The organism is Phenylobacterium sp. (assembly GCF_035944335.1).
Classification (GTDB): Bacteria; Pseudomonadota; Alphaproteobacteria; order Caulobacterales; family Caulobacteraceae; genus Phenylobacterium.
On record NZ_DASZBG010000011.1, the window covers coordinates 1 to 104558 of the forward strand.

The window sequence follows — 104558 nt, forward strand, 5'->3', positions numbered from 1 at the left end:
TGGCGCGACACCCTGATCGACGCGGCGATCTTCCGCGAATGGCTGACCGGCGTCGGGCGCAGGACCGCCCACCAGCGGATCGCCCACCTGATCTGCGAGATCCACCTGCGGCTCAAGGCCGTCGGCCTGGCCAACGGCGGCGGCTTCGAGCTGCCGATCACCCAGGCGGAGATCGCCGATGCCCTCGGGCTGTCCTCGGTGCACGTGAACCGGGTGCTGCAGGACCTTCGCCGCGAGGGGCTGATCAAATCCCGGGGGCGGTTCCTGGGCGTCCCGGACTGGCCGGCGCTGGCGCAGGCCGGCGGGTTCGACCCGCGCTATCTTCACCTGGCCTGATGGTGGACCGATGAAGCTGGGTCCGCCCGGCCGCCATGCTGACCCGGCGACGGGACGGCGTTTAACCTAGTTAATTCGGCGCGACGCGGGAGCGTGTTCGAAAGCTGGGTGGTCGGGCGATTCGTCGAATACCTCGAACTCTACGGACCGCTGTCCGATGCGGATCGGGCGGCGGCTGAGGCCCTGCCCGTGGCGCGGCGCCGGTTCGAGGCCGGCGAAGACATCATCGTCGAGGGCGACGCCCCCTTGCAGTGCCGGCTGCTGATCTCCGGCCTGGCGTTCCGGCACAAGACGCTGCGCGACGGGCGCCGGCAGATCATGTCGTTCTATGTGCCCGGCGAGGTCTGCGACATCGAGGGGCTGCTGCTGGCCATGGACCACGGCGTCTCGGCGCTGGGCCGCGCGGAGGTGGGCTTCATTCCGCACGCCGCGATGGAGGCCCTGCTGGACGCCCACCCGGCGATCGCGCGGGCCCTGTGGCGCAGCGAGATGGTGGAGAACGCCGTCGCCCGCGAATGGATGGTCGGCATGGGCCGCCGCACGGCCTATGCGCGGATCGCCCACCTGTTCTGCGAGATGTACGCGCGGCTGAGCGCCGTGGGGCTGGTGGAGAACAACCGCTGCCGCTTCCCCATCACCCAGACGCACCTGAGCGACTCGCTCGGCCTGTCGGTGGTGCACACCAACCGGGTCCTGCAGGCGCTGCGCGGCGACGGATTGCTGTCGTTCCGGGGCGGCGAGCTGATCGTCCACGACTGGCCGGGGCTGCAGGCGGCCGGCGAGTTCGACCCGACCTACCTGCACATGCGCAGCGCGGCGACCTAGCGGCGGCCGGATCCCGCCGCCCAAATGTCGGGTGGGACGGATCAATCCAGCAAGCTTCAGCGTTGTTCATCAAGCTGCGCTGTGTCGGCTCGGCGACACATCCAAATCCAAGGGATCGCGCCATGCCTGCGCCCCTTTCGAAAGCCCTGACGAGCCCGGCCGCGGGCCCGGCGGCCTTGTCATTGGCCGTCGTGCTCGGCATTGCGCTTGCCGTGTCGACCAGCCAGGCGGCGCGCCGGCAATCGCAGTTGAAAGCCCAGGTCGCGGCCCTGGCCGCCCGCAACGAGCAGACCAGCCTCTATTGGCGCGCGCAGGTGTCGAGCTGCCGCGCCCAGGCCGCGGCGCCGGCCCCGACGCCGGGCGCGATCACCCGCGTGGCGGCGAGCGGCGATGCGGTGGCTGCGCAGCTTGCGACCCGGGGGCCTGCCGGCTTCGACGTCTGCGCCCGCATGGAAGCCGCCGACCAGGCGGTGTTGGCCTCGCTGCACGCCAAATGAGCCGGCGGACAGGGATCGAGGTCGCGGTCGGGGCGGTGCTGCTGCTCAGCGCCTGCGCCACCGCGCCGAAGACGCCGGCGCCGGTCCAGGCCCTGGCGGCCGCGCCCGCGCCGCCCGCGGCGGTCCCCCGCGAGGTGGTGGTCAAGGTCCCGGTGAAGACCGCCTGCGTGCCCAAGACCTTGCCGCCGCCGCCGAAATATCCGGACAGCGAGACCGCGCTGCGCGACGCCGGCGGGGCCGCCGACCGCTACCAGTTGCTGGCGGCGGGACGGATCCTGCGCAGTCGCCGCCTGGCCCTGCTGGAGCGGGTTATCGAGGGCTGCCGCTGAGCCCTACTGCCCTTCCGCGGCTGGGGCGCCAGAGGCGTCGCGGGGGCCGGCGCCGGGATCGCGTCCCTGCTTCTCCAGCTCGCGCGCGCCGGCCAGGATGCCGGGCATGGCGTAGTTGCCCTCGTGGCAGGCGTATTCGTAGATCGGGCCCTTGGAGGCGTTCAGCGCCACCTCGCCGGTGAAGGGCGCGGTGTAGACCTCCGGATCGTCCACGGTGAAGCGGTAGAGAATCTGGCGCGGGCCGATGCGGGTGAACCGCTCGACGACCTTGGTGTCGCCGCCGGCCCCGCGGAAGCCCTGCTCGGGCCGCATGTTGGTGGTTTCGACGACCAGGGTGTCGCCCTCCCAGTGGCCGACGCTGTCGCCCATCCATTGCTTCATCTTGGCCGGCAGGTGGCCGGTGTTGAGGCGGATGATGCGGGTGTCGTGCACCATCTCCACGACGATGGTCACCGCGTCCCGGGTCTGGAAGATCTGGTAATTGTTGTTGTAGAGCAGCGGCAGCATCGGCGGGCCGGCGGCCGAGCCGAACGACAGGATGCACCGCTCGCCAAGCGAGCGGGCCTCGGGGCCGTCGAAGGCGCTGCGCTGGAAGCGGGCGGCGAGGCGCTTCTTGCCCTCCGGCGTCAGCGGCGGCAGCTGGCCATTGGCCGGCTCGACGATGATCGAGGTTCGCTTCTGGCCGGCCACGGCCATGACCTCGGTGCCGGGATCGGTCCAGGCGAAGTTGTAGCCGCAATCGCTGCCCTTGAACCCGCGCCCGCAGTCGTAGGGCAGGTCGGTGGTCTTGACCTTGGGATCGGTGGGCTTGTTGGCCTCGGCGATGAACTTGGAGTTCTCCTTCTCCACCGCCTGGGCGTCCGTCGACGGCATGACGAGGTTCGCGCCGTACTTCGGATCGCGCTCGAGCCTGGTCAGGGTGGCGTTGGTCCACACGCCTTCCAGGTCCGGCTGGCCGAAGGCGTTCTTCGGCGCGTGATAGGCCTGGGCCGTCCTGGTCGCCGAAGATTGGGCGACGCCCGGTTGAGCGACGGCGGGGGCGGCGGCGAAGGCGCCGAGCGCGGCGGCCAGCGCCATGAGCGAGATGGCTGTGGACTTCACGGGTTTCCTCCCTGCGCGCGCCGCGCAGACGTTTCTTGGTTATGCGGCGAAGGTTACCGCCCGCGACGGGCCCGTGACAACGCTGCGATGGTTGCGCGCTTGAAACAGGAGCCGGGCAGGGCTAACCGCCCTCCATGAGCGACGCACCGCCCGACCGCCTTTCCGTAGATCCGTCCAGCCCCTTCTATGACGAGGCCGCCCTAGCGCGCGGCGTGGGCATCCGTTTCAAGGGCCAGGAAAAGACCAACGTCGACGAATACTGCGTGTCCGAGGGCTGGGTGCGCGTGGTGGCCGGCGCCGCAAAGGACCGCCGCGGCCAGGCCCTGACCCTGAAGCTGCAGGGGACGGTGGAGCCCTATTTCCGCGACGAGGCCGAGGGCCCCGCCTGAGCGGGCGGCTTGGCTGCGCGAATGCGCCGCAGCCGGTGCGACGAGCCGACATAGGGCCACGAACCGGCGTTCGATGACAAAACGGTGGCGGGTTGGCGCGCATGTCGCGTCGGGCTGGGGACATTGTCGATGAGTGACCTGACCGTCGTGGCCCGCCACGGGCTCTGGATGCTGATGGACGAGGACGACGCGGAGCTGGGGAGCTTCCGGAGCCAGGCGGAGGCCTTGCTGGCGGTCGGCGACTTCGCCGTCGTCGACCTCGAGCCGCGCTACGTCCTGATCCAGGACCCGGCCGGCGACTGGGCCGAGGAAATCATCGAGCCGCCGGAACTACACTGATTTTTCTCTACGCGCAGCCGGACGCAAAAGTGGCCGCCACTTTCGCTGGCTGTCGCTCTGAGCCGAGGCTCAGTTGCGCTGCCCCGGCTTTCGGCGTCAGCTTGGCCGATGAGCGACAAGCCACCCGCCACGCCCGCCGACGGCTGGAAGCATTCCGGCGTCAAGGTGATCCCCGGCGACCAGCTGGACGACAACACCGCCCAGACGCCGGGCATGCATCGCGCCACGGCGATCGACCGGGCGCGGGCCGGCGCCCAGAAGCTGTGGGCCGGGACGGTGCACATCCATGCCAACGCCAAGACCGGCGCCCACCACCACGGACCGCTGGAAAGTGTGATCTATGTGGTCAGCGGCCGGGCCCGGATGCGCTGGGGCGAGCGGCTGGAGTTCACCGCCGAGGCCGGGCCCGGTGACTTCATCCATGTGCCGCCCTACGTCCCGCACCAGGAGATCAACGCCTCGAGCGAGGAGCCGCTGAGCTGCGTGCTGGTGCGCTCCGATTCAGACGCGGTGGTGGTCAACCTCGACATCGAGCCCGCGGAGAAACCCGAGGGCGTCGCCTGGATCGACCCGATCCACCGCCACCCCTAGGCCGCATCGACCAGAACCACCTCGGCGTCTTCCAGGGCGCGGACGGACAGGCCCGTCTCGCCGGTTATGGCCGCGCCGTCGCGGGCGTCCAGGCGGACGCCGTTGACCTCCACGGCGCCGGCCGCCGGCACCAGATAGGCGTGGCGATCGGGGCTCAGCGGATAGTCGAGCGTCTCCCCGGCTCTGATGGTCGCCCCGAGCACGCGGGCGTCGGTGCGGATCGGCAGGGCGTCGTCGTCGCCCGGGCGGCCGGAGGCCAGCGTCACGAAGCGGCCCGCGCGATCGTCCTTGGGGAAGGGTTTGGCGCCCCAGGTGGGCGCCCCGCCGGTCGTCGACGGCTCGATCCAGATCTGGAAGATCCGGGTCTCGTCGGGTTCGAGGTTGTACTCGGCGTGGCGGATGCCGGAGCCGGCGCTCATAACCTGGACGTCGCCGGCCTCGGTGCGGCCCTTGTTGCCCAGGCTGTCCTGGTGGGTGATCGCGCCGGCCCGGACATAGGTGATGATCTCCATGTCGGCGTGAGGGTGCGGCGGGAAACCGGACTGGGCGGCGATCTGGTCGTCGTTCCAGACGCGCAAAGACCCCCAGCCCATGCGCTTGGGATCATGGTAGCCCGCGAACGAGAAATGGTGCTTGGCCTTGAGCCACCCGTGGTCGGCGCCGCCCAGGCCCGCGAAGGGTCGTTTGTCGATCATAGGTATCTCCTCGGCCATGAAGATAGGCGCGGCGGAACCGCGGCACAGCCAGGCGGTCGGGAAGAGACTGTTTCCGTCCGGGAAAGAACCCGGCCGGCCGGACACAAAATGGGTCAAGATGCGACATCCGGTAGCGGATGGCCGGAACACCCGCTCTTGTTGCATTAACCCTGGGCCGGTACTCCACGCTCCATTGAGTGGGGCAGTATGAAATACGAAGTCATCCAGGCGGCGGGCGAGTGGATCGTGCAGAGCGATGGCGCCGAGCTGGCGCGTTTCGCCGAGCAGGATCAGGCGCTCGAACATGTGGCCGCGCGCCTGCGCGACGTCGAGCCGGGGCCCGACGCGGTGTCGCTGCGCGTCCGCTACGAGGCGCGCGACTAGACCCATCAAGAGCGTTGGCGGCCAGGCGCCGCCGCCGAAATCCGAAATCTCGGTGGGAGGTTAGACCCGCATCTCGAAGTAGGCGACGCCGCTACCGGCGGAGTGGCCAAGCATCGTGATGCGGAAGGTCTCGCCGGTCTCCAGCGTAAGTTCGCCATCGCCGTCGCGGAACGCCTGTTCGGCGACCTCCGGGGCCGCCATCAGCGAGCCGCGCAGGCGCGCGGGCCCCGGGCGCAGGCTCGACGGCTCCCCGAGGATCTCGTAGTCGACCGATCCTTTGTAGCCGCGACAGCGTAGCTGACCGGCGCCCAAGTGGGCGGGAAGTTGCTTTCGGACGCGCGCCATCCGGTGTCCTTGCCGTTGTGGGTGTGGCTCAAGAACGGCTGAGCCGCAGGTTCGATCCAAAAAGACCAGCAAATGGGGCGACTTAGTCCGGAGCGCCGCCGCGGCGCAGGCGCAGGATGCAGGTGGGACCCTCCCAGACCTCGACGGCGTGGCAGCGGGTCAGGTGCTCGGTGGCGAGCGCTCGCAGCTCGTGCCGCTGGTGCGGCTGCAGCCGCTCCGCGAACGCCGGCTCCCCGGCCTCGTTCAGGCCGTACAGCAGCAATTCCAAGTGCGCATCCCCCCGTCGCAACCGCAAGTAAGCGCGTCCACGGGACCCCGTCTGCCTAAATTCCGACATAGCGAGGCAAGGGACCGCCGCCCGCGGAACAGTCAAATGAGGTGGTCGGGAAGCGAAGACCGACGGTCTGCGTTGTGTAGGCCTATGCCCTGGGACAACCACTTCCTGAATAGCCTCGATCCCAAGGACATGGCGCGGCTTGAACCGGGCCTGAGCGAGGTCGGGATGGAGCGCAACCAGCTGCTCGACGAGGCGGGGCGGCCGGTGAGTTTCGTCTATCTGCCGCGCGACTGCATCCTCTCGGTTCTCACCGTGATGGAGGACGGCGGCCTCGTGGAGAGCCGCACCATCGGCCGCGAAGGCGGGTACGGCCTGTTGCACGCCATCGGTTCGCCGATCAGCTACGAGCGGACCATCTGCCAGGTCGGCGGCCGGGCCTGGCGAGCCACCCTGCCGGCGCTGCGCGAGGCGGCGGACGCCAGCGCGGCGCTGCGCGAGGCGATCGTGCGCCACGCCCAGGCCTCGCTGCTGCAGGCCGCCCAATCCACCGCCTGCAACAGCCTGCACCGGGCCGAGCAGCGGCTTTGCCGGTGGCTGCTGCTAACCCAGGATCGCCTGGGCGGAGATATATTGCCGCTCACCCAGGAGCACCTGGCGATCATGCTGGGCGTGCAGCGCACCACAGTGACCGCGGTCGCCTCGCAGCTGCAGGCGCGCGGGCTGATCGCCTATTCGCGCGGCAGGATCCGGGTGCTCGACCGCCCCGCCCTCGAGCATTGCGCCTGCGAGTGCTACGCCGCCATCCAGCGCGGGGTGGCGATGATGCTGAGCGACCGCCTGCGCCATTGACCTAACGGAGGCCTTGAACCGGGCCAAGTCTGAGCGCCTCATTTGACAAGCGCCGGCGTTCAGTCCGGCGATCTGGGAGGATGCAGGTGGCAGGCGGCACATCCGGGGCGACGGAGCGCATCTCCCTGTGGCGGGCGATCCTGTTCGGCCTGGCGGGGCTGCCGGTGGCGGCCGCCGGGACGGCGTTCCTGATCTTCCTGCCGCCGCACCTGACCAGCCAGCTTGGCGTGCCGCTGGCGGTGGTCGGGGGATCCTGGGCGCTGGTTCGGGTGATCGACATCGTGGTCGACCCGCTGCTGGGCATATTGATGGACAGCACGCGCACCCCGTTCGGCCGCTACCGGCCGTGGATGGTGGCCGCCGCGCCGATCTTCATGCTGGGCCTGTGGATGCTGTTCTTCGCGCCGGTGGGCATCACCCAGGTCTATCTCGTGGGCTGGCTGCTGGTGCTCTATGTGGCGCTGTCGATCCTGTCGCTGGCGCACCCGGCGTGGGGCGCATCGCTGGCGCGCGGCTACGACGAGCGGTCGCGAATCTACGGCATCATGGCGGCGGTGGCGATCGCCTCGATCGTCTCGGTGCTGGTGATCCCGGTGGTCGCGGGCCTGATGGGCGCCGACCTGAGCGCGGTGCACGCCATGGGCTGGTACCTGGTGATCGCCACGCCCCTGAGCATCGGGGTGACGGTTCTGGCGACGCCGGAGACGGTCAATCCCAACCACCGGCGCGAGCCCATGCGGCTGGCCGACTTCCCCTCGATCCTGAAGAAGACGGACCTGCTTCGGCTCTATGCGGCGCAATTCGCCATGACGCTGGGTCCCGGCTGGATGAGCTCGCTCTTCATCTTCTTCACCAAGGACTACATGCACTTCACCACGGCCCAGGCCTCGGAGCTGCTGGTCCTCTATATCGCCGCCGGGCTGGGGGGCGCGCCCGCGACAGCCAAGCTCGCCCAAAGGATCGGCAAGCACCGGACGATCATGGTGGTGGCGGCGGCCTATTCCCTGGGCCTGCTCACGGTGCTGCTGCCGCCCAAGGGGGTGGTGCTGGCCACGGCGCCGGTGATGCTGTGGTGCGGCTTCTTCGGCGCGGGCTTCGACATGACCATCCGCTCGATGCTGGCCGACGTCTCCGACGAGGTGCGGCTGGAGGAGGGCAAGGAGCGTACGAGCCTGATCTACGCGCTCTATACGCTGGCCGCGAAGCTCGCCAACGCCTTCGCCATCGGCCTGACCTTCCCGCTGCTGCAGCGGCTGGGCTACCAGCCGAAGCTGGGCCTGGCCAATTCGCCCGAGGCGATCCGCAGCCTGGGGCTGACCTTCGTCTCCGGGCCGATCGCCTTCGTGGTGCTGGGGGCGGCCTGCATGATTGGCTGGCGGCTCACCGCCGACCGACACGCGGAGATCCGTCTGGCCCTGGAGACGCGCGACGCGGAGGCGGCGCTGGGCATCGACGGCGAGCACATCGCCGATGCGGCCGCCGCGGCCGAGGCCGCCGCCGGGGCCTAGGGCCAAGGGACTAGGCGCGGCGCGGCGGATTCGGCATAGCTCGGCCGATGTCCAATCCGCCATTCTTCACCCTCGACGGGGACCGTTACGTCCCCACCCCATCCGCTCGCGGCCCGTGGAACCCGAACTCCCTGCACGGCCGGGTGATCGCGGGCCTGCTGGGCGCCGAGATCGAGCGCCGGCACGGCGACCCGGATTTCATCCCCGCGCGACTGACCGTCGACATGTACCGCCTGCCGGACCTTTCGCCGGTCGAGGTGGTGACGCGGGTGGTGCGCGAGGGCTACCGGATCAAGGTCATCGACGCGGAGTTCATCTCCGCCGGCGTAAGCGCCGGGCGCGCGACCTGCCAGCTGCTGCGCAAGACCGAGCGGCCGGAGGGGACGGTGTGGAAGCCGCCGTCCTGGGAGGTCCCGAAGCCGGAGGACATCGCCCCGCCCCCGCCGCGCGACAACCTGATGGCCGGCATGTGGGCCACGCGGCCGATCACCGGCGGCTTCGGGACCGTGGGCCAGAAGCGCATGTGGATGAGCGAGGTGCGCGAACTGGTCGAGGGCCGGCCGCTGACGCCGTTCGTGCGGGTGGCGGTGGCTGCGGACTTCGCGAGCCCGGCGTCCAACGCCGGCGATGCGGGGCTGAAGTACATCAACTCCGACGTGACGGTGTACCTGCACCGCGAGCCCGTGGGTGAGTGGGTGGGCTTCGAGGTCACCGACCACGGCGATACCGCGGGCGTGGCGTTCGGCCAGTGCCGGCTCTACGACATCGAGGGCCCGATCGGATCGGCGAGCTGCTGCGCCCTGGCGCAGAAGCGGCAGGCGTAGCTTTGCTTCCCCGCTGCGCAGGGCGGGTAGTTACCGGCTGGCCGTCTGAACGCGCTGCGCCTTGCCGCCGGGGGCGGAGGCGATGAGCTTGAGGATGGCGTCGGTGACATGCGGCTCGAGGCCCTCGGTGTGGCCCTTGTCGAGGCGCACCACGTCGGCGACGAGCCGGCCGCCCTTGCAGTTCGGATAGACGAAGACGTGCGCCTTGCCGGGCCGCGCCTTCATCCCCCAGACCGGATAGCCCTGGCGGGCGTAGTCCCAGACGTAGCCCGGCCGGTCGTCGACGACCTCGGTCTTCTCGACGCGGGCGGCGCAGCCGAAGCGCTCGGCCAGGGGCGAGGTGGCGGGCAGGGAGACGATCTCATGCTCGCCGGTCTCGAAGATGTGGCTGAATTCGCAGGCCGGCGTGGCGTTGGGGTTCATGGCCGCCGGCATCTGGCGCGGCGGAGGCGGCGAGCCATCGGGCATCGGCGGGCCGAAGCGCGGGTTGATCTCGGCGCGGCCGACGCGGCCGCCGGACAGCGACAGCAGGCCGTCCACCTTGTCCTTGAAATAGTCGGAACAGACGATCCGGTGAGAGGTCGCCCCGCCCTGGCTGTGACCGACCAGCCAGAACGACTTGATGTTGCGCCGGCCGAAGGCGTCGAACACCAGATCGGTGATGTTCTGCAGATGGGCGTCGTCGGCGTCGGGGACCCAGACGCGCACGCCGGGCTGGCCGGCCACGCGGACCGGCGAGGTGGCGGCGGTGGGCGTGGCCACCACCAGGCGGTACTTCTCCTTGTAGTCCATGGCCGGGAAGTAGTGGCGCTGCCAGTTCCCGATGGAGCCCGCGCCATGGATGTTGAGCAGGAAGATGACCTTTTCGCCGGGCTTCAGGTCGCAGGGATAGTCGAGGAAGAACTTGCGGCCGGTCTTGGGATCGGTGGCGTTGCCCAGGTTGGCGAGCGAGCCGTCGGTGGCGCAGGCGTCGCCGTTGCAGTGGGCGGGCGGCGGGCTGGCGCAGGCGACGCCCAGGACGTCCTTGGCGTGGGCGGCGCTGAAGCTGGCCAGCGCGGCGAGCGCGGCGGCGGCGGCGAGCAGGGGTCTGAAGGTCATGGCGGTCTCTCCCGATCGTTTCTTGTCGTGGATCAGCGGCGAATGGCCATGGGCGGCCCGGAGGCGAGGACCTTGCGGACCTCGGACAGCGGATCGTCGACCACGCGGCTCTTGACGTTGAAGTCCATCACCGGCCGCGTCTGGGCGTTGAACGCGGGCCAGTGCGGGATGCCCGGATGGTCGGGCTTGCCGGTGCGGGCGAAGGCGACCCAGGCGCCGCCGATCTGCTCGGCCATGTGCCGCGGCTCAGGGCCCGGGCCGACATAGGCGCGGACCTTGTCGAAGGACCACAGCATGAAGGGGATCTCGATGGTGTGCGGGCTCTTGAAGATCGCCCCGCCGGCCGGGGTCTCCCAGCTGACCATGTAGACATAGGCCGGCGCGCGGCCTTGCGCGGCCTTGCGTTCGGCGAGCGTCTCGGAGCCGCCGAGGCCGAGGCCCGTCGAGGTCATCTGCACCCACAGATAGGTCGGCGAATAGTGCGGATAGGCGCGGCGGAGCGCGGCCAGCAACTGCTGGCCCTTCTCGCCGAACGGCTTGATCCGCGCCTGCAGGTCGGCCTCGGTCATGGTCCCGAACCAGGGCTCGCCGGCGGTGAAGATGGTCATTTCGTCCTTGGCCCAGCCCACCAGGATCGGCACGTCGGCCGAGACCGCAGGCGCGTCCGGCGTGAACGGATCGCGCGGGATCACCGAGCCGTCGACGATCGGGCCGGAGCCCGGGCCGGCGAAGCCGCCGCCGAGCTTGCCCACCGCCTCGAGGAACATCGGGGCGGGGACCGCCTCCAGCGCGGCGCGGTCGCCGGGCTTCACGCCGAGCGCATCCAGCAGCTTCTTCGCGCCCGCCGCGGCGGGTCCCGGACGGCCGAGCGCCAGGCCCGGGCCGCTCTGGATGGCGGCCTTGTGGAACAGGCCCTTGGCCGAGGGCATGGCCAGCAGGGTCGAGACCTTCGCCCCGCCGCCCGACTGGCCCATGATCATGACGTTGTCGGGGTCGCCGCCGAACGCCTCGATGTTGTCGTGGATCCAGCGCAGGGCCAGCACCAGGTCCTGCATGCCGACCGTGCCGGAGGTCGCGTAGTCGGGGCCCATGGCCTCGGCGAGGTTGAGGTAGCCGAAGACGTTCAGCCGGTGGTTCAGGCTGACGGCCACCACGTCGTAGCGGCGCGCCAGGCCGTCGCACTGGTAGATCGGCTGGGAGCCCGAGCCATAGGCGAAGCCGCCGCCATGGATCCAGACCATCACCGGGCGCTTCTTGCGGTCGGGCGAGGGGGTCCAGACGTTCAGATAGAGGCAGTCCTCGTTCATCACCTTCAGTTCGGAGGGCGTGTTGAACACCCGGTGCATCTGGAAGCTGAAGTCATTGTTCGCGACGACGCTGGTGCCGCCGGCGAGTTGCATGGCGGGCGCGCCGAAGTCCGAGGCGTCATAGGTGTCGGTCCACGGCGCCGGCGGTTGCGGCGGCATGAAACGCAGCTTGCCGATCGGCGGGGCGCCGTAGGGCAGGCCCTTGAAGCTGTGCACCCGGTCCTCGATGAGGCCCTGCACGGGTCCGGAGCGGGTCTTGACGACCGGCGTCGGGATCGGCGCGCCGGGGCCGGTCTCGGCCTGGCCGGGCGCGCTGCGCCGGGCAGCGCGAGGCTTGCCGGCTGAGGTCTTCGCGGCGGCCTTGGCGCTTGCGGCGGACAGCACGGCGGCTCCCGCGGTCAGGGCCATCACCTCACGCCGATTGGGCTTTCCTTGGTCCATGATCGTCCTCCCCAGTCCCTAGTGTCTGCTGGCCGGCCATTTCGGCGGCGCTCTTCCAGTCCGGCAGCCGCTCGAGCGCGCTGATGGCGGCTTCGATGGCGTGGCGCTGAGCCTCGTCCAGCCGGTCCAGCCGCACCGCCAGGCGATTGCGGCGCTCGCGGGCGATGCGGACCATCACCGAGAGGCCGGCCCGCGTGACGCTGAGGCCGACGCGGCGGCGGTCGGTGCGCGGGCCAGCGTCGCGCTCCACCAGGCCCGCGGCCTCCAGGCGCTTGATCCGTTCGCTCATCACCGAGCGCCCAACCTCGGACATGGCGGCGAGCTCGGTGACGCCGCAGCCCGGCCGGCGGCGCAGGTCGAACAGCACCGCGGCGTCGGCGCCGGTGACGCCGAGTTCGGCGAACTCCAGGCGCAGCTCACGGTTCAGCCGGAAGACCAGCCGCTGCAGGCGGCCCGCGAGGTCGGTCTTGGCGAAGAAGCTGGCCACCGTCCGGCCCTGACGATTGTTCGGGAACCGAACAATTCCGCCCAAGCTGAGCCGTTGTCAACGAACCCGGTTCAGGCCTGCGGCCCGCCCATGACCCTGCGGCGCGCCCGACCGGCGACAGTGGCGGAGTCGGCGCCGCGGATGGCGACGATCAGCGCGACAAGCCCGTCGAAGAGGACACCCATCAGGATGACCGTGCCGATGAACCGCCACATGTCGCCCAGCACGAACTTCAAGATGTCGAGCATTGCCGCCTCCCCAACTCAGGCCCGAGGGTCCGTCCAGTCGGGGCCGGGGTCAAGCCGGCCGCTCAGACGGCGCGTGCGCATCGACGCCATCGGTGATGCGCCGCGGCACCAGCAACAGGATCGGCAGGATCAGGGCATAGACGCCGATGGTCGCCCAGATCGCCACCGTGAAGCCGCCGTGGTGGTCGTAGAGGTCGCCGCCCCACAGGTCGCCCAGCCGGTAGGAGATCCAGTAGCAGGACCACAGGAGCATCATCATGGTGCCCTCCAGCCCCTTGGGGCAGGCGCGCATGGCGAGGTCCATGAAGGCCACCTGGCCGATGCCGCCGAGGATGCCCATGGGCAGGCCGGCCCACACCGCGAGGCCGGGGTCCTTGATGAACAGCAGCGGCGCCATCTGCGGCACGGCGAGGATCGCGCCCACCCACATCAGGACGGTGAGGCTGAACCGCTGGGCAAGGAAGCCGTAGAGCACATAGACCGGGATGAAGCCCCCGTAGAACACCGCGAAGAAGGCGCCCACCTGGGCGTCGGTGGCGTGCAGGTCGCCCGACAGATGGTACTGCAGCGCCGAGCCGGCGGCCGGACCGAACTGCCACATGAGCTGGATCACGAGCGCCGGATAGACCGGCCAGCTGCGGGCCAGGCGCGCAAGGTCGGCGACCGGGGTGCGGGTCTGGGGCTCGCTGCGGCCTTCCTCGAACATCCACCTGGGCGCGACGGCCCCGAAGGCGGCGATGGCGATCATCAGGGCCGCCCCTGTCAGGAACAGGGTGCGCGCGGCATGACTGGCGTCGCCGCGTTCCAGCGCGCTGCTCAGCACGCCGCCCAGCAGGAAGGCGGTCGCGGTGGGAAGCGCGCTCGCCAGATTCATGGCGGTCGACATCTGGCCGGTCATGGCGTGGCGGCGGCCGATGGTGCTGGCGAGCCCGTTGGCCGCGCCATAGACGAACTGGATGGCGGCAGTGACCAGCAGCCCGCCCACCAGCAACACCGGATAGGTGGGCGGCAGGATCGCGAGGCCCAGATAGAGCGCCGCGGTGATCAGGCCGAACACCATGAGGTGGCCGCGGTCGCCGAGGCCGAACGGGCTCCAGCGGTCGCGGATGAAGCCGAAGACGAAGCCAAGGTAGAGCGGGATCGAGGTGATCAGGGCGAACATCGCGGTCTGCGAGGCGGTCATGTGCAGGCGGTTCTTGAAGAAGAACAGCAGCGGCACGGCGATCAGCGGCAGGTAGGGGGCGGCGAAGTTGAACAGGGTCAAGGGGACGCCGGAGAAGCCCAGCAGCACCAGCCGTTCGCCGGCCGGCAGGGGCTGCGCGTCCGCCAGCACCGGCGGCGCCTCGACCTGAGCTGTCATCCACGATCCCCCATGGCAGGCGGCAGGTTAGGCGGAGGCGGCGCGGAGCGGAAGGGGCCGGGATCCGAGGCGGGATGGGGTGGGGAACCCGTCCCTAGCCGCGTCCTCCGACGACTGGCGAGGGATGCGCGCGCAGACGCCACGCGATCAGGGACGGGCCCCCATACATGATGACGGTGTCACGGGAACGCCACCTCACCTGCAATGTTCAGCGGCCGCCGCGGGCCACCGATGGCCCCCAACTGCGGTGAATCCGCGAGCGTGCCGTCATCCCAGCAAGGGCCCAGGGGAAACAGGGGCTTAGGGGGTTTGCGATGCGGGTTTCGGCGCTGGTCTGCGCACGCAACGAAGAGGCGCGGCTGAGCGAGTGCCTGCGCAGCCTGGCGGGCTGCGACGAGCTGATCGTCGTGGCCGACCGCTGCCACGACCGCACCGCCGAGATCGCGCGGTCGTCGGGCGCCGTGGTCATCGAGGGCATCTTCCCGCTGGAGAACCAGCGCAAGGAGGCAGGCCTCGCCGCCTGCTCCGGCGACTGGGTGATAGAGGTGGACGCCGACGAGCGCCTGGATGGGGAGTTCCTGGCCGAGGTGCGGGCGGCCGTCGCCGCGGCGAACGGCGACTGGTTCCAGGCGCCCATCGACAACTACGTTGGCGGACGGCTGGTGCGACGTGGCTGGGGCGGGGCCTTCGGCACCAGCTCGGCGGCAAGGCTCTATCGCAACGGCGTCAAGCGCTGGAAGGCCGAACGGGTGCACCCCGGCGTGAGCTTCGACGGGCGCTTCGCCGGCACGCTGACGACCCCCATCCGCCACGACGTCGACGAGGACATCGGCGACATGGTCGACCGGCTGAACCGTTACACCGCCCTGCGCGCGGCGGACCTGGCTGACCGGGGCGATCCGGGACGGCTGTGGGACAATGTGTTCCGCGGCTTCCGGCGGTTTTGGAAGTGCTACGTGGGCCGCCAGGGCCGCACGGAGGGCGACCTGGGCTTCCTGATCGCGCTGATGGCCGGGCTCTATCCGGTGCTGTCGCACCTGCGCGCCAAGGAACTGCTGGACGCGCGGCGGCGGCGCGCGGCGGAGACGCCGCGGGCCGAGAGCCTGCTGCACACCGCGAGCTGAGCGCGTGGCGATCCAACGCCTTCTGCTGGAGCTGGAGCTGCGCCGCTGGGCCCAGGCGGGCCGGCGTGCGCGGCTGTGGTGGCGCGACGACGACGCCCGCGCGCCGAGCCGGGCGCTGCGCCGCCTGCTGGCCCTGGCGGATGCCCATTCGGCGCCGCTGACGCTGGCGGTGATCCCGGATTCCCAACCGCAGCGGCTGGCCCCGCTGCTGGCCGGCCGGGCCGATGTGCGGGTGATCCAGCATGGCGTGACCCACTGCAGCCATCGCGACGGGCCCGCAGCCGGTGAGTTCGCGACGGAGGCGACGCGCGAAGACATCATCCACGCCTTGCGCGCGGGCTGGGCGGCGCTGCGCGGGCTCCCGGGCCTGTTCCCGGCCTTCGCGCCGCCCTGGAACGACATCCACCCGGCCCTGCCGGCGGCGCTCAGATCCTGCGGTTTCGTCGGCCTGTCGGGGTGGGGCGAGCTCAGCCCCGCGGCGCGGCCGTTCCGGATCGACACCCATATCGACCTGATGCGCTGGCGCGACGGCCCGCGGTTCCGCGGCCGGGGCCGGTTCCAGGCCGACCTCAGGGCCGCGCTCGCCCTGCGCCGGCGCGAGGGCCGCTGGGATGCGCCGATCGGGCTCTTGACCCATCACCTGGCGCAGGACGAGGCGGCGTGGGCCTTTCTGGCGCAATTCCTGGCCTGGAGCCGCGCCCGGGCGGCGTTCGAATGGACCGGGATCGACGCCCTGGTGGCCGGCGAGCTGCTGACGGCCTGACGTAGCCGCACGGGCGCAGGGGAGACAAGGCGCAGAGGCCTGTGTCATCTTCCGCCCAAAGGACCGGGACAGGTCCTCGGGAGGCTTTGCGACGATGCGTATCCTGAAGTGGCTGGGCGCCGCGGCGGCGACCCTGATGCTGGCGACCGCGCCTGTGGCGCTGGCCAATCCGAAGAACGCGCTGGACGCCTATGTGGCCAAGCCCGATCCGAGCTTCGGCTGGAAGGTGGCGGGCCAGGTGTCCGGCCCCGGCTATCACGGCGCGGTGCTGGAGCTGACCTCCCAGACCTGGCTGACGCCCAAGCAGGTGGACCACACGGTCTGGAAGCACTGGCTGACGGTGATCGTGCCCGACAAGGTCGAACACCGGACCGGCTTCCTGTTCATCACCGGCGGCAAGAATGACGACCCGGCGCCGGGCAAGGCGACGGACCGCTTCGCCAAGATGGCGGTGGAGACCAACTCCGTGGTCTCCGAGCTGGACGATGTGCCCAACCAGCCGCTGCGTTTCAGCGAGGATCCGAAGCCGCGCGTCGAGGACGAGATCATCGCCTACCAGCAGGCGAAGTTCGCCAAGGACCGCAATCCGATGGACTTGCTGCGCCTGCCGATGGTGAAGAGCGGCACGGCGGCGATGACGGCGGTGCAGCAGTACCTGGCGAGCGACGCCGGGGGGAAGATTACGCTCGACCACTTCGTGGTCTCCGGCGGCTCCAAGCGGGCCTGGACCACCTGGCTGGTGGGGGCGCTGGACAGGCGCGTCGTGGCCATCATCCCGATCGTCATCAACGTGCTGGATGTGGACGCCACGGCCAAGCACCACTGGGAGGCGATGGGCTACTTCTCGCCGGCCCTGAAGGACTATGTGGAGAACGGCCTGATCCCGAACATGATCGGCAAGCCGGGGCTGGCGGCGGTCAACACCATCGAGGACCCGCTGAACTACCGCGACCGGCCGTCGATGAAGATGCCCAAGTACGTGATCAACGCGGTGGGCGATGAGTACTTCCCGCCGGACAACACCAAGTTCGGCTACCACCTGCTGCCGCAGGTGAAGCGCCTGCGGATGATCCCCAACTCCAAGCACTCGACCGCCGGCACCGACATCAACGAGAGCATGACGGCCTTCTACGCCGCGGTGCTGAACCACACACCGATCCCGAACTATTCGTGGTCCATCGGCAAGGACGGAGCGATCGTGCTGCATTCGTCGGTCAAGCCGATGGAGGTCTATCTCTGGCAGGGGACAGATCCGAAGGCCCGCGACTTCCGCGTCGACACCATCGGCAAGGCGTTCACCTCGACCACGCTGGCCCCGCAGCCGGACGGGACCTTCCGCGGCAACGTGCCAAAGCCGAAGGAAGGCTTCACCGCCTACTTCCTGGAGGTGCTCTATCCGAGCGGGACCAAATACCCGTTCAAGTTCACCACCGAGGTCTATGTGAAGCCCGACGTCTATCCCTACAGATGGAAGGACGCCCGCCCGATCATCGCGCCGGACGCCAAGTGGAAGCCGGCGGCCGAGGCGCTGAATTCCCGCTGAGTCGGCGGGCTAGCCTCGGCGCGGGCGCGCTGCTCTAAACGCGGGATGTTCGAATCCATCGCCCGTCCGGAGGTGCTGTCGCTTCGCGCCTCGAAGATCCGCGAGATCGCCAACGCCGGCATGGGCCGCCAGGACATCCTGGCCTTCTGGGTCGGCGAGTCCGACCAGCCGACGCCGGCCTTCATCCGCGAGGCGACGGCCCAGGCGCTGCTGGACGGCCAGACCTATTACACGCCGAACCTCGGGCGGGCCGACCTGCGCGAGGCGCTTTCGGCCTATCTGACGACGCTGCACGGGCGGGCGATCGGGACCGAGCGGCTGGTGATCGCCAATTCCGGGGTCAACGCCCTGATGCTGGTGTCGCAGGCGGTGATCTCGCCGGGCGACAAGGTGGTGGTGACAGCTCCCATCTGGCCCAATGTGGTGGAGATCCCGCGCATCCTGTCGGCGCGCATGACCACCGTGGCGCTGGAGCGGGCGCAGGGCCGCTGGCGGCTCGACCTCGACCGGCTGATGGACGCCCTGACGCCGGACACGAAGGCGCTGTTCCTCAACTCGCCGAACAATCCGACCGGCTGGACCCTGCCGGCGCAGGACCGCGCGGCGATCCTGGAGCGCTGCCGCAAGTACGGCATCTGGCTGATCGCCGACGACGTCTATGAGCGGCTGATCTTCGGGGAGGGGACCTCTGCCCCGTCGTTCCTGCCGCTTGCCGACGAGGGCGAGCGGGTGATCAGCACCAACACCTTCTCCAAGGCTTGGCGGATGACCGGCTGGCGGCTGGGCTGGATGGTGCTGCCGCCGAGCCTGGTCGAGGCCATGGGGGTGGTGGTGGAGTACAACACCTCCTGCGCGCCGGACTTCATCCAGACCGGCGCCGTCGCCGCCTTGAGCCGGGGCGAGGAAAGCGTCGCGGCGCTCAGGGCCGAGCTCCGGGCCTCGCGCGACCAGGTGCTGGGCGCGCTGCGCGATATGCCCGGCGTCGAGGCCCCGGAGCCGGAGGGCGGCATGTACGCCTTCTTCCGCATCGAGGGCTGCACGGACTCGCTGGCGCTCGCCAGGCAGCTGATCGCCGGCGTGGCCCTGGGCCTGGCGCCCGGCGCGGCGTTCGGCGACGAGGGCGAGGGCTGGCTGCGCTGGTGCTTCGCCCACCGCCCGGAGAAGAACGCCGCGGGCCTGGAGCGGCTGGCGGGGTTCCTCAAGAGATAGGGTTTCGAGGCCAGCGCTTCTGGGTGGCCGGGACAAGCCCGGCCATGACGCTAGTTGTTATTTAGGAGCGTCGGCCGGGGCCGGATCGGCCAGCTTTTGAGCCGGCGGGGCGTCGTCCTCGGCGTTGACCTTGAAGGCCGGCCCCATGAGGCGGGCGCGGGCGGCCAGCTGGTCGGCGGTGGCCGGGCAACGGGCCGGCAGCGTCCAGCTCATCCACTCCTGGGCGAGCCGCGCTTTGGTGACCTGGGGGCCGCCGTTCCAGACCGCGTGGCCCTTGGCGACGGCGCTGGCCCCGAGGGTGTTGATCGGCTGCAGGCTGGCCCTCTCTGCGGCGGTCATGGCGGCCTGGAAGCGCTTCAGGTCAACGCGCGCCTGTTGCTGCAGCTCGTCATAGACCTTGAGGTCGTCCTCCAGCTTGCGGCCCGGCGGCCGGAAGGCGGTCTCGATGCGGGTGACCTCGGGCATCACCGTGTCGTGCAGGTCGACGTAGCCGCGCAGGGCGCCATAGCACCACGCGACCAACTGGTAGTCGTCGCGCGGCGCGCCGGCCGGCCATGAGGCTTCGGGCGCGGTTGGCGGCGGGACCTCAGCGGCGGCCGCGGCCGGGGTCGCCGGGGCTTCGGCCGCGGCAGGCTGGCCTTGGAAGAACAGGGCAAGGACGAGGGCAAGCGACATGCGGAATAGGACCTCTGGAACCTAGGATCAGGCTTGGGCCGCCGGGCCGAATCCACCGCCCCCCGGGGTTTCGATCTCGATGACCTCGCCGGCCGCCACCCGAACCGAGAAGCAGCCTTGCAGCTTCGTAACCGAGCCGTCGAGCGCGATCAAACGCTGAGCCCCCGGAAGCCCGGGTCCGCCGCCGGCCAGGCCCTGGGGCGCGTGGTCGCGGCGCGATGACAGCAAGGCCGCCTGCATGGGCGCAAGGAAGCGGAGGCGGCGCACGGCCCCGTCGCCGCCGCGATGCTCGCCTGCCCCGCCGGAGCCCGGCCGCACGCCGAACGCCTCGAGGCGCACGGGGAAGCGCCGCTCGAGGATCTCGGGATCGGTGAGGCGCGAATTGGTCATGTGGGTGTGGACGGCGCTCTCGCCGGCCTGGGTGGCGGTCCCGCCCGCGCCGCCGCAGATGGTCTCGTAGTACTGCCGGCTCTCGTCGCCGAAGGTGAAGTTGCTCATGGTGCCCTGGCTGTTGGCCATGACGCCGAGCGCGGCATAGAGGGCGTCGACCACATGCTGGCTGGTCTCGACATTGCCGGCGACGACGGCGGCGGGCGGGCGCGGGTCGAGCATCGAACCTTGCCGCGTCAGGATCTTCAGCGGCTCCAGGCAGCCGGCGTTCAGCGGAATGTCGTCGTCCACCAGGGTGCGGAAGACGTAGAGCGCCGCGGCGTCGACGATGGCCGAGGGAGCGTTGAAATTGGTCGCCAGCTGGCCGGCCGAGGCGGTGAAGTCGAGGGTCGCCTCGCCCCGCGCGGCATCCACAGTGGTGGTCACCACGATCTCGCCGCCGCCATCCATGGGCACGCGGGCGTGGCCGTCGCGGAGCCGGCCGATGGCGCGGCGCACGGCGCTGGCGGCGTTCTGCTGCACGAAGGTCATGTAGCTGGCGACGGCGTCATTTCCGTAGCTGCGGATCATCTCCGAGACCGCCGCGGCGCCGGCCTGGCAGGCGGCGATCTGGGCCTTCAGGTCGGCAAGGTTCTGGTCGGGGCTGCGGCAGGGATAGGGGCCGGACAGCAGGGCGGCGCGAGCGTCGGCCTCCAGGAAGGCGCCGTCGCGCATGATCGGCAAGGCGTCGAGCAGGACGCCTTCCTCGTCGATGGTCTTCGAAAAGGGCGGCATGGAGCCCGGCTGGACGCCGCCCACGTCGGCGTGGTGGCCGCGGGCCGCGACATAGAAGCTGGCCTCGGCGTCGGCCGGATTCATGAACACCGGCATGACGACCGTGATGTCCGGCAGGTGGGTGCCGCCGGCGTAGGGATTGTTGAGCGCGTAGGCGTCGCCGGGCTTCAGCTGCGGGTGGCGGTCGCGCACGGCGCGGACGCTGGCGCCCATGGAGCCCAGGTGCACCGGCATGTGCGGGGCGTTGGCCACCAGCCCGCCGCCGGCGTCGAACAGGGCGCAGGAGAAGTCGAGGCGCTCCTTGATGTTCACCGAGTGGGCGGTGCGTTCCAGCGCCGCGCCCATGGCCTCGGCGACCCCCATGAAACGGCGGTTGAAGAGCTCAAGGGTGACAGGGTCGGGGCGGTCCAGGGCGATGGCGGCGGTTCGGGCCGCGGCGATGCGGGTGAGGCGGATGAGGCCATCGGGCTCGGCGGCCGCGCGCCAGCCGGGCATCAGGGCGATCTGGGTGTCGAGGCGGACGATCAGGGCCGGGCCGTCGATCTCCGTCAGGCCGTCAGCCTGCACGATCGGCGCGTCACGCCATTGGCCCGCGGCGTACATCTTCACGGTCTCCTTCTCCCGCTGCGGGAGAAGGTGGCGGCCGAAGGTTTCCGGATGAGGGGTTCCTCGGCGCGTGCGGCGCGACCCCTCTTCCGAGCCGCCCCGCGGGCCACGTTCTCCCGCAAGGGGAGAAGGTTGCGCCAGCGCCTCCACCTCGACCGTCGCGATGAGCACCGGCCGGTCCGCTTCGATGAAGCCGAACAGGCGGCGGTGGGCGGTCTCGAAGTCGACCCGCAGCGTCGCCAGGTCGGCCAGCGCCACGGGCAGTTCGGCGTCGGCGCCGTCGTAGCGCAGGCGCAGGGTGCGGCGCAGCTCCGAGGGCTCGGCGCCCTGGTCCGCCAGGGCGGCGCGGGCTTGCGCCTCGACCTCGGCAAGGAGGGCTTGCGCGCGCTGGAGGCCGGCGGCGTCGAGGCCGGCTTCGAGGCCGGATTGGCGCAGCGCCGTGACCTGGGCCTGGCCGATGCCCCAGGCGGAGAGCACGCTGCCATAGCGGGGACAGAGGATGTCGGAGACGCCCAAGGCCTCGGCGGTCTGGCAGGCGACCTGGCCGGCGGCGCCGCCGAAGGCCACCAGCGCGTGCTCGCGCGGATCGAAGCCGCGCTCGGTGGAGATGCGGCGCACGGCCTGGGCCATCTGTTCCACAGCCACGGCGAGGAAGCCCTCGGCGGCGGCTTCGACGTCGAGACCCATGGCCTCCGCGAGCCCGGCCAGGCGCGCGCGGGCGGCGGCGGGGTCGAGGGGCTGATCGCCGCCCGGCCCGAACACGTCGGGGAAGAAGCGCGGATCGAGGCGGCCGAGCAACAGGTTGGCGTCGGTGACCGTGGCGGGGCCGCCGCGGCCATAGGCGGCGGGGCCCGGATCGGCGCCGGCGCTCGTCGGGCCGGCCCGGGCGCGGTCGCCGTCGAAGGTGAGGATCGAGCCGCCGCCGGCCGCCACGGTCTCCACGTCGAGCATGGGCGAGCGCAGCTTGACGCCGGCCACCCGGGCCTGGTCGCGGCGTTCCAGCCGCCCGGCGTAGCGGCAGACATCGGTTGAGGTGCCGCCCATGTCGAAGCCGAGCGCGGCCGGCGCCTTCGCCTGCTCGGCGCTGCGGGCCACGCCCACCACGCCGCCGGCCGGGCCGGAGACCACGGCGTCCTTGCCGCGGAACGCCTCGGCGCGGACCAGGCCGCCGGCCGAGGTCATGAAGAACAGCGGCGCGCCCTCGACGGCCTCGGCGACCCGGCGCACATAGGCCTGCAGCACGGGCGTCAGATAGGCGTCGGCCACCGTCGTCTCGGCGCGCGGAATAAAGCGGGGGAGCGGTGAAACCTCGTGGCTCATGGCGACGAACTTGAAACCGGCGGCGCGGGCCAGCTCGCCCGCTGCGCGCTCGTGGTCGCCGGAGAGGTCCGAATGCAGGAAAGCGATGGCGGCGGCCTCGTAGCCTTGCGCGACGGCGGCCTTCAGCTTGGCGAGCAGGTCCGCCTCGTCGAGCGGAATAACCACGCCGCCGGCCGCGTCCAGACGTTCATGGGCCTCGATCACTCCTGCATAGAGCGGCGGCGGACGGGCGATGTTCAGCGCGAACAGGTCCGGGCGCGCCTGGTCGCCGATGACCAACGCGTCGGCGAAGCCTTTGGTGGTGACGAACAGCGTCCTGGCGCCGGCGCGCTCCAGGAGCGCGTTGGTGGCGACCGTCGTGCCCATCTTGATGGCCTCGACCCGGGCCGCCGGGAACCGTTCGCCCGGCTGAGCCCCCAGGATCCGGCGCATGGCCTCGACCGCGGCGTCGTCATAGGCGGGCGAGGCGGAGAGCAGCTTCAGCGAGGTCTCAGCGCCGTCGGAGGCATGGCCGATCACGTCGGTGAAGGTGCCGCCCCTGTCGATCCAGAATTGGTATCGTGTGCTCACGTCGGTCACCTAGACGCCACGCTCCGTCACGTCGCTGGCGTCGCCCCATTTGGCGATCCAGAAACGCCACCGCCTGTCCAAAACTTAACGTCCCGCAGAATTGTGTTCGCCCGGCTTCGGGCTTAAAGGCTCCCGCATAGCAACATGAGCTTCTGGCGCAAAATTGCAGGCCTCGCGGTGAAGAACCTCGACGAGGCGGAATGTCCCGACTGCCCTGCGGGCCTGCCGGGGGAGGATCCGTCGTTCTCCACGGCGGTGACGGCGCTTGGGGCCAAGCTCGCCAAGGCGGACGGCCGCGCTCAGGCCAGCGAATACGCCGCCTTCTCCGAGGTGTTCCAGGCCGAGGCGGGCTCGGACGGCAACATCCGGCGACTGTATCAGCTGGCGCGCCAGACAACGCGGGGCTTCGAGAGCTATGCGCGCCGGCTCGCCAAGCGCTACCGGCATTGCCCGCAGCTGCTGGAGGACGTGCTGGACGGCCTGTTCTACATCGCCGCGGCCGACGGGGCGGTGACCGGCGAGGAGCTGGTCTACCTAGAGCGGGTGGGGGAGCTGTTCGGCTTCTCGCCTCTGGTGTTCCGCCGGCTCAAGGCGACTCACCTCGGCTACGACAACGACGATCCCTATGTGGTGCTGGGCGTTCGCCACGACGCCGCCGACGAGGCGGTGCGCGCCGCCTGGAAGGCCGCGCTCTCCGAGGCCCATCCCGACCGCGCCCGCGCCCGCGGCCTGCCCAGCGAATTCATCGAGGTGGCCGAGGCCAAGGCCGCGGCGATCAATGCGGCGTTCGACACGGTGATGCGCGAACGCCGCGACATGGCGCTGGCCGGGGCGGCATAATCGCCATTCAGCCCGTCTTCAGCCTTGATGGCGCATCATCTTCAGTTGACGCATGCAACCGTGAAGCCGAGAACTTGCGTTATGCACCTCGGCTTGAGGTCTGAAGGAACGCCATGGTGAAGGAATTCGCCGCCCGTCATGGATCGGCCCTGCGCAGCCTGGCTGCCATCGGCGCGACGCTCGCGGCGGCCTGCGCTGTGGTCGTGGCCGCGATCCTGGCGGTGGTGTTCGCCGCCACGGTGGCGGTGATCGCGGTGATGTCGAGCGCGCTGCTGGCCTTGGCCGGACTTGCGCTGCGCGCCCGCCGCTCGGCCCGCGCCCGCCGCGACGACGGCGTCATCGAAGCCCGCCATCTCGGCGGCCACCACTGGGTGGCCTACGGCTGGAACGAGCGCAGCTAGCGCAGACTGTCATCCCGGTTTCGCGAAGCGAAGACCGGGACCCCCTGGTCCTGCAGGCTTTGAGCGCGGCGGAACGGCTGCGCACTCTCCGCTCCATCCGGCGCTGCGGGCCCCGGACCGCCGCTGCGCGGCTTCCGGGATGACACTCTGGTGTTGAGCCCGACGCAGTCCGCCTCTACCGTCTGGCTTCAAACAGATGTTCGGGAGGACGGCCATGACCATCGGCGTGATCGCGACGCTCAAGATCCAGGACGGCAAGACGGCCGAATTCGAGGCTTTCTTCGGGGAACTCGCCAAGCAGGTGCGGGCCAACGAGCCGGGCAACCTCGCCTATCAGCTGACCAAGAGCCGCACCGAGCCCAACACCTACAAGGTGCTGGAACTCTACAAGGACCAGGACGCGCTGACCCATCACGGCGGCACCGACTATTTCAAGGCGGCGGGCCCGAAGTTCGGCGCCGTGCTCGGCGGCCGCCCGGAGATCGAATACCTGGACGGCGTCGGGTGATCCGCCATGGACCTCGACTTCTCGCCTGAGGACATGGCCTTCCGCGAGGAGGTCCGGGCTTTCATCGCCGAGGCCTTCGATGCGGACATGCGCGGTCACGCGGCGCAGTCGAAGAACTCATCCATCGACAAGCCGGGCCAGGTCCGCTGGCTGAAGCGGTTGTTCGAGAGGGGCTGGATCGCGCCGGACTGGCCGGTGGAATATGGCGGCACGGGCTGGAGCCTGACCCAGAAGTACATCTTCGAAATGGAGATGGCCCTGGCCGGGGCGCCGTCGACTTCCAACATGGGCTTGCGCATGTGCGCCCCGGTGATCATGGCGTTCGGCACGGACGCGCAGAAGCAGCAGCACCTGCCGAAGATCCTCTCCACCGACGTCTGGTGGTGCCAGGGCTATTCGGAGCCGGGCGCCGGATCGGACCTGGCCTCGCTGGCGCTGAAGGCCGAGCGGGACGGCGAGGACTATGTGCTGAACGGCTCGAAGACCTGGACGACCTACGGCCAGTGGGCCGACTGGATGTTCTGCCTGGTCCGCACCAGCCAGGAGGAGATCAAGCAGAAGGGCATCTCCTTCCTGCTGCTCGACATGACGACGCCGGGCATCACCATCCAGCCGATTTACACCCTCGATGGGCCCAGGCCCGGCGACCAGGAGATCAACCAGGTCTTCTTCGACAATGTCCGCGTGCCGGTGAAGAACCGGATCGGCGAGGAAGGCCACGGCTGGACCTACGCCAAGTACCTGCTGCAGTTCGAGCGCGGCAACGCCTACGCGCCGGGGCTGCGGAACATGCTGGGCAAGGTGAAGAAGATCGCCGCGGTGGAGCGTGACGGGCGCGGCGGGCGGGTGCTGGACGACCCGGATTTCCGGCGCAAGCTGGCCGAGGCCGAGATCAGGACGGAAGTGCTGAACGCCACGGAGCTCAGGGTGTTCGCCGGGCGGGCCAACGGCGAGGCGATGGGGGCGGTGTCCTCCATGCTGAAACTGGAAGGCTCGCAGATGCAGCAGACCATGACCGAGCTCGCGCTGGAGGCGGCCGGGGTCTATGCCGCGCCGTTCGTGCAGGACACCTGGGCGGAGATCGAGGGGCGCATCAACACGCCGCGCGCCGGCCCGGACTGGGCCGCCACCGTGGCGCCGCAGTACTTCAACTACCGCAAGACCTCGATCTATGCGGGGTCGAACGAGATCCAGCACAACATCATGGCCAAGATGGTGCTGGGGTTGTGAATGCAGTTTGCCTTCTCCCCTTGCGGGAGAAGGTGGCCCGCGCAGCGGGTCGGGAGAGGGGTCGCGCCGATCCCTCCGGACAGCGGCAGGGGATTCCCGACGGATGGCGGAGCGAAACCGCTCATCCGTCGGGCCCTGCCCGACACCTTCTCCCGCAAGGGGAGAAGGGGATTACTTCCCGAGCTGTCCGCGGATGGCGCCGGCCGGCGCGGCCTTGGTGTGGACGTTCACGTAGTAGCCTGCCGGGTTGGCGACGAGGTCCTTGGCGACATCGGCGCTGGCGGCCGCACAGCCCTTGCTGGCGCCCGTGGCGTCGACGCCGGTGAACGGCACGACCGGCGGGCCGTTGGCGCCGGCGGCGCCCTTGTGGATGTGGGCCGCGGTGACTTCGGTGAGCCCCTTCGACGTGAGGTCCCAGCAAACCTGGTTCTTGTCGTCGACGCGGACCTTGGCCATGCCGGAGGCGTCGGCGCCGCCCAGCTTGGCGCTGAGGGTGGTTTCCGCGGCCGCCGCCGCGCTGACGAGACCCAGGCCCAATCCGGCGCCCATTGCGGCGCCGATAACGAGATAACGCATGTTCATTGAACTTCCTCCCCTGGTCCCCCTGACCGGAGTGGCATCAAAGGACCCCTCGCGCCCGCCCGTCAACGCCACGCGACTCAATTGCGGGTCGGGATGACCACCGGCAGGTGCTCGTAGCCATGCACGAAGGAGGAGTAGACGCGCTTCGGCTGGCCCACCACGTCGATCCGCGGGAAGCGGGCCAGGATTTCTTCCCAGATAACCTTGAGCTGCAGCTCGGCCAGGCGGTTGCCGACGCAGCGGTGGATGCCGAAGCCGAAGGAGAGGTGCTGGCGCACCCGCGGCCGTTCGATCCAGTAGTCGTTGGGCCGGTCGATGACGGTCTCGTCGCGATTGCCCGAGACGTACCACATGGCGATCTTGTCGCCTTCCTTGATCAGCTTGTCGCCGAGCTGGAAGTCCTGCAGGGCGCGCCGGCGCATGTAGGCAAGCGGCGTCTGCCAGCGGATGGTCTCGGAGACCATGGCCGGGATCAGCTCCGGATTGGCGCGCAGCAGCTTTTCCTGGTCGGGGTTCTGGCTGAGCGCCAGGACCGAGCCGCTGATGGTGTTGCGGGTGGTGTCGTTGCCGCCGACGATCAGCAGGATCAGGTTCCCGAGGTACTCCATGCGGTCCATGTCGCGGGTCGATTCGCCGTGGCAGAGCATGGAGATCAGGTCCGGCTTGGGCGGCGCGGCGGCGCGCTCGTTCCACAGGCGCATGAAGTAGTCGACGCACTCGAACAGCTCGGTCCGCCGCTCCTGCTCGGCGAGTTCCGGATCGGTGGTGGAGAAGATGCCGCTCTCGGGCGCAGCCGTCGCCACGTCGGACCAGCGGGTCAGCTTGCGACGGTCTTCCCACGGGAAATCGAACAGCGTCGCGAGCGTCATGGTGGTGAGCTCGATCGAGACCTTGTCGACCCAGTCGAACTCCTCGCCGATCGGCAGGTCGTCGAGGATCTTGGCGGCCCGCTCGCGGATCACTGGCTCCATCTTAGCGAGGTTGGGGCCGGCGACCACGGGGCTGACGGTCTTGCGCTGCTGGTCGTGCTTGGGCGGGTCCATGGCGATGAACATCGGCAGGGTGAAGTCTTCCGCCGGATCGGGCAGCACGATGGTCGGGATGGAGGAGAAGACCTGGTGGTTGGTGTCAACGGCCATGATGTCGTTGTAGCGGGTGACCGACCAGTAGCCGCCGACGTCCTTCTCTTCGGAGACCGCCCAGTGGACCGGGCTCTCCTTACGCAGACGCTCGAAATAGGGGTGCCAGGTGTCAGTGCGAAACGGCTCCGGATCGGCCGGATTGATCGCCTCGATGGGCATGGCATAGGCCGCCTCGCGGGCCGCGCGCTTCACGTCGATCGAGCCGTCGTCCATGGCAACCTCCAGCCGTCGCGCGATCATGGCGCCCCTGGGGTTCGCGAACAAGTTGACGCGGGCGTCATCCTTGGCCGGGCCGATATCGCCTGACGGATGTCCTTTCGGGAAATCGACGCCTGCGGCAGGTTGCGGCCGGGGAGGGCGATCCATGGTCGGCGCATGGCGGACGGTCCTGATCGGCGTGGTGCTGGCGAGCGCCCTGCAGGCGAGCACGGCGCGGGCCGCGGACGGCGCCCGGGCGGTGCTGGCCGCGCTGAAGGCGGCGACCGGCGGCAGCGGCTGGGACAGCGGCGGCGCGCTCGTCACCGAAGGCCGCAAGACCAGCTTCGGCCTGACCGGGCCCTATGAGGCCGTCGAGGACCTGACGAGCGGGCGGTTCGTGCGGCGCGCGGACTACGGTCTGTTCCGCAACGCCGAGGGACTGGACGCCCAGGGCCGCTGGCGGGTGGACAACTCCGGCGCGACGCACCCGCTGGACACCGAAGAGGCGCGCGAGGTGGCGGCGACGGAGGCCTTTCTGGCGCGGCGCGGCTATCTGCATCCCGAGCGGGGGGACGCGACCTATCGGCTGGCCGGCCGCGTCAGGGCCGGGGGCGCGACCTACGAGCGGGTGGAGGCGACGCCGGCGGGCGGCCGGGCGGTGACGCTGTGGATCGACCGGGCGACGCGCTACCTCGACCGGGCGGTGATCGAGCGCTCGAACCGGACGCAGACGCTGCGCTTCTCGGACAATCGGGCGGTGGCGGGGCTGGTGCTGCCCTTCGGGCTCGCGGTGGAAAACGGCGACCAGTCGGAGACCGGCGAGATCGCCGTGGCCCGCTACCGTCTGGACCGCGCGCCGGAGCCGCCGCCGGCGCGGCCCGGACCGCCCACGGACGCCAGCCTTCGGGTCGGCGAGGGTCCCGCCTGGCTGCGCCTCGATCCGATGAGCGGGTTCCTGCTGGTCGAGGCCCGGATCGACGCGGCCCCGCCGATGCTGTTCATCCTCGACACCGGCGGGCACGACGTCCTGACCCCGAGCACGGCCGACGCCCTGGGGCTGACCCGCGTCGGACATGGCTTCGGTCTCGGGGCCGGCGCCGGTTCGATCCCCACAGCCTACGCCAAGGTGGCGCGGCTGAGGGTCGGGGCGGCCGAAGTGGTCGACCAGCCGTTCGTGGTCCTGGCCCTGAACCTCGGCCAGGGGATCGGACGCGACGGCGCGATGAAGCCGATCGCCGGGATCATCGGCCTGGAGCTGTTCGAGCGCTTCGCCGCGACCCTGGACTATGGACGCGGCGAGTTGCGGCTGTGCCCATTCGCGGCGGCCGCCGGCGCGGACGGTGGCGCGGCCTTGCGCTTCTCCGACGACATGCCGCTGGCGCAAGGCGCGCTGAACGGGGTCTCGGCCTGGTTCGACCTCGACACCGGCAACAACGGCGATGCGATCCTGTTCAAGGCCTGGGTGATGGCCCACGGCCGGGCGGCGGGTCTCGCGCCGGCGGGCGGGCCCGTCACCGGCAGCGGGGTGGGCGGCGATGTGAGCTTCCGGCGCAGCCGCGCGCCGAGGCTCTCCCTGGCCGGCGCCGAGATCACCGGCCTGGACGTCCTGCTGGCGGGCGACGGCATGGGCAGTCTGTCGGGCCGCTTCGAGGCCGGCAATATCGGCGAGAGCGTGCTGTCGCGGTTCACCGTCAGTTTCGACTACGCCCGCGAGCGGTTCTGGCTGTCGGCGCCGGGAAGTTCCGGGATCTGCCGTCCGTCGCCGGCTGGTGACATGAAGCTGTCAGCAGGAGATGGCTAGGGTGGCTCGATGAGCGAATTGACTGGCGGATGCGCCTGCGGCGCGGTGCGTTACCGGCTCACGTCGGACCCCATGTTCGTGAACTGCTGCCATTGCAGCGACTGCCAGCGTCAGGTGGGCTCGGCCTTCGTGGTCAACGCCATCATCGAAGCCGACCGGATCGAGGTGCAGTCGGGCGAGATCGCGCCGACGCCGATGCCGACCGACAGCGGCCGGCCGCACGACGTCTATCGCTGCACGGCCTGCGGGACGACGCTGTGGTCCGACTATGGCGGCCGGCCGTTCCGCTTCATGCGGGCGACCACGTTGGACGACCGCGCGGCGCTCAAGCCCGACGCGCATATCTTCACCCGCTCCAAGCTGCCCTGGGTGCAGATTCCCGCCGACCAGCCGGCGTTCGAGATCTTCTATGACCTGGAGACCCAGTGGTCGCCGGAGGCCCTGGCGCGGCGCAAGGCGGCGTTGGGCGAGGCCTAGCTCCTGAGCACGGCCTTGAGCTTGGCGGCGAGGTCGCGCTCCACATAGGGCTTGCGCAGGATGCCGTCCTCGCCGGCGTCTTCCAGGACCGTGGTGTCGGCATAGCCGGTGACGAACAGGATCGGCACGTCGGGGCGCCGGGCGCGCGCCTCGCGGGCGACTTCGGCGCCGTTCATGCCGGGCATGGCGAAGTCGAGCAGCATGAGGTCTATGCGGTCCTCGCCGTCCAGCAGGTCGAGCGCCGCCCCGCCGCTGCCGGCCTCGATCACCCGGTAGCCCAGGTCGCCGAGGATGCCGGCGGTCACCTCGCGCACGGCGCTGTCATCGTCGACGACCAGGACGCTGAGATCGCCGGCGCCGATCGGATCGGCCTCGCGCTCGATTTCGGCAAGCGCCTCGGGGCCCATCTCCGCCCGGGGCAGATAGACCTTCACCGAGGCGCCTTCGCCGGGACGGCTGTCGATGCGCACGCCGCCGCCCGACTGCTTGGCGAGGCCGAACACCTGGCTGAGGCCCAGGCCCGAACCCTTGCCGACCTCCTTGGTGGTGAAGAACGGCTCGAACACCCGGGCCATCACCTCGTCTGTCATGCCCATGCCGGTGTCGGAGACGGCGACCATGACGTAATCGCCGGGCGGCGGGTCTTCCGGCCGGATGGAGGCGGGCAGGGTGACGTTGGCCGTCTCCACGGTGAGTGCGCCGCCGACCTCCATGGCGTCGCGGGCGTTGATGGCCAGGTTGAGGATGACCAGCTCGATCTGGGTCGGATCGATCATCGCCGGCCAGAGGTTCGGGGCGAGACGGGTGTCGATGACCACGCTGCCGCCCATGGTCGACTGCAGGAGATCATGCATGCTGAGCACCGTCTCATTGAGGTCGACCGCGCGCGGCTCCAGCCGTTGGCGGCGGGAAAAGGCCAGCATCTGGTTGGTCAACTGGGCGCCGCGCTCGGCCGCCTGGACGATCATCTGCAGCCGCCGCTGGGTGGCCGGGTCGTGCTCGGTCTTCTGCATCTGGCGGATGTTGCCCAGCACCACCATCAGCAGGTTGTTGAAGTCGTGCGCCACGCCGGAGGTGAGCTGGCCGACCGCTTCCAGGCGCTGGGCCTGCCGCAAGGCGGACTCGATGCGCTCGCGCTCCAGGATCTGGCTGGCGAGCTGGCGGTTGGCGGATTCGAGCTCGGCGGTTCGTTCTTCGACGCGGCGCTCCAGCAGCTCTTCGGCGGCTCGGATCTGCAGGATCCGGTCACGCGCTTCGTACTGGCGGCGGCGACCGCGCAGGGCGGTTTCGATGACGCTGACCAGGGTCGTGGGGTGGAAGGGGCGCTCCAGGAAGATGATGTTGCCGAGCGCCAGGCTGAGGCGGCGCGCCGCGGGGTTGCGTTCCAGGCCCCCGCCACGCTGGGCGAGCAGCACGATCGGCAGATCCGACCAGGGCGGCTGGGCCGCGATCCAGCGGGCCAGCAGGGCGTAGTCGGCGCCGGCCAGAGCCTCCTCGACAATCAGCGCGACGCCCGCCCCGCCCTCCAGCTCGGCGCAGAGCGACGCGAGGTCCGGGCAGGGTACGACGCCATGGCCGGCTTCTTCGAGGATGGTCCTGGCGATGGCGGCGTCGCGTCCCAAGGGCGCCAAAACGAGGACGCGCTCGGACGGAACGGGCTCGGTCATTCGCCCGGATCGCCCATCAGGCCCCGGCCGGGCCCCACGAAATTCGGCACGCCGCGCAATACCCCCTGAAACTGGGTCAGCGGTTCGCCGACGGTGAGGCCACCCTTGCTGATCTCGAACTCGCGGATCGTCTTCTCATGACCGCCGGAGCGTTTCTTGATCACCGACATGGCGCGGCGGACGTCGCCCATGGCTTCGAAGTAGCGGAGCAGCAACACTGTGTCGGCCAGGTAGGTGACGTCGACGGGGGCTTTCATGTCGCCCACCAGACCGTGCTGGGCGACGGTCAGGAAGGTCGTGGCGCCCTGCCGGTTGAGGTACTGCAGGAGCTCGTGGATGTGCAGGATCAGGAACTGCTCTTCCGGCATGGAAGCCTGGTAACCGTTGAGGCTGTCGATGATCACGGTGCGGATGCCGGTGTCGTCCACGCAGCGCCGGACCATGGCGGTGAACTCGCCCGGCGACAGCTCGGCGGCGTCCACCTGGTGCAGGACCAGTTGGTTGGCGTCGATCAAGGCCTGCAGATCGATGCCAAGGACCAGGGTGCGGTCGATCAGCAGCCCGATCTCCTCGTCGAAGGCGAACAGCGCCGCCCGCTCGCCCCGCCGGATCGCCGACAAGGCGAAGTAGATCGCCAGCAGCGACTTGCCGGTGCCCGCCGGGCCGAGGATCAGGCAACTGGAGCCGCGCTCCACGCCCCCGCCCAACAGCTCGTCCAGACCGTCCACGCCGCTTGGCAACGGGTCGCGGGCGAACCTGGTCTTGTGCTCGGAGGAGACCAGCCGCGGATAGATTTCCAGGCCGCCGGTCTTGATGGTGAAGTCATGGAAGCCGCCGCGGAACCGGCGGCCGCGGTACTTGATGACGCGGACGCGTCGCCGCTCGGCGCCGTACTCCGGGGCCAGTTCCTCCAGGCGGATCACGCCGTGGGCGACGCTGTGAACGGTCTTGTCGAGGGACTCCGTGGTCAGGTCGTCGAGCAGCAGCACCGTGACGTTCTGCTTGGAGAAATAGTGCTTCAGGGCCAGCACCTGTCGCCGGTAGCGCAGCGAGCTTTGCGCCAGAAGGCGGATCTCCGAGAGGCTGTCGATCACCACGCGGTCGGGGCGGATGCGCTCCACCGCCTGGAAGATCATGCGGGTGGTCTCGCCCAGCTCGAGGTCCGACGAATAGAGCAGCGATTGCTGCTGCTGCTCGTCGAGCAGGCTTTCGGGCGGGACCAGCTCGAAGATCTCGATGTCGGCCAGGTCCCAGTCGTGGGAGCGTGCGGTGTCGCGCAGCTCCTCCTCGGTTTCGGAAAGGGTGATGTAGAGCGTCCGCTCGCCGGCCCTGGCGCCGGCGCGCAGGAAGCTCATGGCCGTGGTGGTCTTCCCGGTCCCGGGGCTGCCCTCCAGCAGGTAAAGGCGATCGCGGGCCAAGCCGCCGACCAGGATGTCATCCAGGCCGGCAATGCCGGTGGAGGCCTGCATGGCGCGCCCCAGCGTCGCAGTATCCATCGCTCTTCGCTCGCAGTTTTGCTGGCGTTCCTGGCGCCCAGCCCCGATCGACACCTAAAGCGTATGGAATGGCGGTCTGGTTCCCGAGCGATCAGGCGTTGAACCTGAGCCTCAGGCCGGGGCGCGGCCAGCGGCATTTGTAGAGCTTGCCGGTCGAGGACGCGGTGACCCAGGCGTCCATCATGTCGGCCCCGCCGAAGCAGATGTTGGTGCATAAAAGGTCGGGGAAGGCGAAGTGCTCGGTCGAGCCGTCCGGGTCGAAGGCGGTGATGCCGCCGTTGATGATGGTGGCCACGCAGACCTTGCCGCCCGCCTCGACGGCGAGGCTGTCGAGATAGTTGAAGCCCTGCAGGTTGCAGATCACCCGGCCGGGCGCGAAGCCGGGCGGGGGGCCAAGCTCCCCGGGGCCGGCCACGTCGAAGGCCCACAGGCGGGCGAGCTGGGTGTCGGCGACGTAGACGACGCTTTCGTCGGGCGACAGGCCCACGCCGTTGGGGGAGATCAGGTGGTCGCGCTGGCGGCTGATATGGCTGCCGTCGGTCTTGGCATAGTAGACGCCCCCGAACTTGCGGCCCTCGGGCGTCGAGCAGCCGTGGTCGGTGAACCAGATACCGCCCTGCTTGTCGAAAACCAGGTCGTTGGGGCCCACCAGCCGCTTGCCGTCGCATGCTTCGTAAAGAGTCGTGAGCTTACCGCTCTTCGGGTCGAAGCGCTGGATCGAGCCGCCGACGTGGCTGGGCGGCGTGGGGCCGGGGATACAGAGGCCCTGGGTGTCCAGCCACTCGAAGGCGCCGCCGTTGTTGGTGATGTAGATGGCGCCGTCCGGGCCGATCGCCGCGCCGTTCGGGCCGCCGCCGGTGTCGACAAGGACCTCCTTCTTGCCGTCGGGGGTGACGCGGGTCAGGCGCTGGCCCTTGATCTCGGTGAGGATGATCGAGCCGTCCGCCATGGCGATCGGACCCTCGGGGAACTCCAGCCCCTCGGTGACCAGCTGGATGTCCATGGCGCCTCGCTCCCCGGTGTCTTGTTCTTGGCTGGAGGCGACTATAGCCATGCCGCCGCCGCGGAAGGAAAGAGGCGAGGGCGGCGGCTAGGCGCGGAAGGCCGGCGTCTGCCCGGGCGCGGGCCAGCGGACCTTGGCGATCTGGCCGAGGCCCGAGAGCATGATCCAGCAGTCGCGCATGTCGCGGCCCCCGAAGGCCAGGTTGCACACCCAGCGGTCGGGAAAGCCCAGGAAGTCGGTGTGGCCGGCGCGGTTGACGACGCCGATGCCGCCTGGACGCAGCAGGGAGCAGACGCACACCTTGCCATCGGCCTGGATCTTCAGGCTGTCGGCGATGCTGCCCTGCCACAGCGGCGCCTGCAGGCCGCCGCTCGGATAGCTGTGCGCAGCAAGCTGGCCGGGGCCGTCGATGTCGAAGCCGTAAAGGCTGGTCCCCGAGCTCACATGCAGGAACCGGCCGTCGGGCGAGACGCCGATCCCGTTGGGATTGAGGCCGGCGTGGGCGACGCGCAGCGGCTCGCCGAGCCTGGGCGCATAGAGGATCGACCCGGTCCCGGGCTTCACCGCGATGTCGCTGATCCACAGCCCGCCGTGGCGGTCGAACACCAGGTCGTCGGCGGCGACGATGGGGCGGCCCTCGACGCTGTCGTAGAGCGTCGTCAGCTGGCCCGACTTGAGGTCAAGCCGCTGGATCTTGCCGCCCGCGGTGAACCCCGGCGGTGGGGCGCCCGGCGAGTTCAGCCCGCCGCGCATGACATAGGTGAAGCGGCCGCCGTTGTTGGCGATGTAGAGGGCCCCATCCGGGCCGACGGCCAGGCCGTTCGGACCGCCGTCAAGCTGGGCCACGATCTCGACCTTGCCGGCCGGCGTCAGGCGGCTAATGGTCCTGCGCTCGATCTCAACGAACAGCAGCGAGCCGTCCTTCATGGCCACCGGACCCTCGGGGAACTTCAGCCCCTCGGCGACGATGGTCCAGGGCAGGGCCGGCTTGTCCACGAGCGGCGGCAGCGGCGCGGGCTGGGCGAGCGCGGGGCCCGCCAGGGCGGCCAGCGGCAGGGCGGCGATCACCTCGCCCATGAAGTCTCTGCGGTTCATCAGCGTCGCTCCAGGACCCGGAAGGTGAAGGCGTAGTCGTCGACCTCGGACGCCGGATGAGCCTCGTGGCGGACCTCGCGCCACTGGCTCTCGTCGATGGGCGGCAGGACCACGTCGCCGTCGACCTCCGCCTCGACCTCGGTGAGATAGAGCCGCTGGGCCTTGGCGAGCGCCAGGGCGAAGACCGAGGCGCCACCGATCACGCAGACCTCGCTCGCGCCATCGTCCTCGGCTTGTTCGCGACCGATGGAGACCGCTTCGGAGAAGGTTTCGCAGACCACGGCGCCGTGGGGCGCGAAGGAGCCGTCGCGCGAAAGCACGATATTGGTGCGGCCGGGCAGCGGCTTGCGGGGCAGGCTCTCCCAGGTGTTGCGGCCCATGATCACCGGCTTGCCGATGGTGATCTCCTTGAAGATCGCCAGGTCCGACTTCAGCCGCCAGGGCAGGCTCCCGTCACGGCCGATGACGCCGTTCTTGGCGCGCGCGATGGGGCCGGCGGAGAGGATCACGGAAGCCATGCCGTGGAGTTAGCCCGCGCCGCGCGGGGTTTGCCAGCGGCCATTGAAATGCGGACCCGGCGGGGCGACTTGTGAGGCCAGGGGCCCGGAAAGAAGGAGACTGAGCGATGATCCGCAAGGCCAACGCGGTTTGGAATGGCTCCGGGCGCGACGGCGCGGGGCGGCTGACCTCGGCCTCCGGCGTGCTCACCGAGGCCAACTACGGCTACAAGACCCGCTTCGAGAACGAGGCCGGGACCAATCCGGAGGAACTGATCGCCGCGGCGCACGCCGGCTGTTTCTCCATGGCGCTGGCGTTCGGCCTGCAGGCGGCCGGCTTCACGGCCGACGAGATCCGCACGGAGGCCGCGGTCAGCCTCGATCCCGACGGCCAGGGCTTCAAGATCTCCAGGTCGGCTCTGACGCTGCGCGCCAAGGTGTCCGGCATCGACGAGGCGAAATTCCTGGAGATCGCCAAGGGCGCGGAGAAGAATTGTCCGGTCTCCAAGGTGCTGAACGCCGAGATCACCCTCGACGCCAAGCTGGAGAGCTGAGGCGAGGCGGCCGCGCTATTTGGCGGGCGGCGCGGTCGGCAACCCGGCTTCCTTCATCAAGGCCTCCCAGGCCGGCCGGTCCATATAGGTCGCCAGCCCGGCGATCTGGGCCATGGTGCCGGGATCGGTCATCAGGCCGCGGAAGGCGACCTGGCCGAGCACGCCGAAGCTTGTCTCGATGGCGCTGGAGCCTTCGACCTTCATGGCCATGATCGACTGCTTGCGGCAGTCCTGCAGCAGCAGACGTTCCATGATCTTGACCGCCCCGCGGCTGTAGGCCTCGCGCTGGGCCTGGGTGACGGTGGTCATCGGCTTCACGGCCGGGTGCGACGAGAGGGCTGCGAACACCCACTTCACCAGGGCCTCGTTGTCCGCCGGCGTGGCGGACGAGACCAGGCACTTGGTCATGTCGTCGGTGTAGACGCCGGCCGAGGCGATACCCGGTGCGGCGATGGCCGCGGCGAGCGCGCCCATCAAGATCATACGCTTCATCTGCAACCCCCTACGAACGGCGCCACGATAGGGCGCGGCTTCCCGTGGCGCCAGCGACGCGTGGTCGCTAGACGGCGATCGGGGCGGCGATGGAGGGGTGCGGGCGGTAACCCTCGAGCTGGAAGTCTTCGTACTCGAAGGCGAACAGGTCGTCGCGGTCGGCCACCTGCAGGGTCGGCAGCGGCAGGGGCTCGCGGGAGAGCTGCAGCCGGGCCTGGTCGAGATGGTTCACATAGAGGTGGGCGTCGCCCAGCGTATGGACGAACTCGCCGGGCTCGAGGCCTGTGACCTTGGCCACCATCAGGGTCAGGAGGGCGTAGCTGGCGATATTGAACGGCACGCCCAGGAACACGTCGGCCGAGCGCTGGTAGAGCTGGCAGGAGAGCTTTCCCTCCGCCACGAAGAACTGGAACAGGCAGTGGCAGGGCGGCAGCGCCATGTCGTCCACGTCGGCCGGGTTCCAGGCCGAGACGATGTGGCGGCGGGAATTGGGGTTGGTCTTCAGGCTCTGCACCACCGCGGCGATCTGGTCGATGACCCGGCCGTCGGGGGCGGTCCAGGAGCGCCATTGCTTGCCATAGACCGGGCCGAGCTCGCCGGTCGGATCGGCCCACTCGTTCCAGATCGAGACCCCGCGTTCCTGCAGCCAGCGGACGTTGGTGTCTCCGCGCAGGAACCACAGCAGCTCCAGGATGATCGACTTCCTGTGCAGCTTCTTGGTGGTGAGCAGCGGAAAGCCTTGCGCCAGGTCGAAGCGCATCTGGCGGCCGAACACGCCCAGGGTGCCGGTGCCCGTGCGATCGCCGCGCTTGACGCCGTTCTCCAGGATGTCGGCGAGCAGGTTCAGGTACTGCCGCTCGGGATGGTCGAGGGCGGCCTGGTAGCTCGGGACGAGACTGACCTTGGGGGCGACTTGGGCGTTCATCGGACCCCCAGGGTCGCGCTGATTCGGCCTCACGGGGAATCAAGTGATTCGGTGATTCACAGGTTTCTGAGGCGTCATCCCGAGAACCCGCCCTCATCGAGGAATTGCTGCTCCTTCGGCGTCGTGACGCGGCCCAGGGCGGCGTTGCGGTGGGGGAAGCGGCCGAAGCGGACGATGATATCGCGGTGCAGGTCGACCCACTTGGTGATGTTCGGGTCGGCGAGTTCGGCGGCGAGGCGCGCCGCCTCGTCCTGGTCAGCCATGTCCTCCGAGTGCTCGAAGGGCAGGACCATGAATTGGCGCAGCTCAGGCTCCACGGCGCGGTGGAAGCCGCAGGCGACGGCGGCGCGGGCGATGGCGCGGGCCTTGCCATCGGTCGCGAAGGCGTGGGCGGAGTGGCGGTAGAGGTTGCGGGGAAACTGGTCGAGCAGCAGGAGCAGGGCGAGCGCCCCTTCGGCCGTGGCGATCCAGGCATCGTATTCGCCGCGCGCGGCGGCGTGGTGCACGGGCTCGAACTTCAAGGCGATGGCGTCATCGAAGCGAGCGGATTTCTTGAACCATTTCGAGGCCCCCGCCTCGCGCCAGAAATGCAGGATATCGTTGACGTTGGCAGGCACGGGCGGGCTCCGGATGGGTGCGGCACAGTTGCTGCAGGGCGAGGATCGTTCAAGCGCGGTTCAGCCGGTCTGATGCAGTTGATAGGCCGATGAGGGGCGTTCTGGGCCGGGAATCCGGTCCAAGAGGAAGCGAGATGAAGACCAGGATCGCGGCGCTCGCGCTGCTCTTGATGGCTGGGACGGCCACGACGGCGCTGGCCCAGGACCATGACAAGGAACGGGAGCAGCGCCCGGCCGCGACGCCGCACGAGCATCACGGACCGCCGCCCGGCGCCGCCCAGCACGCGCCCGCCGCACCGACCCCTCCGCAGGCGCACGCCGCGCCGATCCCGCCGCAACCGCGTGGCAGTTTCGGGGGCCGCTGGGGCGGCCCGCCGTCCGGCCCCGGTCCGGGCGCGCAGCCGCCGGGCCGCCCGCAAGCGCAGCGCCAGGGGACTCCCGGCTATGACGACGGCCGCCGCTATCTTGGCCGGCCGGGCCGCTGGGTGGACACGGAGGGCGACGACACCTCCAAGGGCCTTTCTCCTGCCGACCAGGCGGACCATGAGGATCGCGACGAGCTGCGCCAGTGGCGGCGCTACAACAACGATCGGCAGGCCGGGCCGCCGACCTACCAGGGCGGCCGACGTCCCGATGGACGTCCCGCCGATGGCGACCGCCGCGGCGTCGACCACCCGCGTGACAATCCGCGCTGGGAACAGCAGCACAGCCGCGACCGCGACCACCGCGACCATCCGCAGTGGCGGCCAGGCGCCTTCCCGCCGAGCTTCGCCAGCCACCACCGCTTCCGGGACCGGCCCTATCGGCGGCCGCCGCACTTCTTCGTGCACGCCTGGAGCTTCGGCGAGTTCCTGCCGCCGGCCTGGTACGGCCCGGAATATCTGATCGCCGACTGGTGGGACTATGACCTGCCCGCGCCGCCCTACGGCTACGACTGGGTGCGGGTCGGCGACGACGCGGTGCTGGTCGAAGACTACAGCGGCCGCATCGTCCAGGTGGTCCGCGCGCTGTTCTGGTAGCTAGTCCAGATACCCCAGCCGCTTCAGCGCCTCGATCGAGCTCGCCGCGTCCTTGTGATGGATGAACACCCCGCCCTGGTTTTCCCAGAGATGGCGGTGGTTGTCGCGGTCGTCCACCAGGACGTCCCCGGGATGGCGATGCTCGTGCTTCAGGGCGGCCATGGTGGTGATCACCGGCACGCCGGGGAAGTGCTGCTCGGCCCAGCGGCGCTTCTGCGGCTCCGCCCAGCCGCCGCGCGGCATGCCGGTCAGGATGATCGGGGTCTTGTGGCGCACGGCCTCGTAGAGCAGCCGGGCGTCGGCCATGGGCGGCAGGGAGCCGAAGAAGTCCTCCGCGCCGGCCAGCCGCTTCCAGAATTCGCGCGGGCCATGGCGCTTTTCGAAGGCGCGCGGCGACATGCCGAGGATCGCTTCGGCGCCCTTGTCGAAGTCGGCCAGGACGCCGTCGCAATCGAGGAAGATCTGCCGGCGCATGGGCTGCGCTAACGCGCCTTAAGCGTCTTCGGTCTCGGGGCTGGCCGTGCCGCTGCGGCGGCGGCGCGGACGCTTGGCGGGGGCGTCTTCGCCCTCGGCGGCCGCGGGGCGCGGCGCGGGCGCCTGCAGGAAGGCCGGCGCGTGGCTCTCCCCGCCATCGGCGTCGCGCAGCACCCGAGAGGGGCGCGGCTCGGACGCGGTCAGCGGCGCGGCGGCCTGCGGCTCGACCACGGCCAGGGGATCGCGCTCCTGGCGTTCATAGCGGTCGCGCTGGGGACGCTCGTCACGGTCGCCGCGCGGGCGGTCATCCCGGTCGCGTTGCGGGCGGTCGTCTCTGGGTCGGTCGTCTCTGGGTCGGTCGTCTCTGGGCCGGTCGTCTCTGGGCCGGTCATCGCGGGGCCGGTCCTCACGGGGACGCTCGTCGCGCGGGCGATCGTCGCGGGGCCGGTCATCTCTCGGCCGATCTTCCCTGGGACGGTCCTCGGCGCGCGGACGCTCGTCGCGGTCGCGCCAGCGGTCGCGGCCACGGCCGTCGCGTTGGCGGTCGTCCCTGGGACGGTCGTCTCTCGGACGCTCGTCTCTCGGGCGGTCATCTCTGGGCCGATCGTCTCTGGAGCGATCGTCCCGGGGCCGGTCGTCCCGCGGGCGGTCGTCCCTCGGACGCTCCTGCCAGCCGCCGCCGCGGGCCTCGGCGCCGTCCTCGGAGGTCTCGCCGTCCTCGGAAGGACCGTCGGCCTGGGCCTGGGCGCCGCTCTCGTCCTCGAAATCGATGTCGAAGCCGGACGAGAACTGGTCGCGGCCGAGAATCTCGCTGGCCGGACGCTGCGGCTGGATGGCGCGCAGCAGGCGGAAATAGTGTTCGGCGTGCTGTAGGTAGTTCTCACCCAGCACCCGGTCGCCGGCGGCGTTCGCGTCGCGGGCGAGCTGTTGGTACTTCTCGAAGACGTGCTGGGCGTTGCCCCGCACCTTGATGCCCTCGGGTCCGTTCGAGTCGAACGCGCGATTGGCGTTCTGCTGCTGCGGCTTCCCGCCGCCGCCGCCGCCCCGATTGCGCCCACGCTGGCGCTTCATACCCTTGAAATCTCTCATTTATTTTATGACCGTCTTATAGCTCTGTTCCCGAGCGGACCTTGCAAGAGGTCGGCCTAGCCTTCGTTAGGGTCGAACCCTGGTGGATGTATCGAAGCGCTAAGTGTTCCCCGTCGTCCGCCCGGAAGCTCGTCAGCGGTGGCTCTTGTCAGAAGCGTCGCGCCTGCCGGGGCGGTCTGTCGTCCGGGGCGGACGCGTCAACCTGAAGCCGGCGATTGGGTGGAGACAATGCCTAAGTAGCGACTCAAGCCTTCGTTTCCAAGGGGTTTTTGGAACCCGCGACAACGCGGTCGCGGTCGGCGAGGTCGCGGGTCGTGCGGACATCGACCGCGCCGGAGATCTTGAACAGCGCCTCGACGGCGTCCTTCTGGTCGTAGCCGATCTCCACGGCGAAGCGGCCGCCGGGCTTGAGGACCCGCAGGATTTCCGGCGCCAGGATGCGGTAGGCGTCGAGCCCGTCGGGCCCGCCGTCCAGCGCGATGCGCGGTTCGTACTGGGCGACCTCCGGCTCCAGGGTCGCGATGACCTCGGTGGCGATATAGGGCGGGTTGGAGACCACCAGGTCGAACTCGGCGTCCGCCAGCCCCGCGCTCCAATCGCCGCGCAGCAGGGCGGCGCGCCCGGCCAGGCCCAGGGCCGCGGCGTTGTCGCGGGCCACCGCGATGGCGTCCTCGGACACGTCGACGCCGAGGCCACGGGCGGCCGGCCGCTCGGCGAGGATGGCCAGCAGGATGGCGCCGGAGCCGACGCCGAGGTCGAGGACGTTCCAGGCGGCCTGCTCGGGGAAGTCCTTCAAGACCACGTCGAGCACCGATTCGGTGTCGGGCCGCGGCGTCAGCACATTGGCGTTCACCTGCAGCATGATCTTCCAGAAGCCCTTGCGGCCGAGAATCTGGCTGACCGGCTCGCGGTGCTCGCGGCGGCCGAGATAGTCGTCGAGCCTCGCCTCCTGCTCGGGCGTCAGCTCGCGATAGGGATCGGTGACGATGTCGGCGCGACTGGCCTCGGCGGCGGCTTCCACGAGCAGGCGCGCGTCGATCACCGGGCCGGGCAGGCCGGCGCGCTGCAGCCGCTGCTTGGCGCCCTGCCAGGCGGTGAGCAGATTCATCGGCATGCCGACCTCCGCAGAGGGCCTGCGAAAAACCGGTTTGGCCGGATGGACAGCGCGCCACGAGCGCCTCTATGGTCCGCCCGCGCCTGGGGGGGCGGAGGTTGATGTTGAAGAGCTTGTGGTCGCGGGCCGCCGCGCAGCGCGCGCCCGCGCCCGAGCCGTCGGGCTATTTCGACGTCATGGCGGCGGGCGCCGATTTCGCCCTGCCGACCCCGGGCTGGCGCGAAGCCTACCGCCAGGCCGATCCCTTTCCGCACATCGCGCTCGACGACCTGTTCGATCCCGGCCTGTTGCGGCGGGTGCTCCGCGAGTTGCCGTCGCCCCTTCAGCCCCATTCGCTGTTCTCCGCCGACGTCAAGCACCTGCAGGAGCGCAAGTTCGCCTGGCGCGACGTGCCCGCGCTCGGCCCCGAGAGCACGCGGCTGATCGCCTTCCTGACCGGCAAGCCGTTCCTGGAGTTCCTGAGCGCGCTCAGCGGCATCGGCGGCCTGATCCCCGATCCGTACATGTGGGGCGCGGGATTTCATCAGATCCTGACCGGCGGTAAGCTCGCCATCCACGCCGACTTCAATATCCATCCGACCACCCAACTCTACCGCCGGCTCAATCTGCTGCTCTATCTGAACGAGGACTGGGACGAAGCCTGGGGCGGGAACCTGGAGCTGTGGAACGCGGACATGGACGCCTGCGTGACACGCACCGCGCCGCTGTTCAACCGCACGGTGATCTTCTCGACCAGCGACGTGTCGTTCCATGGCCATCCGGAGCCGATGACCTGTCCCCCCGACACGGTCCGCCGGTCGCTGGCGCTCTACTACTATACCTACGACCGGCTGCCGCACGACGAGCACTCGACGCTGTGGCGCGACCGGCCGAGCGACGGCGGCCGTGTCGAGGCGGCCGTGCAGGATTTCCGCAAGAGCAGCTGAGGCGACGCCGGCGTCAGCCGAGGGCGGCGGGCTCGAGCTGCGGGGTCGTGCAGGCGTCGCCGAGGCCGATCCGCCCGGCCTGGGTCATCCGCACATAGACGCCGCAGTTCATGTGTCCGAAGGCGTCGAACAGGGCCTTGGGCACCTCGGCGTCCTTCTGCGCCGTCGTCGGGTTCACCTCGGTGGCCGCGCAGCGGACGATGGGCTTGAAGACCTCGGCCTCGCCCCAGCCCAGCATCAGCCGCCGGCCGGTCCAGTCGAGCTCGGCCCAGGGCGGCCATCCGTCGACGTAGAGGTTGGCCCGGAAGCGTAGGGGATCGAGCTCGACGCCCATGCGGGCCGAGAGGTCGGCGATGCTGGCGAGGTTGATGATCGACACCTGGCCCAGCGGATGGTCGGTGAAGCGCCAGGCTTCAGTGGCGGCGATCACCCGCAGCGGCCCCGGCGCCTCATCGCCCAGCACCTGCGCGAGCCAGGCGGCGAAGGCGTCGCGGCCCGCGGGCTCCGAGAGGCGGCCGAAGAAGTCCGGAGCGCTCGGCGCGGTCGCCTCGAGGTCGCCGGTGGCGTCGTGGTAGCGGGTCCTGACCGCCGCCACCCGCGGCAAGGCCGCGAGCACGGTGAACTTCTGCTTGGGGATGAAGGCGGGCCCGGCGGGATCGAAGCCGCAGGGCCCATTCTCGACGGCGTAGATGCGGTCGCCCGGAAAGCCGCGGCCAGGCGCCAGGTCTACAGCGGTGAGCGGCTCCGGCGTGAAGCCCTTCACCGGATGGCGGAAGATGCCTGCGACGTGGCCGGTCATGGCCGTGGCCTAGCCGCTCTTGGCGCCGCGCGGCAAGCGGAAGCTCCGCCACGGCTTGTGGAAACCGCGGTCTCGCGGTAAGAACATTTCATGAACATACAACTTCGAATGTCGGCCCTCGACAGCCGTCCGATCACCGCGGAGCGGTCACACCGGCTGTACTTCGCGATCCAGCCCGATGGGCCGGCGGCGGATCGGATCGCGCCGCTCAGTGCGGGCCTGGCGGCGCGGTTCGCCCGCGGCGCGCGGCCAGTCGCGATCTCGCGCCTGCACGTCTCGCTGAGCTTCGTGGGGCGCGACAGGGGCCCGCCCCCGGCGGAGATGGTGGGCGCGGCCCGGGCGCTGGCGTCCAGGGTCGCGATGGCGCCGTTCCTGGTCTCGCTCGACCGCGTGGTGAGCTGGAAGGGGCGCGCCGGTCATCGGCCGCTGGTGCTGACCGGCCGCGAGGGGGCCGAGGGCGTCGAGTTGCTCAGGCGGGCGATCCATCGCGCGCAGGCCTCGGCCGGCCCACGGTTCGGCGTCGAGCGCGCGTTCGCGCCGCACATCACCCTGCTGTGGGGCGATCACGACCTGGCCGAGACGCCGATCGCGCCGGTGCGCTGGACGGTCCGCGAGTTCGTGCTGCTGCACAGTGGCGTGGGGCGCCAAACGGTGCTCGGGCGCTGGCCGCTGGCGGATTAGGCCAGCTCGTCCTCCAGGGCGGCGAGGCGGGCGGCCTGGTCCTCGGCGATCAGGGGTTCGATGACGTCGTCGAGGGCCTCGCCCTCCAGGATCTTGGGCAGGTTGTAGAGGGTCAGATTGATCCGGTGGTCGGTGACCCGGCCCTGCGGGAAGTTGTAGGTGCGGATGCGCTCGGAGCGGTCGCCGGAACCCACCTGGGCCTTGCGGCTCTCGGCGCGAGCGCTGTGGGCGGCCTCGCGCTGCTGGTCGTAGAGCTTCACCTGCAGGGCCTTCATGGCCCGCGCCCGGTTCTGGTGCTGCGACTTCTCCGACGAGGTCACCACGATGCCGCTGGGCAGGTGGGTGATGCGTACGGCGGAATCGGTCTTGTTGACGTGCTGACCGCCGGCGCCGGACGAGCGGTAGGTGTCGATGCGCAGATCCTGGTCGCGGATCTCGATGTCGATGTCCTCGGGCTCGGGCAGCACCGCGACGGTGGCGGCGGAGGTATGGATGCGTCCCTGGGCCTCGGTGTCGGGCACCCGCTGAACGCGGTGGACGCCGCTCTCGAACTTCAAGCGGCCGAACACGCCGTCGCCGGTTATCGAGGCGACGACCTCCTTGTAGCCGCCCATTTCTCCCTCGGAGGCGCTCTCCACCTCGACCCGCCAGCCGTGCAGCTGGGCATAGCGCTGGTACATGCGGAACAGGTCGCCGGCGAACAGCGCCGCCTCGTCGCCGCCGGTCCCGGCGCGGACTTCCAGGATGGCCGAGGCGTTCTCGTCCCGGTCCTTGGGCGCCAGCATCAGGGCCAGGTCGCGTTCAAGCTTCGGGAGCTGCTCGTTGAGCTGGTCGAGATCGGCGCGCGCCATTTCCGCGAGCTCGCGATCGCCGCTATCGACCATCTCTTGGAGGTCGGGAATCGACCCGCGCGCCAGCTCAAGGCCCAGAACAGCGTCCGCCACGGGCTTGAGCTCGGCATGCTCCTTCGACAGGCGCACGATCTCAGCGCCGTCGGTGGCCGCCGACATGCGCGCCTCGACCTCGCGGAAGCGGTCGAGCACCTGATCGAGCCTGGCCTGGGGAAGTCGCACCGTCTGGACGCCTTGCGGAAAGGGGGCTTGTCTAGCGTCCCCGGCGCGGCTTGCAAACCGCCGCGGGGAGGAGGCTGGCCATGTACCACGAGGGAAATCGCGCCTTGCAGGACGCCTTCGGCAGCCGCGCGCTGGCCGACCGGCTGGAGGAGCGGTTGCGGCGCGACCGGTTCAACGACGACGACGCCGGCTTCGTGGCGAGCCTTGGGTTCTTCTTCCTGGCCACGGCGGATGGCGAGGGACGGCCAGACTGCTCGTTCAAGGGCGGGCCGGCGGGCTTCGTGCAGGTCGCCGCGCCGGACTTGCTGGTGTTCCCCGACTACGACGGCAACGGCATGTTCAAGAGCCTGGGCAATATCGCGGTCAATCCACAGGTTGGCCTGTTGTTCATCGCCATGGGCGAGGCGCCGAAGCGGTTGCGGGTAAACGGCCGCGCCGAGGTGGTCCGCCACGATCCGCGGATCGCGCAGACGCCGGGCGCGCAGCTCATGGTCAAGGTCACGCCCACCGACATCTTCCCCAACTGCCCGCGCTACGTGCCCAACATGGCTCTCGTGGAGGGCTCGGCCTATCTGCCGGCCGCCGGGATCCCGCCGCCCGAGCCGAAATGGAAGAGCTTCGAGATGTTCGCCGACGTGGTGCCGCCCCGGCGCCGCTGAAGCTTGGCCCTGGGGAACACGGTCGTCCGCCTGTCGGTTACGGCGCAGGTAATCTGGAGACCTAGACCCATGGCGACTGAAAGAGTGACCGAGCATCCCGACGGCACGACCGAACGCGTGATCGAGCGCGACGGCGGCACGACCTATGTCGATGGCGGCGGCTCCGGCGTCGGCGGCGTGATCATCGGCATCGCGGTGCTGGCGCTGGTGGCGATCGTCGCCTTCTTCCTGATGACCCAAAGCCGCAACGACAACCTGCGCACCAGCGCGGTGACCGGGGCTGCGTCGAGCGTCAGCCACGCCGCCGACAACGTCGGCGCCGCCGCCAGCCGCGCGGCCGACAACGTCGCGCCTGGCAAGTGACCGCGTAGCGGGCATCCCGGCCTCGAGCCGCGATCCAGCCGCACAAAACGAAAGGCCCGCTCCGTCGCCGGAGCGGGCCCTTTGCTGCGCCGATGCGGTGCGGAAGGCTTAGACGCGCTCGCCGGAAAGCGGGGCGTTGCCGAACATGCCGAGTTTGACGTTGCCGGTCATCTTGTCGCCGTCGACCTTGGCTTCGAACTCCAGGGTCATGGGCATCGGGCTGGTGATGTCGGCGCTCCAGGTGAGGGTGTCGCCATTCACCTTGCCGCTCACCTCCTGCTTGCCCATCTGGCCTTCGGTGGTGCCGGTGAAGGTGTCCCCGCTCGTCTTGAGGGTCGCATTCACCGTCTGCGCGCCCATCGGGGTGTTGATGGTGATCTTCCAGTTGCCGTCCGCGGACATCTCGTCCCTCCCGGGGTGTTGGGGGCTCACCTAACCGCAATCGCCGAGGCTGCACAAGAGTGACGCGGGCGTCATTTTCGGGCGGCTCGCGTCAGCCGACGCGCTCGTAGACGAACAGCCGGTCGCGGACCTGCGGAAACTGCGGGATATCGAGGCCGCCGAGCAGCCGGAAGCGGGTTTCGAGGAAGCGAAACAGGCCGGGCGTGCCAGTGACGCCGCCTCGGGGCTCGCCGATCAGGGCCAGTCGGCGGCCGGGCGCCATGGCGCGCACGGCGCCGAGCGCCCAAGGCGAGGCCTCCGTGGGCCAGGAGCAGAAGACGTCGCGGTCGCCATAGGCGCGGACCGCGTCGGCGCCGGTGAGGCCTTCGACCCGGCAGAAGCGGCCGACCTGGAAGCCATAGGCGAGCTGCCCGGCGGCCGTCAGGTCGGTCGCGACGATGTCGACGCCGCCGTTCTGTAGCAGGGCCGACCAATAGCCGGAGCCCGCGCCGATCTCCACGAGGGGCCCGAGCCGTGAGAGCAGGCCCATGGCGTCGGAGCAGGGGATGGAGAAGCCGTAGGTGCGGGTGAAGACCTTGCGCGCCAGGCGCAGCTCCGCGGCGCGCTCGGGGTCGCCCGACCCAGTGGTCAGGCCCTCGCCCCGCAGCCGGGTGGCGGTGGGCGCCTTGCCGGCCGCGATCCATTCGTCGATGCGCGCCAGGGGGCTGCGCCGGAAGGCGTCTTCCAGGATCTGGGCGTAGGCGGCGCGCGCCTTGGCGAGGGTTTCGGGGTCCGGCGGTTGCGTCATCGCCGCCGCTGCGCCGTCACTCGGCGGCGATCTTGGCCGGCTTGGCAGCTTCGATCTCGGCGGCCTTGGCTTCGACCAGCTCGACGATGTGGTCGACCATGTGCTCGTTGTCCATCTTGTGGTCGGCCTTGCCCGCCACATAGACCATGCCCGCGCCCTTGCCGCCGCCGGTGAAGCCGAGGTCGGTCATCAGCGCCTCGCCGGGGCCGTTCACCACACAGCCGATGATCGACAGGCTGAGCGGGGTGGAGATGTGCGCCAGCCGGGCCTCCAGCGCCTCGACGGTGGCGATGACGTTGTAGCCCTGCCGGGCGCAGGAGGGGCAGGCGATGATGTTCACGCCGCGGTGGCGCAGGCCCAGCGACTTCAGCATGTCGAAGCCCACCTTGATCTCCTCCACCGGGTCGGCGGCGAGCGAGACGCGGATGGTGTCGCCGATCCCGGCCCAGAGCAGGGCGCCCATGCCGATGGAGGACTTCACGGTCCCGGTGCGCAGGGCGCCGGCCTCGGTGATGCCCAGATGCAGCGGGCAGTCGATGGCCTCGGCCAGCATCTGATAGGCGGCCACCGTCATGAAGATGTCGGAGGCCTTCACGCTGATCTTGAACTCGTGGAAGTCGTGATCCTGCAGGATGCGGGCATGGCTGAGCGCGCTCTCGACCATGGCGTCGGGGCAAGGCTCGCCGTACTTCTCCAGGAGGTCGCGCTCGAGGCTGCCGGCGTTGACCCCGATGCGCATGGAGCAGCCGTGGTCGCGGGCGGCCTGGATCACCTCGCGCACCCGGTCGGGCGAGCCGATGTTGCCGGGATTGATGCGCAGGCAGGCCGCGCCCGCCTCGGCCGCCTCGATGGCGCGCTTGTAGTGGAAGTGGATGTCGGCCACGAGCGGGACCTTGGCGGCCTTGGCGATGGTCCTGAACGCCGAGGTGGACGCCTCGTCCGGGCAGGACACGCGCACGATGTCGGCGCCGGCCTCTTCCAGCTGGCGGATCTGGTCGATGGTCGCCGGCGCGTCGGCGGTGAGCGTATTGGTCATCGACTGGACGGTGATCGGGGCGTCGCCGCCGACTTCCACGTCGCCCACGCGGATCTTGCGGCTCGGCCGGCGCTGGATGGCGCGCCAGGGGCGATAGTGGGCGGGGTCTTGAGCGGTCATGCGGCCCTGAAAATAGGCGGTTTGGCGTGAAAGCCCAAGCCGGGCGTCGTCGCCAACGGTCGCGGCCCAGCGACGGCGCTAGAAGGGCGGGTCGCCCTTGCCCGTCTCGTCGGCCGCCGCGTCGGTCTTGGCTTTCGCCTTGGGGGCGTCAGTCTTGCCGCCCTTCGCGGTGTCAGCCTTGGGCTTCGGCGCCGATTTGGTCGCCGTGGCGGCCTTGGTCGTGGCGGTCCCGGCCTTCGCCGTCGTGGTGGCAGGCTTGGTGGCCGTGACGCCGGGCTTCGCGGCGGGGGGCTTGGTGGTCCCGGGAGCCTTGGCCGTCGCGGGTCCAGCGACGCTCGCCACGGGGGCGACGGCTTTCGGAGCGGTGGCGGCGGCAGCCGCGGGAGTTGGCGCCGGGGTCGCGATGACCAGTTTGGAGACCGGCGTCAGCGGCTGGGGCAGCACGCCCTTGGACTGGCCGCCGGAGAACACCTGGAAGGCCTCGGGCTCGGAGACGTCCACCGTCAGGCCGGCGATGTCGGCGGCGCGGTAGGCTTCGCCCTGGGCGAGCTGGCGGGCGAAGTAGATGGAGCCGTCGGCGCCGTGGATCACCAGGAACGCCGGCTTCAGGGCCTGCAGGGTCACCGCGGCCCGGGCGGCGGAGACGCCATAGACCGCGCCCTGCGGAACGAACGTCGCGGGCAGGGTCAGATTGGGAACCGGCGCCGGCGCCGTGGGGGCGACGAGCAGCTGGCCTTCGGCGTTCACCGCCTTGTCGAGGCCGGGCGTCAGATAGGGCGGCGGGGTGGTGGATTCCACGGGCGCCGGCAGCGGCGCGCCCAGCGCTACGGGTCCCGCGGTGGTGTTGGCGAGCGCCTTGGCCGAGGAGGTGTCCGAGGCCGTCGCCGGCGCCGGGGCGGTTTCGGTCATGATCCGCTGGACCACGTTCCAGGCGACGATGGCCACGATGATCAGCACGCCCGCCGCGACGATCGCCGCCAGCCGGGGGTCGCGGTCGTCGCCCATGCCCACCGGCTCAGGCAGCGGCTCGTCGAGCACCGGCTCCTCCGCCTTGAAGCGCTGCACCGCCTCATCGGCGTTGACGCCGAGCGCCTGGGCATAGGCGCGGATATAGCCGATGACGAACGGGCGCGAGGGCAGTTTCTCGAGTCGCAGTTCCTCGATGGCGGACAGATAGCTGGCGCGGACCCGGGTGCTTTCGGCGAGGCTCTCCAGGGTCAGGCCGCGGTGTTCGCGCATGGCGCGCAGCGCCTCGCCGACGTCGGCTCCGGAATGGATGTTGGGGGCATAGGCGTGCGGCGGGTCGCCGGCCGCGCCGGTCTCCCCCTGCAAGTCGCTCAGTCCGCTGCTGTCGAGCGGCATGGCCACCCCCGAACGCGCGCGGCGGTCCGTCCGCCACGCAGGACCCTAGAACCTAGGCGAAGTCTTGGGTTGAACTTCGCGTAACACGCGCTCCGGTAGTGCTCAATGCGGTGAACGGTCACTGTTTTGAGCGACGGCGCCGAAGCAATCAGATCAGACCGCAAGGTAGATTTTACGCGCGAGGGTTTCGATTTCGTTTCGCACCGACCCGGCGCTGCTCTTCAACAACGCGGAAACCCCCCGTCGGGCCGCCTCGCGATCGCAAGAAAGCACCATGCGCTTCACCGGACCGACGCCGGCCGGCGGCATGGACAGCGCCTCGAAACCCAGCGCCACCAGGGTGAAGGCCTCCAGCGGGCGGCCGGCCATCTCGCCGCAGACGCTGACCGGGGTGCCGGTCTCGGCGCAGGCGCGCTGAATCTGCTCCAGCGCCCTCAGCGCCGGCGGCGACAGCGGATCGTAGCGGTCGCTGACCCTGGGGTTTCCGCGGTCGGCGGCGAACAGGTACTGCATCAGGTCGTTGGTGCCGACGCTGACGAAGTCGGTCATCGGCAACAGCGCATCCAGGTGCCAGATCAGCGACGGCGCCTCGATCATCGCGCCCACGTCGAGCCGCGAGGGGGCCTGGCGGCCGCGGCGCTGGGCCCAGGCGACTTCGTGGTCCACGAGCGCGCGGGCGGTGCGGAACTCGTCCACGCTGGCCACCAGCGGGAACATGATGCGCAGCGGCCGGCCATGGGCGGCGGCGATCAGGGCGCGCAGCTGCATGCGCAGCAGGGCGGGCCGGTCCAGGCCCATGCGGATCGCGCGCCAGCCCAGGGCCGGATTGTCCTCCCGCTCGGCCTCCAGATACGGCAGCACCTTGTCGCCGCCGAGATCCAGCGTGCGGAAGGTCACGGGCAGATCGCCCGCCGCCTCCATCACCCGGCTGTAGAGCGCGGTCTGGGCGTTCAGCCGCGGCATCTCCTCGGCCACCATGAACTGGAACTCGGTGCGGAACAGGCCGATGCCCTCCGCGCCCGTCTCGACCAGGATGTCGAGGTCGACATCGAGGCCGGCGTTCATCAGGAGGCTGATCTTGGCTCCGTCGCGGGTGAAGGCCGGGGTGTCGCGCAGTTTGGCGAACTCGGCGCGGCGCTGGCGGCGGACGTCGATACGCGCCTGGATCGACTTCACGATGTCGGTCCGCGGCCGCAGGTAGGCCTCGCCCGTCTCGGCGTCGACGATCACCATGTCGCCTTCCGACACCCGGTCGCGCAGGCCGGGCAGGCGGCCGACGCAGGGGATGTCCAGCGAGCGGGCGATGATCGCCGCATGGCTGGCGGCGGAGCCTTCCTCCAGCAACAGGCCGCGCAGCTTCTTGCGGTCGTATTCCAGCAGGTCGGCCGGACCGAGGTTGCGGGCGATCAGGATGGCGTTGTCGGGCAGCTCGCGGGCCACGTGGCCGTCGCCCGCCAGGTGGCGCAGCAGCCGGTCGTTGAGGTCTTCGAGGTCGTGCAGGCGCTCGCGAAGGTAGGGGTCGCGGGCCTGGCCCAGTCGCGCGCGGTGCTCGGAGCGCACCCGCTCGACGGCGGCCTCGGCGGTGAGGCCGTTGCGCACGGCGTCCTCGAGGCTGCGGTTCCAGCCCCGGTCGTGGGCGAACATGCGGTAGGTTTCGAGCACCTCGTAGGAGGTCTCCACCAGGCCCGCCTGGCCCTCCAGCATGGTGTCGATCTGGCTCTGCAGGGAATCGACGGCGGACTTCAGCCGCACCTCCTCGGCCGCCACGTCGTCGGAGAGCAGTTGCGAGGGGGCGACCGGCGGCTCGTGCAGGACGGCGACCCCGTAGGCGAGCCCGTCGGAGAACTTGGAGCCCTTCAGCCGCTCCGGGCGGTGCGGGGCGATCTCGACGCCCTTCAGCTCGTCCGTCGAGATCAGCTCGCCGGAGGCCACCATCTCCGCCAGCACCATGGCGACGATCTGCAGGTCCTCGACCTCGTCGTCGGTGTAGACGCGCTCGGTGCGGTTCTGCACGACCAGCACCCCGATGGCGCGGCCGCCACGCAGCAGGGGGACGCCCAGGAAGGCGTGGTAGGGATCTTCGCCGGTCTCCGGCCGGTAGGAGAAGGCCGGGTGTTCCGGCGCGTCGGCGAGGTTCAGCGGCCGCCCGGCGCGCATGATCTCACCCACCAGGCCCTCGCCCGGCTTCATGCGGGTGACGTGGACGGCCTTGGGGTCGAGGCCCTCGGTGGCGAACAACTCCATGTCGCCGGCCGCGCGGCGCATGTAGAGCGAGCAGACCTCGGCGACCATGGAGCGGGCGATGATGCGCACGACCGCGTCCAGCCGCGCCTGGGCGGGGCCGCCTGAGGCGAGCGCCTCGCGGATCTGCTTGAGCAGACTCCGCTGGCCTCGGATCGCTATCCCTGGCGCCGCCATGTCCCTAAGTCGCCTTGCCTCCCGTCGCTCTCCGGCGCGCTCCCCTACCAGCATTACGTGTCCTTACGGAGACGCAAAAGATGCGGTTGCGGCGATTGGCGCCAATTGCCCGTCCCGCAGGCGCCCTCCCGCCGGACTTAGGTAGGCGTCAATCCGGCGATGAGAAGGCGCAGCTTGCATTTGGCCGCGCGTCGGGGCGTCGCCTGCAAGCTTGAGCTTGCGCGGCTTCCGGCCCATCGTCGCGGCAATAAGATGACTTCTGGGGGGACGTCGAGATGCGGAAATGGGGCTTTTTTCTGCTTGGCCTAGTGCTGATCCTGGCCGGCTCATTCCTGGCGCACAGCATCCAGACCGCCGGAGGGACGCGGGTCGAGGACGTCCGCTTCGCCGGCGACCCAAGTCCTGGCAAGGGGGCCATCACCCAGAGCGCCCTGCTCTATGTGCCGCCCGGCGCCACGGCGCAGCATCCGGCGCCGGCGGTGCTGGTCAGCCACGGCTACATCAACACCCGCGAGATGCAGTCGCCCTTCGCCATCGAGCTGGCGCGGCGCGGCTTCGTGGTGCTGGCCATGGACATGAAGGGCCATGGCTATTCCGGCGGCGCCGTCCGCTTCCCGGGCGACGACCTCGGAGGCGCGGCGGCCCTGCGCTACCTGCAGAGCCTGCCGTTCGTGGACAAGGCCAATATCGGCCTCGAGGGCCACTCGATGGGCGGCATCCCCGTCGGCTACGCGGCCGCCTCGCAGCCGGACGGCTACAAGGCCATCGTGTTCGAGGGCTCGACGCCGGGATTCCTCGGCGCCGCCAACCCGCCCAAGCTACGCAATCTCGAGGTGGTGTTCGGCCAGTACGACGAGTTCGCGCCCTTGATGTGGGGCGTGCCGAAAGGCTCGCTGGTCCCAGGCGCGCCGAAGCTCGCCAAGGCGTTCGGCGTGGCCGGCCCGGTGGTCCCCGGCCAAACCTATGGCGCGGTGGCCGACGGCTCGGCGCGGCGGCTGGTCAATCCGCCCGTGACCCACCCCTTGGAGCACTTCTCCAAGGCCGGCGTCGGCGCGGCGGTGGACTGGTTCCAGATGACGCTGACGGGCGCCGCCGCGCCCAAGGATCCCGCCGACCAGATCTGGTTCTGGAAGGAGATCGGTACGGCGTTGGGCTTCGTGGGCTTGATCGCCCTCATGATGGGGACCTTCGAGCTGCTGCTGACCCTGCCGGTCTTCGCCAGCCTCAACCATCCCATGGAGCCCGTCGCCGAACGGCGGGGCGGCAAGTGGTGGCTGGCTTTCGTGCTGACCGCGGCGATCCCAGCCTTGACCTACTACCCGTTCATGAAGTGGGGGCAGGTGTTCTTCCCCATGCAGCTCTTCCCGCAGTACATCCAGAACCAGCTCCTGGTCTGGGCCCTGCTGAACGGACTGATCACGCTCATCCTCAGCTTCGTGCTCCGGGGCGGCAAGCCGGTCTTCACCAGTCGCTGGGGCGGCTCGGCGCTGATCGCGGCGGCGACGGTCGCGGTGGGTTACCTGTCGCTCGTGCTGGTCGACGCGCTCTGGCACGTGGACTACCGGCTCTGGGTGCTGGGGCTGAAACCGCTGGACGCGCGCCACGCGGTCATGGCGATCCCCTATTTCATCCTCTGGGCCGTGTTCTTCCTGATCGCCATCCGGGCGCTGACCGCCAATCTGGCGGTGAAGGGCGAGGGCTTCCTCGTGCAGCACAGCGCCTGGAAGATCGCCATGTGCCTCGGGTTCGTGGTGCTGCTGATCTACCAATACGGAACCCTGTTCCAGACCGGCCTGCTGGCCACGCCGACCGAGCCCTTGAACACCATCGTGGCGATCCAGTTCGTGCCGCTCCTGGCGGTGGTCGGTGCGCTGGCGGCCTTCACCTATCGGCGGACCAACTCCTATGTGCCCGGCGCCCTGATCTGCGCGGCCCTGCTGGCCTGGTACGTGACCGGCGGGACGGCGACCCACTGGTATCCGGGCTTCAAGGTCCAGCCGCCGGCCGCGGCGCGCTCGCGCTAGAGCGCGGCTGTCCCTATGTGAGGCCCGGGCGTCGGGCGGAGGGGACGAAGCGTGCAGGCTGAAGCGGCGCAGACGCCGGCGACCACCTGGGCCGACCTGCTGGCGGACGGCCGTCTGCCGCGGTTCGCGCTGATCTGCCTGGGCGTCTGGCTGAACGCCGCCGACAGCCTGGTCACCGCCACCATCATGCCCAGCGTCGGACGCGAGCTGGGCGGCTACGGCTACTTCAGCTGGGCGACGGCGGGCTATCTGGTGGGGGCGATCCTGGCCGGGGCCAGCGCGGGGCGGCTGTCGGAGATCTTCGGCCTGCGCCGGGCGACGGCGCTGGCCGGCCTGGTGATGGTCGGCGGCTGCATGGTCAGCGCCGCGGCGCCGGAGGTGGGCCTGTTCCTCACCGGCCGGGTGATCCAGGGGCTGGGCTCGGGGTGGATCTCGGGCTTCTCCATGGTGGCCATCGCCATGCTGTTCCCGGAGCGGCATCTGGCGCGGGTGTTCGCCTCGGTCTCGGGCGTCTGGGGCATCGCCACGGTGCTGGGCCCGCTGCTCGGCGGCCTCTTCGCCCAGACCGGTCATTGGCGCGACGTGTTCTGGTTCTTCGCCGCCCAGACCCTGGCCTTCAGCGCCGCCGCGCCCTTCCTGCTGAAGGGCGCCGACAAGGCCTCCGGCGGGCCGGGCATTCCCTGGCTGCAGCTGGGCGTGCTGGGTCTCGGCATGGCGGCCGTCGCCGTCGCCGACGTGATCCGTGGCGCGGCGGTTTCCCTGGGGCTCGTGGCCCTGGGCCTGGCGCTATTGGCGCTGGTGGTCTGGATCGACGCGCGGGCCAGGGTGCGGCTGCTGCCGCACCGGGCGGGCGACCTGACGACCGTCTGCGGTGCGGGCTATGCCGCGATGTTCGCGCTCACCGCCGCCTCCATGGGCTTCATCGTCTATGCGCCGCCGCTCCTGCAGACGCTGGCGGGACTGTCGCCGCTGGCCGCCGGCTACGTCAGCGCCACCGACAGCCTGGGCTGGACGCTGGCGGCCTTCGCCGTGGCCTCCGCCACCGGCCTGTGGGACGCCCGCTGGGTGCGGATCGGCGCGCTCGCCCTGATCGTCAGCCTCATGATCCTGATCTGGGCGACGCCCACCGCCAACGTGCCGGGGGTGATCGTCGGCGGGGTGCTGCTGGGCTGCGCCTTCGGCTGGTCGTGGAGCTTCATGGGCCGGCGGGTCCTGGCGGCGCTGTCGGACGAGGACCGGGCGATCGGCTCCTCGGCGATCACCGCGGTGCGCCAGACCGGCGCGGCCGTCGGCGCAGCAATCGCCGGCGCGGCGGCGAACCTCGCCGGATTCTCGAGCGGCCTGACGCAGGCGAGCGCCACGGCGACGGGGGTGTGGATCTACGCCGCGGTGATCCCGCTGGGCGTGGTCGGCGTCTGGGCGGCCTTCCGGCTCACCGGCCGCGTGGAGACCGCGAGGGCCCCAGCCTAGTCCGCCGCGGGCGCCGGTCCGCCCTGGGCCATGGCCTTGGCGGTGACCCAGACCAGCGGGATCATCAGCGCCATCAGGATCGCGGCGACCCGGAAGAGGTCGACCGTCGCCAGGAGATAGGCCTGGCCGGTGACCTGCTGGGTGACGGCGGCCAGCGCCTGCTGGGCGCTGAGCCCCACGATCTGAAGCTTCTGCAGCGCCAGGCTGAAGGTCGGGTCGTGCGCGCCCATCACCTCCGAGAGCCGCGTCTGGTGCAGCGCCGCCGAGCGGTCCCAGGCGGTGGTGACCACCGAGGCTGCGAAGCTGCCGGCGGTGATCCGCAGGAAGTTGTAGAGGCCCGAGGCGGCGGGCACCTGGTTCCCCGGGATGCCGTTGAGCGCCAGGGTGACCATCGAGACGAAGAAGGTCGACATGGCGACGCCCTGCACCAGCATGGGGATGACCAGGGCGTAGAAGTCCACGTCGGTAGTGAACAGCGAGCGCAGATAGTAGCTGGAGGCGAAGGCGACGAGCGAGAGGCTGGCCGTCCAGCGGGCGTCGATGCGGCTCATCACCCGCGCCGCGAAGGGCGTCAGGATCACGGCCACCACGCCGGAGGGCGCGGCCACCAGGCCCGCCCAGGTGGCGATGTAGCCCATCCGCGTCTGCAGCCACAGCGGCTGCAGCAGGTTGGTGCCGAAGAACACGGCGAAGCCCAGGCAGGAGACCAGGGTCGCCAGCACGAAGTTGCGGTTGCGCATCAGGCTGAGGTCGACGATCGGGTAGCGCTCGTTGAGCTCCCAGATCAGCCAGGCCGTGAAGCCGACCACGGCGACGAGCGCCTCGACCACGATGGCCGGGGAGTTGAACCAGTCGGCGTCCTTGCCGGTGTCGAGCATCACCTGCAGCGCGCCCACCCAGATCAGCAGCAGGGCGAAGCCGGTCCCGTCGATGGGCTGTTTGCGGGTGGGCGTCTCGCGGCTGCGCATGTTGCGCCAGCACAGGACCGAGCAGACCAGGCCCACCGGCAGGTTGATCAGGAAGATCCACGGCCAGGAGATGTTGTCGGAGATATAGCCGCCGAGGATCGGGCCGCAGATCGGCGCGACCAGGGTGGTCATCGACCAGATGGCCAGCGCCGTGCCGCGTTTCTGGGGCGGGAAGATCATGATCAGGAGCGCCTGCGAGCCGGGGATCATCGGCCCGGAGACCGCGCCCTGAAGAATCCGGAAGGCGATCAGGGACGGCAGGTCCCAAGAGATGCCGCAGAGGAACGAGGCGATGGTGAAGAGCACCACGGAGCCGACGAAGGTCTTCACCACCCCGTAGCGGCCCATCAGCCAGCCGGTGAGCGGCACCGAGGCGCCGTTGGCCACGGCGAAGGCGGTGACCACCCAAGTGCCCTGGTTGGCGCTGACGCCGAGGTTGCCGGCGATGGTCGGCAGGGAGACGTTGGCGATGGTGCTGTCGAGCACCTGCATGAAGGTGCCGAGCGCCAGGGCGACGGAGGTGACCGCCAGCAGGGCGCCGGTCATCGGCGCCGGCATGCCGGCTTGCGAGGCGTTGGCCATCGGGGCGTCCTAGCCGGCGTTTGTGAGGTCGATCTTGGCCTTCATCGACAGGCCCACGCGCAATGGATGCTGGGCCAGCTCGCGCGGGTCGAGGGCGATGCGGACCGGCAGGCGCTGGACCACCTTGATCCAGTTGCCCGAGGCGTTCTGGGCCGGGATCAGCGAGAAGGCCGAGCCGGTGCCGCCGGAGAGGCCGGTGACGCGGCCGTGGAACACCACGTCCTTGCCGTAGAGGTCGGAGGTGAGGGTCACCGGCTGGCCGATGCGGACCCTCTTGAGCTGCACTTCCTTGAAGTTGGCGTCGACGTAGGCGGCGGCGATCGGGACCACGGCCATGAGGGGCGAGCCGGGCTGGACCTGCTGGCCGACCTGGACGGATTTCTTGGAGACCACCCCATCCATCGGCGCGCGGATCACGGTGCGGGAAAGCGCCAGCTTGGCGGCGTCGAGGCGGGCGCGGGCGGCGGCGACCTCGGGGTTCTGTTCCAGCGGCGCGCCCTCGATCAGGGTCAGGTTGGCTTCGCGCTGGCCCTGGGCGGCGCGCAGGTTGGCGCTGGCCTGGGCGACCTCGGCCTGGGCCGAGGAGAACTGGTTCTTGGCGGTGGTCAGCTCCTCGCCGGAGACCGCGCCGGAGCCCGAGAGCTTCTGGCGCCGGTCGAGGTCGGTGCGGGCCCGCACGAGGTCGGACTGGGCGCGGCCGAGGTCGGCCTGGCGGGCCGCCACCTGGCCGCCGAGCGCCGTGTCGTTGGCCGCGTAGCCGCGCACCTTGCGCTCCGCCTGGCCCAGGGCGGCTTCGGCTTGCGCGACGGCGATCCGGGCGTCGGCGTCGTCGAGGATCACCAAGGGGTCGCCGGTCTTGACCGTCTGGGTTTCCTTGGCGGGGACCGCGGCGACGGGTCCGCCCACCAGCGGCGTCACCTGCGCGACCTCGGCGCCCACATAGGCATTGTCGGTGCTCACCGAATGGCCGGTGAACAGCAGGGCGTAGATTCCATAAAGCACGGCCGCGGCGACCACGCCGATGGCCAGCCAGGTGAGCAGCCTGCGCCGGCGGGCGGTGGCGCTGGCGGCCCTGCGGTCGGGATCGATGGCGGCGGGGGCTGTGGCGGTGGTGGTCGACATGGGCGGCCTCGGGCGGGCTTGAACGGTAAGACGTCAGGGATCAGGCGGCGTGGAAGCCGCCGCCCAAGGCGCGCACCAGGGCGACGTCGAGGGCGAGGGCGCGGGCGTCCAGGTCGGCCACCGTGCGGCGGCGGCGCAGGACGCCCTGTTCGGCGATGAGCACGGACTGGTAGGTCGAAAGCCCGCCCTGGTAGCGCAGGCGCGCGATCCGATAGGCGTCTTCGCTGGCGACCAGCGCCGCGCGGCTGTCGGCGAGCTGGCCGGCCAGCGCGCGCTCCGAGGCGACGGCGTCGGCGACCTGGCGGAAGGCTTCGGTGACCGCTGCGTCATAGCTGGCGACCGCGGCGTCGCGATCGGCCTCGGCGCCGCGCAGGCCGGCCCGCAGGCGCCCGCCCTCGAAGATCGGCAGGCTGACCGCCGGGCCGATGGAGCCCACGTCGGAGCCGTCCTTGAACAGCCGGTTCAGCTTCAGGGACTGGAAGCCGAGGAAGCCCGCCAGGTTCAAGTTCGGATAGAAGGCGGCCCTGGCTTCCTTGATGCGGCTGGCGGCCGCCTCGGCGCGCCAGCGGGCGGCGGTGACGTCGGGGCGGCGGCCGACCAGTTCGGCGTTCAGGGTCGGTGGCAGGCCGAACGGCTTCAGCGTCGCCGCGGCGGGCCGGGCGATCGCCAGGCCGCGGTCGGGCCCGGCGCCCAGCAGGGCGGCGAGGCGGTTGCGGGTGAGCGCGAGCTGTTCGTCCAAGGCCGAGAGGTCGGCGCGCGACTGCAGGGGTTCGGCCTCGGCCTGGCGCTGCTCGCCGCGGGTGTCGAGGCCGTTGGCGACCCGGTCGCGGACCAGCTGGCTGGTCTCCTGCTGCAAGGCCACGGCCCGCTCGGCCACGTCGCGCTCGGCGTAGAGGCGGGCGAGGTCGGCATAGGCGGCGGCGACGTTGGTGGAGAGCACCAACCGGGCCTCGGCGGCGTCGGCCTGGGCCGCGCGGGCCTCGGAGGTGGCGGCGGCCACCGCCGCGCGGTTCTTGCCCCAGAAGTCCAGCTCCCAATTGAAGTCGAGCGCCACGCGGCCATAGTCGTTGTAGCCCTGCGGCACGAACTGCGGCGGGATGCCGAGGTTGTAGCTCTGCTTCGTCTCCTGGGCCGAGGCGCTGGCGCTGAGTGTCGGCAGCTCCGCGCTGCGGGCCTGGGCGGCGGCGGCCTGCGCCCGGCGCACGCGCGCTTCCGCCGAGGCGAGCGTCGGGGAGCCGGCGAGGGCCTCGCCGATCAGCTGGTCGAGCTGGGCGTCGCCATAGGCGCTCCACCAGCGGTCGCCGGGCCAATCGGCGACCGGGGCGGCCAGGCTAGCCTGGGTTTCATAGGTCCGGGGCGCCTTGGCGCTGCGGGCTGGGGCGGCCGGCGGGAGGCTGGCGCAGGCGGACAGCGCGATCGCGGAGATGGCTGCAAGGAGGCCCGCCCGTCTGGCGATCCCGGGGCTTGGGGGAGGAGGGACGCGCATCAGAAGGACCTCCTTGCAAACCGTACGGTACGGTCATATTTGGGCCATATAAACACGGCGAAGCTGGAGTCAATAGTACCGTACGGTACGGTCAGAGAAAAACATCATGCAGGGCAGACCCAGGCTCGATCGAGACACGCGGCGCGAGGCCATCCTCGACGTGGCCCAGGACGTGTTCCTGGAACAGGGCTTCGCCGCGGCCTCCATGTCGGAGATCGCCGCTCGCCTGGGCGGATCGAAGGGCACGCTCTACAACTACTTCAAGAGCAAGGACGAGCTTTTCGAGGCCTATGTCCAGCGCCGTTGCGTGCTCAATCTGGAAGAGATCTACGGCGTCGATGACGACGCCCAGTCGGTGCGCGACACGCTGAGCCGCGTCGCGCGAGCCTATCTGCACCGGGTGCTGAGCGACGACAACCTGCGCCACTTCCGGCTGATCATAGCCGAGGCCGAGCGGTCGCCGGAGTTCGGGCGCATGTTCTACGAAATGGGTCCCCGCCGCGGCGAACAGCGGCTCGCTGAGCGGATGAGCGCCTGGGCGGAGAAGGGATTGGTCGCCGCCCCCGACCCGGAGCGCGCGGCCCGCCACTTCTTGGGGCTTTGCCAGAACCGCTACTTCAAGGCCCGCCTCTGCAACTACGTGCCGGAGCTGAGCGACGCCCAGATCGAGGCGGAGACCACAGCCGCCATCGACACCTTCCTGCGGGCCTTCGGGCCCGAGCGGGCATGAGCCTTCAGATCCGTGTGCTCGGCGCCGGCGACGAGATGCTGCTCGCCGAAGCGGTCGGCATGATCGAGGAGGCGGACCTGACGCCGCAACGCGCCGCCGCGCACCTGGCCGACCCCGATCTCGTCAATGTCGTCGCCATCGCCGACGGCGGGATCGTCGGCTTTGTCTATGGCCACGTGCTGCGCCGCTTTGAGGCCGTGAGCTTCTTCATCTACTCGGTCGACGTGGCCGAGACCCATCGCCGTCGCGGCGTCGGCCGCGCCATGCTGGAGCGGCTGAAGGCGCTGGCGCCGGAGCGGGGCTGGGACGAGATGTTCGTCTTCACCAACCGCAGCAACCCAGCCGCCATGCGGCTCTACGCCAGCGCCGGCGGCGTCTCGCCGCCGCCCGACGACGTCGTGATGTTCGACTTCGACTAGTTCGGCGGGCCTAGAGCTTGTCGAGGCCGTAGGCCGCGTGCAGGGCGCGCACCGCCAGCTCGGTGTAGGCCGCGTCGATCAGCACGCTGATCTTGATCTCCGAAGTGGAGATCACCTGGATGTTGACGCCCTTTTCGGCGAGCGCCCCGAACATGGTCTTGGCGACGCCGGTGTGGCTGCGCATGCCGACCCCGATCACTGAGACCTTGGCCACCTCCTCGTCGACCGTGGCGTCCTCGAAGCCGACCTTCGACTGCACCTGGCGCACGATCTCCATGGCGCGGCCGGCGTCGCGCTTGCCGACCGTGAACTCCATGTTGGCGGTGTCCGCCGCGCGGGAATGGCTCTGGACGATCATGTCCACATTGACGTTGGCGTCGGCCAGGGCCCCGAAGATGTCAGAGGAGACGCCCGGATGGTCGGGCAGGCCGAAGAGGCTGATCTTCGCCTCGTCGCGGCTGTAGGCGACGCCGCTCACGATCCGCTTTTCCAAGATCTCCTCCTCGTCGCAGACGATAGTGCCCACGGTTTCATAGTTTGGGCCTGGCGCTTCGCCAGGCTCGACAAAGCTCGACAGCACCCGAACGGGCACATGATAGGCCATGGCGAGCTCGACCGAGCGGGTCTGCAGCACCTTGGCGCCCAAGGAGGCCATCTCCAGCATCTCCTCGTAGGAGATCTTGGCGAGCTTGCGGGCCTTGGATTCGATCCGCGGGTCGGTGGTGTAGACCCCGTCCACGTCGGTGTAGATGTCGCAACGCTCGGCGTTCAGGGCCGCGGCCACGGCGACCGCAGAGGTGTCCGAGCCGCCGCGGCCCAGCGTCGCCAGCCGGCCGTCGCGGGTGACGCCCTGGAAGCCGGCTACTACGGCGACCTCGCCGCTATCCATGGCGGCGCCCAGCCTCTCGGGCGGGATCTCGTCGATCCGCGCGCGGCCGTGGGCGTCGTCGGCGATGATCGGGATCTGCCAGCCCATCCAGGAGCGGGCCGGCACGCCCATGTTGCGCAGCGTCATGGCCAGCAGACCGGCGGTGACCTGTTCGCCCGAGGCCACCACCACGTCATATTCGTCGTCGGAGGGCGCGAGCCCCTGCGCGGCGCTGCCCGAGCCATCGGTCCACGCGACCAGCTCGTTGGTCTTGCCGGCCATGGCGGAGACCACCACGGCGACCTGATGTCCGGCCTCGACCTCGGCGTTCACCAGCCGCGCGACGCGCCGGATCCGCTCCAGGTCGGCTACGGACGTGCCGCCAAACTTCATCACCAGCCGGGACACTTAGCGCCGAACCCCCTCGCAAAGAGCGCGCCGTTCTAGCGGCGGGCTGCTTCTCCCGCAATGCGCCAAGGGCTATGAGGACGCCATGACCATCGCCTCTTCCATCGACCCGGCCGAAGTCGAGCGGTTCTCGAAGATCGCCGCCGAGTGGTGGGACCCGAAGGGCAAGTTCGCCCCGCTGCATAAATTCAATCCGGTGAGGCTGGGCTTCATCCGCGACCAGGCGCTTTACCGCTTCGGGCGCGACGGCGCAGCGCGGCGGCCGTTCGAGGGCCTGCGGCTGCTGGACATCGGCTGCGGCGGCGGCCTCCTGAGCGAGCCCATGACGCGGCTGGGGTTCGAGGTGACGGGCGTCGACGCCTCCGCCCGCAATGTCGGCACGGCGAGCGCCCATGCCGAGGCCGCCGGGCTTGCCATCGACTATCGCTGCACGACAGCGGAGGACCTGCTGGCGGCGGACGAAGCGCCCTTCGACGTGATCCTCAACATGGAGGTGGTCGAGCACGTCGCCGATCCCGGCGAATACCTGCGGAGCTGTGCGCGCCTGCTGAAGCCCGGCGGGCTGATGATCGTCGCCACGCTGAACCGCACGCTGAAGGCCCTGGCGTTGGCCAAGGTCGGCGCGGAGTACGTCCTGCGCTGGCTGCCCATCGGCACCCACGACTGGAACCGCTTCCTGAAGCCGGACGAGATCGGCGGTTTCCTGGCGGGCGAGCCGGTGACGGTCGACGGCCCCTTTGGCGTGGTGTTCGAGCCGCTGTCCGGCCGCTGGAAGCAGAGCCACGACGCCGACGTGAACTACATGATGACGGCGGTGCGCGACGGGGTGTGGGAAGCGCCGGGGAAACCGAAGACCGCGCTTCGGCGCAAGCGCGCTCAAACCAAATGAGACCGTCATGGCCGGGCTTGCCCCGGCCACCCAGAAGCACTGATGTTGCAAAGCTCCCGCGAGTTCGTCCACCGCCGGCGCGTCTGGGTCCCTGGGACAAGCCCGGGGATGACGGTTGATATGGGGCGGGCCGCGGCTCTACGCTTCTGAACGACGATCAGCGAGGAGCGAGCTCATGCAGGGCCTGATGATGGACTGGCCGCTGACGCTGCCGTCGATCCTGGAGCACGCCGCGCTCTATCATCCGGACCGTGAGGTGGTGGCCCGCACCGTCGAGGGGCCGATCCACCGCTACGGCTATGCCCAGGCTCTGGTTCGCGTGAAGCGCCTGGCCAATGCCTTGATCGGACTGGGCGTGAAGCCGGGCGACCGGGTGGCGACGTTGGCCTGGAGCACGCACCGGCACTTCGAGCTCTATTTCGCCGCCACCGGGATCGGGGCGGTGCTCCACACCATCAATCCGCGGCTGCACCCCGACCAGGTGGCCTGGGTGGCCAACCACGCCGAGGACACGGTGCTGCTGTTCGACGCGACCTTCGCCGACCTGGTGGCCGAGACCGGGCCGAAGATGGCGAGCGTGAAAACCTTCGTCTCGCTGACCGAGCGGGCGCGCCTGCCGGCCAATGCGCCGGCCGGGACCCTGGTCTATGAGGAGCTGCTGGAGGCCGCCTCGCCGGAGTTCGTCTGGCCGGAGATCGACGAGCGCTCGGCCTGCGGGCTCTGCTACACCTCGGGCACCACGGGCAATCCGAAAGGGGTGCTCTATTCGCACCGCTCGACGGTGCTGCACGCCATGGCCTGCGGCCTGCCGGACAATTTCGACTTCTCGGCCGCCGACGTCATCCTGCCGTGCGCCCAGATGTACCACGCCAACGCCTGGGGGACGCCCTACGCCGCCCCGCTGGTGGGCGCCAAGCTGGTGCTGCCGGGCCGGGCGCTCGACGGCAAGTCCATCGCCGAACTGATCGAGGCCGAGCAGGTGACCTTCGTGCTGGGCGTGCCGACCATCTGGGTGGGGGTCGCCGAGCACCTGGAGCAGGCCGGCAAGGCGCTTGGCTGCGTCAAGACCATCGCCATCGGCGGCTCGGCGCCCACGGCGGCGCTGATCGGGCGCATCGAGGGCCGGCTGGGCGGCAAGGTCCATCAAATCTGGGGCATGACCGAGACCTCGCCGCTCGGCGTCATCAACCGGCCGTTGCCGAGCCATGCGGGCGAGGACGCCTCGGTGGGGGCAGCGCGCCAGGTCAAGCAGGGCCGCGGCCTGTTCGGCGTGCAGCTGCGGATCGTGGGTGAGGCCGGCGAGCTGCTGCCGCGCGACGGCAAGAGCGCCGGCGCCTTGCAGGTGAAGGGCCCCTGGGTCGCCCAGGCCTATTTCAAGCACGAGGGCCAGGCCGCGTTCACCGATGACGGCTGGTTCGACACCGGCGACATCGCGACGATCGACGAGGAGGGCTATCTGCGGCTCACCGACCGGGCGAAGGACGTCATCAAGTCGGGCGGCGAATGGATCTCCACCCTCGATCTGGAGGACGCGGTCTGCTCGCATCCGGCGGTGGCCATGGCCGCGGCGGTGGGCGTGCCGCACCCGAAGTGGGACGAGCGGCCGCTGCTGCTGGTGATCCTCAAGGCCGGCCAGACCGCCGACCCCGAAGCCCTGAAAGCCCACGTCGCCGCCCGCGTCGCCAAATGGTGGACTCCCGACGAGGTTCGCATCGTCGCCGAGCTGCCGATCGGGCCCACCGGCAAGGTGCTGAAGCGCGAATTGCGTGACCAATTGGCCACCCTGCAGCGCGAACCGGCGGAATGACAAAACACCGGGGCGAACCTCCCCTTTAATCGCGCGTTTGCCACCCCAGGTGACATATGTGACCTGAGGAGTTGCGGACTTGTCGCGGAAACGGCCGAAAGGATTGCTGGCCATGGGCTGGGCCGCTCTCGAGGCGGCCGCCAAGGGCCGCACCGAGCACGCGCCGCTTTCCGTCGACTATCCCGACAGCATCGTGCGCCGCACCAGCTTCATCTCCGGCGGCGGCCACGGCTGGCAGATTTCGGCGCTGGAAACCCCGCGCGAAACCCCGCCGCCCTGGAAGATCGTGGTGATCACCGGCGCGCCGTCCTGGGCGGAATACTGGGCCGAGACGCTCGCCGAGCTGCCGCAGGACCGCGAGATGATCGTCGTCGATCGGCCGGGCTATGGCATCTCCGAGCCGCTGCATCCGGTCACCGACATCCGGGTGCAGGCGCGCGCCCTGGCGCCGGTGCTCGACGCGCCGCGCGGCCAACAGGTGCTGCTGGTCGGCCAGAGCTACGGCGCGGCGATCGCCTCGCTGATGGCCGAGGAGAATCCCGGCAAGGTCGCGGGCCTGGTGCTGCTGTCCGGCTTCTTCGGCGAGCCGGGACCCACCGCCAAGTGGCTGATCGACATGGGCATGAGGGCCCAGAAGATGATCCCGCGCGACCTGCGCCACGCGGTGATCGAGGCCAGCGGCCAGCGGACCCAGCTGGTGTACGCCAAGCGCGCGCTCGCGCGGCTGAACATCCCGATCCACATGATCCACGGCGACAAGGACGACTTCGCGCCCATCGAGGTGGCCGAGCGCATGGCCCGCGAGGCGATCACGCGGCGGCCGATCCGCTTCGTGCGCGCCGACGGCGCCAACCACTTCCTGAACGACGGCCCCGCGCAGGAGCTGATCACCGCGATCGAGGCCTGCATCCCGGTGCGCCGGCCCTGGACCTTCCGCTGGCCGCAGCTGCCGAAGCTGTCGCTGCCCAGGCCCTCGACGATCTTCACGCCGCAAAGCGCCGTTGCCGCGGCGCCCGCCGAGGTGCGGGCCTAGCCGAGGCGACCTAGATCGACACCCGGGTCCAGAGCCCGGTCGCCACCGCGAACCCGATCACGACCAGCCACGGAGGCAGCCGGGCGATGGCCAGGAACACCCAGGCCGCCGCGACCAGCGCCCAGTCCGTCGGCCGCTGGACCGTCGAGGTCAGCACCGGCTGCCAGAGCGCCGCGGCCAGCAGGCCCACCACCACGGCATTGACGCCGGCGAGGGCGCCGCGGGCCTGGGGATAGGTCTTCAGCCGGTCCCAGAAGGGCAGCACGCCCAGAATGAGCAACAGGCTCGGCAGGAAGATGGCGACCAGCGCCACCAGCCCGCCCAGCAGGCCGCCCGGCGCATAGTCTTGGGCCGCGCCGACGAAGCCCGCGAAGGAGAACAAGGGCCCGGGCAGGGCCTGCACCGCGCCGTAGCCGGCGAGGAAGGTGTCCTGATCCAGCCAGCCGCGACCCACGATGTCGCGTTCAAGAAGCGGCAGGACCACGTGGCCTCCGCCGAACACCAGCGAGCCGGTGCGGTAGAAGACGCTGGCGAGGCCGAGCGTCGGGCTCTGCAGCAGGGTGGCGGCGAACGGCAGGGCGGCCAGCAGCAGGCCAAAGACCGCGAGCGCCCCCACCGAGACCTCCCGGGGCACCGCGTGGGTGGCGGCGTCCTTGGGCGGCGTCCACGGCTCGTCGCGCAGCCAGGCGAGGCCGAACAGGCCGCCGGCCGCCAGGGCGAAGACCTGCGGGGCGGACCCTGAGCCGTGGGCGATCAGCACGCCGAGGCCCGCGCCGATCGCCATGCCGGCGCGGATCGGGCCGACCGCCAGGGTGCGGGCCATGGCGACCAGCGCCTGGATCACCACGGCGGCGGCGGCGATCTTCAGGCCGTGTAGCCAGCCCTCGCCCCAGGTTTGGCTGACGTGCGGTGCGAGGTAGGCGAAGGCCAGCATGGCCGCGGCGGCGGGCAGGGTGAAGCCGATCCAGGCCGCCAGCATGCCGGCGTAGCCGGCGCGGCGCAGGCCGATCGCCATGCCGAGCTGGCTGGAGGCCGGTCCGGGCAGGAACTGCGCCAGCCCCAGGAGGTCGGCGAAGGCGGCCTCGCTCAGCCAGCCCCGCTTCTCCACGAACTCGCGGCGGAAGTAGCCAAGGTGGGCGATGGGCCCGCCGAACGCGGTCAACCCCTGGCGCAGGAAGGCGAGGAACACCTCCCGGACATCTCCGGCGGACGCTGCGTCATCCACGGGCTGGGCGGCGGACATGGCAGGTTGTTTGCGGCGAACCGGCGAGCCCTGTCGACTTGATTTTGCGTAACCTTGCCCGCGAAAGCCCCTTGGCCGCCGCATCTGAACAGCGATAAGGCTTCTGGCGACAAACGCCCGTTCGAAGGGTCAGTGGGGAAGGAACGCCATGAAGGCCGCAGTCCTGCGTGAAGTCGGCAAGCCGCTTCAGATCGAAGACGTCCAGATCAACAAGCCCGGCCCGCACGAGGTGCTGATCCGCACGGCCGCGGCCGGCGTCTGCCACTCGGACCTGCACTTCATCGAGGGCTCCTATCCGCACCCGCTTCCGGCCGTGCTGGGCCACGAGAGCGCCGGCATCGTCGAGCAGGTAGGCTCGGAGGTCCGCACCGTGAAGCCGGGCGACCATGTGATCACCTGCCTCTCGGCCTTCTGCGGCCACTGCGAATATTGCCTGACCGGCCACATGAGCCTGTGCGTCTCGCCCGACACCAAGCGTGGCAAGGACGACGAGCCGCGCCTGTCCTCGGCCAAGGGGCCGATGATGCAGTACCTGAACCTGTCCTCGTTCGCCGAGCACATGCTGATCCACGAGCATGCCTGCGTGGCGATCCGCCAGGACATGCCGCTCGACCGCGCCGCCCTGATCGGCTGCGGGGTGATGACCGGGGTCGGCGCGGCGATGCACACCTCGAACGTGCGGCCGGGCGACACCGTGGCGGTGATCGGCCTGGGCGGGGTGGGCCTGGCGGCCGTCAACGGCGCGGCGATCGCCGGCGCCAGCCGGATCATCGGCATCGACATGGCGCCGGGCAAGGAGAACATGGCCAAGTCGTTCGGGGCCACCGACTTCATCTGCGCCAAGGATGCCGACGTGGTGAAGGAGGTCATCGAGATGACCAAGGGGGGCGTGCAGCACTCCTTCGAGGCCATCGGCCTGTCCAAGACCGCCGAGCAGGCCTTCAACATGCTGCGCCGCGGCGGCACGGCCAACATCATCGGCATGATCCCGGTGGGCCAGACCATCAGCCTGATGGGCGCGGCCTTCCTCGGTGAAAAGCGCATCCAGGGCTCGCTGATGGGCTCCAACCGCTTCCCGGTCGACATGCCGCGGCTGGTCGACTTCTACATGGCCGGCAAGCTGCACCTGGACGACATGATCTCCCGGCGCATCAAGCTGGAGGACGTCAACGAGGCCTTCGTCGAGATGAAGACCGGCGCCGTGGCCCGCTCGGTGATCGTGTTCGACGCCTAGGCGTCCTTTGCCTACAGCCGACGGATGAGGGGTCGCTGAGGCGGCCCCTTTTCGCCTCGACGGGCCGCCAATCGCGCTGTTGGCCGGAACACTCCGACCTCGGGGACTGTTGCGGGCGTGGGGGGCGGTTGCAGGAGGCGCGACATGCAGGCGAGCACCTTGGCGGTCGTCCGCTACGGTCCAAGGTGGGCTGTCGCCGCAGACGGCGAGGTGATGGCCTTCACGCGCCGAAAGCAGGATGCGACCCGGCTCGCCGAGGAGGCTGCGGAGACGCTGCGGGCCAGCGGGGCGGTGGCCGAGGTGCAGCGCGCGCCGCGCGAGCGGCGGAGCTTTCGCCGGGAATAACCCCCGCGCCCGGCGCCGCGGCGGGGATCAGCCCTTGATCTGCTCCCGGCTCAGCCCCTCGATGCGCTCCAGCGTGCGGGCGAAGACCACCAGTTCCTGGTGCAGGCGGGCCTTGTCGAGCTTCTCGATCTCGCCGCCGTGTGGTGGCGCGGCCATCAGGTAGTCGGGTCCGGTGATGTAGGCGACGGTCGGCACCCCGGCCCGCCAGAAGGACGAGCCCTCGCCATAGAACCGCTGGCCCGGCGCGGTGGGATCGATCGCGGTCATGGCCGGGGCGCCGCTCGCCGCCGCGACCTCGGTGAACAGCCGCGCCATGGGCTGAGTGGGCGTGTAGGCGGTGGCCGGGGTGAAGGTCCCGGTGTCCTTGTAGACGCCCGCCACATCGCGCCATTCGCGGGCGCCCAGGTGTTCGCAGGTCATGCAGGCCACCGCCTTGGCCATCAGCTCGGGGTTCTCCTTCTGCCAGCTCTCCGCCCCGCGGATGAACCCGTGCGAGAAGTGGCCGGTGGTCATCAGGAAGACGTAGGTCCTGCGCCGCTTCGCCCTCGGCAGCTTGGCCAGGGCGTGGGCCAGGGCGACGATGGCGAGGCCGCCGTTTTCCTCCGTGGCGTTGCAGCCGTCGGTATGGGTGTTGACCACCACCACCTCGTCGGTGGCGCCCGGCAGCAGGCCCCAGACGGTGTCGGAAGCGGTGTCGGGGTGCTCGGTGGCGTCGAGCACGAACTTCAGGTTCGCCCCCTTGGCCGCGGCCGCCTTCAGCCGCGCGCCGGCCGCCTGGCCGACCCAAAGCGTGGGCACGGTCGTCGGCGGGCCGAAGAACGGCTGCATCTGCCACTGGGCATTGGCGTCGGAGAAGCCGTTCCAGATATAGACCACGGCCCTGGCGCCGGCCTTGATCGCCGGATCGAGGTTGGGCGCGCCCATGCCGGTCTGCACCGGGGTGGTTCCCGCGAGGTTCGGGCGGGCGAGGGCGGCGACATCGATCAGCACGATCTTGCCGGCCGCGCCGGAGACGTCGAGGTTGGGCGTCACGCCGGCATAGACCATCGGGGCGGTGACGCCGGCCGGGCCGGTCGAGCCGGAATGCGGGCGATAGCCGGTGGCGTGAACCGGCTTGCCGTCCAGCCACAGGCCATAGCTGTGCGGCTGCCAGTAGGGGAACCTGAAGGCCTGGCGGCGCGGCGCGATGCCGGCGGCCTTGAGCTGCGCGCCCAGCCAGTCGACCCAGGCGTTGTGGCTCGGGCTGCCGGTGAAGCAGGGCGCCCAGGCGGCGAGCTTTTTCTCCCAGCCCCAGACCTGATCGGCGCTGGGCAATCCCCTGGCGATGGCGTCGCTGAAGCCCCTGGCCTCGGCAGCCCGGGCGGCTTGGCCCAGCGCCGCCGATGAGCTGAGCGCGAGCGCGGCCGCGCCCGTCAGCACGTCCTTGCGTGTCGGCATGATGGTTCCCCCAACCCCGGTCTGTCTCAGGCCTGCAGCACCTTGCGCACGTCAGGCAGCGGATCGTGCTCCACCCGGCTCTCCAGGTCGAAGATCATGGTGGCGCGGCCCTGCGCGTCGTAGGCGGGCCAGGTTGGCAGGCCCTTGGCGCTGGGATCGCCGGTGCGGGCGAAGGCCAGCCAGGCCGCCGACATCTGTTCGGCCAGCGCCTGGGGCGCCTCGCCCCGGCCGACGAAATTGCGAGCTTTCTCGACGTTGTCGAACACCAGCGGGATCTCGATGGCGTGCGGCGAGCGCAGGCGCCCCTTTGCGACGGGTGTCTCCCAGGTGAGCAGATACATGAAGACCGGCGCGGCCCCCTGCGCGGCCTTGCGTTCCGCGAGGGTGACCGAGTTGCCCCACATGCCGGTGACGGTGCCCACCGCAGAGAAGATGTGGGTGTCGGAATACTCGGGATAAGCGGCTCGCAGGGCGGCCACCAGGGCGTCGGCGCGCTCACCCACCGCGTTGCGGGCCTGTTTGGCGACGTCGTCGGCGGTGAAGGCTCCGAACTTCGGGTGGCTGAACAGGAAGAGGGTGTTCTCGTCCTTGTTGGTGCCGATCATCAGGGGCACGTCGGCGTTGAGCGGGCTGGCGTCCGGCTCGAACGGATGGCGCGGGATGACCGCCCCGTCGAGGATCGGCGTGTAGAGCCGCATCGCCTCGCCGGGAATCTTGACGCTGGCGTGGGAGATCGCCTCGGTCGAAAGCGCCGCGAGCGCCTCCGGCGTGGCGACGCCGAGCTCGTCCAGAAGCTGGCGGGCGATCTTGTCGGCGTCTTGCCTGGGCTTGGCGGTGAGGCCGGGCCCCGACTGGATGATCGCCTTGGCGAACAGGCCGCGCGCGGCGGGCATGGCCATCAAGAGCGAGACCTTCCAGCCGCCGCCGCTCTCGCCGAAGATCGTCACATTGGCCGGATCACCGCCGAACACCTCGATGTTGGCCTGCACCCACTCGAGCGCCTGGACGATGTCGAGCATGCCGGCGACGCCGGACTGGGCGTACTCGGGCCCGAACGCCTCGCCCAGGTGCAGATAGCCGAACACGTTCAGGCGATGGTTGATCGTCACCAGCACGGCGTCGCCACGCCGCGCCAGGGCGCCGCCATCGTACATGGCCGCCCCGCCCGAGCCGTTGGCGAAGCCGCCCCCGTGCAGCCAGACCATCACCGGGCGCCTGGCGGCGTCGAGACCGGGCGTCCAGACGTTGAGGAACAGGCAGTCTTCGGAAGACGCCGGCTCGTCGGGGGCCGGTGGATCGCCGGGCGAGGTGCGGCGCTCGCCGGGCGCGAGACCGGATTGGATGGCCGGCGCGCCATAGGCCACGGCCCCGGCGGGCTCGCTCCAGCGGCGCGGCAGCGACGGGGGCTTGAAGCGGGCGAGGCCCACGGGGGGAGCGGCGTAGCGCAGGCCCTTGAAGACGCTCAGGACGTCCTCCCGATAGCCGCGGACAGGACCATTGCTGGTCTGCACGACCCCGGTCAGGGCGCGGGGAGCCTCAAGCACGTCACCGGGCGTCAGATCGTCGGCCATCTTCGCTTCCTCCACCTTGGGCGCGTCTCGTGCGCGCGCCTTTCGGACCATCATGGCGCCGCGCAGGCGGGGGAGGAAAGGCGGATGTGCGCTCAGCCGGCTTTCGGCCGCATCACCAGCCAAGGCGTGGGCACGACGCGCCATTCCCACACCGCCAGCAGCCGGTCGAGGTGGCCTAGCTGATCGAACCACGGCGGTGGCTCGAAGGGCAGGAACTGCTGGTCCACGCGGATGATGTCGTGGGTCGGGCTGAAGCGACCCATCAGGGTCGCCAGTGCGCCCTCGCGATAGATGTCGTGGGTCTCGACGATGATGTTGAATCCGCCGAGCGCGGGGCTCAGTTCCGGCTGCAACACGTCAACCTCGGCGCCCTCGGCGTCCACCATGACCAACACGCGCTGACCGGCGAAGGCTTCGAAGTCCTGCGGCGTGAACTCACCGCCAACAACCACCCGATCACCCACGCCGTTCTTGTCAGCGAGCGCCCGACAGGCGGCGCGGGCCTTCTCATCGATGTCGTGGGCGTGGACCGTGACCTGGGGCATCATCCGGGCAAGACCCACCGCATAATAGCCCTCGGCGCAGCCGACATCGATGACGGCGTCGAGGCCCTCATTGGCCAAGGCGCGCAGATGGGGATGCAGTTCCGCCTCGTAGGCGCCGAGCAGGCGGGGCGTCAGCGCGCCTTCGGTGGCCTTCGCCACATAGTCCATGCCCTGGAAGACGCCGCCCCAGACGATCGTGCCGTGGCGGCGCTGATAGACCTGCCCAATGCGATATTGCCGCCAGCGGGCGATCATCCGCATCAGGTTGTTGAGTTGGTTGTCGTTCGGGTCGGCGGGCCACTCGGCCATGGTTCGACGCAGCTGGTCGGCAACCTCGCCGTTCAAGGACATCGGAACGCTCCACGGGCGATCGACGGGAGTTAGCGGTCCCGGCGCCTGGAAACAAGCCGTAGGTCAGCCAGCCTTCGGTCGCATCACTAGCCACGGCGTCGGCGAAACCCGCCACTCCCAGACCGCCAGCATGCGGTCGAGATGCGGCAGCTGTGCGAACCACGGCGGAGGATCGAAGGGCAGGTACTGCTGCTCGACCACGACGATGTCGTGGGTCGGGGCGAAACGCTGCTGGAGGGTCGCCAGGCATCCGGCGCGATAGATGTCGTGGGTCTCGACGATCAGGCTCAGGCCCGCCAGCGCCGGGCTGAGCTCGGGCTGCAGCACGTCCAGCTCCGCGCCCTCGGCGTCGACCATCACCAGGCCGCGGCGGCCGGCGAAGGCCTCGAAGTCCTGCGGCTGGAACTCCCCGCCCACGATCACCCGCTCGCCGACGCCGTTCTTGTCGGCCAGCGCCCGACAGGCTTGCAGCGCCTTCTCGTCGATGTCGCGGGCGTGGACCGTGACCTGCGGCATCAGCCGCGCCAGGCCGACCGCGTAGTAGCCCTCGGCGCAGCCCACATCGATGATCACCTCCAGGTCTTCCTCGGCGAAGGCCCGCAGGTGGGGGTGAAGCTCGCCCTCGTAGCTGCCGAGCAGCCGCGGCATCAAGGCGCCCTCGGCCGCAGTGGCCACGTAATCCATGCCCCTGAAGGGCCCGCCCCAGATGATCGTGCCGTGGCGGCGCAGGTAGCTCTCCACGATGTGGAATTGCCGCCAGCGGCTCATCACCCGCAGGGCTGCGTTGATCGAAACCGTGTCGGGCTCGGCCGGCCATTCGCCGGCGACCTTCTTCAGGTGGCTGGCGATCTGATGGTTCAGGCTGTTCATCGGCGGCTCCGGCGGCCCCCGAGGGAGTAGCGGCGGTCCGGCGCGGGAACAAGCCTATCGGCGCAGGGCGGTCGCGCCGGTGTCGGCCATGGCGAGCTTCTGCGGGTCGCGCCGCACCAGACCGTCGATCCGCGCCTTTTCCGCCTTGAAGCGCGAGAGCTCCGCGCCGGCGAGCACCGTGCCTTGCGGCACCTTGGTGGAGAGCGGGTTCACCCGCTCGCCGTTCTTCCAGATTTCGTAGTGCAGGTGCGGACCGGTCGCCAAGCCCGTGGCGCCGACATAGGCCACGACCTGGCCCTGGCGGACGTGGGAGCCGGGGCGGATGCCCGAGGCATAGCGGGAGATGTGGCCGTAGCCGGTGTCCCAGCCGCCCGAATGGCGGATCCGCAGCCAGTTGCCATAGCCGCCCCAGCGGCGGGCCTCCAGAACCGTGCCGTCTCCGGCCGCCAGGATCGGCGTGCCCGTGCCGGCCCCGAAATCGATCCCCTGGTGGGCGCGGGTGTAGCCCAGGACCGGGTGCTTGCGCATGCCGAACAGCGACGTGATGCGGGCCCCGTCGACCGGCGTCTTCAGCAGGAAGCCTTTGATGTTCTTGCCGAACTCGTCGAAGTACTCGACGTCGCGAGCGCGCTCGAAGCGGTAGAACTTGACCCCGTGAAGCTCGGCGAACTGCAGGTCTCCGGCCGAGACGGTGCGGCCGCTCTCGGTGACCTTGCGATCGAAGACCAGCTTGAAACCGTCGCCCGGCTGGATGTCGCGCTGGAAGTCGAGCTTGTGGGAGAACAGCTTGACCACCTGGGCGGTGATGGTGGGCGTGGCGCCCATCTTCTCGGCGCTCTCGTAGAGCGAGCCCTGGATTTCGCCGTTGGCCACGGCGGTGTCGTCGCGGACGCTTTCGGCCAGCTGGCGCAGGCGAAGCGCGCCGTCGAAGGTCCGCGAGAGGGTCAGGGCGCTGGCGGGGCCGGTGCGCAGGGACAGGCCGACCAGGCGGACCGGCGCGCTCGGCGCGCGCGGCCTGGCGATCGCGGCCTGCAGGGCGAGGCCCGCCTTGACGTGGACGATGTCCATGCCGCCGCCCAGCGTCTGCACGGCCTGGCGGGCGTCGTCGGCGGAGACGCCCAGGCGCTGCACCGCGCCCTCCAGGGTCTCGCCGCGCTCGACCTTCACCTGCACCGACTGCGGGGCCGAGAAGCCCGGCTGTGCCTCGGCCTGGGTGAAGGCCTGGTGCTGCAGGGCCGCGACCGCGGCGGGATCGAGGGTCGGGGCCTTTGCGGGCGCGTGGGTGTCGGTGAGCTTCCAGGCCACGAACAGGGCCAGCAGCGCCGCCGTACCCGCCGCGGCGCGCGGCGCAACCTTGAACGTCAGCCGTTGCGGCTGGTGATCCTGCCCGCGGTCTTCCATGACGCCCCCGTACTAGCCGAGACTGGTTAAGGTCCCGGTTAAGCCAAGCCGAACTCACAGCGCCGGCTGCGGAGCCCCCCGCCGGCGCGTGCAACATGGCCGCAAATTCCCGCCCGCGCCCCCGGTCGGATTGTCACGCCTTCAGATGAGCTCAAGCACGCGATCCATCGGGCGGCAGAGCGCCGCGCCCTTGGCGGTCACGACGATGGGCCGCTCCACCAGCACGGGGTTCTCCGTCATGGCCTTGAGGATGGCGGCGTCGGAGGCGGCCGGGTCAGTGAGGCCGCGCGCCTCGGCGTCCGTGCCGCGCACCCGCAGGAGATCGCGGGGCGAGACGCCCATCTTGGCGAACAGGCCCGTCAGTTGCGGCGCGGTCCAGCCGGCCTTCAGGTACTCGACGACCGTCGGCTCGACGCCCTTTTCGCGCAGCAGGGCCAGGGTGTTGCGAGAGGTCCCGCAGCTCGGGTTGTGATAGATGACGACATCGCTCATGGCGCTACGGCTTAGCCAAAACCGCCGCGATCACCAAGCGAAGCGCCGCGAGCCGGTGAGGTAGGCGCTGTCGGAATCGTTGAAGGCCATGACGTTGGCCGGTCGCCGCGGCAGGGGCGGCAGGCCCGCGGGCCACCGGTCGAGCCGGGCGCTGTAGCTCACCGCCAGCTTGCCGGGGCCGGAGGGGCGCAGGACCAGGCTCAAGCCCTGCGGCGCCGCTTCCCAGCGGACGCGCGAGAGGGCGCCCGGCGGCAACGCCATGCCGACTGGCACGCCGTCGGCGCTGACCAGCACGGCGGGGGTGTCCGGCTGCAGCCCGAGCACCAGCCGACGCCCGCCGGCCGGGGGCGCGGCATGCAGCAGCAGCGTGCCGTCGGCCTGTTTGACCAAGGTGATCTCCGGCCTCGGCTCAGGGACGACGGGGGCGGGCCCGGCGTCCACCGGACCGGCCCAGGGCCAGGCCTTGAGCTTCGCGATCTTGCCGCCGCCGGATTTGAGCACGGCCTCGGACCAGCCGGGCCGATCGGGCGTGAGGCTGACCAGCCAGGCGCGGCCGGCGTCCTGATCCTGCTGGTAGATGACCTGCGAGGCCTCCGGGAAGCGGGCGTTGTAGGGGTCGTTCACCCGCACGGCGACGGTGACGGCCAGGCCCACGATGATCAGCGCCGGGCCGATCAGCCGCTCGGGCGGGGCGCCCTCCGCCGGCTGGGCCAGCGGCCAGATGAGCAGGGCCGCGCCGGCCACCGTGAGCGTCATCAGCTCCACGAGGTCCAGGCTGAGAAAGGCCTGGTGCGCATAGCCGCCCAGCCAGCCGACGCCCACGGCGGCCATCAGGCCCAGGACGATCAGGGCCGGCAAGCCGCGGCGCTCCGAGAGGTCGGTGGCGGCCGCGCCGAGTGCGCCCAGCGCCACGGGCCAGGCGAAGATGAAGGCCGCGGTGGGCGCCAGCGCCTGGGCCGCAATCGCCAGCACCAGCCCGAGCGTCAAGGCGCCGGCCCAGGCCCCGGCGCGGCTCACCGGCCGGCCGTAGCTGGCCAGCGCCACCAGGGACGCCGCGACGCCCATGCCGAGCCCCACCGGGTCGAAACCGCCGAACAGCGATCCGGCGAGGCCCGCGGCGAGCGGCAGGAAAGCGATCTGGCGGCGGCCGCGGCCGATCTCGGAGATCGCCGCCAGCAGGAATCCCAAGCCCAGCAGCAGGAGGGCGGTCTCCCAACGGCTGGCCTCGGCCAGCAGGAAGCGCTGTTCGAGGTAGCCGAAGTCCGCGCCGGTGGCGCGCCTTGCGAAGTGCAGCACCGTCATGGCGCCCAGGGTGGCAAACAGGGCGGCCCCGGCGCCGCGCGCGACATCGGTCCAGGGGAAGGCCTCGATCCGGCGGGCGCGCGCCAGCGCCACGGCGAGCAGGCCGGCGGCCGCCAGCAGGATCAGCCATCCGGCCGCCGGCGGATAGGCCAACAGGATGTCGCCGAACAGCTGGCTGAAGGTCAGCGGCGGCGCGGCGGCCGGCAGGGCGGGGCCGAAGGCCGCGGCGCGGGCCGGACCCAGCACCTGGTCGCCCACGTCCTGCAAGGTGCCGGGGTCCAGGGTCGCCGCCGTCGAGCTGGCCGCGTGGTAGTCGAATTGCCGGCCCAGGAAGCCGTAGTTCATGCCGGCGACCCCGGCGCGCCTGGCCTCGGTGAAATCGGTGTCGTTGGGCATCCGCTGGTAGACGTAGACCGCCAGCGAGCTCGCCTGCGGCCGGCTGACCGTGTGGCGCAGCAAGGCGACGTCGCCGCCGGGCCCCGAGCCGGTCTCGAACATCTGCACGCGGCCGGCGTCGCCGCGGGCATCGACGTTGATCAGCAGGCCGACATGTTTGGCCATCGGGTCGCGGCGGAAGAAGGCGTTGGAGCCCAGGAGCCCCGGTTCCTCACCGTCGGTGAGCACCACCATCACATCGCGCGCCGGGCGGCCCTGCGCGGCGATGACCCGCACGATCTCGAGGATCGAGGCCACCCCCGCGCCGTCGTCGGCCGCCCCGGAGGAGCCGGGTACGCTGTCGTAATGGGCCATCAGCGTCAGGGCGGGCGCCGCCCGGTCGCGGCCGGGCAGGACGCCCACGAGGTTCTCGACCTCGCCGCCCAGCAACACGCCGGGCAGTTGCGGCGCCTGCCGCACGCCCACCCCGCGGTGGATCTGCGGCGCCAGGCCGAGCGCGGTCATCCGGCCGAGCAGATAGTCCCGCGCCGCGTGGTTGGTCTCGGAGCCGATCGGGTGCGGCCGGGAGGCGAAGGCGCGGATGTCGGCCATCGCGCGCTCGGCGGAGAAGATTGCGGCGGGCGCGGAGGCGGGCCGGGGCTTGGGAGGCTGCTGCACCGTCCAGGCGATCAGCACCGCGACGATCAGCGCTCCAACCAGCGCGAGCAGGCGTCCCACGGCGTCCCTCCCAGGAAGACCTGAGGCCAACCTAGCCGCCTTGGGCGGAAAACGAAAACGCCCGCCTCCCTGGGGAGGCGGGCGCGGTTACTCTCCTCGAACTCTAACCTCGGGTCAGGCGGCGACCATGGCCTCCTGCGGGTCGCGCAGCACGTAGCCGCGACCCCAGACGGTCTCGATGTGGTGCTTGCCGTCGGCCGCCGCCGCCAGCTTCTTGCGCAGCTTGCAGATGAACACGTCGATGATCTTCAGCTCGGGTTCGTCCATGCCGCCGTAGAGATGGTTGAGGAACATCTCCTTGGTCAGCGTCGTGCCCTTGCGGAGCGAGAGCAGCTCCAGCATCTGGTATTCCTTGCCCGTCAGGTGGACGCGCAGGCCGTTCACTTCCACGGTCTTGGCGTCGAGGTTGACGGTGATGTCGCCGGTCTTGATCACCGACTGGGCGTGGCCCTTGGAGCGGCGGACCACGGCGTGGATGCGGGCGACCAGCTCATCCTTGTGGAACGGCTTGGTCATGTAGTCGTCGGCGCCGCCGGAGAAGGTCTTCACCTTCGTCTCGATCTCGGAGGTGCCGGAGAGGATCATGATCGGGGTGTTGATCTTGCCGACCCGCAGGGTGCGCAGCACGTCCATGCCGCTCATATCGGGCAGGTTGAGATCGAGCAGGATGAGGTCGTAATCGTAGATCTTGCCCAGATCCACCCCCTCTTCGCCGAGGTCGGTGGTATAGACGTTGAAACCGTCCGACTTCAGCATCAGCTCGATGCTTTGCGCGGTGGCGCTGTCGTCCTCAATCAACAGTACGCGCATCAGGTGCTCCTACCCTATTCCGTCGCCGCCCCGCGAATTCTATGAATCCGCCCCGATCCTCAGCGATAACTTGCCACCGAGTTAATTTAAGACTGGTTAATGAGTGATGTCCGTCTCCAGCGAATCGTTAATCTGATTTCGGAATCGCGTTCAAGCCGCCACAGCGGGGGCGCGACTCCACGGCCCGGTGAATCTTTTGTGATTGGACGGCCCGTGCGAAACAGGCGGGCCGGCTCGGGGAGGGCGCGCCATGCGGATTTTCAAGGCTCTCGTCGCGCCTCTGCCGCCGATCATCGTGGTCGCGGCCGTGCTGCTGCTGACGGCTGGCCTCGCCGGGCGCGCGTGGGTGTGGCTGCACGCCTGGGTGTTCCTGGCGGTCGTGGCCGGCCTCTCCATGACCGGCTCGGCGATCCTGGCGGCTGCGCGGCCGGCGAGCTTTGCGGTGCGGCAACAGGGGCTGGTCGCCACCAAGGCCAAGAAGCAGCCGTTGATCGATGTGCTTGGCGTCTTCCTCTACCTCGCCTTCATCCTGGCCTGGTTCGCCTTCGTGGCCTTGGACGCCGCGCGCCTGCGCCTGCTGCCCGCGCCGGGCCCGGCGATAGCCGCCGGCGGCCTGGCGGCGGTGGTCGTGGGCGTGGCGGTCGCCCACGTGGCGATCGGCCAGAATCCGTTCGCAGCGCCCACCATCCACGATCAGAGCGAGGGCGGGCAGCGGGTGATCGATACCGGGCTGTACGGCGTCGTACGTCATCCCTTCTACGCGGGCATGCTGCTGTTCTACGTGGGCGCGGCGCTCTGGCTCGGCAGCTACGCCGCGGCGATCGGCGCGGTGGGGTTCCTGATCATGACGTTGGCCCGCATCGTCATCGAGGAGCGCTATCTGCGCGCCAACCTGCCCGGCTATGGCGACTACGCGCGGCGCGTCACGGGGCGTTTGATCCCCTACGTCCTCTAGTCGCGCCTCGGCTGAAGCCGAAGAAGACCATGAAGAGGTTGGAAATCACAAATATAAGAAGCCCATTATTGTTTGATGTGGGAACTATTCGTCAGCGCTGACGTTGCCATCCTGAAGAATTAAGATCGGCGAATTCGGGATCATCTCGCGTTCAGACGGGTCACCAATTCTTCGAGAATTGGACAAATATTATGGGCAATCTGACGAATATTTCCGGCGTGATGGTGCTTGGCCTGCTGTCCGCTGCGTGCGCGACGATGCCGTCGTCCCGGCAGTCGGCCGCCGTAGCGCTGCAGACCGCGCCGGCCCCCGCCGCCTCGCAAGCCGCGGCGAGCGCGGGTCTGGCCTCTGCCGTCGACGGCGACAACTGGACGGCCGCCAACCTCTTCGAACGCGCCCTGAACGGCGACAACAGCCCCGCGAACCGCTTCAATCTGGCGGCGTCCTATCAGCGCACCGGACGGATTCAGCAAGCCTCGAGGCTGTACCGGTCGGTGATGGTCGACGGCCAGTTCACCAGCCTCATCATCCTGCCCGATACCGCCGACCGCGGGGGACGCATGTTCCGGGTCAATATCGCCGATGAGTCGCAGCGGCGGCTCGTCGTGATGGCGTTCGACGCGGCCCGCGGAACCCCCAAGGCCTCGACGGCCAGCGACGGCGGGGTCAATGCCTCCGCCATCGTCGGCGGCCCCACCCGCGGAACCGTCTCCGACGCCAGCGCCCTTCGCCTCGACGACAAAGCCGAGGCCATCGCGCCCAAGTAGCCCTGCCGACCGCGCGACCGACAAGGATCGGGCCCGGAGGAAACTCCGGGCCTTCGCCTCTGAGCATGCCGATCTTCACCACCCCTTAAGGCCGAACAGCCGATTCTTAACGCCGGCAACGAGGGGCGTTCGTGCAGAGCTTGGTGTCCGCGGTCGAGCGGCTGGATCCACTGACGGTTTCGGGGCGGGTCGCCGCGGTGCAGGGCCTGCTGATCGAGGCGCGCGGCGGCCTGAGCCGGCTCGCCGTGGGCGCCCGCGCCGAGATCGAACGCTATGGCGCACCCCCGCTACCGGCCGAGGTGGTCGGCTTCCGCGAAACCCGCGCCCTGTTGATGCCCTTCGGCCCGGTCGAGGGCGTGGCGCCGGGCGCCTCCATCCGCATCGAGCCGCAGGGCTCGGCCGTCCGGCCCTCCAAGGGTTGGCTGGGCCGCGTCGTCGACGCTTTCGGCGAGCCCATCGACGGCAAGGGACCCCTGCCCCAGGGGATCGTGCCCTATGCCCTGCGCGCCGCCCCGCCGCCCGCCCACGCGCGGGACCGGGTGGGCGGGCGCCTGGACCTCGGCGTCCGGGCCATGAACGTCTTCACCACCTGCTGCCGCGGCCAGCGGCTGGGGGTGTTCGCCGGCTCCGGCGTCGGCAAGTCGGTGCTGCTCTCCATGCTGGCCAAGAACGCCGAGTGCGACGCGGTGGTGGTCGGGCTGATCGGGGAACGGGGCCGGGAGGTCCGCGAGTTCATCGAAGAGACCCTGGGCGAAGAGGGCCTGAAGCGCGCCATCGTGGTGGTCGCCACCTCCGACGAGCCCGCCCTGAAGCGCCGCCAGGCCGCCTACATGACCCTGGCGCTCGCCGAATTCCTGCGCGATCAGGACCTGGAAGTCCTGTGCATGATGGACTCCGTCACCCGCTTCGCCATGGCCCAGCGCGAGATCGGCCTGGCCGCTGGCGAGCCGCCCACCACCAAGGGCTATACGCCGACCGTGTTCACCGAGCTGCCGAAGCTTCTTGAACGGGCTGGACCTGGCCCGGTGCGGCCCGACGGCACCAAGGCGGGCCCGATCACCGGCCTGTTCACCGTGCTGGTGGACGGCGACGACCACAACGAGCCGATCGCCGACGCGGTCCGCGGCATCCTCGACGGCCACATCGTCATGGAGCGGGCGATCGCCGAGCGCGGCCGCTTCCCGGCGATCAACGTCCTGAAGTCGATCAGCCGCACCATGCCTGGCTGCCAGCACCCCCACGAGCGGGACCTGGTGACGCTCGCGCGCCAGGCCCTGTCGGCCTATTCGAACATGGAAGAGCTGATCCGCATCGGCGCCTATCGCACCGGCTCCGACCCGCAGATCGACCGCGCCATCGAACTGCAGCCGGCGCTCGAGGAATTCCTGCGGCAGGACAAGGACGACGCCATGAGCCTCGACGTGGCCTTCGCCCGCCTGTCCGACATCCTGATGACCGGCGCGGCCGCATGACTCTGCTTCGCGCAAGGCTTCGCAGGACACTGATCCTGCATAGCTCCGCCAGGAGCGACGCAGGATGAGCTGGTCGGAAAGCCTCATCAAGCTCGCCACCTACGAGGTGGAGACGCTGCAGAAGCGCCTCGCCGAGGTGCGCGACCGCAAGACCGGCGCGGAGCTCAAGCTCGCGCTGCTCGAGGCTGAGGGTCAGGCGGAGATGTCGCGCGCCGACGACGATCCGATGTCGGGGATCTACAAGACCACCTTCCTCGAGGCCCTGCGGACCCGCAAGGCCGATGCGCGCGCCGCCATCGCCGAGCTGGAGATCGAGGAGCAGGGCGCGCGCGACGCGCTGGCCGAGGCCTTCGAGGCGCAGAAGAAGTACGAGCACGTGGCCGAGCAGGCCCGCCTCATGGAACGCAAGGCCGAGGCCAAGCGCGAGACCACCGCCCTCGACGAGCTCGGCCTGCGCAAAGTCGCGCGCTAGCGCCCCCACCGGCTCTTCCGCCGCCGCGGCGATTGCCGCTAAGGTCCGCTCGGGTTGTCCTTGGGGGTACCGACTTGCGTCATTTCCTGTTGGCCGCGGCGATCGCGGCGCTGAGCCTTCCGGCCGCCGCCCAGACCTCGCCCAACCTGACCCCGCCCGGCCCGACCCCACCCACCGCGCCGGACATCACCGGCAAGTCCATCGCCTCGACGGACGCCTTCGATTTCGTCAAGCGCGAGGTGATGATCCCGATGCGCGACGGGGTGAAGCTGCACACCGTCATCGTCACGCCGAAGGGCGGGACGCACCTGCCGATCCTTTTGACCCGCACGCCTTACAACGCCACCAAGCGCGCCGAGCGCTCGCAGTCGCCCTACATGGTCGACGCCATGCCGCAAGGCGACGAGCCGTTCATGGAGGGTCACGACTACATCCGCGTGTTCCAGGACGTGCGCGGCAAGTACGGCTCGCAAGGCGACTACATCATGACCCGGCCGCTGGTCGGGCCGCTCAACGACACCAAGACGGATCATTCCACCGACGCCTGGGACACCATCGACTGGTTGGTGAAGAACGTGCCGGAGACCAACGGCAAAGTCGGCATGATCGGCTCCTCCTACGAGGGCTTCACGGTGGTGATGGCGCTGGTCCATCCGCATCCGGCGCTGAAGGTCGCAGCTCCTGAGAGCCCGATGGTCGACGGCTGGATGGGCGACGACTGGTTCCACTATGGCGCGTTCCGCCAGCCGAACTTCGACTACATCACCGGCCAGACCACCAAGCGCGACGAGGGTGAGCCGGTCACGCGGGCCGGGCTCGACGACTATGCCAACTTCCTCGCCGCGGGCTCGGCCGGCGACTTTGCGCATGCCGCGGGCCTCGAGCAGTACCCCTTCTGGCGCAAGATCCTTGAGCACCCGGCCTATGACGCCTTCTGGCAGGCCCAAGCGCTGGACAAGGTGATGGGCGCGGGCCCGCTCACAGTGCCGGTGATGTGGGAACAGGGCCTCTGGGACCAGGAGGACATGTGGGGCGCGAACCATTCCTACGCCGCCCTCGAGCCCAAGGACGTGAACAACGACAAGAACTACCTGGTGATCGGCCCATGGCGGCACTCGGGCGTGAACTACGAGGGCCGCGGCCTGGGCCCGCTGAAATTCGAGGGCGACACCGCCCTGCAGTTCCGCCGCGACGTGCTGAAGCCGTTCTTCGACCAGTACCTGAAGGATGGCGCGCCGAGGGCCGACACCCCGCCGGTGCTCATCTACCGCACGGGCCTCGACCGCTGGGACCGGCTGCAACGCTGGCCGCTGGCGTGCGAGACGGCCTGCCCGGCGCCCTTGAAGCCGCTCTACCTGCAGCCCGGCGGCGGCCTCGGCTTCGAGCGGCCGGCGAAGGCGGGCTCCGACGAATATGTCTCCGATCCGGCCAAGCCGGTGCCCTTCGTGCCGCGTCCGGTGGTGAACGCCGATCGCAGCCAGTGGCAGACCTGGCTGGTGCGCGACCAGCGCTTCGTCGACGGCCGGCCCGACGTGCTCACCTACGAGACCGGGGTCCTGAGCTCCCCGGTGCAGATCTCCGGCGCGCCGGTGGTGAACCTGTTCGCCGCCACCTCCGGCACCGACGGCGACTGGGTCGTGAAGCTGATCGACGTCTATCCGGGCGAGGTCGCCTCGCAGGCCGAGCTCGGCGGCTACGAGCTGCCGATCGCCATGGACATCTTCCGCGGCCGCTACCGCGAGAGCTTCTCGGATCCCAAGCCGATCGCCCCCGGCAAGACCCTGCGCTACCGCTTCGTGCTGCCCAACGCCAACCACGTGTTCCTGCCGGGACACCGTATCATGGTGCAGGTGCAGTCGAGCTGGTTCCCGCTCTACGACCGCAATCCGCAGACCTTCACGCCGAACATCTTCCTGGCCAAGCCCGCGGACTACCGCAAGGCGACGGAGCGGGTGTTCTTCGGCGGCGAGGCGGCGAGCGCCATCGAGCTGCCCGTGGTCCCGTTCACGGGGCGGTAGGCGCCCGCCCTAGGGCTTGCCGGCCCGCGCCCGCTCGGCTTCCAGGTCCTGGCGCAGGACGCCCAGGTCCTCGCTGATCTTGAAGATGGTCACGTAGAACTCGCAGAACGAGCGCCAGAGCAGCACCAGGACGCCGGTGATCAAGAGGCCGGCGATCAGCACCGGGATGGCCAGGAGAATGCCCCAGGGCAGGGGATCGCGGATCGCCACGCCGACGGCTGCGCCCAGGCTGCCGAAGCCGACCAGCAGGATGACGCCGAGGCCGGCCCAATAGACCAGGTGGATGACCGCATTGGTCATCAGCCGCTCGAAGGTGAGCAGGTCCCACAGGAGCGCCCAGCCGCTGCCCTCGGGTCTGTTGAAAGCTCGCCGCATCCGAATCCCACGACTGACGGGCTCCAAAGGCCCCGCCGAACCGCTATCAGCCGAAGGCCCGCCCGGCAACGCCGCAGCATGCTGACCTGCCCTGTCAGCAGGGATCGCGGAGATTGCGACGCCTGTCGACCACCGCCGGAAGGACCTCATGTCACAGCCCGGAAATCGCTGTTGCCCGATCGTCGAGCTGCGCCAGTACACTCTGCGCGCCGGCCGCCGCGACGAGCTGATCGGCCTCTTCGAACGCGAGTTCATCGAGAGCCAGGAGGCGGTGGGCGCGCGGCTCATCGGCCAGTTCCGCGACCTCGACGACCCCGACAGGTTCGTCTGGCTGCGCGGCTTTCCCGAGATGGACGCGCGGCGCCGCGCGCTGGAGGCCTTCTATACCGGGCCCGTCTGGCGGGCGCACCGCGAGGCGGCCAATCCCACCATGCTCGATTCCGATAACGTGCTGCTGCTCAGGCCCTCGGCGCCTCGCGGCGGCTTCGAGCTGGGCGCCCGCGACGGGCCGCCGTTCGGTGCGGTGCTGACCGCCGCCATCCACTATCTCGACGACGTGCTGACCCCGCCCTTCGCCGATTTCTTCGAGGGCCATATGCGACCGCTGATCGAGGCGGATGGCGCGCCGGTGCTGGCGAGCTTCGTGACCGAGGCCGCGGCCAACAGCTTCCCGGCCCTGCCCGTGCGCGACGGCGAGCGGGTGTTCATCTGGTTCAGCCGGTTCGAGACGGCCGGGGCCGAGGCGGTCTTCTGGCGCCGCCATACCGGGCGCAGCGGCTGGCGGGACGCGGCGCCGGAAGCGCTGAGCCCGGCCTTCGCCCGCAAGCCGGAGTGGCTCCGGCTGGCGCCGACCGCGCGATCGGCCCTGCGCTAGCCGCCTTGTACAGTCCGCCCATCCCACATACTCTGTGGCGCAGAGTCGGGGGTTTAGGATGGCCATTGGACGCGAAGACGCCGAGCGGGCGCTGAAGGACGCGGCGGACGCCGCCGGGCGCTCGCACCGGCTCGCCGGCTACCGCGGCGCCAGCGGGTTTCTGCTCCTCTGGGGTCTGATCTGGGCGGTGGCCGATGTCGCCGCCTACCTGAACCCCATGGCCGGGAACTGGGCCTGGCTGCTGGGCGACGTCATCGGCGTGGCGGGCAGCGTCGCGCTGGGAATGCGGATGAAGTCGAAGGGTCCGTCGGAATCACGGTGGCGAGGGGTCGGCTCGGCGCTGCTGATCGCCGCGGCCATCGCGATGCTGGCCATCGGCATATCGATCATCAGCCCGCTTCGAAGCGCCGCCCAGAGCCAGGCCATGGCTGGACTCGCGGCGGGCTGCGCCTACGTGGTCCTTGGGGCCAACCAGGGACTGCGCATCGCCGCCGTCGGTGCGGCGATGATCGCGCTGACGCTGGGCGGCTGGCTGTTTGCGCATGAGCAGTTCCTGCTGTGGATGGCGGCCGCCGGCGGCGGCGGGCTGGTGCTGGGCGGCCTGTGGCTCAGGACCGTCTGAGGTGGCCGAGCCCGACGAGATCGTCCACCAGTCGACGCGGCTGCGGCTGATGTCGGTGCTCAACGCCTTGCCGGCCGGCGAGGCGCTGGAGTTCAAACGCCTGAAGGCCATCGCCCAGGCCACCGACGGAAACCTCGGGGCCCATCTCGCGACCCTGGAGAAGGCGGGCTACGTCGAGATCGAAAAGGACTTCGTGGGCAAGCGGCCCCGCACCCGGGTGCGCCTCAGCCGGGTCGGCCGCAACGCCTACGAGCGCCATCTCCGCTACCTGCGCGACATCATCGAAGGGGCGACGCCCGACCAGGCGTGAGCCGCGCTGGAACTCCAGGTTGACAGATTACTCTGTGGCGCAGAGTATCTTCATCGAATGGAGAGCGCGATGGACCTGTCCCTTTCGATCCTCGGATGGCTGCACACGGCGGCCTGCGTCGCAGCGTTGGGCCTGGGCGGCTGGCTGATCGTGAGGCGCAAGGGCACGCGCCGCCACCGTCAGCTCGGCGACGCCTATGTGGCGAGCCTGCTGTTCGCCAGTTTCACCAGCCTCGGCATCTATACGCGGCACGCCTTCACGGCGGCGCACTGGTTCGCGGTGATCGCGATCGTGCTGAGCGTGGCGGGCTTTTCGCTCGGCCGCTGGAAGCGGCCCGCTGGCTGGCGCTATCTGCACCTCACCTGCATGCTCGGCAGCTACTATGTGCTGGTCGGCGGCGGCGTGAACGAGGTCTACCTGCGGGTGAAGGCCCTGCGCCCGATCTTCTTCCACCAGCGGCAGGTGGTGGGCATGACCCACGGCCTGGTGATGCTGGCCTTCATCCTGCTGATCGCCGGATTCCTGATCGCCACCTTCGCCGGCCGGCCCAAGCGCCGGGCCGCGGAGACGGCGCAACTTGCAAAGGCCGCCTGACATGCGAACGACCCGACGAGCCCTCATGGGCGCGGCGCTGGCGGCAGCCTGCGTCGGACCTGCCGTGGCCCAAGCCGCCAAGACCCCACTGCCCGACGGCATGGTGGGCGAGTTCCATCCGGCGGCCGGCGGCAGGCGCACGGCCGCCGTCCTGGTGCTGGGCGGGTCGGAGGGCGGCGTGGCCGGCTCGGCGCCGCTGGCCAGGCTGCTGTCCGAGCACGGCTTCAACGCCCTGGCGCTCGCCTACTTCGGCGCGCCCGGATTGCCGGCCACCTTGCAGAACATCCCGCTGGAGTATTTCCGGCGCGCCGTCGACTGGTTGGCGGCCCAGCCGTCCGTCGATCCGCGCCGCATCGGCGTGCTCGGCGGCTCCAAGGGCGCCGAGGCGGCCCTGCTGATCGCCTCGCGTGATCGGCGGCTGCGCGCGGTGGTGGCCGGCGCGCCGTCCAGCATCGCCTGGAGCGGCATCAACCCCGCCGACTTCGCCCACGCCGGGCCGTCCTGGACCGCCGGCGGAGCCGCCGTGGCCTGCGCGACCTACGACATGGGCGCCCCGTTCAACGGCGTCCTCGACTTCTACACGCGCAGCCTCGCCAAGGCGCCGGCCGCCGCGACCATCCTCGTGGAAAAGATCCACGGCCCCGTGCTGCTGGTCTCCGGGCGCGAGGATCAGCTCTGGCCCTCGACGCTGATGGCCGAGGCGATCATGGTCCGCCTGGACGCGGCGCGGTTCGCCTATCCGCATCGCCACCTGGCCTACGACCACGCCGGCCACCCGGTGCTGGGACCGCCGCCGCCGGCCAATTCGCCGAACCTCGCGCGGCTGGCGAGCCTTGGTGGAACGGTGGAAGGCAATGTCGCGGCCCGCGTCGATGCCTGGCCCAAGGCGCTGCAGTTCCTCGACGAGGCGCTGAAGGCCTAGATCGCGCCGACGGTCTTCAGCCGCGCGCGGGGATGGATTTCGTTTTGGCTCATCACCGGCGTCTGGCCGCGGAAGCGCTCGATGATCGAACGGACATAGGGGCGGATGACCGGGCTGGTGAGCAGCACAGGGGTCTCGCCGGTGAGCGCCGCGCGCTCGAAGGTCTCGCGAACCGCGCGGATGAAGTCCTGCAGCCGTGAGGGCGCCAGCGCCAGCTGCCGGTCCTCGCCCTGACCGACCAGCGCCTCGGAGAAGGCCATCTCCCACTCCGGGTTCAGGGTCACGATGGGCAGGGCGCCGTCATCGCCGCGGTAGGCGAAGCAGAGCTGGCGGGCCAGGCGGGTGCGGACCTGCTCGACGAGCGTGGTGATCGAGGTGGTGTGCGGCGCGGCCTCGCCGATGCCTTCGAGAATGGCGGGCAGGTCGCGGATCGACACCCGCTCGCGCAGCAGGGTCTGCAGGACGCGCTGGATGGTGGTCACCGAGACGATGGCCGGGATCAGGTCGTCGACCAGCTTCTTCTGCTCGGCCGGCAGTTCCTTCAGCAGCTTCTGCACCTCGGCGTAGGAGAGCAGGTCCGGCATGTTCTCCTTGAGGATCTCGGTCAGGTGGGTGGTCAGCACCGTGGCCGGATCGACGATCGTGTAGCCGTGGAAGGTGGCTTCCTCGCGCAGGGACTCGTCGATCCAGGTGGCGGGCAGGCCGAAGGCAGGCTCGCGCAGGTGTTCGCCGGGCAGCTCCACCTGGCCGCCGCGCGGGTCCATGGCCATCAGGCAGCCCAGCCGCACCTCGCCGGCGCCGGCCTCCATCTCCTTGATGCGGATGCAGTAGCCCTGGGAGGGCAGGCGCATGTTGTCGAGGATGCGCACGCTGGGCATGACGAAGCCGAAGTCGGCCGCCAGCGTGCGGCGCAGCGCCTTGATCTGGTCGGTGAGCCGGCGCCCCTCGAGGTCGTTGATCAACCCCAGGAGGCCGTAGCCCAGCTCGATCTTGATCTCGTCGATGGCCAGGGTCTGGGCGATCGGCTCCTCTTCCGGCGCGGTGTCGGCGGCGATCTGCACCGGGGGTACCTCCAGCGCCTTTTGCGACCGCCGCCAGGCCAGCACTCCGGAGGCGATGGAAATGGTCGCGAAGGGCAGGATCGGCATGCCCGGAACGAAGGCGATGACGCCCGCGGCGGCTGCGACCATGCCGAGGCTCACCGGGTTCATGGCGAGCTGGGCGACCAGCGCCTTGTCGGCCGAGCCTTCGACGCCGGACTTGGAGACCAGCAGGCCGGCCGCGATGGAGATGATCAGCGCCGGGATCTGGCTGACCAGGCCGTCGCCGATGGTCATGATGGTGTAGGTCGAAAACGCCTGGGCGATCGGCACATGGTGCTGGACCACGCCGATCAGGATGCCGCCGATCACATTGATGGCAACGATGACCAGGCCCGCGACGGCGTCGCCGCGCACGAACTTGGACGCGCCGTCCATGGCCCCGAAGAAGGTCGATTCCTGCTCGAGCTCCTTGCGCCGGCGCTTGGCCTCCTCCTGGTCGATCAGGCCCGACGACAGGTCGGCGTCGATGGCCATCTGCTTGCCGGGCATGGAGTCCAGGGTGAAGCGTGCGGCGACCTCGGCGATGCGGCCCGAGCCCTTGGTGATCACCACGAAGTTCACCACCACCAGGATGGCGAAGATGATGATGCCGATGACGAAGCTGCCGCTCATCATCAGCTTCCCGAAGGCCTCGATGATGTGGCCCGCGCCGTGCACGCCCTCGTGCCCGTGGCCGAGGATCAGGCGGGTGGAGGCGATGTTCAGCCCCAGCCGGTAAAGGGTGGTGACCAGCAGCACCGAGGGGAAGGCGGTGAACTCCAGCGGCTTCTTGATCAACAGCGAGGTCATCAGGATCAGGACGGCCGAGGTGATCGACATCGACAGCAGCACGTCCAGCATGAAGGCCGGGACGGGCAGGATCAGCAGGACGACGATGGCCAGGATGCCCAGCGCCAGCGCCACCTCGCCACGCGCCACCCAGCCCCACACCTCGCGCGCGGAGGGGCGCTCGGCCAGCATGGTGGAGAAGCTGGTGTCAGCCATAGGTCAGGTCAGGCCCTAGGCCGCATTCATCGCGCCCTGCGGCGGCGTGATGGCGACGCCGGCGTCGGCGTACTCCTTCAGCTTGTTGCGCAGGGTGCGGATGGAGATGCCCAGGATATTGGCGGCGTGAGTGCGGTTGCCGAGGCAGTGGCTGAGTGTGTCGAGGATCAGCTGCTGCTCCATCTCGGCCACCGTCTGGCCGACGTAGGCGCGGGTCGCGGTTTCGGCGGCGAGCGAAGCGGCCTGGGCGGCGCGGGCGTGCGGATCGAGCGCCGACAGCGGCTGGCCGTCCGGCAGGCGGATCGCGGCGTCGTCGATCTCGGGTCCGACGGCGAGCAGCACCGCGCGGTGCATGGCGTTCTCCAGCTCGCGGACATTGCCGGTCCAGCGGTGGGTGGCCAGGCGTTGCCGCGCCAGGGCGGACAGCGGACGTTCGGCAACGCCATTGGCCGCGGCGTACTTGCGGGCGAAGAATTCGGCCAGGGCCACGATGTCGGCCGGCCGCTCGCGCAGCGGAGGGACGCGCAGGTTCACGACGTTCAGCCGATAGAGCAGGTCTTCGCGGAAGGTCCCGTCGCGCACCGCCTGGGCCAGGTCGCGGTTGGAGGTGGCGATCACCCGGATGTCGACGCGGACCGGCTTGCCGCCGCCCACCCGGTCGATCTCGCGTTCTTGCAACGCGCGTAGCAACTTCGCCTGAAGACGCGCGTCCATCTCGGAAATCTCGTCGAGCAGCAAGGTGCCGCCGTTGGCTTCCTCGAACTTGCCGATGCGGCGGGCCACGGCGCCGGTGAAGGCGCCCTTCTCGTGGCCGAACAGCTCGCTCTCCAGAAGGTTCTCGGGGATGGCGGCGCAGTTGACCGAGATGAAGGTCTTGGACGCGCGGCGCGACTTCTGGTGCACATACCTCGCGACGACCTCCTTGCCGACGCCGCTCTCGCCGGTGATCAGGATCGAGGCGTCGGAGCCCGCCACCTGGTCGGCCAGGCTCATCACCGCCTGCATGGCCGGGTCGCGCACCACCATGGGGCGGTTCTCGTCAGCGACGGCGGCCAGCACCGCGGCGATCAGGGCGGCATCCGGCGGCAGCGGGATGAACTCCTTGGCGCCCGCCCGGATGGCGTCGGCGGCGCGCTGGGGATCGGCGCCCACGCCGCAGGCCACCACCGGGCAGCGGATGCGCTCGGCCTCGTTGGCCGCGATCAGGGCCGCGATATCCAGGTGGTAGTCGACCATCAGGAGGTCGGCCCCCTGGCCGGCGCGCAGGGCGTGGGTCGCGGCCGCGATGGTTTCCACGTGGCTCACCTTGGCGCCCGCGCTCATGGCCATTTTCACGGCCGAGGCGAGCTGCCCGTTCAATTGTCCGACGACCAGAAGCCGCATGGGAAGGTCTCCTAACTCTCGCGCCGGCGCTCTTACGCCGCCGCGTCGCCGTCCTTGATGATTTCCGTCATGGTCACGCCCAGCCGCTCGTCGACGATGACGACCTCGCCGCGCGCCACCAGGCGGTTGTTCACATAGATGTCGATCGCCTCGCCGACCTTGCGGTCGAGCTCGAGCACGCTGCCCTGGCTCAGCTGCAGCAGTTGCGCCACCGAGACGCTCGCCCGGCCCAGCACCGCGGAGATGTTGACCGGCACCTCGAACACCGGGGCAAGGTCGCCGGCGGTCTTGTCCTCCGCGACGGATTCCGGCAGCGCGCCCTCGCCGGGGGAGAACTCGTCGAGCTTCATCTCCGTTTCGGGGGCGGCGTCGGGCTCGGCCACGGGTTCGGTTTCGCTCTCGGACATCGGTTCAGCCTTCCGGCTCGGGTTGAGCGCCAGGGATCAGGGGTTCGGCGTGCAGGCCCTCGGCGGCCAGCGCCGCGGTGAGGGCCGCGGTGACGCGGGCGGCGGCGGCCTCCGGATCGAAGGCCGCCTGGCCATCACCGAAGTCGAGGGTGAAGGCGTGGCGCGGCAGCTCGGCCTCGGCCTTGACCTGGATCGCACCGGCGTAGCCGAGGTTGGAGGCGGTGTCGTCGAGCAGGCTCTGCAGGCGCTCAGCCAGCTCCGGCGCCGCCGCGATCAGCAAACGCGGCGCGGCCTCGATTTCCTGGGCGAGGCTGGCCAGCGCGGCCTGCAGCGGCGCCTCGGGGAACCGGTCGAGGGCGGCGCCGGCGATGCCGCGGGCGCAGGCCAGCGCCAAGTTGGCGGACCCCACCCGGTGCTCGTGGGCCACGGCGGCGAGGGTCGGCAGGGCCTGGCGACAGGCGTGGGCGACGCCGGCCAGCGCGACCTGCTGCTGGGCGGCGATGGAGGCCAGGGCCGTGCGCTCGCCTTCGGCATGGGCCGCGAGGCGGATCTGCTCGACCTCGTCGGGGGTGTACATGCGCTTGGGCCGCGGCGCGGCGTAGGTCACGTCGCCGGCGGCGTCGAACACCGTGTCGAAGCTGAATTTCTGCCGCTCGCCCGCCATCAGTAGACGAGCTCGTCGTCGCCGCCGGCCCCGGCCAGCATGATCTCGCCCTTGTTGGCGAGGTCCTTGGCGACCTGCACCATGGCCATCTGGGCCTGGTCGACGTCGCGCAGGCGGACCGGGCCCATGCTCTCCATGTCCTCGCGCATGATCTTGGCGGCGCGCTCGCTCATGTTGGAGAAGAACATCTCGCGCAGGCTGTCCGACGCGCCCTTCAGCGCCAGGGCCATCTGGTCCTTCTCGACGCCGCGCAGCAGGGTCTGGATGCCGCCCGGATCGAGCTTGGAGAGGTCTTCGAACACGAACATCAGGGCGCGGATGCGCTCGGCCGCCTCGCGGTTGCGCTCTTCCAGAGCGGTGATGAAGCGGGCCTCGGTCTGGCGGTCGAAGGCGTTGAAGATCTCGGCCATCATCTCGTGGCTGTCGCGCTTGGAGGTGCGGGCCAGGTTCGACATGAACTCGGTCCTCAGCGTCGCCTCGATCTTGTCGAGGATTTCGCGCTGCACCGGCTCCATGCGCAGCATGCGCATGACGCATTCCAGGGCGAAGTCCTCGGGCAGGGCGGCCAGCACGCGGGCGGCGTGCTCGGACTTGATCTTCGAGAGCACCACCGCGACGGTCTGCGGGTATTCGTTCTTCAGATAGTTGGCGAGCACGGCCTCGTTCACATTGCCGAGCTTGTCCCACATGGTGCGGCCCGCGGGGCCGCGGATCTCCTCCATGAGGTTGTTGACCTTGTCCTCCGGCATCATCGCCGCCAGGAGCCGCTGGGTCTGTTCGAAGGAACCCATGATCGCCCCGGCCCCGGACATGCCGGAGACGAACTCGACCATCAGGTCTTCCACGGCCAGGGCGGAGACGGTGCCCAGGCTCGCCATCGCCTGGGAAACCTCCTTGATCTCCTCCTCGTCGAGGGACTGCCAGACGCTGGCGTGCTCTTCGCCGAGCGCGAGCAGGATCACCGCGGCCTTCTCGGGCCCCGAGAGCTTCCCTGGATCAGCGATGGCTTTCATCTTGGCCACGTCTGTCCTCAGGCCGATTCATGGAGCCAGGTGCGCAGGATCGAGACCGATTCCTCCGGATGCTTCTCGACGAATTCCGAGACCCGGCGGAGCGAGCTGGCCTTCACCTGGCCCTCGATGCGGGCGATGTCGATCTTGGCGTCCAGGTCGCCGGTGATCGGTCCGGGCAGCGCCAGCTGCTGGCCGGTGACCGGATCGACGGTCACCTGGATCGCCTGGCCGTCGGCGGTGGTGGCGAGCTGCGTCACCGGCTGGCCGGCCAGCATCATCGGCATGGGCCCGCCGCCGCCGCTCACGCCCTTGAGCAGCGGGCGCACGATGAACAGCATCATCAGCAGCGCGACCACGGCCAGCACGCCCAACTCGGCGGCGCGCATGATGTCGTTCTTGTCGAAGCCCATCAGCGGATTGGTGGCGCTGACGCCCTCCGGATCGGCCGAGGAGGGGAAGCGGACATTGACCACCTGCACCTTGTCGCCGCGCTGGGCATTGAAGCCGACGGCGGCCTCCACCAGCTGCTGGATCTGCTGCATCTCCTGCGCCGAGCGGGCGGTGTAGGGCCCGGGCTTGCCGTCCTTGCCGGGCGCCGTGACGCCGTCGACGGCCACCGCCACCGAAAGGCGCTTCACCTGGCCGGGCTGCTGGACCTCGGTGCGGGTGGTCTCCGAGATCTCGTAGTTGGTCGTCGACTCGTTGCGGCCGGTGTTCGAGGAATTGTTGTTGGCGCCCGCGCCGACGGCGCCGCCGGGGATGTTGGCCGCGACCGAGGCCTGGCCGGTGCCTTCCGGCTGGTTCTCGCTGGATTTCTCGTCCTGGGTGACCTCGGAACGGACCACCTGGCCGTCAGGATCGAAGGTCTTCTGCTGGGTGGTGACCTGGGCCATCTCGACATCGGCGGAGACGTTGACCCGGGCCTTGCCGGCGCCGACCACGCCCTCCACCAGGGACTTCACCTGCTTGCCGATGCGTTGCTCGACCTCGTTCTTGCGGCCGTCGGCCTCGGCGGCCAGGCCGGTGTCGCCGCCCGACAGCGTCTTGGCGTGCTGGTCGACCACGGTCACCTTGTCGGGCTTCAGGTTGGGCACCGAGCTCGCCACCAGGTTCTGGATGGCGCGGACGTTGTCGCCGGTGGGCTCGCGGCCGCCGACCCCGATGGTCACGGCGGCGGATGGTTGTTCGGACTCTTCCTCGAACAGTTGGCGCTTGGGCAGCACCAGGTGGACGCGGGCCGAGGAGATGCCGTCCAGGCTGCGGATCGTGCGGGCGAGCTCGCCCTCCAGCGCGCGCTGGCGGTTGAGCTGCTGGACGAAGTCTGTTTGCCCCAGAGCGTTGCCCTGGTCGAAGATCTCGTAGCCCACCGAGCCTGAGGTTGGCATGCCCTTGCCCGACAGCATCAGCCGGGTGGAGGCGACCTGATCGCGCGGCACCAGGATGGTCGAGCCGTCGCCCTTCACCTCGTACTTGATGCCCGCCTGATCCAGCGACTGGGTGATGTTCCCGGCTTCCTTCAGATCGAGGTTCGAGTAGAGCAGGGCCTTGGGCTGGCCGAGGTTCATGGTCATGGCGAACAGCGCCGCGGCGACGCCGGCGCCGATGCCGAGGATGGCGGCCAGGCGCCCGAAGCCGAACCTCTGAAGCGCCGCCAGGAACTGATTCAACGCGGGCGTCCCTTCCCAAACTGCGGGCAGACGCACGTCACGTCGCGCCCCCCGCTAGGCAGGATTTACCCAGTGCTTGGTAAACGCGGGTTTAAGGAAGCTCAGGCGCTCCAGGGCAGAAGCGCGCCCCAAAGGCCGAGCATCACGGCGAATCCGGCATAGATCAGGACCGTGATCGTGAACGAGGCCTTGCGCAGGTAGCTCCAGGAATCCACCCGCCGCCCACCGCTCCACACCGCCGGCAGGGCCAGGACGGTCAGGATCGTGAGGCCGCTCGCCACCAGGGCGCAGGCCGAGGCCAGGATGATCAGCGGGCTCGGCCAGCCGTACATCACCGGGGCGAGGTCGGCGGTGGCGTTGGAGGTGAAGATGGCGAACAGCGCCATGGCCGCCAGCCAGAGGCCCGCCTGGATGTTCTGCACCAGGCTGGCGCGCGCCTGGATGTTGCTCTGCCGCTGGTCGCGGCGGCTGCGCACGACGAGGCCGAACAGCGTGGCGACCGCGGCGAAGGCGGCCAGTCCGGCGAGCCAGGCCAGGCGCGACGGCTTCTGCCAGTTGGATACGCGTTCATAGAGCACGCTGCCGGAGCCGGGCAGGAACCCGACGGCGCGCCCGTCCTTCATCAGGAAGACAAGGCGGCTCTCGTCCTGCGGGGCGATGAACCGGCCATCCTCGACGGGGCCCTCGGGGACCCAGGCGCTGGCGCCGCTCATGTCCGACAGGATCAGCCGCCCGTCCGAGCTCACGCCGACGTTCACCCCGGCCCGGGCGATGCGCAGCACGAAGCCCTCGAGGCCCGAATAGGCCCGCCGCGTGCCGAGGTAGTAGCCTTTGAACAGGGCGCCTTGGGCGGCGAGGTCGGGTGAGGCGGCGCGCGGGAAGCTCTGCGGTCTGACGTAGAACTGCTGCAGCACGGCCGGCGCGAGACGAGCTGAGAGCGCGGCGCCGCTTTCGGTGTTGGTGGAGATGAAGATGCCGAGGTTCAGCTGCGGCACCACCAGCATGTTGGAGAAGAAGGACAGGGTCCCGCCGTCGTGGCCGTAACCCTTGAAGCCCCCGGGCAGGGTCTGGACGACCAAGCCGTGGGCCCAGCCATTGACGTTGGGCGGGGTGGGGCGGATCGCGGTCCGGAAGGCCTGGGCCGTGGCGGGACCATAGACCGTCTGGCCCTCCAGGCTGCCGCCGCCGAGCTGCAGCAGCATGTAGCGCGCCATGTCGCCGGCGGTGGAGGAGCCCGCGCCGGCCGGGGCGACCTGTTCGATGTACTCATAGGCGCGGCGCTGGAATCCGGTCCCGGACCAGCGGAAGGCGTCGGAGACGTCCGGCGCGAGCGTCGCGGGCATGGGCCCAGGCAGGCCGGCCTTCACCGGGTGCGGCTCGCGGAAGGTGGTGTGGGCCATCCGGGCGGGACCCAGGATCTCGTCCTCGATCAGCCGCTCGTAGGGCTTGCCCGATGTATAGGCGGCGGCCTCGCCGGCCAGGGCCGCGCCGTAGTTCGAATAGCTGGAGATGGCGCCCGGCGTCCGCACCCGATGGGGCCGTTCCTGGCGCAGATAGACCTCCAGCGGCCGCACGCGGTCGAAATTGTCCTCGAACAGCTGGCCCAGCGCCCGGTCCTCGAAGCCCGGCGAATGATCCATCAGGTTGATCACCCGGATCGGCTGGTCGAAGCCCTGGTCCTTCACCTGCACCTTCTCCGGCAGGTAGAGGTTGATCGGCTGGTCCAGGCGCATGCGGCCGGCCTCGACCTCCTTCATCACCGCGATCCAGGTGAAGGTCTTGGTGATCGAGCCGATGCGGAACAGGGTGCGGTCGGGATCGACGGCGCGGGCCGGGTTCAGGCTCGCAAAGCCGTAGCCCTTCTTCAGCACGATCTGGCCGTTCTGGACCACGCTGACGGTGACGCCCGCGATATGGTCGCGGCCCATGGCGTCCTTCACCACCCCGTCCACGAAGGCCTCCAGCTCGGCGGGCGGCAGCGGCTGGCCGGGACTGAGGCGCGCGCCAGGCTGCGCGGCCGGCGGCGGGGGCGGCGGGGCGGCCGTCTTCGCAGCCGCCGGCTTGGACGCGGCGCCGGGTTTCGGCGCCGGGCCGGTCGAGGTCGAGGTCGACGGGGGGGACGGCGGCGCCGCGCCCGGGGTCGCCGGCTGATCGCTCGTCGAGGCGGCGGGCTTGGGTCTTGGCTTCGCCTTGGGCTTCGGCTTGAGCTGGGTGTAGGGGATCGGAGCCTTCGGCAGCGCCGCCGCAGCATCGGTCTTGGCGTCGGGCTTGGCCGCAGGAGGTTCGTCCTGGGCGCCGGCCATGCCGGACGACAGCAACAGGACCGCGAAGGCCGCGCATGCCACACGAAAGCTGGATCGCATCACGACACCACTGATCCCCGTACAGCAGAGCACGTAACAAGGGTTGTAGTCGGGACCCCTGAGTCCCGCAAAGCCAAGCTTTGTCAGCCGCCGGTCGGGTTGATGAAGGCCAGCAGCGGCAGGATCGGCTTCAGGGTCCCGCCGACGAACAGCTGCGGCTCCGACGGCGGCCGGGCGTTGGTCTCGATCTCCTTGCGCGCCACGCAGGCCTGCACCGCGCGGCCCAGGCCCGGGAAGTCATGGGCGCCCTTCATGGACTGCAGGAAGCAGTCGTCGAAATAGGGATATTTGTCCGCCTCGCCGCAGCCGAAGGAGGTGCGGTCGGGCCTCGCCGCGGTGAGGATCATGCGATTGTTGCGGGCCAGCGTCGGCACGAAGACGCCGGAGAAGCACGCCGAGATGACCACCACGGTGGGCCGGGCCCCGCAGGTCTTGTTGAGCATGGCGTCCAGGACGCCCGGCGGCAGGATCTTGTCGTCGACGACCGCGCCGTCCGGCGCCCCGTGGGAGCTGAGGTAGAACAGGCAGCCCGCCTGGGTGCGCGAGGTCAGGTCCACCAGGCCGTTGTAGATGGTCGGCAGGTCGGACTTCTCCGGACGGGTGTCCTTGTAACGCTCGGGACGGACCGAATACTGCCGCAGGTTGGCGGGCCTGAACCCCGCGCGCTCCAGGGTCTGTGAGACGTCGCGGCGGGCGTTGTCGAAGGCTTCCGACGGGCCGCCGGAGTGGGCGTGCCAGTCGCCGGCCACGACCACGGCGGCCCAGTCCTGGAACGGGCTGGCGTCGAGCGCCGTCGCCGCGGCGGCGGATTTGGCGAAGGCGAGGAGAAGGAAGCCTGCGATCAGCCGCGCCATCCCCGTCCGGCGCATCCTACTTGCCCTTGTAGCTGGTGAACGGGGTCGGGATCGCCGTGCCGGTGGCCTTGGCCAGCACCCGGCCCTCCGGATCGGTGAGTTCGCCCTCGGTGAAGGCGACGCGGCTGCCCCAGCGCACCACCCGGCCTATGCCCTTGATCTTCCCCGGCGCGCCGGGGCGGAAGAAGGTGGTCTTCATCTCGGCGGTGGGCGCCACGTGGGTCATGCCCGAGGCCACCATGCAGGCGACGCTCATGCACTCGTCGAGCATGGCGCAGAGGTAGCCGCCCTGGATCTGTTTCATCGGGTTGAGCAGCAGCTCGGCGCGGGCGTCGAACTCGACCTCGACGGACTTCTCCGCCTGGCTGACCGCGACCATGCGGAAGCCGAGGGTCTGGGAGCCGGTGGGCTGGTTCTTGGTGCGCAGGAAACGCTCCAGGATGGCCTCGTCCGACAGCGGCGCGGGGGTTGCGGCCTCAGGCTCGGCGCGCGCGGCGTCGCTCATTCACTTCTTCCGGAACTGATCGAGGGAGACGATCTTCGAGCCGTCCTCGGCTGCCGGCGGCGCGGCCGGCTCGGCGGTCTCGTCGCTGGGCTTCACATCGGCCGGCGGGGCGGGCGGCGGCGCCTCGAATTGCAGCAGGAACTGCACCGAGGGGTCGTAGAACCGGGTCACGGCGGCATAGGGCACGGAGAGCCGCTTCGGCTGGCCGCCGAACTGCAGGGTCACCGAGAAGAAGGTCTCGCCCGGCGCGAGGTCCCAGTACTGGTGCTGCAGGACGATGGTCATCTCGTCGGGATATTTCGACAAGAGGTCGTCGGGCCCGGAGACGCCCGGGGCGTCGGTCTTGAAGGTGATGTAGAAGTGGTGCGCGCCGGGCAGGCCCTCGGTCGCCGCCCGCTTCAGGGCGGATTTCACCACGCCGCGCAGGGCCTCCTGGGCCATGGCGTCGTAGTGCATCAGGTCCTGGGCCGGCGGGTCCTGGGCCAACGGAATCTCCAGACGGAACACGCGGCCAAAAGGTAACGCGTGGGTCGGCGCACGCAAGGCGGCTTCGCGCGCGCCCCAAACGAAAGAGGGCGGCCCTCGCGAGCCGCCCTCCGGATTGGGTGGGGGAGTTCTGTTGCCAGGCCTCCCCCGAGCCCCGCCCTACGGGGCTAACCGTAGGGGCTTTAGGTCAAAGTCTAACTCGCGCTTACGCGGCGAGCCGGACTTCAGAAGCGAAGTTATCGTTCGCATCTATCAAAAGACCCGGAACGGTGGGTCAGGCCGGGGGAAAGCAACGCCTTTACACGTCTGTCGATCCTGATCGGCCCCGCACTTGCCCGGCGATACCCGGGGGGAAGATTGGTGGAGCCGCCGGGAATCGCACCCGGGTCCAGTCCGCTTATTACGCGCGCGTTTATCACCATAGTCGGGCGAACCCGACGAGGGAGGATATAGGCGTCAACCGTTAGGAATTAAAGAAGCTTCGGGCTCGGGGCCGAACAGCGGCAGGGCGGGCAGCCGCTTCTGCAGCGGCAGGCTGAGCGTCATCGCCAGCGAGATGAAGGCCGGATGGATGACCCAGGCCTGGCCGATGGCCGCGGCCACATAGCCCGGCCAGCGCGGGTCCTTGGTCCGGGCGAGGTAGATCGCCGTGGCCGGCGCAAACAGGGCCAGCTCGTAGTTCATCGCATAGGGCGAGATCAGGAAGGCGCCGCCGAACAGCGCGGTCAGCTTGTCGGCGAAATCGCCGCCGCGGCGGAAGGTCAGCCAGACCCAAAGCCCAGCGGCCGGCGCCAGCAGCAGCGCCCAGGCCCCCTCCATCCGCCAGAATGTCAGCGCCGCGTAGGGGGTGATCGAATTGGCCACCAGCCCCGAGGAATGGGAGACGAGATGCTCGAAGCGGGGCAGGGCGCTCAGCCACTCGATCCAGGGCCCCAGGCCCCAGACCGCCGCGGAAAGGGCGCAGAGCGCCAGGCCCGCGACCCCGGTCGTCACCAGCGTGCGCCACCGCGCCTCGGCCACCAGGGCCAGCGGCAGCAGCATGAGCAGCTGCGGCTTCACCGCCGCGGCGACCCCGAACAGGACGCCGGCCAGGATCGGTTGTCCGGCCAGCGCCAGGCCCGCCATGACCAGGCCGCCCAGGAGGAAGGTCGCCTGGCCGCAGAAGGCCGCGAAGGCGACCCACGGGATCAGCAGGAACCACTTGGGCGCGCCGGCCCGGATCCCCGCCCAGGCGAAGAAGCCGCCGGTGAGCACGGTCCAGACGAGGTAGCTGAGGTTCCAGGGCGCGAGCGCGAAGGGGATGAACAGCAGCAGCGCGGACGGGGGATAGGCGTAGGGCCGCAGGCGCCCATGTCCCATCGGCCAGTTCTGCAGCTCCGAGACGTAGCGGAAGTCGTAGAGCCGGCCCACGTCGGTGATCGCCGCCTTGCCGCCGGCCCAAAGGCCCGCGAAATCGACGCCCGCCGGCTGCGCCCTGAGGAGCTGCAGCGTGCTCACGCTCACCACCGCGAACGCCACCAGCACGCCGAGCAGGATCGGCGAGGCGAGGCGGACGCGGAGCGCGGCGACGGAGAAACCCATGGGCGGTGTTAATCCTATAGCGGCGCCGGCTTGCAAGGGCCCTAATGCCGTTCGCGAAGCGCCGATCACCACCACGATTGCGCGAACCGCCGCGAACGCTTCGCCAGCGGGCTGGGCCCTGACGCCTCACGCACCTAGCTTTCAGGCATCGGTTTTCATTCGGGATTTTTCGATGTCCAACCTGCTCAACGCGATCCGGCCGCTGGCCTGGGACTTCTTTCCGACCATCGCCTTCGCCGCCCTCACCGCCATGCACGTGGATGTGCAGCTGGCCACCCCCGCAGCCGTGGGCGCCGGCGTGGTTCAGTTGATCGTCATGAAGGCTACCGGCCGCGAGGTGGGTCTGCTGCAGTGGGCGGGCCTGGGGCTGGCGCTGGTGTTCGGGACCATCAGCTTCGTCACGCGCGATCCCCGCTTCATCATGGCCAAGCCGACCCTGATCTATTTCGCCGTCGCGGTGGTGATGCTGAAGCGCGGCTGGATGCTGCGCTACATGCCCGAGATCGCCCGCCACCACGGCGCGCCGCTGATGATCCGCTGGGGTTACGCCTGGGCCGGCCTGATGGCCCTCACCGGCGTGGCGAACGGTGTCATCGCCCTCTGGTTCACCAAGGAGTGGGCGCTGTTCATCGCGGTCGTCCCGATAGCCTCCAAGCTCACCATGTTCGCCATCCAGTACGTGAGCGTGCGCCACATCGTGCGCGGAAAGATCATCGCGGAACGGGAGGCGGAGGCGCGGCGCGAGGCGCCGGCCCAGGCGCAGGCGGCGTAGGCGCGGCTTCCGGCAGGGGCGCGGGCTCCGATCCGGGCGGCTGGGCGCGGCCGTGCGGATTGGGCTTCAAGGCGCCGCCCTGCGCCAGCAGGTCCTGGTAGGCGTGGCGGTCGAGGTTGTAGTCGATCCCGCCGGGGTACAGCACATCGAAGCGCGGGTCCTGGCCGAGCGCGGCGCGAAGGGTCGGCTCCAGGGCGTCGGCGACCTGGCCGATGGCGGCGTCCTCGCACTCGCGGTGCAGCGACCGGGAACGGCCGGGGATCAGCAGGGTCAGGTCGTAGCCTGCGCCGTTGACGCACAGACCCTCGGCGGCGTCCGCCTCCTTGACCTGCACCATGCGCGGCGTCGACCACATCGGGTGCTCGCGCAGCCCCAGGAAGGTCTGCGCCGACCCGGGAGGCAGCTCGGCGTCGAAGCCGATGCGCCGGCCGATCTGGGCCTCGCAGCAGGCGAGGCCGGCGCGGCCCTGCACGAAGGCCCGGCCGTCGCGCCGCACGATCACCCGGGCCACGCTCTGGCGGACGCTGTTGGCGGGTCTGACCCAGACCTCCAGGATCATCTCGCCGGGATAGAGCACCTCCCACTGCAGCGGCATCAGGCCCCAGAGCCGGTAGGTCGCGGCGTCCACGCCGTTGTCGATGGGGGCGAGGGTGCGCCCGCGCGGGATGCGCCGCCCGGCCAGCGGATCGGCGGCCTCCGGCGTCTTGAGCCGGTCGTCGCTCCACCAGGTCTTCGGATCCGGCGGCGGATAGGGCCAGATGTCGGCCTGGGCCGGCGGCAGCCCGGCGGGCGGCGTCGCCACCGGCGGATTGTTCGGCAGGATGCGACGGATGAGCTGCGCGTGGCCGGGGCCCGCGCATGCCGTGGCGACCAGAGCGATGGTGAGAAGCCGGCGCACGCCTCTAAAGCGCGCGAGCCGACGCTCAAGTTTCTACAAGCGTCAGCCAGCAAAACTGGTCCCCGCTCTTGCGTCCGGCTGCGCGTCAGGACTCCTTGCTGGCGCCCCTTCCGGGCGGCGAACCGGTTCCCACTTCGCCTGAAGCGGCGCTAGAGCGCTTCGACGCCGCGCTGGATGGAGAGCACGCCGGTCCGCGAAACCTCCACCAGGCCAAGCGGCCGCATCAGGTCGCAGAAGCGGTCGATCTTCGAGGGCGCGCCGGTCAGTTCGAAGACGAAGCTCTCGCGGGTGGTGTCGATCACCTTGGCGCGGAAGATCTCCGAGACGCGCAGCGCTTCCACCCGGTCGGGACCGGAGCCGCGCACCTTCACCAGCGCCAGCTCCCGCTCCAGCCCGTTGGGATCGCGGCTCACGTCCTGCACGTGGCGCATGGAGACCATCTTCTCCAGCTGGGCCTGGATCTGGGCCAGCACCTGCAAGGTGCCGCGGGTGACGATGGTGATCCGGCTGGTGTGGGCGTTGCGGTCGGTCTCGGCGACCGTCAGGCTCTCGATGTTGTAGCCGCGCGCGGCGAACAGGCCGACGACGCGGTGCAGCACGCCCGGCTCGTTGTCCACCAGGCAGGCGAAAGTCGCGGCGCTCTCGGCCGCCTCCTTGTGGGCGAGGTCGTAGACGGAGGCGGGCTGGGTGTCGGTCATCGGGGTCGATCTCTGGGCGGGCGTCCGGGTCGTTTCATGCTCTCTATACACGGAAATCGCGGCGCCGCTTGCGCGCGAGCCTGTCTCCGCCAACATGGGCGCAATGTCTTCCCTTCGCATGCCTCAGTCCCTGACCAAGCGCCTCCGGTTCGAGACCGGCGAGGCGGTGCTGCAGTACGAGCTATTGCAGGAGCAGGCGGCCGCGCTCGGCCGCGTGGGCGAGAAGCT

Annotated in this window: 105 protein-coding genes and 1 other RNA gene; 47 read left to right on the plus strand and 59 right to left on the minus strand. The window is 70.0% G+C overall.

The annotated features are described in order from the left end of the window. The 4 genes from VGT80_RS02405 to VGT80_RS02420 all read left to right on the plus strand — a co-directional run. The coding region (locus VGT80_RS02405; RefSeq protein ID WP_327452575.1) for a Crp/Fnr family transcriptional regulator at positions 1–336 on the plus strand (336 nt) is incomplete at its 5' end. A gap of 93 nt (positions 337–429) precedes the next feature. Next, a complete protein-coding gene (locus tag VGT80_RS02410) occupies positions 430–1161 on the plus strand; it encodes a Crp/Fnr family transcriptional regulator (protein WP_327452577.1) in 732 nt (243 codons plus the stop codon). Positions 1162–1283: 122 nt separating this feature from the next. After that, positions 1284–1658, plus strand: a complete 375-nt coding sequence (locus tag VGT80_RS02415) for a hypothetical protein (protein WP_327452579.1) — start codon at positions 1284–1286, stop codon at positions 1656–1658. Further along, complete coding sequence (locus tag VGT80_RS02420) at positions 1655–1987, plus strand: hypothetical protein (protein WP_327452581.1); 333 nt, start codon at positions 1655–1657, stop codon at positions 1985–1987. The genes VGT80_RS02415 and VGT80_RS02420 overlap by 4 nt, the downstream gene beginning before the upstream one ends. A gap of 3 nt (positions 1988–1990) precedes the next feature. Here the strand turns inward: VGT80_RS02420 and VGT80_RS02425 are convergent, their stop codons facing one another. Then, complete coding sequence (locus tag VGT80_RS02425) at positions 1991–3088, minus strand: hypothetical protein (protein WP_327452583.1); 1098 nt, start codon at positions 3086–3088, stop codon at positions 1991–1993. A gap of 134 nt (positions 3089–3222) precedes the next feature. On the opposite strand from VGT80_RS02425, the gene VGT80_RS02430 reads away from it, so the two are divergent. The 3 genes from VGT80_RS02430 (at position 3223) to VGT80_RS02440 (ending at position 4407) form a co-directional block, all read left to right on the plus strand. Beyond that, the gene (locus VGT80_RS02430) at positions 3223–3477 is read left to right on the plus strand and encodes a DUF3297 family protein (RefSeq protein ID WP_327452585.1); all 255 of its coding nucleotides are present in this window, start codon (positions 3223–3225) and stop codon (positions 3475–3477) included. 129 nt (positions 3478–3606) lie between these two features. Further along, positions 3607–3816, plus strand: coding sequence for a hypothetical protein (locus VGT80_RS02435; RefSeq protein WP_327452587.1), 210 nt, complete (start codon positions 3607–3609; stop codon positions 3814–3816). 108 nt (positions 3817–3924) lie between these two features. Beyond that, positions 3925–4407: a cupin domain-containing protein gene (locus tag VGT80_RS02440; protein WP_327452589.1), complete on the plus strand. Its 483-nt coding sequence runs from the start codon at positions 3925–3927 to the stop codon at positions 4405–4407. Here the strand turns inward: VGT80_RS02440 and VGT80_RS02445 are convergent. After that, positions 4404–5102, minus strand: a complete 699-nt coding sequence (locus VGT80_RS02445; RefSeq protein WP_327452591.1) for a pirin family protein — start codon at positions 5100–5102, stop codon at positions 4404–4406. The genes VGT80_RS02440 and VGT80_RS02445 overlap by 4 nt on opposite strands. Before the next feature lie 207 nt (positions 5103–5309). Here VGT80_RS02445 and VGT80_RS02450 point away from each other — a divergent pair, with 207 nt between their 5' ends. After that, entirely contained in the window at positions 5310–5486 is a 177-nt protein-coding gene (locus VGT80_RS02450; RefSeq protein ID WP_327452593.1) for a hypothetical protein, read from the plus strand. A gap of 60 nt (positions 5487–5546) precedes the next feature. On the opposite strand, the gene VGT80_RS02455 is transcribed toward VGT80_RS02450, so the two are convergent. Continuing rightward, positions 5547–5831, minus strand: coding sequence for a hypothetical protein (locus VGT80_RS02455; protein ID WP_327452595.1), 285 nt, complete (start codon positions 5829–5831; stop codon positions 5547–5549). Positions 5832–5913: 82 nt separating this feature from the next. Further along, positions 5914–6099 (minus strand): hypothetical protein, encoded by a 186-nt coding sequence (locus tag VGT80_RS02460; RefSeq protein ID WP_327452597.1) that lies wholly within the window; start codon positions 6097–6099, stop codon positions 5914–5916. Between the two features lie 153 nt (positions 6100–6252). Here VGT80_RS02460 and VGT80_RS02465 point away from each other — a divergent pair, with 153 nt between their 5' ends. From VGT80_RS02465 to VGT80_RS02475, 3 genes are all read left to right on the plus strand, one after another. Continuing rightward, positions 6253–6957, plus strand: a complete 705-nt coding sequence (locus VGT80_RS02465) for a Crp/Fnr family transcriptional regulator (RefSeq protein ID WP_327452599.1) — start codon at positions 6253–6255, stop codon at positions 6955–6957. An 86-nt stretch (positions 6958–7043) separates the two neighbouring features. After that, entirely contained in the window at positions 7044–8465 is a 1422-nt protein-coding gene (locus VGT80_RS02470) for an MFS transporter (RefSeq protein WP_327452601.1), read from the plus strand. 47 nt (positions 8466–8512) lie between these two features. Next, positions 8513–9289 (plus strand): acyl-CoA thioesterase domain-containing protein, encoded by a 777-nt coding sequence (locus VGT80_RS02475; RefSeq protein WP_327452603.1) that lies wholly within the window; start codon positions 8513–8515, stop codon positions 9287–9289. Positions 9290–9319: 30 nt separating this feature from the next. Here the strand turns inward: VGT80_RS02475 and VGT80_RS02480 are convergent, their stop codons facing one another. From VGT80_RS02480 to VGT80_RS02500, 5 genes are all read right to left on the minus strand, one after another. Continuing rightward, positions 9320–10387 (minus strand): hypothetical protein, encoded by a 1068-nt coding sequence (locus VGT80_RS02480; protein ID WP_327452605.1) that lies wholly within the window; start codon positions 10385–10387, stop codon positions 9320–9322. Positions 10388–10419: 32 nt separating this feature from the next. After that, entirely contained in the window at positions 10420–12135 is a 1716-nt protein-coding gene (locus VGT80_RS02485) for a carboxylesterase/lipase family protein (protein ID WP_327452606.1), read from the minus strand. Next, positions 12107–12622, minus strand: coding sequence for a MarR family winged helix-turn-helix transcriptional regulator (locus VGT80_RS02490; RefSeq protein WP_327452607.1), 516 nt, complete (start codon positions 12620–12622; stop codon positions 12107–12109). Before VGT80_RS02490 ends, VGT80_RS02485 begins: the two co-directional genes overlap by 29 nt. Positions 12623–12693: 71 nt before the next feature. Next, positions 12694–12870: a hypothetical protein gene (locus tag VGT80_RS02495; RefSeq protein WP_327452608.1), complete on the minus strand. Its 177-nt coding sequence runs from the start codon at positions 12868–12870 to the stop codon at positions 12694–12696. Positions 12871–12919: 49 nt separating this feature from the next. Further along, positions 12920–14230 carry an MFS transporter gene (locus VGT80_RS02500; protein ID WP_327452609.1) on the minus strand — a complete coding sequence of 437 codons (1311 nt, stop codon included), beginning with the start codon at positions 14228–14230 and terminating at the stop codon, positions 12920–12922. Positions 14231–14544: 314 nt separating this feature from the next. Between VGT80_RS02500 and VGT80_RS02505 the strand changes: the two genes are divergently transcribed. The 4 genes from VGT80_RS02505 (at position 14545) to VGT80_RS02520 (ending at position 18869) form a co-directional block, all read left to right on the plus strand. Next, entirely contained in the window at positions 14545–15354 is an 810-nt protein-coding gene (locus tag VGT80_RS02505) for a glycosyltransferase family 2 protein (protein ID WP_327452610.1), read from the plus strand. Positions 15355–15358: 4 nt separating this feature from the next. Next, positions 15359–16117: a polysaccharide deacetylase gene (locus VGT80_RS02510; protein WP_327452611.1), complete on the plus strand. Its 759-nt coding sequence runs from the start codon at positions 15359–15361 to the stop codon at positions 16115–16117. A 94-nt stretch (positions 16118–16211) separates the two neighbouring features. Then, complete coding sequence (locus VGT80_RS02515; protein WP_327452612.1) at positions 16212–17660, plus strand: PhoPQ-activated protein PqaA family protein; 1449 nt, start codon at positions 16212–16214, stop codon at positions 17658–17660. A 45-nt stretch (positions 17661–17705) separates the two neighbouring features. Continuing rightward, positions 17706–18869, plus strand: a complete 1164-nt coding sequence (locus tag VGT80_RS02520) for a pyridoxal phosphate-dependent aminotransferase (protein ID WP_327452613.1) — start codon at positions 17706–17708, stop codon at positions 18867–18869. A gap of 57 nt (positions 18870–18926) precedes the next feature. Here the strand turns inward: VGT80_RS02520 and VGT80_RS02525 are convergent, their stop codons facing one another. Together VGT80_RS02525 and VGT80_RS02530 are read right to left on the minus strand one after the other, a co-directional pair. After that, the gene (locus tag VGT80_RS02525; RefSeq protein WP_327452614.1) at positions 18927–19544 is read right to left on the minus strand and encodes a hypothetical protein; all 618 of its coding nucleotides are present in this window, start codon (positions 19542–19544) and stop codon (positions 18927–18929) included. Positions 19545–19571: 27 nt separating this feature from the next. Further along, a complete protein-coding gene (locus VGT80_RS02530) occupies positions 19572–23204 on the minus strand; it encodes a hydantoinase B/oxoprolinase family protein (RefSeq protein ID WP_327452615.1) in 3633 nt (1210 codons plus the stop codon). Positions 23205–23348: 144 nt separating this feature from the next. On the opposite strand from VGT80_RS02530, the gene VGT80_RS02535 reads away from it, so the two are divergent. The 4 genes from VGT80_RS02535 (at position 23349) to VGT80_RS02550 (ending at position 26183) form a co-directional block, all read left to right on the plus strand. Then, on the plus strand, positions 23349–24044 hold the full coding sequence (locus VGT80_RS02535; RefSeq protein ID WP_327452616.1) for a TerB family tellurite resistance protein: 696 nt from the start codon (positions 23349–23351) through the stop codon (positions 24042–24044). A 113-nt stretch (positions 24045–24157) separates the two neighbouring features. Then, positions 24158–24445, plus strand: coding sequence for a hypothetical protein (locus VGT80_RS02540; RefSeq protein ID WP_327452617.1), 288 nt, complete (start codon positions 24158–24160; stop codon positions 24443–24445). Positions 24446–24659: 214 nt separating this feature from the next. Next, the gene (locus VGT80_RS02545; RefSeq protein ID WP_327452618.1) at positions 24660–24953 is read left to right on the plus strand and encodes a putative quinol monooxygenase; all 294 of its coding nucleotides are present in this window, start codon (positions 24660–24662) and stop codon (positions 24951–24953) included. 6 nt (positions 24954–24959) lie between these two features. After that, positions 24960–26183, plus strand: a complete 1224-nt coding sequence (locus VGT80_RS02550) for an acyl-CoA dehydrogenase family protein (RefSeq protein ID WP_327452619.1) — start codon at positions 24960–24962, stop codon at positions 26181–26183. A gap of 171 nt (positions 26184–26354) precedes the next feature. On the opposite strand, the gene VGT80_RS02555 is transcribed toward VGT80_RS02550, so the two are convergent. Both VGT80_RS02555 and VGT80_RS02560 read right to left on the minus strand, forming a co-directional pair. After that, complete coding sequence (locus VGT80_RS02555; RefSeq protein WP_327452620.1) at positions 26355–26759, minus strand: CHRD domain-containing protein; 405 nt, start codon at positions 26757–26759, stop codon at positions 26355–26357. An 83-nt stretch (positions 26760–26842) separates the two neighbouring features. Further along, positions 26843–28120, minus strand: coding sequence for a cytochrome P450 (locus tag VGT80_RS02560; RefSeq protein ID WP_327452621.1), 1278 nt, complete (start codon positions 28118–28120; stop codon positions 26843–26845). Positions 28121–28271: 151 nt separating this feature from the next. Between VGT80_RS02560 and VGT80_RS02565 the strand changes: the two genes are divergently transcribed. Continuing rightward, the gene (locus VGT80_RS02565; RefSeq protein WP_327452622.1) at positions 28272–29906 is read left to right on the plus strand and encodes a pepsin/retropepsin-like aspartic protease family protein; all 1635 of its coding nucleotides are present in this window, start codon (positions 28272–28274) and stop codon (positions 29904–29906) included. Between the two features lie 9 nt (positions 29907–29915). Further along, positions 29916–30383, plus strand: a complete 468-nt coding sequence (locus VGT80_RS02570; protein ID WP_327452624.1) for a GFA family protein — start codon at positions 29916–29918, stop codon at positions 30381–30383. Here VGT80_RS02570 and VGT80_RS02575 read toward each other — a convergent pair. From VGT80_RS02575 to VGT80_RS02595, 5 genes are all read right to left on the minus strand, one after another. Then, on the minus strand, positions 30380–32050 hold the full coding sequence (locus tag VGT80_RS02575) for a response regulator (RefSeq protein WP_327452625.1): 1671 nt from the start codon (positions 32048–32050) through the stop codon (positions 30380–30382). The two genes, VGT80_RS02570 and VGT80_RS02575, sit on opposite strands and share 4 nt — an antisense overlap. Beyond that, positions 32047–33546, minus strand: coding sequence for an ATPase domain-containing protein (locus VGT80_RS02580; RefSeq protein WP_327452627.1), 1500 nt, complete (start codon positions 33544–33546; stop codon positions 32047–32049). The genes VGT80_RS02575 and VGT80_RS02580 overlap by 4 nt, the downstream gene beginning before the upstream one ends. Positions 33547–33637: 91 nt before the next feature. Further along, positions 33638–34549, minus strand: a complete 912-nt coding sequence (locus VGT80_RS02585) for an SMP-30/gluconolactonase/LRE family protein (RefSeq protein WP_327452629.1) — start codon at positions 34547–34549, stop codon at positions 33638–33640. A gap of 87 nt (positions 34550–34636) precedes the next feature. Next, positions 34637–35644: an SMP-30/gluconolactonase/LRE family protein gene (locus VGT80_RS02590; RefSeq protein ID WP_327452631.1), complete on the minus strand. Its 1008-nt coding sequence runs from the start codon at positions 35642–35644 to the stop codon at positions 34637–34639. Continuing rightward, the gene (locus tag VGT80_RS02595) at positions 35644–36162 is read right to left on the minus strand and encodes a dihydrofolate reductase (protein WP_327452633.1); all 519 of its coding nucleotides are present in this window, start codon (positions 36160–36162) and stop codon (positions 35644–35646) included. The genes VGT80_RS02590 and VGT80_RS02595 overlap by 1 nt, the downstream gene beginning before the upstream one ends. 107 nt (positions 36163–36269) lie before the next feature. Between VGT80_RS02595 and VGT80_RS02600 the strand changes: the two genes are divergently transcribed. After that, positions 36270–36695, plus strand: coding sequence for an OsmC family protein (locus tag VGT80_RS02600; RefSeq protein ID WP_327452635.1), 426 nt, complete (start codon positions 36270–36272; stop codon positions 36693–36695). Positions 36696–36710: 15 nt separating this feature from the next. On the opposite strand, the gene VGT80_RS02605 is transcribed toward VGT80_RS02600, so the two are convergent. From VGT80_RS02605 to VGT80_RS02615, 3 genes are all read right to left on the minus strand, one after another. Next, positions 36711–37187, minus strand: coding sequence for a hypothetical protein (locus VGT80_RS02605; RefSeq protein ID WP_327452636.1), 477 nt, complete (start codon positions 37185–37187; stop codon positions 36711–36713). A gap of 67 nt (positions 37188–37254) precedes the next feature. Further along, entirely contained in the window at positions 37255–38112 is an 858-nt protein-coding gene (locus VGT80_RS02610) for a thymidylate synthase (RefSeq protein WP_327452637.1), read from the minus strand. Between the two features lie 74 nt (positions 38113–38186). Further along, positions 38187–38729, minus strand: coding sequence for a DUF924 family protein (locus VGT80_RS02615; protein WP_327452638.1), 543 nt, complete (start codon positions 38727–38729; stop codon positions 38187–38189). Positions 38730–38863: 134 nt separating this feature from the next. Here VGT80_RS02615 and VGT80_RS02620 point away from each other — a divergent pair, with 134 nt between their 5' ends. Beyond that, the gene (locus tag VGT80_RS02620) at positions 38864–39748 is read left to right on the plus strand and encodes an RcnB family protein (RefSeq protein WP_327452639.1); all 885 of its coding nucleotides are present in this window, start codon (positions 38864–38866) and stop codon (positions 39746–39748) included. Here the strand turns inward: VGT80_RS02620 and VGT80_RS02625 are convergent, their stop codons facing one another. The 3 genes from VGT80_RS02625 to prmC all read right to left on the minus strand — a co-directional run bounded on the left by VGT80_RS02625 (position 39749) and on the right by prmC (position 42425). Further along, positions 39749–40222 (minus strand): hypothetical protein, encoded by a 474-nt coding sequence (locus VGT80_RS02625; protein ID WP_327452640.1) that lies wholly within the window; start codon positions 40220–40222, stop codon positions 39749–39751. An 18-nt stretch (positions 40223–40240) separates the two neighbouring features. Further along, a complete protein-coding gene (locus VGT80_RS02630; RefSeq protein WP_414693883.1) occupies positions 40241–41293 on the minus strand; it encodes a DUF4167 domain-containing protein in 1053 nt (350 codons plus the stop codon). Between the two features lie 262 nt (positions 41294–41555). Beyond that, a complete protein-coding gene (gene prmC, locus VGT80_RS02635; protein ID WP_327452643.1) occupies positions 41556–42425 on the minus strand; it encodes a peptide chain release factor N(5)-glutamine methyltransferase in 870 nt (289 codons plus the stop codon). Positions 42426–42526: 101 nt separating this feature from the next. Here prmC and VGT80_RS02640 point away from each other — a divergent pair, with 101 nt between their 5' ends. Next, positions 42527–43351 (plus strand): 2OG-Fe(II) oxygenase, encoded by an 825-nt coding sequence (locus tag VGT80_RS02640; protein ID WP_327452644.1) that lies wholly within the window; start codon positions 42527–42529, stop codon positions 43349–43351. A gap of 13 nt (positions 43352–43364) precedes the next feature. On the opposite strand, the gene VGT80_RS02645 is transcribed toward VGT80_RS02640, so the two are convergent. Next, positions 43365–44150 carry an MOSC domain-containing protein gene (locus VGT80_RS02645; RefSeq protein ID WP_327452645.1) on the minus strand — a complete coding sequence of 262 codons (786 nt, stop codon included), beginning with the start codon at positions 44148–44150 and terminating at the stop codon, positions 43365–43367. 90 nt (positions 44151–44240) lie between these two features. On the opposite strand from VGT80_RS02645, the gene VGT80_RS02650 reads away from it, so the two are divergent. Beyond that, a complete protein-coding gene (locus tag VGT80_RS02650) occupies positions 44241–44831 on the plus strand; it encodes a 2'-5' RNA ligase family protein (protein ID WP_327452646.1) in 591 nt (196 codons plus the stop codon). Here the strand turns inward: VGT80_RS02650 and prfA are convergent. Continuing rightward, positions 44828–45904 (minus strand): peptide chain release factor 1, encoded by a 1077-nt coding sequence (gene prfA / locus VGT80_RS02655; RefSeq protein WP_327452647.1) that lies wholly within the window; start codon positions 45902–45904, stop codon positions 44828–44830. The genes VGT80_RS02650 and prfA overlap by 4 nt on opposite strands. Positions 45905–45984: 80 nt before the next feature. Between prfA and VGT80_RS02660 the strand changes: the two genes are divergently transcribed. Both VGT80_RS02660 and VGT80_RS02665 read left to right on the plus strand, forming a co-directional pair. Next, positions 45985–46563 (plus strand): pyridoxamine 5'-phosphate oxidase family protein, encoded by a 579-nt coding sequence (locus VGT80_RS02660; protein ID WP_327452648.1) that lies wholly within the window; start codon positions 45985–45987, stop codon positions 46561–46563. Between the two features lie 69 nt (positions 46564–46632). Continuing rightward, complete coding sequence (locus VGT80_RS02665; RefSeq protein ID WP_327452650.1) at positions 46633–46926, plus strand: hypothetical protein; 294 nt, start codon at positions 46633–46635, stop codon at positions 46924–46926. 108 nt (positions 46927–47034) lie between these two features. Here VGT80_RS02665 and VGT80_RS02670 read toward each other — a convergent pair whose 3' ends face one another. The 5 genes from VGT80_RS02670 to ptsP form a co-directional block, all read right to left on the minus strand. Then, the gene (locus VGT80_RS02670; RefSeq protein WP_327452651.1) at positions 47035–47328 is read right to left on the minus strand and encodes a hypothetical protein; all 294 of its coding nucleotides are present in this window, start codon (positions 47326–47328) and stop codon (positions 47035–47037) included. Positions 47329–47419: 91 nt separating this feature from the next. Continuing rightward, positions 47420–48115: a hypothetical protein gene (locus tag VGT80_RS02675; protein ID WP_327452652.1), complete on the minus strand. Its 696-nt coding sequence runs from the start codon at positions 48113–48115 to the stop codon at positions 47420–47422. A 16-nt stretch (positions 48116–48131) separates the two neighbouring features. Beyond that, the gene (gene ispG, locus VGT80_RS02680; RefSeq protein WP_327452653.1) at positions 48132–49271 is read right to left on the minus strand and encodes a flavodoxin-dependent (E)-4-hydroxy-3-methylbut-2-enyl-diphosphate synthase; all 1140 of its coding nucleotides are present in this window, start codon (positions 49269–49271) and stop codon (positions 48132–48134) included. Positions 49272–49349: 78 nt separating this feature from the next. Continuing rightward, positions 49350–50633, minus strand: coding sequence for a helix-turn-helix domain-containing protein (locus tag VGT80_RS02685; RefSeq protein WP_327452654.1), 1284 nt, complete (start codon positions 50631–50633; stop codon positions 49350–49352). A 153-nt stretch (positions 50634–50786) separates the two neighbouring features. Continuing rightward, complete coding sequence (gene ptsP, locus VGT80_RS02690) at positions 50787–53051, minus strand: phosphoenolpyruvate--protein phosphotransferase (RefSeq protein ID WP_327452655.1); 2265 nt, start codon at positions 53049–53051, stop codon at positions 50787–50789. 275 nt (positions 53052–53326) lie between these two features. Between ptsP and VGT80_RS02695 the strand changes: the two genes are divergently transcribed. Then, entirely contained in the window at positions 53327–55075 is a 1749-nt protein-coding gene (locus tag VGT80_RS02695) for an alpha/beta hydrolase (protein ID WP_327452656.1), read from the plus strand. Positions 55076–55126: 51 nt separating this feature from the next. Further along, positions 55127–56545, plus strand: coding sequence for an MFS transporter (locus VGT80_RS02700; protein ID WP_327452657.1), 1419 nt, complete (start codon positions 55127–55129; stop codon positions 56543–56545). Here the strand turns inward: VGT80_RS02700 and VGT80_RS02705 are convergent. From VGT80_RS02705 to VGT80_RS02715, 3 genes are read right to left on the minus strand one after another with little or no spacing between them, the layout of a single operon-like run. Further along, positions 56542–58095: a DHA2 family efflux MFS transporter permease subunit gene (locus tag VGT80_RS02705; RefSeq protein WP_327452659.1), complete on the minus strand. Its 1554-nt coding sequence runs from the start codon at positions 58093–58095 to the stop codon at positions 56542–56544. The two genes, VGT80_RS02700 and VGT80_RS02705, sit on opposite strands and share 4 nt — an antisense overlap. Positions 58096–58104: 9 nt before the next feature. Beyond that, entirely contained in the window at positions 58105–59217 is a 1113-nt protein-coding gene (locus VGT80_RS02710; protein WP_327452660.1) for an HlyD family efflux transporter periplasmic adaptor subunit, read from the minus strand. Between the two features lie 40 nt (positions 59218–59257). Next, positions 59258–60703, minus strand: a complete 1446-nt coding sequence (locus tag VGT80_RS02715; protein WP_327452661.1) for an efflux transporter outer membrane subunit — start codon at positions 60701–60703, stop codon at positions 59258–59260. Positions 60704–60809: 106 nt separating this feature from the next. Here VGT80_RS02715 and VGT80_RS02720 point away from each other — a divergent pair, with 106 nt between their 5' ends. Next, positions 60810–61433 (plus strand): TetR/AcrR family transcriptional regulator, encoded by a 624-nt coding sequence (locus VGT80_RS02720; protein WP_327452662.1) that lies wholly within the window; start codon positions 60810–60812, stop codon positions 61431–61433. Further along, positions 61430–61852, plus strand: a complete 423-nt coding sequence (locus tag VGT80_RS02725; protein ID WP_327452663.1) for a GNAT family N-acetyltransferase — start codon at positions 61430–61432, stop codon at positions 61850–61852. Before VGT80_RS02720 ends, VGT80_RS02725 begins: the two co-directional genes overlap by 4 nt. Before the next feature lie 10 nt (positions 61853–61862). Here the strand turns inward: VGT80_RS02725 and VGT80_RS02730 are convergent, their stop codons facing one another. Continuing rightward, positions 61863–63128 (minus strand): aspartate kinase, encoded by a 1266-nt coding sequence (locus VGT80_RS02730; RefSeq protein WP_327452664.1) that lies wholly within the window; start codon positions 63126–63128, stop codon positions 61863–61865. An 85-nt stretch (positions 63129–63213) separates the two neighbouring features. Here VGT80_RS02730 and ubiG point away from each other — a divergent pair, with 85 nt between their 5' ends. The 3 genes from ubiG (at position 63214) to VGT80_RS02745 (ending at position 66857) form a co-directional block, all read left to right on the plus strand. Next, entirely contained in the window at positions 63214–64017 is an 804-nt protein-coding gene (ubiG, locus tag VGT80_RS02735) for a bifunctional 2-polyprenyl-6-hydroxyphenol methylase/3-demethylubiquinol 3-O-methyltransferase UbiG (protein ID WP_327452665.1), read from the plus strand. Positions 64018–64192: 175 nt separating this feature from the next. Then, positions 64193–65824, plus strand: coding sequence for a long-chain fatty acid--CoA ligase (locus VGT80_RS02740; protein WP_327452667.1), 1632 nt, complete (start codon positions 64193–64195; stop codon positions 65822–65824). Positions 65825–65936: 112 nt separating this feature from the next. Then, positions 65937–66857: an alpha/beta hydrolase gene (locus tag VGT80_RS02745; RefSeq protein ID WP_327452669.1), complete on the plus strand. Its 921-nt coding sequence runs from the start codon at positions 65937–65939 to the stop codon at positions 66855–66857. Positions 66858–66867: 10 nt separating this feature from the next. On the opposite strand, the gene chrA is transcribed toward VGT80_RS02745, so the two are convergent. After that, positions 66868–68100 carry a chromate efflux transporter gene (gene chrA, locus VGT80_RS02750; protein ID WP_327452670.1) on the minus strand — a complete coding sequence of 411 codons (1233 nt, stop codon included), beginning with the start codon at positions 68098–68100 and terminating at the stop codon, positions 66868–66870. A 148-nt stretch (positions 68101–68248) separates the two neighbouring features. On the opposite strand from chrA, the gene VGT80_RS02755 reads away from it, so the two are divergent. Both VGT80_RS02755 and VGT80_RS02760 read left to right on the plus strand, forming a co-directional pair. Beyond that, positions 68249–69334 (plus strand): Zn-dependent alcohol dehydrogenase, encoded by a 1086-nt coding sequence (locus tag VGT80_RS02755; protein ID WP_327452671.1) that lies wholly within the window; start codon positions 68249–68251, stop codon positions 69332–69334. Between the two features lie 144 nt (positions 69335–69478). Then, positions 69479–69679 (plus strand): hypothetical protein, encoded by a 201-nt coding sequence (locus tag VGT80_RS02760; protein ID WP_327452672.1) that lies wholly within the window; start codon positions 69479–69481, stop codon positions 69677–69679. Positions 69680–69706: 27 nt separating this feature from the next. Here the strand turns inward: VGT80_RS02760 and VGT80_RS02765 are convergent, their stop codons facing one another. The 8 genes from VGT80_RS02765 to ctrA form a co-directional block, all read right to left on the minus strand. Continuing rightward, positions 69707–71116: a hypothetical protein gene (locus tag VGT80_RS02765; protein WP_327452673.1), complete on the minus strand. Its 1410-nt coding sequence runs from the start codon at positions 71114–71116 to the stop codon at positions 69707–69709. Between the two features lie 26 nt (positions 71117–71142). Next, a complete protein-coding gene (locus VGT80_RS02770; RefSeq protein WP_327452674.1) occupies positions 71143–72687 on the minus strand; it encodes a carboxylesterase/lipase family protein in 1545 nt (514 codons plus the stop codon). Positions 72688–72779: 92 nt separating this feature from the next. Next, complete coding sequence (locus VGT80_RS02775; protein ID WP_327452676.1) at positions 72780–73583, minus strand: methyltransferase; 804 nt, start codon at positions 73581–73583, stop codon at positions 72780–72782. Between the two features lie 63 nt (positions 73584–73646). Continuing rightward, positions 73647–74453: a methyltransferase domain-containing protein gene (locus VGT80_RS02780; protein ID WP_327452678.1), complete on the minus strand. Its 807-nt coding sequence runs from the start codon at positions 74451–74453 to the stop codon at positions 73647–73649. Positions 74454–74507: 54 nt separating this feature from the next. Further along, the gene (locus VGT80_RS02785) at positions 74508–75854 is read right to left on the minus strand and encodes a M23 family metallopeptidase (protein WP_327452679.1); all 1347 of its coding nucleotides are present in this window, start codon (positions 75852–75854) and stop codon (positions 74508–74510) included. 141 nt (positions 75855–75995) lie between these two features. Then, positions 75996–76346, minus strand: coding sequence for an arsenate reductase (glutaredoxin) (gene arsC, locus VGT80_RS02790; RefSeq protein ID WP_327452680.1), 351 nt, complete (start codon positions 76344–76346; stop codon positions 75996–75998). A 30-nt stretch (positions 76347–76376) separates the two neighbouring features. Beyond that, positions 76377–78761: a M28 family peptidase gene (locus VGT80_RS02795; RefSeq protein WP_327452681.1), complete on the minus strand. Its 2385-nt coding sequence runs from the start codon at positions 78759–78761 to the stop codon at positions 76377–76379. 114 nt (positions 78762–78875) lie between these two features. Then, the gene (gene ctrA, locus VGT80_RS02800; protein WP_327452682.1) at positions 78876–79571 is read right to left on the minus strand and encodes a response regulator transcription factor CtrA; all 696 of its coding nucleotides are present in this window, start codon (positions 79569–79571) and stop codon (positions 78876–78878) included. A gap of 250 nt (positions 79572–79821) precedes the next feature. Between ctrA and VGT80_RS02805 the strand changes: the two genes are divergently transcribed. The 5 genes from VGT80_RS02805 (at position 79822) to VGT80_RS02825 (ending at position 85255) form a co-directional block, all read left to right on the plus strand. Beyond that, the gene (locus tag VGT80_RS02805) at positions 79822–80526 is read left to right on the plus strand and encodes an isoprenylcysteine carboxylmethyltransferase family protein (RefSeq protein ID WP_327452683.1); all 705 of its coding nucleotides are present in this window, start codon (positions 79822–79824) and stop codon (positions 80524–80526) included. A gap of 191 nt (positions 80527–80717) precedes the next feature. Further along, positions 80718–81293 carry a hypothetical protein gene (locus tag VGT80_RS02810; protein ID WP_327452684.1) on the plus strand — a complete coding sequence of 192 codons (576 nt, stop codon included), beginning with the start codon at positions 80718–80720 and terminating at the stop codon, positions 81291–81293. A 131-nt stretch (positions 81294–81424) separates the two neighbouring features. Further along, entirely contained in the window at positions 81425–82765 is a 1341-nt protein-coding gene (gene fliI, locus VGT80_RS02815; RefSeq protein WP_327452685.1) for a flagellar protein export ATPase FliI, read from the plus strand. Positions 82766–82829: 64 nt separating this feature from the next. After that, positions 82830–83237: a flagellar FliJ family protein gene (locus VGT80_RS02820; RefSeq protein ID WP_327452686.1), complete on the plus strand. Its 408-nt coding sequence runs from the start codon at positions 82830–82832 to the stop codon at positions 83235–83237. 74 nt (positions 83238–83311) lie between these two features. Then, positions 83312–85255 carry a CocE/NonD family hydrolase gene (locus VGT80_RS02825; RefSeq protein ID WP_327452687.1) on the plus strand — a complete coding sequence of 648 codons (1944 nt, stop codon included), beginning with the start codon at positions 83312–83314 and terminating at the stop codon, positions 85253–85255. A gap of 9 nt (positions 85256–85264) precedes the next feature. Here VGT80_RS02825 and VGT80_RS02830 read toward each other — a convergent pair whose 3' ends face one another. After that, the gene (locus VGT80_RS02830) at positions 85265–85630 is read right to left on the minus strand and encodes a DUF4282 domain-containing protein (protein ID WP_327452688.1); all 366 of its coding nucleotides are present in this window, start codon (positions 85628–85630) and stop codon (positions 85265–85267) included. Between the two features lie 148 nt (positions 85631–85778). Between VGT80_RS02830 and VGT80_RS02835 the strand changes: the two genes are divergently transcribed. The 5 genes from VGT80_RS02835 to VGT80_RS02855 all read left to right on the plus strand — a co-directional run bounded on the left by VGT80_RS02835 (position 85779) and on the right by VGT80_RS02855 (position 88952). Further along, positions 85779–86504 (plus strand): NIPSNAP family protein, encoded by a 726-nt coding sequence (locus VGT80_RS02835; RefSeq protein WP_327452689.1) that lies wholly within the window; start codon positions 85779–85781, stop codon positions 86502–86504. A gap of 58 nt (positions 86505–86562) precedes the next feature. After that, the gene (locus VGT80_RS02840) at positions 86563–87126 is read left to right on the plus strand and encodes a hypothetical protein (protein WP_327452690.1); all 564 of its coding nucleotides are present in this window, start codon (positions 86563–86565) and stop codon (positions 87124–87126) included. Between the two features lies 1 nt (position 87127). Beyond that, positions 87128–87436, plus strand: coding sequence for a transcriptional regulator (locus VGT80_RS02845; protein WP_327452691.1), 309 nt, complete (start codon positions 87128–87130; stop codon positions 87434–87436). A 69-nt stretch (positions 87437–87505) separates the two neighbouring features. Beyond that, a complete protein-coding gene (locus tag VGT80_RS02850) occupies positions 87506–88030 on the plus strand; it encodes a hypothetical protein (protein WP_327452693.1) in 525 nt (174 codons plus the stop codon). Position 88031: 1 nt separating this feature from the next. After that, positions 88032–88952: an acyl-CoA thioester hydrolase/BAAT C-terminal domain-containing protein gene (locus VGT80_RS02855; RefSeq protein WP_327452695.1), complete on the plus strand. Its 921-nt coding sequence runs from the start codon at positions 88032–88034 to the stop codon at positions 88950–88952. Here the strand turns inward: VGT80_RS02855 and flhA are convergent. From flhA to VGT80_RS02915, 12 genes are all read right to left on the minus strand, one after another. Further along, positions 88949–91015, minus strand: coding sequence for a flagellar biosynthesis protein FlhA (gene flhA, locus VGT80_RS02860; RefSeq protein ID WP_414693885.1), 2067 nt, complete (start codon positions 91013–91015; stop codon positions 88949–88951). The genes VGT80_RS02855 and flhA overlap by 4 nt on opposite strands. 39 nt (positions 91016–91054) lie before the next feature. Continuing rightward, positions 91055–92422 carry a sigma-54 dependent transcriptional regulator gene (locus tag VGT80_RS02865; protein ID WP_327452699.1) on the minus strand — a complete coding sequence of 456 codons (1368 nt, stop codon included), beginning with the start codon at positions 92420–92422 and terminating at the stop codon, positions 91055–91057. Between the two features lie 32 nt (positions 92423–92454). Next, entirely contained in the window at positions 92455–92829 is a 375-nt protein-coding gene (gene fliN, locus VGT80_RS02870; RefSeq protein ID WP_414693884.1) for a flagellar motor switch protein FliN, read from the minus strand. A gap of 4 nt (positions 92830–92833) precedes the next feature. Continuing rightward, positions 92834–93493: a flagellar assembly protein FliH gene (locus tag VGT80_RS02875; protein ID WP_327452701.1), complete on the minus strand. Its 660-nt coding sequence runs from the start codon at positions 93491–93493 to the stop codon at positions 92834–92836. Then, positions 93493–94506 (minus strand): flagellar motor switch protein FliG, encoded by a 1014-nt coding sequence (fliG, locus tag VGT80_RS02880; RefSeq protein WP_327452703.1) that lies wholly within the window; start codon positions 94504–94506, stop codon positions 93493–93495. Before fliG ends, VGT80_RS02875 begins: the two co-directional genes overlap by 1 nt. 17 nt (positions 94507–94523) lie before the next feature. Continuing rightward, positions 94524–96173, minus strand: a complete 1650-nt coding sequence (fliF, locus tag VGT80_RS02885; protein ID WP_327452705.1) for a flagellar basal-body MS-ring/collar protein FliF — start codon at positions 96171–96173, stop codon at positions 94524–94526. Between the two features lie 101 nt (positions 96174–96274). Then, complete coding sequence (locus VGT80_RS02890) at positions 96275–98536, minus strand: serine hydrolase domain-containing protein (protein WP_327452707.1); 2262 nt, start codon at positions 98534–98536, stop codon at positions 96275–96277. Between the two features lie 83 nt (positions 98537–98619). After that, positions 98620–99405: a C13 family peptidase gene (locus tag VGT80_RS02895; RefSeq protein ID WP_327452709.1), complete on the minus strand. Its 786-nt coding sequence runs from the start codon at positions 99403–99405 to the stop codon at positions 98620–98622. A gap of 1 nt (position 99406) precedes the next feature. Then, a complete protein-coding gene (locus VGT80_RS02900; protein ID WP_327452711.1) occupies positions 99407–99895 on the minus strand; it encodes a PaaI family thioesterase in 489 nt (162 codons plus the stop codon). Then, positions 99896–100351 carry an SspB family protein gene (locus tag VGT80_RS02905; RefSeq protein WP_414693886.1) on the minus strand — a complete coding sequence of 152 codons (456 nt, stop codon included), beginning with the start codon at positions 100349–100351 and terminating at the stop codon, positions 99896–99898. A 148-nt stretch (positions 100352–100499) separates the two neighbouring features. Beyond that, positions 100500–100860, minus strand: a transfer-messenger RNA (tmRNA) gene (ssrA, locus tag VGT80_RS02910). Continuing rightward, complete coding sequence (locus tag VGT80_RS02915) at positions 100838–101962, minus strand: glycosyltransferase family 87 protein (RefSeq protein ID WP_327452715.1); 1125 nt, start codon at positions 101960–101962, stop codon at positions 100838–100840. The genes ssrA and VGT80_RS02915 overlap by 23 nt, the downstream gene beginning before the upstream one ends. 172 nt (positions 101963–102134) lie before the next feature. On the opposite strand from VGT80_RS02915, the gene VGT80_RS02920 reads away from it, so the two are divergent. Continuing rightward, positions 102135–102734 (plus strand): inner membrane-spanning protein YciB, encoded by a 600-nt coding sequence (locus VGT80_RS02920; protein WP_327452717.1) that lies wholly within the window; start codon positions 102135–102137, stop codon positions 102732–102734. On the opposite strand, the gene VGT80_RS02925 is transcribed toward VGT80_RS02920, so the two are convergent. After that, on the minus strand, positions 102673–103632 hold the full coding sequence (locus tag VGT80_RS02925; protein WP_327452719.1) for a hypothetical protein: 960 nt from the start codon (positions 103630–103632) through the stop codon (positions 102673–102675). The genes VGT80_RS02920 and VGT80_RS02925 overlap by 62 nt on opposite strands. Before the next feature lie 149 nt (positions 103633–103781). Next, positions 103782–104330, minus strand: a complete 549-nt coding sequence (ilvN, locus tag VGT80_RS02930; protein WP_327452721.1) for an acetolactate synthase small subunit — start codon at positions 104328–104330, stop codon at positions 103782–103784. Between the last annotated feature and the right edge of the window lie 228 nt (positions 104331–104558).

Coding starts and splice junctions, on each gene's coding strand:
- VGT80_RS02480 (WP_327452605.1), bottom strand. CDS start 10,387: ATGACCTTCAGACCCCTGCTCGCCGCCGCCGCCGCGCTCGCCGCGCTG.
- VGT80_RS02575 (WP_327452625.1), bottom strand. CDS start 32,050: ATGACCGAGCCCGTTCCGTCCGAGCGCGTCCTCGTTTTGGCGCCCTTG.
- VGT80_RS02805 (WP_327452683.1), top strand. CDS start 79,822: ATGCGGATTTTCAAGGCTCTCGTCGCGCCTCTGCCGCCGATCATCGTG.
- VGT80_RS02865 (WP_327452699.1), bottom strand. CDS start 92,422: ATGCGGCTTCTGGTCGTCGGACAATTGAACGGGCAGCTCGCCTCGGCC.
- VGT80_RS02475 (WP_327452603.1), top strand. CDS start 8,513: ATGTCCAATCCGCCATTCTTCACCCTCGACGGGGACCGTTACGTCCCC.
- VGT80_RS02685 (WP_327452654.1), bottom strand. CDS start 50,633: ATGCCGCTCGACAGCAGCGGACTGAGCGACTTGCAGGGGGAGACCGGC.
- VGT80_RS02535 (WP_327452616.1), top strand. CDS start 23,349: ATGAGCTTCTGGCGCAAAATTGCAGGCCTCGCGGTGAAGAACCTCGAC.
- VGT80_RS02675 (WP_327452652.1), bottom strand. CDS start 48,115: ATGACGCAACCGCCGGACCCCGAAACCCTCGCCAAGGCGCGCGCCGCC.
- arsC (WP_327452680.1), bottom strand. CDS start 76,346: ATGAGCGATGTCGTCATCTATCACAACCCGAGCTGCGGGACCTCTCGC.
- VGT80_RS02660 (WP_327452648.1), top strand. CDS start 45,985: ATGTACCACGAGGGAAATCGCGCCTTGCAGGACGCCTTCGGCAGCCGC.
- VGT80_RS02895 (WP_327452709.1), bottom strand. CDS start 99,405: ATGCGCCGGACGGGGATGGCGCGGCTGATCGCAGGCTTCCTTCTCCTC.
- VGT80_RS02520 (WP_327452613.1), top strand. CDS start 17,706: ATGTTCGAATCCATCGCCCGTCCGGAGGTGCTGTCGCTTCGCGCCTCG.
- VGT80_RS02630 (WP_414693883.1), bottom strand. CDS start 41,293: ATGAAGCGCCAGCGTGGGCGCAATCGGGGCGGCGGCGGCGGCGGGAAG.
- VGT80_RS02900 (WP_327452711.1), bottom strand. CDS start 99,895: ATGAGCGACGCCGCGCGCGCCGAGCCTGAGGCCGCAACCCCCGCGCCG.
- VGT80_RS02450 (WP_327452593.1), top strand. CDS start 5,310: ATGAAATACGAAGTCATCCAGGCGGCGGGCGAGTGGATCGTGCAGAGC.
- VGT80_RS02765 (WP_327452673.1), bottom strand. CDS start 71,116: ATGCCGACACGCAAGGACGTGCTGACGGGCGCGGCCGCGCTCGCGCTC.
- VGT80_RS02625 (WP_327452640.1), bottom strand. CDS start 40,222: ATGCGCCGGCAGATCTTCCTCGATTGCGACGGCGTCCTGGCCGACTTC.
- prmC (WP_327452643.1), bottom strand. CDS start 42,425: ATGCCGATGAATCTGCTCACCGCCTGGCAGGGCGCCAAGCAGCGGCTG.
- VGT80_RS02785 (WP_327452679.1), bottom strand. CDS start 75,854: ATGGAAGACCGCGGGCAGGATCACCAGCCGCAACGGCTGACGTTCAAG.
- VGT80_RS02580 (WP_327452627.1), bottom strand. CDS start 33,546: ATGGATACTGCGACGCTGGGGCGCGCCATGCAGGCCTCCACCGGCATT.
- VGT80_RS02505 (WP_327452610.1), top strand. CDS start 14,545: ATGCGGGTTTCGGCGCTGGTCTGCGCACGCAACGAAGAGGCGCGGCTG.
- VGT80_RS02620 (WP_327452639.1), top strand. CDS start 38,864: ATGAAGACCAGGATCGCGGCGCTCGCGCTGCTCTTGATGGCTGGGACG.
- chrA (WP_327452670.1), bottom strand. CDS start 68,100: ATGTCCGCCGCCCAGCCCGTGGATGACGCAGCGTCCGCCGGAGATGTC.
- VGT80_RS02850 (WP_327452693.1), top strand. CDS start 87,506: ATGGACCTGTCCCTTTCGATCCTCGGATGGCTGCACACGGCGGCCTGC.
- VGT80_RS02495 (WP_327452608.1), bottom strand. CDS start 12,870: ATGCTCGACATCTTGAAGTTCGTGCTGGGCGACATGTGGCGGTTCATC.
- VGT80_RS02565 (WP_327452622.1), top strand. CDS start 28,272: ATGGTCGGCGCATGGCGGACGGTCCTGATCGGCGTGGTGCTGGCGAGC.
- VGT80_RS02740 (WP_327452667.1), top strand. CDS start 64,193: ATGCAGGGCCTGATGATGGACTGGCCGCTGACGCTGCCGTCGATCCTG.
- VGT80_RS02605 (WP_327452636.1), bottom strand. CDS start 37,187: ATGAAGCGTATGATCTTGATGGGCGCGCTCGCCGCGGCCATCGCCGCA.
- ubiG (WP_327452665.1), top strand. CDS start 63,214: ATGACCATCGCCTCTTCCATCGACCCGGCCGAAGTCGAGCGGTTCTCG.
- VGT80_RS02835 (WP_327452689.1), top strand. CDS start 85,779: ATGTCACAGCCCGGAAATCGCTGTTGCCCGATCGTCGAGCTGCGCCAG.
- VGT80_RS02715 (WP_327452661.1), bottom strand. CDS start 60,703: ATGCGCGTCCCTCCTCCCCCAAGCCCCGGGATCGCCAGACGGGCGGGC.
- ctrA (WP_327452682.1), bottom strand. CDS start 79,571: ATGCGCGTACTGTTGATTGAGGACGACAGCGCCACCGCGCAAAGCATC.
- flhA (WP_414693885.1), bottom strand. CDS start 91,015: ATGCTGGCCGAGCGCCCCTCCGCGCGCGAGGTGTGGGGCTGGGTGGCG.
- VGT80_RS02540 (WP_327452617.1), top strand. CDS start 24,158: ATGGTGAAGGAATTCGCCGCCCGTCATGGATCGGCCCTGCGCAGCCTG.
- VGT80_RS02905 (WP_414693886.1), bottom strand. CDS start 100,351: ATGCACTACGACGCCATGGCCCAGGAGGCCCTGCGCGGCGTGGTGAAA.
- VGT80_RS02465 (WP_327452599.1), top strand. CDS start 6,253: ATGCCCTGGGACAACCACTTCCTGAATAGCCTCGATCCCAAGGACATG.
- VGT80_RS02890 (WP_327452707.1), bottom strand. CDS start 98,536: ATGCGATCCAGCTTTCGTGTGGCATGCGCGGCCTTCGCGGTCCTGTTG.
- VGT80_RS02915 (WP_327452715.1), bottom strand. CDS start 101,962: ATGGGTTTCTCCGTCGCCGCGCTCCGCGTCCGCCTCGCCTCGCCGATC.
- VGT80_RS02670 (WP_327452651.1), bottom strand. CDS start 47,328: ATGTCCGCGGACGGCAACTGGAAGATCACCATCAACACCCCGATGGGC.
- VGT80_RS02515 (WP_327452612.1), top strand. CDS start 16,212: ATGCGTATCCTGAAGTGGCTGGGCGCCGCGGCGGCGACCCTGATGCTG.
- VGT80_RS02695 (WP_327452656.1), top strand. CDS start 53,327: ATGCGGAAATGGGGCTTTTTTCTGCTTGGCCTAGTGCTGATCCTGGCC.
- VGT80_RS02780 (WP_327452678.1), bottom strand. CDS start 74,453: ATGAACAGCCTGAACCATCAGATCGCCAGCCACCTGAAGAAGGTCGCC.
- VGT80_RS02600 (WP_327452635.1), top strand. CDS start 36,270: ATGATCCGCAAGGCCAACGCGGTTTGGAATGGCTCCGGGCGCGACGGC.
- VGT80_RS02760 (WP_327452672.1), top strand. CDS start 69,479: ATGCAGGCGAGCACCTTGGCGGTCGTCCGCTACGGTCCAAGGTGGGCT.
- VGT80_RS02585 (WP_327452629.1), bottom strand. CDS start 34,549: ATGGACATCCAGCTGGTCACCGAGGGGCTGGAGTTCCCCGAGGGTCCG.
- VGT80_RS02875 (WP_327452701.1), bottom strand. CDS start 93,493: ATGGCGGGCGAGCGGCAGAAATTCAGCTTCGACACGGTGTTCGACGCC.
- VGT80_RS02500 (WP_327452609.1), bottom strand. CDS start 14,230: ATGACAGCTCAGGTCGAGGCGCCGCCGGTGCTGGCGGACGCGCAGCCC.
- ilvN (WP_327452721.1), bottom strand. CDS start 104,330: ATGACCGACACCCAGCCCGCCTCCGTCTACGACCTCGCCCACAAGGAG.
- VGT80_RS02710 (WP_327452660.1), bottom strand. CDS start 59,217: ATGTCGACCACCACCGCCACAGCCCCCGCCGCCATCGATCCCGACCGC.
- fliN (WP_414693884.1), bottom strand. CDS start 92,829: ATGTCCGAGAGCGAAACCGAACCCGTGGCCGAGCCCGACGCCGCCCCC.
- VGT80_RS02595 (WP_327452633.1), bottom strand. CDS start 36,162: ATGGCTTCCGTGATCCTCTCCGCCGGCCCCATCGCGCGCGCCAAGAAC.
- VGT80_RS02665 (WP_327452650.1), top strand. CDS start 46,633: ATGGCGACTGAAAGAGTGACCGAGCATCCCGACGGCACGACCGAACGC.
- VGT80_RS02855 (WP_327452695.1), top strand. CDS start 88,032: ATGCGAACGACCCGACGAGCCCTCATGGGCGCGGCGCTGGCGGCAGCC.
- VGT80_RS02775 (WP_327452676.1), bottom strand. CDS start 73,583: ATGTCCTTGAACGGCGAGGTTGCCGACCAGCTGCGTCGAACCATGGCC.
- VGT80_RS02590 (WP_327452631.1), bottom strand. CDS start 35,644: ATGAACCGCAGAGACTTCATGGGCGAGGTGATCGCCGCCCTGCCGCTG.
- VGT80_RS02820 (WP_327452686.1), top strand. CDS start 82,830: ATGAGCTGGTCGGAAAGCCTCATCAAGCTCGCCACCTACGAGGTGGAG.
- VGT80_RS02720 (WP_327452662.1), top strand. CDS start 60,810: ATGCAGGGCAGACCCAGGCTCGATCGAGACACGCGGCGCGAGGCCATC.
- VGT80_RS02570 (WP_327452624.1), top strand. CDS start 29,916: ATGAGCGAATTGACTGGCGGATGCGCCTGCGGCGCGGTGCGTTACCGG.
- VGT80_RS02430 (WP_327452585.1), top strand. CDS start 3,223: ATGAGCGACGCACCGCCCGACCGCCTTTCCGTAGATCCGTCCAGCCCC.
- VGT80_RS02725 (WP_327452663.1), top strand. CDS start 61,430: ATGAGCCTTCAGATCCGTGTGCTCGGCGCCGGCGACGAGATGCTGCTC.
- VGT80_RS02455 (WP_327452595.1), bottom strand. CDS start 5,831: ATGGCGCGCGTCCGAAAGCAACTTCCCGCCCACTTGGGCGCCGGTCAG.
- ispG (WP_327452653.1), bottom strand. CDS start 49,271: ATGACCGCTCAAGACCCCGCCCACTATCGCCCCTGGCGCGCCATCCAG.
- VGT80_RS02645 (WP_327452645.1), bottom strand. CDS start 44,150: ATGACCGGCCACGTCGCAGGCATCTTCCGCCATCCGGTGAAGGGCTTC.
- VGT80_RS02560 (WP_327452621.1), bottom strand. CDS start 28,120: ATGGACGACGGCTCGATCGACGTGAAGCGCGCGGCCCGCGAGGCGGCC.
- VGT80_RS02755 (WP_327452671.1), top strand. CDS start 68,249: ATGAAGGCCGCAGTCCTGCGTGAAGTCGGCAAGCCGCTTCAGATCGAA.
- VGT80_RS02610 (WP_327452637.1), bottom strand. CDS start 38,112: ATGAACGCCCAAGTCGCCCCCAAGGTCAGTCTCGTCCCGAGCTACCAG.
- VGT80_RS02840 (WP_327452690.1), top strand. CDS start 86,563: ATGGCCATTGGACGCGAAGACGCCGAGCGGGCGCTGAAGGACGCGGCG.
- VGT80_RS02745 (WP_327452669.1), top strand. CDS start 65,937: ATGGGCTGGGCCGCTCTCGAGGCGGCCGCCAAGGGCCGCACCGAGCAC.
- VGT80_RS02485 (WP_327452606.1), bottom strand. CDS start 12,135: ATGGACCAAGGAAAGCCCAATCGGCGTGAGGTGATGGCCCTGACCGCG.
- VGT80_RS02555 (WP_327452620.1), bottom strand. CDS start 26,759: ATGCGTTATCTCGTTATCGGCGCCGCAATGGGCGCCGGATTGGGCCTG.
- VGT80_RS02440 (WP_327452589.1), top strand. CDS start 3,925: ATGAGCGACAAGCCACCCGCCACGCCCGCCGACGGCTGGAAGCATTCC.
- VGT80_RS02920 (WP_327452717.1), top strand. CDS start 102,135: ATGTCCAACCTGCTCAACGCGATCCGGCCGCTGGCCTGGGACTTCTTT.
- VGT80_RS02550 (WP_327452619.1), top strand. CDS start 24,960: ATGGACCTCGACTTCTCGCCTGAGGACATGGCCTTCCGCGAGGAGGTC.
- VGT80_RS02830 (WP_327452688.1), bottom strand. CDS start 85,630: ATGCGGCGAGCTTTCAACAGACCCGAGGGCAGCGGCTGGGCGCTCCTG.
- VGT80_RS02445 (WP_327452591.1), bottom strand. CDS start 5,102: ATGATCGACAAACGACCCTTCGCGGGCCTGGGCGGCGCCGACCACGGG.
- VGT80_RS02810 (WP_327452684.1), top strand. CDS start 80,718: ATGGGCAATCTGACGAATATTTCCGGCGTGATGGTGCTTGGCCTGCTG.
- VGT80_RS02650 (WP_327452646.1), top strand. CDS start 44,241: ATGAACATACAACTTCGAATGTCGGCCCTCGACAGCCGTCCGATCACC.
- ptsP (WP_327452655.1), bottom strand. CDS start 53,051: ATGGCGGCGCCAGGGATAGCGATCCGAGGCCAGCGGAGTCTGCTCAAG.
- VGT80_RS02415 (WP_327452579.1), top strand. CDS start 1,284: ATGCCTGCGCCCCTTTCGAAAGCCCTGACGAGCCCGGCCGCGGGCCCG.
- VGT80_RS02640 (WP_327452644.1), top strand. CDS start 42,527: ATGTTGAAGAGCTTGTGGTCGCGGGCCGCCGCGCAGCGCGCGCCCGCG.
- VGT80_RS02435 (WP_327452587.1), top strand. CDS start 3,607: ATGAGTGACCTGACCGTCGTGGCCCGCCACGGGCTCTGGATGCTGATG.
- fliG (WP_327452703.1), bottom strand. CDS start 94,506: ATGAAAGCCATCGCTGATCCAGGGAAGCTCTCGGGGCCCGAGAAGGCC.
- VGT80_RS02770 (WP_327452674.1), bottom strand. CDS start 72,687: ATGGCCGACGATCTGACGCCCGGTGACGTGCTTGAGGCTCCCCGCGCC.
- VGT80_RS02525 (WP_327452614.1), bottom strand. CDS start 19,544: ATGTCGCTTGCCCTCGTCCTTGCCCTGTTCTTCCAAGGCCAGCCTGCC.
- VGT80_RS02545 (WP_327452618.1), top strand. CDS start 24,660: ATGACCATCGGCGTGATCGCGACGCTCAAGATCCAGGACGGCAAGACG.
- VGT80_RS02705 (WP_327452659.1), bottom strand. CDS start 58,095: ATGGCCAACGCCTCGCAAGCCGGCATGCCGGCGCCGATGACCGGCGCC.
- VGT80_RS02420 (WP_327452581.1), top strand. CDS start 1,655: ATGAGCCGGCGGACAGGGATCGAGGTCGCGGTCGGGGCGGTGCTGCTG.